Source organism: Neorhizobium huautlense, assembly GCF_030811685.1.
In the GTDB taxonomy this organism is placed as follows: domain Bacteria; phylum Pseudomonadota; class Alphaproteobacteria; order Rhizobiales; family Rhizobiaceae; genus Neorhizobium; species Neorhizobium huautlense_A.
On record NZ_JAUSRF010000011.1, the window covers coordinates 1 to 114,872 of the forward strand.

Here is a 114,872-nt window from a genome sequence, read left to right on the forward strand (position 1 = left end):
CCAAATTCCGAAGTCTGACGCGTGTGGCATGCCAATGCCTCATGGCAGCCGCAGCCCAGAACATCAAGAAGATCGCAATCGCCCTCACAAGGGCCTCCCAGCCAGCCATGGCATGAGGCAGAAGGATCTTCATTGCCTCATTCGAACGCGACCGGCAAACACGGTGGCCAGCGTAAAACAAAACCCCGCCAAAAAATGACGGGGTTTGTCAGCAGTCTGAAGTGTCTGCCTCAGAAGAGGCAGACACTTTTGCATCGTCAGCCTTGTATAGTTTGAACGCAAGAGCAGTGACTGGATAAATATCCGTCACATTCCCACTCCCTGAAAGGGTTTCGATTTTAACAGTGCGCGCCTCAAGGAGGCTCGGTGAAAGCCAGCCAAATATCGGCGTCCCGTTGGGCGATCGCCGCTGGCGGTTTATGGAGAAGAAACATGATCCGTTCCGGCGATGTCATTCGTGAACGGATGAATGGAAGCGATTTTCCTGGACCGAGTGGATCATATCCTCGCGGCGAAACCAGATGGCGCGACCACATCTGAGCGGCGGATTGCCGGCGGTGAAAACGATCTGTTCGTCAGTGCGCATGCGCAAGACTTCATGCGGCTGGATAAGAGGTCGTGCTGCCAGTTGCTTGGACCGCGTTCGTGATGATCCCCGTGATTGAAAACTGCGGCTGACCTGATCAACTTCGACCGTCGTCACGCCGCAGCGGCGCGAAATGTAGTCGGCTGTTTCGGGATCATTGATCGCCGCAAAGGAGATCCAGCTGGCGCTCTCGAACCATTTACTGGAGGCGTCACGGCCGCCATAGGTTTCGCGTAACTGACCGATCGACTGATAGATCATCGTCAGTGAAATGCCGTACTTGCGGCCGGCATCACGCGCCGTTTCCAGAATGCGCATATAGCCGAGCCGAGCCGCTTCATCGAGAAGGAAAAGCGTTCGTCCCTCGACTGCTCCATCCCGGTTGTAGATGGCGTTCAGCAGTGCGCCGATTATCACCCGGGCAAGACCTGAATGGGTCTCGAGGGTCTTGAGGTCGATATTGAGAAAGACATCGGTCTTATCGGACGCAATGTCGTCCGTCGAGAACTCGTCGCCAGAGACCAGTGCCGCATAGTTCTTGTAGGACAGCCAGTGCGTTTCCTTGATCGCATTGGCATAGACCCCCGAGAATGTTTCGGGTGTCATGTTGACGAAAGCGGCAACGTTTTCCTTGACGAATTCCGATTGGGAGCCGTTGTAAATTTCCTGCAGGCGGGTGCGAAGTTTCGGCTCCGGCTCTGCCAGATTGGCGCGGACCTGGCGCAGCGTTTGCTGCTCTTTTTCCGTCTGGCCGGACAGGCAGACATCGGCGATCATAGCGGTGACCAGTTGCAGGCCGGACGCGCGGAAAAAGTCGTCACGCACGCCGGTGGCACGCCCCGTATCGCTAACGATCCAGGCTGCGACGGCTGCGATATCTTCTTCCTTCGTGCCGCCGAACTTGCCGATCCAGTCGAGTGCGTTAAACCCCGTGTGCGGCTTGCGCGGATCGAGGACTATGATCGTGCGGGCTGACTTGCGCCGGTGCTCCCTCACCATCGGTGCAACTTCGTTCGATGGATCGAGGACAACCAGATTTCCCGGCCATTTAAGAGCGGTCGGGATTGTCACCGACGTCGTCTTGAAACCACCCGAGCCGGCGAAAACGATGCCATGCGACGAACCGAATGATCCGTCGAAACATAAGAGTGAAGTCTTGCCACCCTTGCCCCAGCTTGTCCGGTCATCGGCCCGGAATGGTCGTCCCGTGATGTCGTCCCTGTCGACACGGTAACGCTCTCCAATCACAATGCCGCCGGTTCCGGGAAACAGTTTTTGTGCATCGGCGAGCGTCATCCAACCGGCATCTCCATGGATAGCACGCTTGCCTGCTATCCGTTTCGGTACCGCCCGCGCGAATGCGGCGTTGCCCATCACAATGACCCTGATTGCAAAACCACCAACCATCAGCGCACCGCCTGCCCCGATCATTGTGGCGGGGTCGAGATAGGAAAGGATGGACGTGCCTGATGGGACGGCATGCGAGAACGTCGCCAGACGCATTGTTTCGCGAACCACGCCGGCAAGCACCACGACAAGGCATCCAGCACCGGTGCCCGATCCGACGATTCTGATGTTTGCCGATCCGGCCGACGCAAAGATCGCAATCAGACCCAAACATGCGGCCGCAAGATAGGGGAATGCTATACCAATCCGCCCAAGCGTTAACCTTGCGGCTTCTGTGGCACCGAAGCGCGCAAGCCATTGCTCCAATCCCGTCAGCCCGGCGAACGCTGCCATCATCAGAACTGGCGGCAGAACGAAGGCGGTGAGTTTACGGATCGTCATTGCCAAAAGCCTCCGACCCGATGGCGATCAATCGCGCGCGCTCGTTCTCGTCGAGGTTAATGCGGTGACGGAGGTCGATCAGCGCACCGAGAAGAAGCGCACGTTTCTCGTATCGCAGGCCTGCTTTGACGATCAGGCCGCCAAGCGCAATTTTCTCGCGCGTATCCTTCCTGCGTGCATCCAGTATCGATGACCTGGCCATGCGATCAAGCCTCACCACTGCCGCTCGAAGCCGGGCCAGGCGGGATCGCCGAGCTTGCATCCTCGCGTTGACCTGCTCCTTTCCCCCTCCCGTCCGAAACAGCTCTCGCCGTCCCGCGACCTGGCCGAAAGTCTGCGGCGATATCTTCGAACCGCGACAGCATTACAGTTTCATCGATCTCGAGTTCGCCCAGGCCTGCCTTCAGAGCGATGCGGCCGATCCGTTCGGCTTCGCGTGTTTCGGCGGCTTTAAGCTGGTCCTGTAGCTTGGCGATCTCATCGCGGATTTTCGAGGATGGCTTTTTCATTCCGTCAGTCTCCCTTGATTGGAAAGCGGTGGCATGAGCCACAGATTTCCAGACCGCAGGGTGCGAAGCACTAGGGTAAATTCTGCAATCGCCATGGGCGATGCTTTGGTCAATCATCCGACCGCTCGACGAGAGCGGATCCGGAACGGCGCAATTATACGTCGCTGACGCGACGTTCAGTTTTGGCGCCTTGGCGGGGCCTCCGCACTCCTCGAACCCGTCGATTTTGTTCTGAAGGAGAGCTCTACTCGTGGCCGTCCCGCATTTTTCCGTCAGCATCGTTACCCGCGGCCGCGGCGCAAGTGCCGTCATGTCGGCGGCGTATCGCCATTGCGCCAGGATGGAATTTGACCGTGAGGCCCGGACCATCGACTACACGCGCAAGCAGGGTCTGCTGCACGAGGAGTTCGTCATTCCAGAAGACGCGCCTGAATGGCTTCGAACCTTGATCGGCGACCGGTCCGTCTCCGGGGCGTCGGAAGCGTTCTGGAATACAGTCGAAGGTTTCGAGAAAAGGGCCGACGCACAACTGGCCAAGGATGTCACCATTGCCCTGCCCATCGAGCTCTCTGCCGCTCAAAATATCGAGCTGATGCGTGACTTCGTGGCAGGGCACATCAAACCCAAGGGAATGGTGGCCGACTGGGTCTATCATGACACTCCGGGCAATCCGCATATCCATCTGATGATGACATTGCGGCCGCTGACCGAAGATGGCTTTGGCGGAAAGAAGATCGCGGTACTCGGCCCGAACGGCAATCCCGTGCGCAATGACGCAGGCAAGATCGTCTATCAGCTATGGGCCGGCGATGGCGCAGATTTCAATACTTTCAGGGACAACTGGTTTGCCTGCCAGAACCACCATCTTGCACTTGCAGGCCTCGATATTCGTGTCGATGGTCGATCGTTCGAGAAACAGGGCATCGCACTCGAGCCGACGATCCATCTTGGTGTGGGCACGGCAGCGATCGATCGGAAGGCGGATGCAGCAGTAAAGGGCGGTCATGCCGGGAAGATGAAGCTCGAGCGGATCGAGTTGCAGGAAGAGCGCCGTGAGATAAACGCCCACCGTATCGAGCGCGACCCCGGTCTGATCATCGATGTCATAACCCGCGAAAAGAGCGTGTTCGACGAGCGTGATATCGCCAAGCTCCTCTATCGTTACATCGACGATCCGGCATTGTTCACGGATCTGATGGTGCGGGTTCTGCAGCATCCCGCTGCATTGTGTCTGGATCGCGAACGGATCTCGTTTGCGACGGGTGCGCGATCTCACGCCAAATACACGACGCGTGATCTCGTTCGCATCGAAGCGCAGATGGCCAACCGAGCGTTATGGCTCGCCCGACAGCGCTCTCACCTGATTTCGGCGCGGGTCCTCAAACGAACGTTCAAGCGTCAGGAGCACCTATCGGACGAGCAGAAATCTGCCATCGAACATGTGGCCGGCGGTAGCCGGATAACCGCCATCGTCGGGCGCGCGGGCGCCGGCAAGACGACGATGATGCACGCCGCCCGTGAAGCCTGGGAGTCGGCCGGATATCGCGTCGTCGGTGGCGCCCTCGCCGGCAAGGCCGCTGAAGGTCTGGAGAAGGAAGCGGGGATCGCATCGCGCACGCTTTCTTCATGGGAGCTGCGGTGGGACCAGGAGCGGGATCGTCTGGATGAAAGAACGGTCTTTGTACTCGACGAAGCCGGGATGGTATCCTCCCGGCAGATGGCGCGCTTCGTGGAAGCGGCCGCGTTGTCGGGTGCAAAGCTGGTTCTGGTCGGCGATCCCGATCAACTGCAGCCGATCGAGGCGGGCGCCGCATTCCGGGCGATTGCGGAGCGTATCGGCTACGCGGAACTCGACACGATTTATCGCCAGCGCGAACAGTGGATGCGGGACGCGTCGCTCGATCTAGCGCGGGGAAACGTTTCGGCAGCGCTGAGCGCCTACGAGCAACAGGGTATGGTACGGACGGCCTGGAGCCGGGACGAAGCGATTGCGTCTTTGGTCGATGATTGGGACCGGAATTATGATCCAAAAACGACCTCGCTGATCCTCGCGCATCGGCGTCGCGACGTCCGAATGCTGAACGAGATGGCGCGCGCCAGACTCGTTGAACGAAGCCTGGTCGATAACGGATGTGCGTTCGAGACGGAAGACGGTGCCCGTCTGTTTGCAGCCGGCGACCAGATCATCTTCTTGAAGAACGAGGGCTCGCTCGGGGTCAAGAACGGAATGCTGGCGCGCGTTACCGATGCGCGAGCCGGTCACCTTGTCGCCGAGATCGGAAGCGGCGAAGACCGCCGTCAGATCACGATTGATCAGCACTTTTACGCCAATGTCGATCATGGCTACGCCACCACCATCCACAAGAGCCAGGGCGCTACTGTCGATCGGGTCAAGGTACTGGCATCGAGCACGATGGATCGGCATCTCTCCTATGTCGCCATGACGCGCCACCGGGAGACGGCGGAGCTCTATATCGGGCTGGAAGATTTTGCGCACCGGCGTGGTGGTGTTTTGGTCGATCACGGTGAAGCGCCCTTCGAGCACAAGCCGGAGAACCGCGACAGCTACTTCGTCACGCTCGGATATGGTGATGGCGACGAACGCACCATCTGGGGTGTCGATCTTGCGCGCGCCATGGATGAGACGGATGTCGTGATCGGCGATCGTATCGGTCTCGAACACGTCAAAGCCACGCCCATCAAGCTGCCGAATGGCACCGTTGTCCAACGCAATTCCTGGAAGGTTGTGCCCTTGGCGGACCTGGCCATGGCCAGGATGCACGAGCGGCTGTCGCGCGACGCATCGAAGGAAACAACACTGGATTACCAGAGCGTTTCCGAGCTGCGCGCAGCGCTTCGATTTGCGGATACGCGTGGTCTTCATCTGCTGAATGTTGCTCGCACGCTCATGCTCGACCGCCTGCATTGGACGGTTCGTCAAAAGAAGAAGCTCACCGATCTCGCTTCGCGGCTCACGGCCATCGGAACACGGCTTGGATTGGGCCCAATGCCAGCGGGAAAGCGGCAGCATCACACTGGGAAAGACACCGAAACACGGATCCGTTCCGTATCCGTAGAGGAGAAAACACTCATGGTTTCCGGCATTTCGTCATTCGCAAAATCATTGGAGCAAGCCGTCGAGGATAAGGTCTCGGCGGATCCGGCGCTAAAGAACCAATGGCAGGACGTCTCGGCGCGCTTTCATCTGGTCTTCGCCGATCCACAGTCGGCATTCGACGCGGTGAATGTCCATGCCATGATCGGCAACTCCGCGACCGCAGCGGCAACGCTCGAGGCGATCACAGAGCGACCTGAAACGTTTGGAAAGCTGAAAGGCAAGACCGGTCTTTTCGCCGGAAAGGCCGAGAGCGATGCCCGGCAAACCGCACTCGTCAATGTTCCGGCCTTGGCCCGCGATCTCGAGGCCTATCTGCACAAGCGCGAGGAGGCGTCACAGAAATATGAGGCAGAGGTTCGTGCCACCAGGCTGAAGATCGCCATCGAGATCCCGGCGCTCTCGGATGCAGCAAGGCAAACCCTGGAACGGGTCCGTGACGCTATCGACCGCAACGATCTTCCTGCAGGCCTCGAATACGCGCTGGTCGACAAGATGGTGAAAGCCGAACTCGAAGGGTTTGCCAGGATCGCAACGGAGCGTTTTGGGGAGCGCACCTTCCTTCCGCTCGCGGCAAAGACTGCGGTCGGCAAGACGTTCGAGAGATTGTCGGTTGGAATGAACCCGGCACAGAAGGCCGAGCTGCGATCCGCGTGGAGCATGATCCGAACGGTGCAGCAGCTTGCCGCTCACGAGCGAACGACAACGGCGCTTTCCCAGGCGGAAACGATGCGGCAGACCCAGACAAAAGGACTGGCTCTGAAATGATCAACCAAGCGCACGACGTCTTGTCTACCGCCCGACAAACGCGACCGGGTCTTGTCCTGCTCTGCGCGTCCGGCTTATTCACGCTTGCCGCGGTTGTTGCCGGATTTGCCGGCGGCTTGCGGCTCAATACAACGCCAAGCGAGCCCCTCGGGCTCTGGCGGATCGTCAGGCTCGATCGCCCGGTCGAACGTGGCGATATCCTGTTCATCTGCCCGCCAATTTCGGCGGATATGCAAGAGGCACGATCTCGTGGCTACCTTCGTTTCGGTCTGTGCGAAGGTGGCAACGCGCCGCTGATCAAGACTGTGGCGGCATTGCCCGACCAGGTCGTCGAGATCGGCGAGGTGGTTCGTATCGATGGAGAGGTCCTCGCGCATTCTCGCCTCTCGTCGACGGACGGAAAGCGCCGGCGACTGAACCCCTATGCTGGCGGAAAGGTCGGTGCGGACCAAGTCTATCTGCATTCGGATTTTCCGGGATCTTTTGATTCCCGCTATTTTGGCCCGCTGCCCATTAACAACATTCTGGGGTTGGCGAAGGAGTTGATCACCTATGCACCGTGACCGCCCCCACCTGTTATTGTTGCTGGGAGGTGCTGCTCTTTGCGGATGGATAGGCTGGAGTGGCGAGGTACTTCTTCTCCCTGTCGCAGCCGTCTTCTCGGCACTGTGGTCCGGCGCGCAGACACGCTGGCAGGCGGCCCTTATCTCCGCATGTTATTTCCTGGCTGCTTCACGCGGTTTGCCGCAGGGCGTAGCAAACTTCTACGCGTCCGAACTTTTTCCGGGCCTGCTGCTGTGGGTGACTGCATCGTCCGTGTTCGTTTGTGTGCACGCGTTGAGCTGGGCCAATACGACCGCCCTGCGCCTGTCACTGCGATATTTCGTGGCGTGTGCGATGATGGCCGTCCCGCTGGCCGGAATTCTCGGCTGGGCACATCCGGTGACGGCTGCCGGCGCGATATTCCCGGGTTGGGGCTGGACCGGGCTGATGGCGATGCTGATTGGCCTGGCATTGATGGTCACGCGCTGTCGCTTCATCGCAGGAACGGTTCTCTGTGGGCTTTGGATCTGGTCTGCCATCCATTGGACACCGCCGATTGCTCCGGCCGGTTGGCAGGGCGTTGATCTTCATCTGGGCGCCTCTCTTGGGCGCGAAGAGGGCATGCAATGGCAACAACAACTCGTGTCCCTCGCAAAAGGACACGCGCCGGGGGCTGTTATCGTGTTTCCTGAAAGTGCGCTCGGGTTCTGGACGCCAACGTCGAGCCGATTCTGGCAGAAGTCCCTCGAGCACACAGACATCACCATTATTGCCGGCGCAGCAGCCATTGACGAGGGCGGCTATGACAATGTGCTGGTGCGCATCACTGCAGCAGGCGCTGACATCATCTATCGTGAGCGCATGCCCGTCCCGGGCGCCATGTGGCAGCCGTGGTCACGCTTGATAGATGATGGCGCTGGAGCTCGCGCCTATGTTTTCGCCAATCCTGCGGTTCTTTCAGGCTCAATAAGAGTTGCACCGCTCATCTGCTACGAACAACTGATCGTCTGGCCGGTATTGCAGTCCATGCTCCATGATCCCGACATCATCATTGCTGTCGGTAATGGTTGGTGGACGACAGGCACCTCTATCGTCGCCATCCAGCGCGCGGCAACGCAGGCCTGGGCGCGCCTCTTCGACAAACCCCTCGTGATGTCCTTCAACACCTGATTGGATAGACCATGCTCGATGCCGCGCTGATTGCCCAATGTGCCGATCCCAGCCTGACGCCCGCCATCGTGGAACGGTTTGTCGAAGTGGCCGGATCGGATGATCCGCTGGCGATCACCGTTCGTTGGGGGGACAAAACTATCCTCGTTCCGAAGCCAACGACGGCTGAGGAAGCGCTCGGCATTGTGAGGCAACACGCTGGCATGGCTACAGTTCGTGTCGGCATCACGCAAACGCCAGTCGGCCACGGTGTCGGAAGAAGCGAGGAGCTTAGTGGGAAGCCTTTCGACCCTTGCGAAAATCTGCGCGCCGGGACTGCCATATTCGCGAAGATCGCACGCATTGTTACGAGGTGGTATGGCAATCCGACCGACAGCCAGGTTCTGCCGCAACTGTTCGAGGATGCTGTGCTTGCCTGGAAAAGTGGTGTGTTCGAAGGGCAGAAGGTTTTCCTTGAAGAGGATCCGGGCGGGCAGACGTTCCTGATTGGAGGGCAGAGTGAGCAGGTCGAACTCTTCGGAGATGAAGTTCGACCTTCCTCGGCTCGACGGAAGGCTGAGGTACAGGAAGGTCCGGGCATCAGGGTCGATCTGTCGAGGATCGGTGTCGATCCATGAGCCGGCCTCTAGCCGCTCAAATCGCCATCCTGCTCGGGTTTCCTGGTGATGAGTTCCACCGGGTCGGTACCCAAGGCATCGGCGATCAGCCCGAGAACCGTCAGCGACGCACTCTTCTTTCCGCGTTCGATATCGCCGATATAACGAGTGCTCAGGCCACAGCGATGGGCCAATTCCTCCTGCGACATGTTCACGCCATGACGGGTACGACGCAAGTTCACCGCCATGATCCCGTTGAGATCCATGCGGAAAGCGGAACGCTAATCCGAACGATCCGACTAGGAACTATAGTTCCGATTCGACAGGAGGCGTGCTATTGTCCAACTGGTTTTTCCGCGTTTTGGCTCACGACAATGATCCATGCTTCCAAACATGAAATATGGGCCACGCGGCAACCGTAGGATTTGACATCCGTCATCTCGCAACGTTACGTCAACGGACACAATGGGCAGCATCGACGCCCGCTCGCAGGAAGTGGAGCTTCTCTTGGGCGTGATGGACAGGGCATCTCTCGAAGCACTCGCGATCGAAAAAATCCGCGCGCACCGTCGGCAGATCGAATCCGATCAGCTGGTCTATGAGGAATGGGTGCGCGCGAGCGAGGATACGACAGTTTCCGCGATGGTCTTGCAGACCATGCAGGACGAGTATCTCGCTCGCCAGGATAAGGCCGACCAGCTTCAGGAAGAGCTGTCAGAGCTCGTCGACACACTCGGTTATGTTCCGGACGTCCCGGAAGACGAAACGGATCAGGCGGTCAGCACCAGCCCCGATCTTTGAGCAAGCCGACCAGTTGCGCCAGTGTTCGGGCGTCGAGCTTTTGGCGAGCATTGTCCAGATAGTGCTGGATTGTTCTGATGTTCAGACCGGTCAGCACTGCCATGTCGGACGAAGATTTGCCTTTGATTGCCCATTTGACACACATTTTTTCGCGGGCAGACAAGGTCTGCTTGGGTGCTATCGCCTGCCGGGCACCAACATGTTCCAATCGGTAATGTACCGCAAGAATGACGCGCAGTCCGTCTATGGGATCGAAAAGCTGGGGGATCTCCTCCCTTTTCTTGCCGGAGGAGAATGTCAGCATGATCGTTGAGCAATAGCTGCCTTCAATCGCCATCGTGACGCCGGTGCGGATGCCGTGACCGATCGCTTCGTCACGGAACCTACGCAGTTCCGGCCCTCGCCGATCAAGCCAGTCGTCCGCACTCCAGGAGAACATCTCCCGCCTGCGTTTGGCCTCTTCCACAACGGGATCGATTTTTGCGTATTCGTTTTCGAGATATCTGTCCTGCCACTCCGGTGGGTAGGAGTTGACGGTTTTAACCTCCGACCCTTCCGTCTGGAGATAGGAGAAATGCTCATACCCCCACGATTTGCTGAAGGTCTGCAGGACATTTGCGATCATGTTCTGGTCATCTGCCACATCGATCAGGTCGATGAGTGAGCGAGCGCTTTCATTCACGGCTTATTACCCCTCGTTTTTAGCGGCTGGGTCATCCATCAACGGCTGGGAGACCTGGATCAGGATGTCATTGCCCTGGTTTGGCGGAGATCACCGAGATATGCCGGGGATTTCTCGCCTGAACGATTTAATCAACAGCAGTTGGCCGAAATGCTCTGTCGGCCACGGGAATATGAAGTATGCGAGCATCCCATCGGGAGCCCGCCTATTGGTAAATAACAGAAAGATGACACGTCATCAATTATTTGACGTGTGCGGCGCACAATTGCGTGATCGCATAGGTTGAGCCCCTACGTTTTCAGGGGTATTGTCACGTTTCATCATCTGGGGGAGTCACCGGTAGACCGACGGAAAGACGATATCCTGATCGACCATGATGTTGAAGCGATAGCCAGGCCGGATCATGATGGTGGGCTGGACGTCAAGATTTTTCGAGATGGTCTGCTCCGCCACTCGGCCAAACGTTTCCGCAAAGTTCCGTCTGACCGCATCGGATGCCGTGTCCTGCGTCGCCAATGAAGAACTTTCCGGCAGGGACATATCGATTCCGGCGCCGATGACGGCGACGAGTGCTGCGGATCCAAATGTGCGCCAGAGGTGGCGGTCAACCTTGTCCTTGAAGCCGCCATATCCTTCCGCGTCGGTGCCGGCCATGCCGCCGATCTGCAGTGTCGATCCATTCGGGAAGATCAGGTCAGTCCAGACCACCAGAACCCTCTCCTGCCCGAACGAGACCTTTGAATCGTAACGCCCAAACAGTTTGGCGCCTTGCGGGATGAGTAGGCGATATCCGCTGGCACTATCGTAAACGTGCTGGCTCACCTGCGCTGTGATACGCCCGGGTAGATCCGAGTTCAGCCCCGTGATCAGTGTTGCCGGTATAACCGACCCGCGCTTCAGTTCGAAGCGCGATACCTGGGGTACGACCCCATTCGGCAGGTATCCGAGGTCCTTGATGTCCTGGTTGAAAAAGTCTTCCTTGGCTGCCTGTCCATTCTGGTCACCACTTGCGCCCGGGAACCCTGCCTTCGCTGCGGCGGCATAGAAATCGTTGGCGTTGTTCGATCCAGTGGGCGAGACAGATCGTTGTGCATCGGCCGTGTCGGGGTTCTTTCCGACGTCGCTGACATCGACAGCCAATGGTGACTCAAGGGCCGTGGATCGAGCCTGCAGCCGCGCCATTCGTTGCCGCTGCGCTTCCCGGATGATCTGCTCGTCCTGTTCCCGTTTCAGCCGCGCTTTCCACTCGCCCTCTGGTTCGAGCCGGGTGCTGTGACGCTCGGGTATAGCGACATCTTCTTCTTTCGGCCGCTCGCGTGTTTCTTCCTGGCGTTGGATGACAGGTGTTGGCTGAAACACTTCCCGCTGTTCCGGTTCGCCGATAATTCCGTCGGTGACACCGCGTTTGAGCCGATCCCCGAAGCTTGTGGCCGGAGCATTGGAGGCCTCGCCGAGATTGCCGGTACGGTTGAACGAGATCCCGCGCCAGGAAAGGCCAATGACGATAACCCCGAGTACAGTGACGACGATGGCCATCACGATGATGATCGGCAATTTGTTGAGGCGACGCATGGCCGGCTGCTGCGCGGCATTGCCGACGCTGCCAAGATGAAGTGACTGTGACATGAGCTGTCCCTCTCATTCCGGCTGCAGGATGGAAAGCGGGCTTGATGGAGAGGCGCCGCCGGCAGTTACGGTGTATGTGCGTCCAAGCGCTGTGGTCGGCGTCGCAATGCGTGCGAGCACCTGGTCTTCAAAGCTGTGGAGTGAATAGGACAGCTCGAGCGGCTTGGGAGAGAGGTTGCTGTCATCTGTGACGATCTTGTAACCCCAGGCTTTCAGTGCAGCCTCCAGGGCGGTCGAGAATTCGGTATCGTCCTTGCGCATCCGGATCGCCGGCGTGGATCTGGTCGGGACTGCTTCGGCAAATCGGCTCGCCATGTCGCCGGCGATGGCACCGGCGGAAGCACTGTTCATGATAGGCGGGCCAGAGCTGCTGGCCTCCACGTCGTCCTTTGTCTGGCAGCCTGCAGTCAGGGACATTAAAAGCATGATCGAAGCCACTCTGCGCATGGATCACCTCCCCCGCCGGATGGTGATTTTTTGCTGCCTCCAGCCGACACCAGAGATCAGGACAGCACGGTCGATGGCGTAGTCGACCGTCATCATGTCAGCCTTCATGCGGTAATTGACGACGCGGTTCTGACCGCCGCTCACCACGAAGAGAACGGGTGCATCCTGACCGGTGATCGTTTTGGGAAACTGGATGTATGTCTTTTCCCCGTCTGAATAGACCCGTTTGGGTTTCCATCTCGCGGTGCCGCTGATCGAATAGGAAAAGTTCAGGGTTTCGGGCGTGCCCGCCGGACCACCGACCTCAAGACGCGCGTTGACATCCGCGAGTTTGCTGGACGCATCCTGCGGATACTCGAACCCGACACGTGCCATGTATTGGCTCGGATGGGATTTGAGCTGGATATGATAGGTACGGCGAGAGGTGGTCACCACCATCGAGGTGACAAGTCCGGCTTCTGATGGCTTGACGATGAGGTGGATTGCCTGGCCAACAGTGGCGCCCGACGTCGCCGGTTCGATCTTCCAGCGGACGGTATCCCCGACCAGCACATCGCGAACGATCTCACCACCCTGCAACTCAATGTCACAGACCTGCAAAGGCGAGCAGATAACGGAAGGTTGCGTCTCTCCGTAAAGGAAAACGACTTTTCCATCCGGGCCGGTCGTCACAAGACCGGGCGCGCCGCGCCATTTGCGTGAAATGCTTGTCCCCGTCACTTCGTTGCTGTTCAAGCTTTGCCCATTGGCCATGTCCGCAAACAACAGAGCCGATGTGCAGCCTAAAGCCGCGATCAATCCCTTACCCTTCATGACGTTCCCCTGCTTCTAAAGCTGCGCGGTCCAGTCAAAATCCTGGACATAAAGACCGATCGGGTTGAGACGGATCGTTGCCTCATCCTGTGGTGCCGTAAGAGTAACCGTCGCGATGCCACGGAAGCGACGAGTGCCGGTTTCCTTGCCCTTCCGGTCGCGCTCGTATTCGGTCCAGTCGATCTGATAGGTCTGGTTTGACAGCGCCACGATGTTGGTCGCCTCGATGGCGACGGTCGCATTTTTCGCGCGCTCGAAAGGAGAATTGCTCCTGAACCAGGCATTGATCTTCTGGGTGGCGGGATCTGACGCACGCAACAGCGCGTAGGTGCGATCCACGTACTGCTTCTGCACCACGGCATCGGGCGTGATCGAGCGAAAGCTGGCAACGAAGTTGCCAAGCGTTGACCGAACCACGCGAGCGTCCGCGTATTCGATCTGTTGGGGAACGCCGGCCGTCACAGCGTTTCCGAGTTTGTCCACCTCGACAATGTAGGGAACAAGCTTCACCTGCGTGCTCAGATACATGGCATAGGAAAATCCGATCACGGCCATGATGAGCGCGACGATACCCACGAGCCGCCAGGCACGCGCTGCCTGCACGTAGGATCCATATCGCTCAGTCCATTCCTGCCGCGCGGCAAGATACGGGTTCTCGGGGGCGCGATCGGCCGCCATTGGCTTTCCTTTCATGTTGCTATTTGCCCTTCAACTCAGGAGGAGGCGCTTTTCCACCTTGGCTGCTTCTGCTGCCGTCGAGCTTTGCGTTGGCGAGCCCAAGGAGCGAACCCGCGTAGGCGCCCGGTGAGCCGATTGCCTTTTCCTTGGCGGCGGAGCCTGTCGCCGACATTCCAGATCCAAGGGCTGAGCCGATACCTTTGAGCGCTGCACCCACTGTCGAGGAGCCGGCAGCCCGGGCAGATTGCGCGGCAGCAACACCGGCGCGCCCGGAACTTACGGAGAGCATGGCCGCTCCCGCTGCGAATGAAGCTGCCTGTCCGCCATGTCGGATGGTTTCCATGCCGCCCGTGACCGAAGCGCCCTGAACGACACCTTGAATGATGGTGGGGACATACATCGCGATCACGAAAACGACGACCGCGATGCCGGCGATCGCGAGTGCGGTTTGGAACTCGCCTCCAACGTCGGGCCTGTTCGCCAAGCCGATGAGGACTTCCGATCCTATGCGCGAGATCATGACCAGCGCCATCAGCTTCATGCCAACCGAAAACGCATAGACCAGATAGCGGATTGCGAAGTCCTTGGTGAACGAGGATCCACCCAGTCCAAGCATGATCATCCCGGCCAGGAGGCCAAGATACATCTCGACCATGACGGACACGAAGATGGCCGCAACAAGCGCAAAGGCAATGACGGTCACCACCATCGCGAAGGCCGCCGAGATCGCCAGCGCGTTGTCTTCGAACAGCCCGAACTGGACTTTTTCAGACATTTTCGTTGCGACGGTAAGACCGGCGTTGAAAACGTCTGCGGGCGACGCCGTCCCTCCCCCAGCGCCAATCTGGAAGAGGCTGTCGACAATGGCTTTGGCAAATGCTGGTCCTTCAGACAGAACGAATGCGAAAAATCCGACGAACATGATGCGTCGGACCAGTTCGCCAAACCAACTGTCCAGGGATGCTGCCTGAAGCGCCAGCCACACAGCCGCAATGCCGATCTCGATTGCCGCCAGGATCCAGAAAAGCGATTTTGCCGCATCAAGAACGGATGTCTCCCACCCTTTGGCAGCAGTCGTGATCTCATTTTGAAGAGCGGTCAGAACCGAGCCGTCCTGGGCCAAGGTCGAATCTGCGTAGACGGCAATGATCGCGAAAACGATCGTGAACCCTATGAACTTCCGGATATCGATGGTCATGCGTTACCACTCGATCTTCATCTTTTCGCCACCGCTCATTGGAGGCGATTGCGAGGATCTGAAAAACTTCTCGTGTCGGTCGTGCGCTGTTTGGTAGTCCGATACGGCAAACCAAATGCCGAACAAGACAGCGATCGCGGCGAAGGCAAGTTTTGCTTTCACCACTCGATCCTCATTTTCTCACCACCGGAGGTGGATGGTGCTGTCGCGTTGAAAAATTGTTCGCGACGGGCCTGAGCCAGATCCTTTTCTGACTGCTCTGTTTGTTGCCAGGTACCCACAAGCGTCATCTGTTGCGAGACGAGGCCTCGCAGTTTTTGCATCTGGGCCACCTGCTGGGCCGCGATCTGATGGCCAACCTGCAGCGCCCGCATTTGCCCGTCGGCAGATTCAGACATGCCACGCAGCGAGGTCATCGTGCTCTCCTCGCTGTCGAACTGATCGGCGGTCAGGCTCGCAGCCTTGAGTGTGCTGGCAATGGTATCGCGGTTGGTGTCCGACCAAGTTTGATAGCTTGCCGAAAAGCTTTCCGCGTTCGGAAGATTGGTCTTCAGATCAGCGTAACTCTTGAACCGCTGGCTGAGCACATCGTCCGCATTTCCCATCGAAAATGAGATTCCCTGGCCCTGGTTGACGATGTCACGGAGACGCTTGAGGTCACTCTCCACCTCGCCCCAGATGTGATTGGGGAGCTGCGCAGTGTTTTGCAGCATATTCTTGTAGATATTCAGCTGGTTTTGGATCTGCTCGGCCAGCTGAGCGATCTGGGTGAGCTGATTGTCGACCTGCAGGCCGGAGCTGGTCATGAGATCGACGAGCTGCGCGTTGTTCGCCAGCTGCGTCCATTCTGTCGCGGCACCTGCCGCTGCTCCGGCATGAGCGGGAGGAGCCGAGGCAGCCGCTACGGCACCGGTTATCAGGCCGGCAGCCAGGACTCGCCAAAGTTCATGTTGAAAGAACATCGTCCACTCCTCTCGTTTCGAGCCACTTGGCTGGCCATCTGTCGCCGTGTTCGGCATGCAATGATCGGATGCGTTTGAGGTCGTCCTTTCCGGACGCGCCGACGAAACTGAGTGCGACGGGACCGAGAGCCATCTCGAACAGGCGCCGGCCGTCAGGCGTTGAGACGTAATATTCGCGCTTGGGTATCCCGGCGGCGACGATTTCGATCTGCCGCTCGTTGAAGCCGAGGCGCTCATAGAACTCCCGGCTGCCTGGTTCGCGCGCTGTGCCGTTCGGGAGGCAGATTTTGGTCGGGCAGGATTCCTTCAGGACATCGATGATGCCGGATCGTTCGGCGTCGGAAATCGACTGGGTTGCCAGAACGACCGCGCAGTTAGCCTTGCGCAGCACTTTTAGCCATTCGCGGATCTTGCTGCGAAACACCGGATGGCCAAGCATCAGCCATGCCTCATCAAGCACGATCAGGCTCGGAGAGCCGTCCAGACGCTTCTCGATACGGTGAAACAGATAGGTGAGTACCGGGACAAGGCTGCGCTCACCCAGGTTCATCAGTTGCTCGATCTCGAAACATTGGAGTGCCCGCAGTGTCAGACCGTCATCTTCGGCGTCCAGCAACTGTCCCATCGGTCCATCGACCGTGTAGTGGTGGAGCGCATCCTTGATTTCGCGCATCTGGACGCCGCTCACGAAATCGGACAGTGACCGGCCCGGGGCCTTTGCCATCAGTCCAATCTGCCGTGAGATTGCGTTGCGATGATCAGGGGTGATCGAAACGCCCTGCAACGCGACCAGCATTTCGACCCATTCACTCGCCCAGGCGCGATCTCCGTCCGTGGAAAGATCGAACAGCGGGCAAAATGCAAGCGCCCTCCCCTTCTCGCCCTCCGCACCGATCTCGTAGTGATCGCCGCTGCAGGCCAATGTCAGCGGCAGAAGCGAATTGCCTTTATCGAAGGCGAAAATCTGCGCGAACTCATATCGCCTGAATTGCGCAACGATGAGAGCGAGCAACGTCGACTTACCGGAACCTGTCGGGCCGAAGATCAATGTGTGCCCGACATCGTCGAAATGCAGGTTCAATCGGAAGGGTGTCGAACCACTGGCGACCTGCATCAGTGGTGGAGAACCTGGCGGATAGAGAGGGCACGGCGCGACCGGGCTGCCGGACCAGACGGAATTCAACGGGATGAGGTCTGCCAGATTGCTGGTATTGATCAGCGGCTCGCGGATGTTGGCGTACCAGTTTCCAGGAAGACTGCCGAGGAAGGCATCGGTTGCATTCAGGCTCTCGATCCTCGCTCCAAAACCTTCGGCCTGGATCAGCCGCCGTATGGCCTCGGCCTTTTCCTGAAGGGCTGCGGCATCTTGATCGAACAGCACCACGACGGGCGTGTAATAGCCATAAGCGACCAGTTGCGACGACGCCTGGGCAATGGCATCCTCAGTTTCTGCCACCATGGTCATCGCGTCTTGGTCGACCGAGCGGCTTTGTGTCTGAAAAAGCTGATCAAAAAAGGGGCGAACCTTTTGTTGCCATTTCTTGCGTGTCCGCTCCAGCTTCTGCCGCGCTTCTTCTGCGTCGAGAAACATGAATCGCGATGACCAGCGATAGGAGAGCGGCATCAGGTCGAGACTGTTCAGGATGCCGGGCCAGCTTTCTGCCGGCAGCCCATCAATGGCGACGACACCGAGGAAGCGGTTTTCGACCCTGGGTGTCAGTCCGTGCTCGAGTTCGGCAGTCGTGACCCAGTCCAGATACATCGGAATTTCGGACAAGCGAACCGGATGGTTTTCGCCCGTGATGCAGAAGCGGACGAACTGGAGAAGATCATCATATCGCGCTGTCCGCCTGCCCCCCCAGTCAAAGGTTGACCGTGTCTGCATGCGCGCAATCGAGATGGTGCTGGCCAGATACTGTTCGATCTCGCGGATCGTGTTATTGAACAGAAAGAGCACAGTGTCCGCATAGGATTGCTTGCGACTGGCATCGTCCGAATAGATATATTTGCTCAATGCTGTCTTGCGTGGCTCTGCCGGTCGATAGGTAAGAATGATCGCGTGCTTGCTTTCGAAATGGCCCTGCTCGCGGCTGAAATGCGCACGCCGTTCTGCCTCGATCGCGCGTGTTACCGGGTCAGGAAAATGACTGCGATCTTCTGCAGGATAGTCGATCGTCGGGATCCTGATCGCCTCGACCTGGATCATCCACCCGCTTCCAAGGCGTGACAGGATCGTGTTGATCTGCCGGGAAAGCTCGTTGCGCTCGCTATCAGTCGCGCTTTCACTGTCGGGTCCGGCAAAATACCAGCCTGCCATGAGACTTCCGTCCTTCAGCAGCAGGACGCCGTCATCGACAAGACCGGCATAGGGAACGAGATCGGCAAACGATGGTCCGGTGTGTCGGAAACGCTTGAGTGCTGTCATGACCACACCCTCAAAAGGTTCGCCATGGCGAGGTTGTCGCCCGGTAATACGGTTTGTAGGAGATGTGGCGCAGATAGACCTGACGCATCACAGGGTCGGCCTTGGCCATCATCCGCAACGCCCCGACGATGGCGATCCAGACCGCGGCGCCGAGAATGGCCGAATAGACAGTCAGGACCACGAAAATCAGGGTCACCGCAATGAGGCCGGTGACCAGAACGAGTTCGCGATCCGCGCCAAGCAACAAGTTTGGGCGCGACAAGGCGCGGTGAATGCGGTTTAGATGGAGGGCGGAGATATGCTCAGCCATTGTCGCCATCCTGCATCGCAGGAACGCGAATGGCGGCAGCCTCCGCTGGCACACCAACGGATGCGCCCGTTGCCCCAAATAGGCCGACAATGGTCGTGGCGCCAAGCAGAATGCCGGCGACGAGCACGACATAAACTAGCCTACGTGCGAAATCATTCAGCTCGCCGCCAAAGATCAGCATCCCGCCGGCAATGGCGACAGCCGCCAGCGCGATGTAGCCGGCGACCGGACCAGTGATGGATTCCTGGATTTGTTCGAGGGGGCCCTCCCAGGGCAGGCTGCTGCCGGAGCTTGCCAGCACAGGTGCGACCGACATCAGAATGATAGGGACCGCTGAAAACACCGTGAGCAAATTTTTACGCGACATGACGTGCCTCCTGTTCTTGCGTCGGTTCGTCCGACTGGATCTCGTATTGGCCATGGGCAAAGCGTTCGACATGGATGACATCGCGCACCCGCCGCCCGCGCGGCGTTCTTTCGATCGAGATGACGAGATCGACGGCTTCACCGATCACCTCGTGCATGGACTGCTGGCTTGCTTCTGCCGTCAGTTGTTCGAGACGTCTCAAGGCGGATGTCGCAGTATTCGAGTGGACGGTCGCAACGCCGCCTGGATGACCGGTGTTCCAGGCCTTCAGAAGGGTGAGTGCGGCGCCGTCGCGAACCTCACCGACAATGATCCGATCCGGCCGCAGGCGCATCGTGCTCTTGAGGAGCCTCGGCATGTCGATCGTGTAGCTGGTGTGAAGCAGCACCGCGTTGTCGGCGGTGCACTGGATTTCGGCCGTGTCCTCCAGGATGACGAGCCTGTCCATTGGCGCGCTCTTGACGATCTCGTCGATGACGGCATTGGCAAGCGTCGTCTTTCCCGACCCGGTGCCGCCGGAGATGATGATGTTCAAGCGCGCGCTGATCGCGCTTCTGATTGTCCTGGCCTGGCTCACGGACATGACACCCAAGCGAACGTAATCATCGAGGGGGATCATTCGAGACGCCCGGCGCCGGATCGAGAACGCAGGCTTGGCTACAATGGGCGGCAGCAAGCCCTCGAACCGGTGTCCGCCGATCGGCAGTTCGCCGGAGATGATAGGCTGGTCCGTATCGACTTCCGACTGCAGTGCATGCGCGACCGTGCCGATGACCATCTCTGCAGCGGCCGGCGACATCTCGCCAATGGCCGCGATGCCTTGACCAAGTCGTTCGATGAAGAGTTTGCCGTCCGGGTTGAGCATGATCTCGACGACACTGACGTCATCGAGTGCCGCGCAAAGCTGATCGCCAAGGGCTTCCTGGAGTTTACGCACGAGGCGTGGATGAGAGCGAAGCTGGGTCATCACTTTCTCTTTCACGCGGCTCGGCTGGAAGACTGAGAAAAGCGGGAGCGGTAAGCTTTCGGCTGAAGAGCCGACAACAGGTTGTCGGTTGCCGGAAGTATTCCGGCGACAGCCATGGTCACCCCGATTTGTTTTGGTGGGCCCAAGCGCCGAAGCGGCCATCCGACACGAGTAAGAATCCGCTCGAAGCGAAGATCGGTGACCGTCACGATTTCCGTGTAGCCGTTGATCAACGACCATTCGATGATGCCAGCAAACATCATCAAGGTCGTTTCGTGGATCGAACCACTGCCCCTTCCCTCTTCGCAATTGGTGTTCACGCAAAAACGCGAACTTTCGATCATCGCAGGGTGGGCGTGCAAAGTGCCGTTCGGTAGCAAGGTGGAGAAGACGTCTCGGACCATGGTCGGCCCAAGGGCGGGCAGAAGGCGCGCGCACGCCAGAACGCGCTCTGCGTCATCGAGGGCAAGAACGTATGTTGGATCAAGATCGTCGAAGCGATCGAACTCAAGGCCATCTTTCACCTCGACGTCCCAACCCAGTCGGGTCGAGAACACATCCGCTCGCAGTTGGTGCTGTTGGCGCATAAGGGCCGTTTGCGATGGTCCCTGTGATTTCGAAATTGCGATGATTTGCATGGCGGACACTCCTCGTCGTTTTCGTTGACGGGAGGTCATCACAGAAAGAGCACGGCTGTGAATTGCAGAATTCTGTATGCCCGAGTCGGGTGAGTCGCGGCGCATCGGGAACGATTGCCTGCAACGCCAGACTTACGAACAGTTTTCGGCAGCAGAATTTACCCTAGAACAAAAAGTGACTTTGGTGATCGAAGAAAGTCATCTAAATGCTTGAAAAACTGCGGCAACCTGTTGTTTCCTGAAAATCCGACCGACCGAAAAGGACCAATATGTTAAGGACCTGTTAACGTTAAATGTCTTGCTCGTGAGCCGGAATCGGTTCTAATTGTAAGCGTCGGAATGCAGCTGAAAAGCGGCTCCTGAGCGACAGTGGGATTGATTAGGCTAAATATGAACAAGACCGTGATGAAACCGCCGGCTAGCGACGAGGACCTGTTAGGCCTGATCACTCGGCATTCGCGTTCGCTCGCCGCTCAGCTCCAGTCCCACCATGAGAGTGTTTTCCCACCGATCGCCGAGAAAACAATTCGTTATTTCCAGCCGGCGGAGGCCTCAAAACTTGTCGGTGTGAAAGAGGTTCATCTGCGGAATATCGCCAATGACCTTTCCGACGAGCTGGATGTGAACACCGGACCGGCCGGTCGTCGCACCTATTCTGTGCTCGATATGCACAAGATTCGCAATCATCTCGACAAGACGGGACGAGGGAGCCGCCGCTACCTCCCGCATCGACGTGATGGAGAACAGCTCCAGGTCATTTCGGTGATGAATTTCAAGGGTGGGTCCGGCAAGACCACCTCGGCAGCGCACCTGTCACAGCATCTGGCGTTGCGAGGTTATCGCGTTCTCGCGATCGATCTCGACCCTCAGGCAAGTCTTTCCAGCCTTTTCGGTGTTCAGCCGGAAACCGATGTCGGCGCCGACGAGACGCTTTATGGAGCGATCAAATATGAAGGCGCCCGAACGATGGGCGAGATCATTACAGCGACCTACATCCCGGATCTTCACCTGATCCCGGGCAATCTTGAATTGATGGAGTTCGAGCACGAAACACCGCGCGCCTTGATGAAACGCAAGGTGGGCGACACGATGTTTTTCAATCGCATCAGCGAGACCTTGGCTCAGGTTGAGCATGCCTACGACGTCGTCGTGATCGACTGCCCGCCGCAGCTTGGTTACCTGACGATGGCTGCGCTCACGGCGGCGACTTCCGTGCTTGTCACCGTCCATCCCCAGATGCTCGATGTCATGTCGATGAACCAGTTTCTCGCCATGACATCCGATCTGCTCGGCGAGATCGCTGAAGCCGGTGGTCGTTTCGACTACAGCTGGATGCGATATCTCATCACGCGCTATGAGCCTGGAGATGGTCCGCAGAACCAGATGGTTGGATATCTCCGTTCGATCTTCGGCGAGAACGTCCTGAACTATCCGATGCTGAAAACAACAGCCGTTTCAGACGCAGGACTGACCAATCAAACGCTGTATGAAGTCGAGCGAAGCCAGTTTACCAGATCGACCTATGATCGAGCTCTCGAGTCCATGAATAACGTAAACGACGAGATCGAAAGCCTGATCAAGAAAGCCTGGGGCAGAACATGAGCCGCAAAGACATTCTTCGGGGAGCCGTCACGTCAGAGCCACTTGCAGATCGTCCAGCGAGAGCAAAGGTTCGCCCAATGCTGGGCACTGCCCTGCCACCAGCCGAGACCAATGCTGCTACCCGCCTCACCAGCCAGGTCGGAAACGCTTTTGCCGAGAGCAAAGCCAAGTTCGAACGCGCCGAAGAGATTGAGCGTCGACTCGCCGAAGGCCAGACTGTTATCGAGCTGGATGCAGCACGCATTGAGCCGTCATTCGTGCAGGATCGCATGCCGGGTGACATCGATGGCCTCGTTGCATCTATCCGTGAGCAAGGTCAGCAAGTTCCGATTCTGGTGCGGCCGCATCCTGAAAAGCCTGGCTTTTACCAGGTGGCCTTCGGACACCGGCGCCTACGAGCCCTGTTGGAACTCGGCCTGCCTGTGCGGGCTGTCGTTCGTGACCTCACGGACGAGCAATTGGTGGTGGCTCAGGGACAGGAAAACAATGAACGCGAAGACCTAACCTTCATCGAGAAGGCACGTTTCGCATATCAGTTGAACAAGCAGTTCTCCCGTGACGTGGTGATTGCAGCGCTGTCCATCGACAAGAGCAATCTGTCGAAGATGATCCTTCTCGTGGAAGCCCTACCGGCTGAATTCATCGATGCCATTGGTCCTGCACCCGGAGTTGGGCGGCCAAGCTGGCAACAGCTTGCCGAGCTTGTCGAGAAAGCCGGATCGCCAGCGGGAGCAATATCCCTGGCGCGTTCGGATGAGGTCCAAGCACTCGCCTCCGTCGACAGGTTTAAAGCCGTGCTCGGTGGCCTGAAGCCTCAGCGCGGGCCCAACAAGCTGCCGCAGATCATGGCTACGCCTGCCGGTGATCGGCTGGCGCAAGTGGTACAAAGCAAGACAAAACTTGAAATATCGATCGATAGGAAGGCCGCGCCGGATTTCGCTGCCTTCGTACTCGAAAAATTGCCCGCGCTCTACCTGGAGCATCAGGCGAAAAACGAAAAGAAAAACGGAGAGTAAGCCGGGAAAAGAAAAAGGCCCCAACAACGTCGCCGTCGTGGAACCTCATTCTGTAGTCTCGCAAACACAGAATCGCATTTCCTCGAATCCTCGTCAAGAGTCTTGGCACCGTTTTGGTGAGCGGATTTCTTTTGCCTTCTGAAAGGTGAAAAGAAATGGCTATGGGGAATGTGACGACGCCCTTCGGGCGGCGACCTGTGACGCTTGCGCTTGTGAAACGGCAAGTATCTGCCAGCGAGAGCCAGACGAGCAGGCAGGTCGAAAAATGGCGCGTCTTCCGCGATGCGTCGGAAGCTCGTATCGAACTCGGCCTGCAGGATCGCAGCCTTGCGGTCCTTGACGCGCTTTTGAGTTTCTACCCGGAAAGCGAACTCTGCCATGGCGCACAGATGATTGTCTTTCCTTCCAATGCACAATTGACGCTGCGAGCGCATGGAATTGCTGGAGCGACACTTCGCCGGCATCTCGCCCTTCTGGTCAATGCTGGTCTGATCTTCCGCAAAGATAGTGCCAATGGAAAGCGTTATGCGCGAAAGGATGAAGAGGGGGCAGTCGAATCTGCCTATGGCTTCGACCTTTCACCGCTTCTGACACGTGCAGGTGAACTCGCTATCATGGCACAGAAGGTGGTTGCTGAACGGGCGGCGTTCCGTAAGACCAAGGAGTGCCTGACCATCTGCCGGCGGGATGTTCGTAAATTGATCTCGGCTGCCATGGAAGAGGGCGCGGCAGGAGATTGGCAGACGATTGAGGACATATATGTTGGCGTCGTGTCGCGGATTCCGCGATCGCCAACGCGCGCGCAGCTCGACAGCTTGCTTGATGAAATGTCTCTGTTGCGCGATGAGATCGTTAACCAGCTGGAACTTCACGAAAAATCACAAGATATGAGCATCAATGGTGCTCATATTGAGCGTCACATACAGAATTCAAAATCCGAATCCTTCCGTGAATTTGAACCTAGCTCCGAAAAAGAGCAGGGGGCGAACTCGAGCAAGAAGAAACAGGCAAAGAATGAGCCGCTGAAGGCTTTTCCGCTATCGGTCGTGCTGAAAGCCTGCCCGCAGGTTATTGATTACGCAACCGGAGGAATCATCCAGAACTGGCGCGATCTGATGTCGGCCGGCGTGCTAGTTCGCTCGGCCTTGGGTATCAGTCCGTCGGCATATGAGGATGCCTGCGAGGTGATGGGGCCGGAAAATGCGGCGATTGCCGTAGCTTGCATGCTGGAGCGAACCAACATGATCAACTCGCCTGGCGGTTATCTCCGTGATTTGACCCGTCGCTCAAGGCAGGGCGAATTTTCGCTTGGCCCAATGGTGATGGCGCAGTTGCGGGCCAACGGGCATGGTCTCGGCAAAACAGGCTGAAGGAGTTCGTCGATTTTCATCCCGGAGTGAGGATACTGTTCAATTCCTTCGTTCGAATTGCTGGTAGTCCTGCTTCCTCTGCGAATTCCGGCCAGCGAGCTAGAGAGGTCCGTACCTCGTCGATTATGGCATGCGCTGCCTTCGGCGGTATCGACGCTGCCTTTGCGACCTTCAGCATATGGGAGGTATCGGGTGCCCGCCCCGCACCTGCAACATCGGCGCTGTGCTCGCCTCCTGGACCGGAGGAATATGTCAGGTCGTAGGCCGGTGACAGCCGCCATTGGCCGTCTGCCCCCATCAGAAAGGCATGGTTCTTGGCGTGGTCGTCGCGGTTACGGGATAAAACGTTGAAGACCATGCGCCGGAACATTTTCTGCACTACCGTGACGTCACGGGTCATCAGCCAGGTGAGTTTGTGCAGCATCTCATAGTTGACGGATGGCTCCCGGTGGCTGGCATCGAGCAAGCCGCTGGCGGTGTGCATATGCAGCCTGCCCGCCGGGGTGCGGTCGAAACGTTTGGTGGCGAACAACCTGTTGCCCTTGCGTGTTTCGAATAACCGCGTCTCGGCCATGTCGATGCCGGCGGCGCGGGCCATCAATGCATAGGCCTGTTCCTCGGCGCCGATATCAGCCGGATCTTCGCTGCTGCGCGATTTGACGATCCAGTGCTCGAATGCCGGCGACATGCCCTGCCCGTAATCGAAAACGACGCTGTCGGCCACCGGATCGAAGCCGATCATGATTTTCGGCCGCGCGCCGGCGGAGCCGCCTTGGGCGCCTTGCAGCGTGTCGAGATCGGCGGCATCCATCTGATCCTGAACGAGAGCGACCTGATCGACAAACCAGTCGAGGTCGCCTTCCGCCCGGCTCTCCTCGGCAATTTCTGGAATGTAGGACAGGGCACCCATGCCGGTCGTTCCAACGGCCGAGAGACGATCAAGCGGCGTCAGTGCGTGAAAATCGATTCCTGCCCGCTGCAGGCGCCGATCGAGCAACATCCTGCCCCAGCCGTCCGGCAGGCTGTCGTTGAAAAGGCCGTGCAAGCCATCGAACGGATCACGTGGGGCCTGGATAATGCCGGCATTGGCCATCAGGTGAAAAGGAGAGACGAGAAGCGGTTCCGCGAGAAATTCGGTCGCATATTCGAAATAGGCGCGGCGTTCGGTATTGCTCCAGGCGAGCGTGCCGAGCTCTCTCGGTTTGCTCTCGATATCCAGGGTCACGCTCATTTTGCGGACAGGTTCGAATTTCATGATTTGCGGACCCTCTGCCGCAGGGGACGCTCGATGACATCTTCGATCGTTCGCGGCGCCCTGGACGGAAAAAGATGTGCGAACTCCGCTTCGGCACCCAGCACGAAGGCAATCTTGACGACGGTTTCCAGCGATGCCTTGCCGGTGTCCTCGAAGATGCGGAAAGAGCTGTAGGACACGCCGGCTCTTGCCGCCAGCTCGCGCTGGGTCAGATTGGATTCGATTCGTCGCCGTTTCGCCCGCTCGGCGAGATCGGCCATGACCTCTGCTGGCGACGACATTTTAAAAGCCATCATACTAGCATTTATTTCCTTTGCACGATTTTAATGCCAATATAATGATGTTTGTTAAAGACTCAATCGCTGCTTTTTGGGGGATGCGATACGCAATCATTTCACTTGCAAAATTGCGTTAGCGACTAAGGAATGGAGGTCCGTCGATAAGTATCCCTTATTGATGGTTATTACTTTCCAGTGAATCATGTGGCTCGCGGTCACTGGCAATGCAGGACAAGTATTGGATGACATGACCTGCCACTAAGAGTTTCCTCCAGAATGGATTAGAGTCCGGCCTATCGAGGACGGACTTTTGAAGAAGCAGCGATTTACGGAAGAGCAGATCGTTGCGGTGTTGAAGGAGCAGGAGGCCGGAGCGAAAGCGGCTGATCTTTGCCGTAGGCGCGGGATTTCCGAAGCGACCTTTTACAACTGGAAGGCCAAATACGGTGGCATGGAGGTGTCTGAGGCAAAGCGCCTCAAGGCGCTGGAGGACGAGAACGCCAAGCTGAAGAAACTGCTCGCCGAACAGATGCTGGACACAGCCGCACTCCGCGAGCTTCTTTCAAAAAAATGGTAGGGCCTGCCGCCAAGCGTGACGCTGTCGCGCACCTGAAGGCCATCATGGGCCTTTCGGAACGGCGGGCCTGTCAGATCATATCCGCGGACCGAAAGACGATGCGCTATCGATCCTCTCGGCCGCCGGAGATCGAGCTGCGAGCGAAGTTGCGCGATCTGGCCAATGAGCGACGACGGTTCGGCTACCGACGGCTGTTCATTCTGCTTCGGCGGGACGGAGAGCCATCCGGTGTCAACCGCATCTACAGGCTCTATCGCGAGGAAGGTCTTTCCGTGCGCAGGCGGAAAGCCAGGCGTCGTGCTGTTGGCACGCGTGCCCCGATCCTCGTCGAAGCAAAGGCAAATGCCCGCTGGTCACTGGATTTCGTCCACGATCAATTCGCCTGCGGCAGGCGCTTCCGCATCCTCAATGTGGTCGACGATGTCACGCGCGAATGCCTGGCGGCTATCCCTGATACGTCGATCTCTGGTCGCCGTGTCGCAAGGGAGTTGACGACGCTTGTCGAGCGACGGGGCAAGCCCGGCATGATTGTTTCAGACAACGGGACCGAACTGAACTCGAATGCCATCCTCGCCTGGTCGAAGGATCACAAGGTCGAGTGGCATTACATCGCGCCGGGAAGGCCAATGCAAAACGGCTATGTCGAGAGTTTCAACGGCAGAATGCGCGACGAACTGCTCAACGAGAGCCTGTTCTTTGGGCTCGATCATGCCCGTAGCGCCATTGCGGAATGGGCCGACGACTATAACAATGTTCGGCCGCACTCATCGCTCGGATACCAAACACCGACGGACTATGCCGGGATCATCGCCGCAACCGGCTCCAACGCTACGCAATATGGAAGCTCCGCGTTTCCGCCGGTTGCTCCCACCACGCCATTTGGCTTATCAAAAACCGCCGAGGCTCTAATCGCAGCCGGATGAAACTTCAGTGGCAGGTCAGACAAAGCAGTGTGCCGCCGTCGAAAACACGAATTATCTATCGCTGTCCACCGGACCGCTTAGGTTTTGTACCGTGATGGGCAGGTGAATTTCGAGCGGTCGAGCGCGTCAAACCGTGGGCGGGCGGATTGGTGAAATATTGGCTACTTCGATGTTTTGAGTAGCCATCCGTATGAAATTACCCTTTCAACAGTTTCTCCAGCACTGCCTTCGCGTCGTCACCACTCGGATCGAACATTGTTTGGCGGTCCACTTTCTCGCCCCAACGTCTAAAATCACTTTTTTCTATCCAATGCGGCGCTGTTTTCGAGAAGCCACCCGGTCCATCGAACGCAAAATCGACGACTGCAATGTCATTTAGGGGGATGAAAAACGGTCCAATCAAAAGTTTAGCTTCGCAATCTTGCTTAATCCTCTCAGACGCAACCCAAGTCAATTTGGGGATTTGTCTCGTAGAAAAGAGTTCGGGGAGCCCCTCTTTCAATACGATAGAAATACACGCCGTAACGGACGGATTTTCACCAGATCGGTCTAATGTATTCGGGCCGTCGATCTCCGAATGGTAACGGCCATCAATATCCATTTCAGAGTATTCGAAAGCGTTGTCCTGCTCAATTACCTGACAAAAATTCATAGGCTGGCGCGAATTTGGGGCTCCTGCTTCATTCGTCATGGCCACGCTTCTGAAAACAAACCTGTCGCTTCCGAACTTTTCTAACGTATCCACCAAAGCGTCGGAGGCGAGGAAGCCATCGGCGGTTGGATAAAAATCAAGGTTGATGTCATCTTCGCGTGATACGAAAAACAGATCCTCCAGAAAATCGTAACGGCCGAGATGCTCGTTCCAACAAGGCTGTAGCGTCTCCAAGCCTATATCTTCGTAATTTCCTACTTGTTTCGGGCTGAGCGCCCCCTTCAGGAAATGTGGAGCACGACTGTCGCGATCAGCCGCGTATGTCAGGATGAAATAATCTACGGGCATTGGTTCATATTAGCTCCAGGGAACGCGGACGCGAATGCTCTTATGATCTGGATGTTCTGCTGCTGCAATGCAACCAGTTCTCGACGTGCCATGTTGTCGGCAGCGGCTCTTTGGGCGGAAGTCCTTGCGCAATTGCGCGCTCGGCGCCACTTCGCCTCGATGCCGCTCACCGCGGTTTCGTTACGAGCATTGTACGTCGCGTGAGCACCACGGTGGATCGGCAAGGGCGGGTTATTCGCATTTGTAGCATCTGTCGGTAGTGCAATCCCGTTGGACGCGGCGTCACGTCGCATGCCCAGTGCATTGAACATCGGTCTGTGATTACCCCAAACGGCGCACGGAATCAGATGGTGCGCCTGCCAGGGAACATTCAAACCCCGGCCAGCGGCGATCAGATTGTTCCGCAGGGTCGCGAGACCGAGCGGATCAACAGCTTCAGTAGGATAAGCTACGTAGCCGTTCTGTCTCAATCCGCCAAGTAGCCCGATGGGGTCCGAGCTCATATATTGGCAAGACAGTGGATCATACGTTCTCATAAGGTTATAAAACAGGCCTGTTTCCAAGTCCTCCCACTGCCCTTGAAAACGGATCGGGCACAGCATCCTGGCCGCTATTGTGTCGGCGTCACCGGCACTTCGCAATTCGGCATGATTAACTTCACCGTTCCACGCGGCGGATATGTCAAGCGCGTTGTTCCCCGCAGCCGCGACCCACTTCGCGGTCTCCGGTCGCGTCTGATTGTCGTTCGTAGCTGCAGACCAGAGAGATCGAATATCTCCCCAAAGTCGATAGGATGCAGCCCAGACCAGGCTCCCCGCCTCATCAACCATCTCTTTCGGAGTGCCGAGATGATCCGTCACAATATGAAGAACATCTCCCGACGCACCATCTTCACGCAACAGTGGCGTGAAGCTGTTTGGGAGGAAATGCCACCATGTTGCCCGTGCCAGTTCGTCAGACATGCCGTTCCTCGGCGCATGCCGTTCTCGAACAAGTGGCACTTCCGCGGCGATGACATTGCCATCCCATACGAAGCGAGTACCAGAAGACAGTGTCTGGAACCCCGCCTGCCCCGCTGAGGGGAGGAGACGTTTGTCGATGCGGCGGCCGAGCGGGTCATAGGTGTATCGCCATACGGATCCATCGGGGCAGATCGCCTGGGTCATCCGATCGAACCCGTCCCACACGAAACGCCAGACAACCGGGCGAAAACCATCGCGTTCCACGCGACGCTCAATCACCCTCCCATTAGCGTCATAGACAAAATTGATAGACTCGCCCCTTGGGCCGCATGCCGCTTCGACGCGTCCGCCGGCAGAGCTTGTCCACGATGCAATTGGGCGCCCCAAAGGTTTCTCTGGTAAAGCCGTCTGGGATCCTGCGACATCCAATGTCGGTGAATACGCAAAACGTTCGCTCTCCATGGCATCCGAGGGAAAACCGGGAATGTCATTTTTCCCAGTTTGCCCTAGCGCTGGCGGTTGTCCTATTTTCAGATCGCTACCATGTGTCGCTTCGATAATCTGGTTATTACTATCTGGCTTGTACCTCGTCTCTCCCCACAGCGGGTCAGAGACCGCAATCGGCGACGACGTCCGGTTCCACTGATAAAACCGGGTCCATTGTGAAGCGACAGGATGGCGGGGCGCGCGGGGCTCTGCAGAGGGACTTGATTTAGGTGAATAGTGCGCTGTCTGGCTGATGAGTTGCCCTACGACGTCATAGTGATGTTCCAGCAACAAACTCTGTGCGCTGGATCGCTCCCTTTCTCTCCCGGCTTTGTCGCGTGAAATCGTGAGCTTCGTCTGCCCACCTACGCTCAGTGATGTCAAAGCGCCCATGGGATCATAGGAATATGTGGTGATATGCGCACCGATTTTCCGCTCGATACGATTACCACAGCAGTCGAGTTGGCTTTCTACACGAAGGCCATTCACGGTTTCGGCAATCAAGCGGCTTGCGTCGTCATACTCCAGTGTTACTGTCGAAGATGCGTTTGCCAGGCTTGCGAGCAAACCTCGGTCATCATAGGTGTACGTTTCCTCTTCGATTTCGTCTCGTCCGGGGAGAGCGACCGTGCGCCTGAGAAGCAAGCCGGATCGATCCCATGCATAAGAAGTGGTGCGCCCGTCCGGATGCGTTGTCTCGGTCACCCGATCGGCCCTGTCGTAACCGTAGGTCGTTACCTTTCCATCGAAATCCGTTTCCCGGACAATGCGCCCGGCGGGATCACGGTCGAAGGTCCATTCGCGACCTGTCGCATTAACGACCTTTGCCAACTTGAATTCGTCATCATAGACAAAACGGAGACGATTGCCTTCCGGATCGACAACCTCGACGATGTTGCCAAGGCCATCGTAGATATAGGTGGTGCTGTTGCCTTCACCATCGACCGTGATGACCTCACGGCCCCGATTGCTGCTTTCAACTCTGTTGGTTACACCATCGGGCCTTTTCACGTTTGTCGGCGTGTAAAAGTCCATGCCGCTTTGATCTTCGTAGCTGAACCGTGTTGTCTGCCCCATGGTATCAATCACGGCTGTAACGCGACCAAAGCCGTCGCGTTCGTAACGTGTTCTGCCTCCGCGAAAATCGAGAGTTTCTTTCAGCCAGTGGTGGCTGTCGTAGGCATGCTGTTCCAATAGACCGTCATGACGACTTATGCCGATTGGTTGACCCGCAGCATTGTTCTTGATCTCGGTGATGTGGCCAAGCGGATCGGTGACCTGCTGCAGTGAGCCTCTATCGTCGTATTGGTATTGCCAAGACTTTCCGGCGTTGTCGATGACCATTTCGAGGGCATTGTCGCTGCTCCAGACGAAAAAGGTGGAGCGGCCCTCGGCATCGGTGGTCGAGGCGACGTTGCAGAATGGATCATATGTGTAGGAAATGGAATTGCCTTCACCATCTACGACAGCGGCGACGAGGCCCCGATCGTTTTCGATAGTTCGCTTCTCATGTCCGAGGCCGTTGACCTCACGCGTTATATTCTTGCTGTCGTTATAGAAGAATTTCTGTGCACGTGAGGGATCTCCGGCAGGCAGGTAAGTCGAAACACCATTTTCCTCGTCATACTCGAACCGCGCCGGATTGAATTTCCGATTGGTTTGTATACGCGTGCGGCGCTGCTGCTCGTCATACTCGTAATTCGCTTCATAATCGCCGTTGCGTACGAGGCGCAGGATTTGGCCGTTTTCGTCATAGGTAAACTCGTGTCGCTCGCCATACGGGCATTCCGCAAGAATCAGCCTTCCGGAGCTGTCGTAGGCATAGCGCATCACGACCTTGCGGCTCCCATCCACACCTTCGAGTGTTATCAGGCTGCGTTGGTTCGTTCCGACGTATTCGAAATGGACCTTGAGCCCTTCTGGGGTTGTAATCTTAAGAAGGTTGCTGCCGGCGTCACGATCAAAGACGAGTGCGTTGCCGAGCCTGTCCTCAATTCGTGATATACGCCAGATATCGTCAGCACATTTATTGAATGTCGAGACTCTTCCGTTCTCTCTAAGCAATAGGGAGCGGCGATGGCCTTGCTGGAGTTCGGTTCGACGATCGGTGCTTCCCTCTACCCATCCGCCGGGTATCGGAGTTGGAGGCTTGAAATGGATGACAAAGCCTTCGTCGTCGATAAAGGCGAACCTTCCATGCTCGTCTCTTTGGATCGTTGCATCGAACTCCGTTATGCGATGCCGTCCCAGAGGCCCCGACTGCTCCAGATCACCATAAAACATGGAGCCAAGTTCTAAAGCAATCAGTCCCTCAATGCGAAACTGCGGATCGATATGAGCTGCGACGCCTGTTGGCATGAAAGTGGGATTCCCTGACAGGCGACAATCCCGGCGTTTTTTGCGATCACGCCTTCTTCCAGCCACACGCTCTTGACGTTTTGGGCGAGCAAGGCGTTTCGCCATCCTCAAGATTCGCGGAGCGACTTTCTTTATTCCTCGACGGAAAAGGCCTTGTAAGATCGAGCCGGGATTGATCGGAATGTCGGCAACCCATCCGATGGGTTTAAGGACATTGAAATAAAACCAGCTGTCAGCCTCCACTCCATCCTTGAGCGCGTTGATATAGCTGCGATTATACTGCGCAGGCATATAAGTATTGTATTTTGACGCAGTCTCAGGGTCGTAGGGATCAAGGCCTCCTTGTTCAGCCCATGAGTGGTAATCACCGGGTTCGAAATGACCGGTACCACTTTCAAACGGGTCGACAGCGAGATCATACGAGGTATCAATTACGCTACGGTCTATTGCCACTTCGCGTAGCTGCTGTTCGATCTCTGCTCGCGCAGCCGGATCCGTTGCGTTTGCTAGCTCCGATTCAAGCTCTCGCTTTTCCTGATCTAATGCTGCTTTTTCGTCTTCCCGGCCTTTCTCGTACTGTTCCCATGCATCGAGCCAGTCCGCAAGCGTCCAAGTTTGTTCACCTGCTCCGATGGCAAATTCGCCCTCTGCATTGGCTGGATGGACCGAATCGTTCGGCAAGCCGCCGCCGCTCGAATGGATTGATGTCTCACCCATTTGGTATCCTTGCCCCGTATTCGTTCAAACTTGAGAGTTCGCAGGTGTGCCTATAGCGGCGGTCAGCAGCGGTTCGTTGGCCTCGCTCATTCGTCTGCTGGGCTCAGGGGGATTGGGATCCGGATGATTGATCCAAGCCGGATCACGATCTCTGACCACGGCCCATCCTTCCGAATAAACCGTTTTTGAGGCGTGCTTTGCGTGCGCATACCCTTTGTAGCCGGCTATTTTGGAACCCCGTCCGATCCCCGGCTCATGTCCAGTCACCATAAGAGCTCGCGAATTCAACTGGAAATCGAGCATGGTGTTGTTTCGAACGGTCTTTGAGGTCCGAATGGCCCGATCTAGATCCACCATCGACATGTAAGGAACGTCCACCATCGAAGAACCCATGGGTGTCTTGCAGACATCCGGCCCCTTGGTGTGAACGATGTTGGAGCCGTGGTTCCTTGCTGAAATAGGGACAACCATTATACCTCCTGCAACTCGACATGTTCTTCATTGTCGTGCGCGACCTCTTTCGGTGTCAGGCGTAACGTCGGCTCCGTTGGATCGTCCTCCCAGCGAACGCTGATGGCCTCTGTAACCGTCAGATCGAAAGGTGTTCGCCATAGGCAATGGACACGTGGGTCGTGTCTAAACTCGTCGCTGATCTCTAAAAAAACCGTGTCCCGGACCATTTCGAGCAAAACCCGTTCGCCGTTAGCCAAAACCGCTGTGACAACCGGCTTTGAGGCAGGGATACGGATCACGAATTGCGGATCGGTTGGGTGAAGGTGTTTCAAATCTACGATAAGGCTGCCCTCAAGAAACCTGTTACCTTGTAAGTCTGGATGGGCAGCATTGTGGAAAGCGAAATCATAGTCTTTCGCCCATTTTGGCCATACGTTGTCGAGCCAGTTCTGATCATATGTTCCGCCAAGCGCACGCCTTGGGAGCCACGCAGGAGGAGTTGGGCCAAAGCCCTGTGGCGAGTAGCGTGTATCAGCAGTGATCACCGGATAGAGAGGGTCTTCGATCTGGGGGGCCGGTACCGGATATCTGCGATCTGTGTGCTGATTATCGATTAGACCGCGCCCGATGGGGTTGTGCTCATACGCGGTGAAGAAAGGCTCATTGTCTTCGTTTTTGCCCGTTTCGATCATCCCGCCAAAAGCGTACTCGTATCGGATCGGAAGCTGCGAAATGGGGTCGGGCTCGCTAAGTTTCCATCCTTGGAACAGTTTTCCAAAACGCTGCCATTCGGCCTCCTCGTTCGCCGAGAGTGCCCGAAACCATTCCGGCTGCCACTGTCGCGGCCCGGTTATGTGCAGTGTCTTTTCGACGAAAACACCCTTGTCGTCGGAAACCCTGACTGAAACGTCCCATTCACGGGCTGTAATTTCGCCTGGAGCATAGGCAGTTGCGTCAAGAATGACTTCGCTCCGAGGTTTGTAGGGCACAAAATCGGAAGGGTATCGAACCGACGAAGCGTTCAATTCGCCGTGGTACTCGTCCGTAAAGGCAAAGGGTTCCTGCTCAGAAGAGAGTACGCAAGTTCCGTCCTGCCGGATATCCATAGACGTCTTGATCATAAAGACGCCAAACTCCCGCCCGTCCGCATCAAAATTTGAGAAACGGAGATTTGCAAAAGGGGTAAAATTTGTGATGGAAACCATGAGCCGTCCGATCAGTTCAGATCAATAACCTTGCCGATTTGCTGGAATGGCCCTTCCGCCTCGAAATGAAACTTCACCCCCTTGATGATGACGGTCCCATCCTTTTTCATCACCATTTTCGATTTTCCGACTTCGATGACGTATTCTTCCCCGACAATAAGCTTCTTTGCCTTACCGACGTTTTCAACCGAAGTCTGACCGACATTGGAGACTTTCGTTGTGCCAATCTGTTCGACCTGAGCAACCCCAACAGTGGTCGATTGAAATGAACCGATGATAGTGTTCGCGATGCCTGGCAACGGAAACAAGCTGGATGCGGCGTCCCCGACTCCGGTGCCAGATCCGGCAAGCGCGGTACCGGCATCTGCGCGAGGGCTTAAGCCGCTGACCACTCCTTGCCGGCTACCCAGTCCCTCCGCCCCTAGGAAACCGAGAGCGGAGGAGGCGAGGGTCCCAGCAAATGCGGCCACCGCTGGCGTGCTACCGCCAGCAATCTGGCTTGCTTGCATCAGGAGGCCGGAAGTTTGTCCTGCGAGTCCCTGCACTGCACCCATTAGCGCCATGGCCATCGGTCCGGTACCACCGACAACGGTGTTCATCGACCCACCGACCTCGTGTTTCTGGTTACCACCCACCTCGACCGTACGGTTGGCGCCAATCGCCGATACTTCATGACGATCGATCCGCTTGGTCCGGTCGTTGAGAACGCGCGTCGTCTGGTCCTTCTGGGCATGGAAGAACATGTTTTCCTGGCCCGCCTCGTCTTCAAATGTCATCTCGTTGAAGCCCTGGCCTTTATGCGAATTCGACCGCATGACCATGCGCGTCTTGTTGGCAGGCAGGTCGTAAGGCACGGAATTGCTCGGGTTGGGCACAACACCCGTCACCAGCGGCCGGTCGGGATCGCCATCGACATAGGCAATCATCACCTCCATGCCGATGCGCGGAATGACCTGCGCACCCCAGGTGCCACCGCCCCAGCTTTGGGCGACGCGTACCCAGCAAGTGTCGGATCCGTCCTTCTTGGCCTTGCGGTCCCACGGGAACCACACCTTGATGCGGCCGTACTGGTCCGGGTGGATTTCTTCACCTTCGGGGCCGGCAACGATCGCGACCTGCGTGCCCTCGATGCGTGGGCGTTTTGTCTCCCGGTGCGGCGTCATCGGTACGCGTGAGGGAACCGCTTCGAACTCGTTGCGATATTCCGGCTCGTTGCTGTTGGTCTCATAGGAGCGATCCACCACCGTCTGGACCGACTTGATGACGACATGCTCGTCATAGGCATGATCGGGATGCGCGACTTCGTATGGCGTGAACCGGCGGCCGGTTTCGATGATGCGGCTCGTCGAGGCACCATACACCCGATCATGGTCAGCCTCAGACGCCTGTGACCTGAGTTTCTGAGCACGCTCGGCTTCAGCAACCGAGGAGATGCGAGCCGGGTATTCATAAAGCTCACGTTTGGTGGCATCCGGCATTTGCACCAGAGACGGCGTCATCGTGCCCGGCACCATGCGCGGGGTCTCAAAATTCCAGTCAGCGCCGGCGCGTTGGCCCGGTACGTAAGAAAACTGTCGTGCCCATTCGTTAATATGGTTGCGATCGGACGAACCCTGGGCGAGACGCACCCTGCCCTCGCCCTGAGCGGACGGTGATGGGCCGAGCCAGCCATTGGCCGTATCGGCCACATGCAGTTTGTGCTTGCCGTCCTCGTGGCTGAACCAGTAGAATAGGCCGTCTTCCTCAAAACGTCTTGATAAATAAGCGAAATCCGTCTCGTTCCATTGAACTGAGTAATGCTGCTTGGGTGGCGATGTAATCACGCCCGATGTATCGGGTGCCGGAATGCCGTGTTCGGAAAACAGGATTTCGGCGATCTCCACTGCAGTCTTGTCCATCCAGATACGGCAGTCGGAGCGACGGGTCAGGAGCCACATCTGCGGACGCAGCACCATGGCATAGGAGCGCAGGCCGCGGGTGATCGGCGGGCCTTCGTTGAGTTGGGTGACGAGACCGTTGAACGGACGGCGGATGGCTGAACCTGCCTCACCATCACCCTGCTGTACCTCGACCGAGACATCCAGCAGCCGGCCGATCAGTTCTTCCGGCTTGATTTGCGCTTTCTTGGTGCGGGCGACGAGGCGTATCTCGAACAGCGAGGAAATGCCTTCCTCGATCGTCACGCGCTCAGGCAGGAGCTGGTCTTCACCCAGCGGGGAGTTGATCTTGAGAATGCGGCTCGCCTGGATGAAGTCGGCGGCGGAAGATGCATTGTCCATGGTCGCGCTCCGGCAGTCTGAAAACCAAGAAAAGCACCACTGGAAGCGATAAGCTGGATCCGGTGATGCGAAAAAATGCACGTCTTAATCGCGGCAAAAACTAGAGCCGCGATCCGTCAGGTCAACCCTGAATGGGCAGGGGGTTGCAGATAGGGGGAATTTACGGGACCCAGCAGTTGCAAAAGCGGCTGGAGAAAGAGGGCATTGTCTGTTGCAAAAATCGGCGAGACCGGCATCTTTGGTGCCGCGCTTCGATTGATCCGTTTCGGCTTGGGGTGCGGGATGGCGCAAGGCAGACAGGCGGGCGAACAGTTGGCCAGGAAAAAAGACGACAGGCAAACGATCGCGCCACCTGCAGATGACGCCGACACATATGCGCTCAATCGCGAGGAGCCGAATGAACGACGTGGCGGCGGCTGGACGGTAGCGCTGCGTCGGCGCGGAAAGAAGATCGTGCGGCTGTTCAAGGACAGTATCTACGGATCGTCCGATGCCGCCTATGTCCAGGCCCGTGCTTATCGCGATGCCATCATCACCGCCCTGCCCCCACCGACCAATCTCGAACAGGCGGTGAAGATCCGAAAGAACAACAAGAGCGGCATATCAGGCGTCCGGCGGGTAGAGACAGAAGAGGGCGATGTTTGGCAGGCAACGCTGATGACCAATGAGGGCCAGAAGCGTGAGAGCTTCTCCATCGGCCGGCTGGGCGAGGAAGCCGCCAAGTCGATGGCGATTGCGCAGCGCATCCGCTGGCTAAAAGCGTTGCCGGTCAAACATCTTGCTTATGCCCATCATGCGGAAGAGATCACACGTCAGAACTTTGACCATCAGCTCGATGTGATTGCCGATGTAGCGCCGCAAGTGCAGATCAGCGAGGAGGATGTCGTTGCGCGCATCGCCGAGATCAATGCTCGCTTTGATGCCTACCGCCCTCCCCGGCTCAAAGTGCGTGTCAAAAGCTACGGGCCGGCACGGCTGGCCGTCGCTGTTTCTGATGGTGGTTCTCCGGCCAAACGAAAACTGGCGCATGTCAACACGGCCAGGATGATGCATGGCGGGGCGCTGGCCGCTGCCGGCAAAGTTCACGAAGTCGTCGAAGAGATCTACAACGCTGACGTTGCCCGCTGGTTTGCCACAGAGCATGGCAATGCATTGCTGGCGCCGGAGGGCTTTGATCCTGCGATCGGCTTCAACGTCACCGTCTGGGTGCCGGTGGAGTTGATCCGCTGATGCCGCAAAAGCGCAAACCGGCAGCCTCACTCTCCTCCGTCGATCGCCGCGCGGCCGAGCTCGATACGATCGCCGCCGTTCTCCCGATCGATCGCCGTGATGAACTTGCCGAGCTGCTGACCGATCAGGATGTCGAGACACTCCGGCATCTGGTCAATGAAGGCATGGGTGACAATACGCTGCGTGCCCTCACCTCCGATCTTGCCTATCTGCAGGCATGGTCACTGGCAGCAACAGGCGCATCCCTGCCCTGGCCGGCGCCGGAGGCGATGCTGCTGAAATTTGTCGCCCATCACCTTTGGGATCCAAACAAACGCAACACCGATCCCGATCACGGCATGCCGATCTCTGTCGAGCAAAACCTCCGTGCTCAACGCTTCCTGAAATCCGCCGGCCCTCACGCACCCGACACCGTGCGCCAACGGCTTGCCTCGTGGTCGACGCTGACCAGATGGCGCGGTCTGACTGGAGCATTTGCCTCCCCGGCCCTCAAGTCGGCAATCCGCCTTGCCGTGCGCGCCACGCCGCGACCACGTAAACGCAAGAGTGCCAAAGCCGTGACAGGTGATGTTGTCGCCAAATTACTGGCGACCTGTGGCAGCGACGGTCTTCGCGATATCCGTGACCGGGCGATCCTGATGGTGGCTTTGCCTCAGGTGGCCGTCGCCGCAGCGAGATCGTTGGGCTGCGAAAGGAACAGCGCGCCGACAAGCCATCGATCGCCACCGAGGATGGCACCACCCTGTCCTCTCTCGCCATCCATCTCGGCCGCACCAAGACATCCGGTGCCGATCACGATGAAGTCGTCTATCTTACCGGCCGGCCAGTCGATGCACTCAACGCCTGGCTCGAAGCGGCCCGCATCGACACGGGCAGCATATTCCGCGCGGTCGATCGCTGGGGCAATGTGGTCAGACGCACGATCGATCCGCAGTACGTCAACGACATCGTCAAGCAGCAGGTAAAACTTGCCGGGCTGGAGCCTGGGGAGTTTTCGGCACACGGGTTGCGGTCAGGGTATCTGACTGAGGCAGCCAATTGTAGTGTACCTTCGCCGGACGCGATGGCGCGCGAAATCTTCTTGTCGCAAACCCTGGCAGTTGCCAGGGTTTTCCGAAGACCGCTACCATCAGTTTCGTGGCCGAGATCACTCGTCCAGAGTAGGTGGATCCTTGGTGGGTTGAGCGAGGGTAGGGGACGTTGCTGAAAGCTTGGTGACTATGAGTTGAAGACTTTTCCGCTTGCAGGCATGCGTTTGCGGTTTGTAGCGCCCGCTCTGGGAAAGGATGCTTCATGATTTCCCCACCTAACAAGTTCCTAGTGTTGGACCAGTGGCACTGATGAGTATGAGATCCGCAGTGACCGACCGCCCTTTCGTGACCTGCGCACGGACCACGACAGACCAACCATAGACCGGAATTCACCTCAGCCGAAAAAGATGTAGTTTCAGTAGGTTTCGTGTGTGGTCAGCTGACCACTACCCGGCAGGATGTCGTTCCGCGGTCAAGAGATAGAAGAAAGATGCGGATGCAAAGTGAGCGAGGCTCCGTAACGACGACAATTTCCACATAAAATATCGACGTGATAACAATCGTTTAGCGGTGTGGTCAGCTGACCACGACTGACTGAACCGATGATCCGTGATCGTGCGAAGATGCGGAGGAGGAAGGAGCTAAGATTCGTACGCTGGGCGATCTGATTGCGGCGTAAAGCTAATGAGCGCGAGATGTTTAGCCGGGACCGGCCGCGAAAACAGATAGCCCTGCAGATCGTTGCAGCCGATAGCGACCAGGAAATCTCTCTGTCCCTGTGTTTCCACGCCCTCTGCGGTCGTCTCTATTCCGAGATTGCGTGCGAGGCTAGTGACGGCCGCCGCGACCGCCGCTCCATTGCTCTGGGTGTCGAGGAGCCGTACGAAGGAGCGGTCGATCTTGATGCGGTCAATGCCGAAATGGATAAGGTGGCTGAGCGAAGAATAACCGGTACCAAAGTCATCGAGAGCGACCCTGATGCCGTACCCTCGCAGTCGTGCGAGGGTTTCCTTTGCCTGCTGCGGACTGTCGACGAGCGCGGTTTCCGTCAATTCCAGTTCAAGGCAGGATGGCGCAAAACCGTTTCTTTTCAGGACGGACAGCACGCTGTCGGCAAAGCCGGGATTCCTCAGCTGCCTTGGCGAGACATTCACGGCAATGGTCTTGTCCGGCAGTTTTGTCCGCCCAATCCGGCAGGCCTCTTCAAGAATGAAGATGCCCAGTGCGTCTATCAGTCCACTGCTTTCTGCAATCGGTATGAACTTGTCCGGCGAGAGCAGGCCGAGCCGAGGATGACGCCAAGCGAACAAGCGCCTCGGCACCTGAGACCGAATTTTCGTCCCCGGCCTTATGGATGGTCTGGAAGTGCACTTCGAAGGCCGGACGGTATATCGCGCCGGCGGCATTGCCGGACAGGGACGCAGCCTCGATCTGGGAGAGTTCCGTCCTGAGGTCATCGATCAGCCGCTCACGCTCGCGCTGCCCGGTTTCGATCTCGGCGTTGTAGAGGACATAACAGCCACGTCCTCTGGCCTTTGCCTGGTAGAGTGAAACATCCGCACGGCGAAGGAGTTCCTCTGGTGGGCATTGGTGATCGGTGCTTGTCGAAATGCCGATCGAACAGCCGATATGCGCTGTTACCTCTCCCTGGCGCAAAGCAAATGGCTGGTGGATCTCCGAAACGATCCTGTCGAAAATCTCGATCTGGGCAGCGACTTCATGTTTGCCGACCATAAGCAACACGGCGAATTCGTCACCGCCAAGGCGCGCGAGTGTACCGCGCGCCGCGACGACCTCGCTCATGCGCGCAGCTGTCTTGATGATGAGCTCGTCGCCGGCAGCATGACCGAATGTGTCGTTGACGGCCTTGAAGCGGTCGAGATCGATGAAGCCGACGACGATGCTGGTATCGGGGGAGGCGGATGTGAAGCACTCATCGAGCCGCCTGGCGAAAAGTTCGCGGTTGGGAAGACGCGTCAGCACGTCCTGCAGGGCGAGCTCCCTGGCATGCTGTTCGCTTCGACGTAGCTCTTTCCAGCTCCTATTGAGACGTAGCACCAAAAGCCAGAACAGTATGCCGATCACTGCGATGGCAGCGGCGAGATAGGGAGTGAGCCGCTCGATTACCTTGGAACCGGGAAGGTCCGGCGTCCAGATGATCACGCCGATCGGGTCTCCGGTGGCACTTGCCTCCACCTGAAAAGCAACCTCCCCGTCTTCGGCATCTATGGTTCGCGCGTAACGCGCGCCCTTCAAGCCCATCTCGCGGCTGAGGTCATCGAGGATGATGCCGTCCACGAAGCGAAAGGCGATCAGGTAAAAGTCTGTTTGTGCTGCTGTCGCTTCACCAGGATCGTCTTGACCAGCGCTCAAGACGATCGGCGACATGCCGACGATGGAAGCCCGGCCTTCCAGGCGCAGGATCTCCGCACGTGTCACGGCGGGCGCCGTCGCCTCGGAATTGTTATTGCGCACTTGATCGAAAAGGTCGGCAAGAAGCGGCCTTACCCACTGATAGCGTCGCGTGGTCGCAGCGTCGTCGTCGAAAACCAGGTTTCCCTGTCGATCAACGAGCAACATCTGTTCGAAACCGAATACGGCAGTTGCGGTCTCGCCAAATCTTCGAACCTCTGGCTGGTTGGCGTCATCGCCGCCTGCCACGCTGCCGGGCAGAAGTGATGTGTAGCCCGTTGCGACCATGGCAACGTCCGAGGCAACCCGATTGACCTGATCGGCAAGCTTGGTCGTGACGAGTTCTTTTTGGCGTTCAAGGGCGGCCAGATCGCTCTCGGCGCCGGCCCAAACCGTCGCAAGCACCGCGAGCAGGATCGCAGCAATGCCAATGGTCGCGATGGGAACGAAGATTAGCCGAGAATTTTTGCGGCGAGGAAGGCTTTCCGACAATACGCCGTACAGATGTGCAAGCAATTCCACCCCCCAATTTTGAGGTAGAATTCAGTAAAAAGATTGCGAAACACTTATAAACACAGTCGGAATTTAAGCAGCCTCTCAATAATGTATTTTAACGTCTCCGTGGCAGAATGGTTCTGTCACAATGGGGGAGGCGGGGAATTGATTATGCATATCGGCGGCAAGTCGTTGAGACTGGTATCGAGGCTTGCAATCGCATTGTTGGTGTTTGGCACTCTGGGGCAGGCTGCATCGCAGGCGCAGGAGGGGCCGACCAAGGTCGCCGTCGAAGGCATCTTTCCGCCGTTCAACTACCTGGATTCCAACAACACCCTGCAGGGCTTCGACGTCGAGATCGCCAACGCGCTTTGCGACGAAGCGCAATTGCACTGCGAGTTTGTCCCTCAGGATTGGGACGGTATGATCCCCAACCTTCTGGCCGGGAAATACGACACCATCATCTCGTCCATGTCGATGAGCGCGGAGCGCAAGGAAAAGGTCAGGTTTACCGCCCGCTATTATGACGGCCCATCGGTGTTCATCGTGCAGAAATCGTCCCCTCTCAAGCGCATGCAGGCCGGCGATCTCGCCGGCAAGAAGCTGGGCGTGACGTCCTCGACTGCTCAGGCGAGCTTCGCCAACGATCATTACAGCGGCGCGGAACGTATCGTTTATCCTTCGTCGCCCGACCTCTACAAGGCACTTGAAGCGAAGGAGGTCGACGTCATTCTCGAGGACAAGCTGGCGATCTACGACTGGCTGACCAACACGAAGGCGGGCAGTTGCTGCGAGTTCCGTGGTGAGGATATCAAGGATCCCAAATATTTCGGGGAAGGGGCAGGTATCGCAGTGCGTCCGGATGATACCGATCTCCTGCAGCGACTGGATCAGGCTTTGCAGAAAATCCAGACTGACGGGACCTATGACAGGATCAACGCGAAGTATTTTCCATTCAGCATTCGCTAAGTTTGGTGAAACACAGGGCTGCATTTGACCGGGGATCAGCACTTTAACGCACCCCCGAGCCATAACTGACGGGATCATCACACAGATGCTATCCCAGTCTCCCATCCTTGCATTTGTGGAGTTCAATTCCAGAAATGCGAGGACGATCGCCTTGTGATCAACCGCGTTTCTCGCTCGCTGCGGAGCGTCGCATTGTATAGTAGCTGGATGCCTGCTGCATGGATCGGTAAAGGGATTGGTCCATTTGGTTGGGTTATCGACGCGCGTGAAAGCAAAAGAGTACACGTACCCCACAACGTTGAACCGCTTTTCAGTTCAGCAGACCCTGTACGTCTAATCAAGAGGGTAGTGCCCCTGGAGCCGGCGAAGCTGGAAGCCGCTTTGTTACGGCAGTGTCTACCGTGACTGGTGGAAGCTCGGGGAGTTCATAAGTCAAACCATCAAGCTTGCTTCTGCCATCTTGATGGCATCAGCGTAAAGTAATATATTCGACCGAGAAGGAGACGATCATGGCAGCACCACAGCTCTCGGTTCGCAGTTCAAAAGCACGCGATATCGCGCATCGTCTTGCTCGTCGTGAGAATCGTACGATTGCCGATATCGTCGAGCGTGCGCTCGAGACATATGAATCCCGTGAAGCTGGGCGTGAACTGGCTGCGGATTTCTATCGGCGCCTCTCGTCGCAATCGGGGACGGATGTCGATCTGGAAATTCTTATTGACGAAAACAGAGTTCCCCACAAAGGCGTCGAACTTTGATCTTCCTTGATACGAATGTTGTATCAGAGACGCTGAAGAAAGTGCCCGACCCGGCAGTTATCGCATGGTTGGTTCGCCATGATGCAGAACTTGCACTGCCGACAGTTGCTGTTGCGGAGATCGCTTTTGGAATCCAGAAGATTCGGCCGGATCAACGCGCTGACCGATTGGAGGAGGGGCTTTCGAGCTGGCGTCGCCGTTTCTCCGACCGGATGTTCGCGTTCACGGAAGAAGCAGCATTGTCGTACGGTGAAATCATGGGTGATGCGGTACGTAAGGGCAGGGCAATGTCTGCTCCCGACGGCATGATCGCGGCGATTGCAAGGATCAACGGGGGCCGTCTGGCGACACGCAATCTGAAGGATTTCCAAACGACAGAATTGGAATTGATCTCACCCTGGGAATTCTGAGGTAAAATCTGCCTCTACAACAGTCGTGCTGCCCGACCACTACGACGGGTCGCGTTGTTGTAATAGCTGGACGCCTGCTGCACCGAGCGATGTCGGGACTGCTCCATTGCCTCGGGCAGGGGAATGCCGCGATTGGCGGCCTCGGTCAGATACCCCGATCGCAATCCGTGTGCGGAAAACTCCCCACTGTCCAACCCGGCCATTTCGGCACGCTGTTTGACGATCGCATTGATCGCCTGCGGATCGAGCGCGGTTTTGGCAACATTGCCCCAGCGGTCGATCTTGCGAAACACCGGACCACGCTCGATTTTTGCGATCTCCAGCCAGGCACCCAAGGCATCGACGGGGCGGCCGGTCAGATACACGACCTCTTCGTGATCCGAACCACTGGTCTTCGTCCGCCCTAGATGGATGGCCAGCGAGGGGAGGGGAGGGGTGCCATCGATTGCGATGGGCTCTTCCCTGGCCAGCTGCTCGACGCGCAGGCTTGCGATCTCGCTGCGCCGACGACCGCCGGAGGCAAAGGCGACCATCAGGATGGCGCGGTCGCGCAGATCTCGGATGCTGCCCGTCTCGCAGGTCGCAAGCAGCTTTGCCAGGATGTCGCCGGTGACCGCCTTGGCGCTCTTGCGGCGGCGTGGTCTGGGGACCGCGCGCACAGCGAGGCGTATGGCAGATTTGAGGGCAGGGGAGGAAAAGGTGCCCGCCAGCCCACGCCATTTGGTCAATGTCGACCAGGTCGCCAACCGGCGACGGACTGTGTCTGGTGCATGCGGCCCGGTGGATTTCAGGAAACGCTGATCCCGCAGGTTTTGCTCGACGGCGTCGGGCATGCCGTGCTGACGATCGACGGCGCGTTTGTCGGGATCCCAGAGATGATGAGCGACGAATTTCAGCAGCAGCGCTTCCGGGGCCGGCCAGGGCAGGGCGTGTCCGGTGGCCGCCAGCGACCAGGCTTGAAGATAGGCAAGGTCGGAGGTCAGTGCCCGCAAGGTGTTGTCGCCCATGCCCTCGTTGACGAGATGGCGCAAGGTGGCGACATCCTCGTCACTCAAAAGCTCCGCGAGTTCGTCGCGGCGATCGATCGGCAGTACGGCGGCGATCGTGTCGAGTTCGGTGGCACGGTGATCGACACCGGTGAGTGCTGCAGTTTTCCGTTTGGTCGGCATCAGTCGATCTCGATATGCGGCCGCCAGCGACGGATGATTTGAGCAATCTCCGGCTTGTAGGCGTCGGGATATTGAAGATCTTCTTCGCGGGCCATCCAGGTGAAGACCGTCACCATGTCTTCGGCCACATCACGATCGACATTGGCGAGATCGGTCAGATCGAAGCCACCATGCACCTCGGCGTTCCACCATGCGAGCACGAAATTTGCAACGCGGCTACCTTGATGGCTATCGCCATGGGCGACGTTGAGCAGCTTTTCGAGGGCGAAACGGACGCGATCTTCCATGGCTGTCAGCCTTTGCAAACAAGGGTTTGGGCCCGAATCTACGGATTTTGGCGCTGAAATCAATAACCATCGATAAAATTTACTTATCGATGGTTAGAACGCACCGACCAATCATACCATGTGAGGAACCCCAATATTCATATAGAGTTCCTATAACAAATCATTTACCATGATTTCAATGACTTACGATCTTACGAAAATCAGCATGATAGAACTATTGGAGCCGGCTTTTCGGGCGGGTATCGCACTTACCCGTCTTGATGAGCGCATCGCCCGCTCGCCGGTCGGATCCGGCTTTCTCGAGCGGCAAAATTTCGCCGATGCCTGTGCCTCGCTCTGGATCGACGGCGAACTTGTCCATCTCGAAGACCTCGTCCTCCACGACGCCTTGCGCGATACCCGCACCCCAACCCACGAACTCACCATCGCCCGTGATGTTATGAGGACCCGCCGGCGCATCGCCGCGCAGTCGCCCGACTGGGCTCTTTCCGCGGAGGGTATCCGGGTTTTGCGACAAACGTCGGACATCACCTCAGCGGGTGCAGGCGAGGTGGAGACGGCCGGCGTCATTCGACGCTCGGTCCCGATCGATGCGGAATGGGAGGGGGATGATGATGACGGCGGCAAATATTTGCCTGGCATCGACTATGCCGCCATCGATGCCACGCTGGCGCGATCGTCGGCCGCCATCGAGGACGCAACTCGGCCTGGCAGCGCTGGCGGCCGCGCGACGGCTAGCCGTCCAGAAAAAGATCCGATGATCTACGATCTCGACTGGGATGAGGATGCCCGGCTTGACGAATGGCGCGGCGTACTGCGCCAGGCTCAAGACTTGCCGGCGGCGCTGCAGGCCATCATCGCCCTCGATGTCTGGAACGAACTGTTGGTGCTTCAGCACGCGCCGTGGCTCGGCCGTCTGCTGGCCGCGTCGATCCTGCGGCAGGCTGGCATCACCACTGGCGCCCATCTTGCCGCGCTCAATCTTGGGCTCAAGTCCATTCCGGTCGATCGGCGCCGGCATCGCGATCGGGAGACGCGTCTGCTTGCCATCGCGCACGGCCTGATCGCCGCGGCCGAGATCGGCATGAAAGAGCATGACCGGTTGGCGCTGGCCCGCACGCTCGTGGAGCGGAAGCTGGAAGGACGGCGGACGTCGTCAAAGCTGCCCGAATTGGTCGAGCTGGTGATGGCACGTCCCCTTGTGTCGGCCGGGATGGTGGCGAAAACGCTCGACGTCACGCCGCAGGCGGCGCGGCGGATCGTTTTGGAACTCGGCCTCAGGGAGATGACGGGGAGGGGAAGGTTTCGGGCGTGGGGGCTGATTTAATGATCCAAATATTGTTGGGGGGAAAATAGTTCTGTTGGATGAGCGATGCTGCCAAATGTTCTGTTGATGATACGATCCCACCGAGTAGATTAAGATTTTATACAACTGAATCAGTCAAAGCTGTTGTCGGTGGATGTATCGCTGGCCAGCCTTCTGAAATTCGATCGCTTATGGCAGGCTTTGATCACTTGGAACTGCAATTCTTATCCCCTGCCATGAGCGACGTGACGCTGGACAAAGACGTGGCTAGCGGCTTATTGGGACCCGGCTTGACTGCGAGCTATAACGCACTAGTTGCAGACTTCAGGGATGCACTCTTTTTGGGGGAGCTTCCGGATAGTCCGATAGTCTCGCACCAGCATGGAAATTTACGTTTGTCGTATCGCATTGAAGGCGACACGTTTCTGGAAGTTGAACCGATCGGCAAGTCAATCGTTCGTCAGAGTGAATGGCAGAAAGCTTTTCGAGTTCGGTTGCGAAACATAACTTCGGCCGGGAAGGTTTTGATATGAGTTTCGAGCCAAACTGGGCATCACCGCCGGGAGCCACAATCGAGCGATTGATGGCTACGCGGGAAATCGACGCCGAGGAACTTGCCGACGGGCTCGGTTTGGAGCGGCCCGATTTTTCGCTACTGCTGAGCGGGAACGCGCGTATCACGCCAACGCTTGCGTCAGCTCTGGCTGATCACCTTGGTTCAACGCCTAGGTTTTGGCTCGCTCGCGATAAGACCTATCTGTCAGACCTCGCGCGTTTGTCTGCTGCTGCAGATACTGATGCCAATTGGGCCAAGGCAATGCCGGTGGCTTCAATGAGGAGATTTGGTTGGATTGACCGGAGCGTCAAGAAAGACGCGCTAAAAGACGAGCTGCTGTCATTTTTCAACTGCGCAAGTCTTCCTGACTGGAACTCACGCTACTCCGGCGGGATAGGTGCTGTTGCTTTTCGTCGTTCGTTCGCCTTTGACGTTGACGAAATGGCAACGCTCGTCTGGCTGAGAGCTGGCGAGCGGCAGGGGATCGAGCTTGATCTTCCGAAGTTTGATCCGAAAGGGTTTATTGATCTGTTGCCGCGGCTAAGAAAGCTTTCAGCTTTCAAGAAGCCATCGATTTTCCTCCCGCGCTTAGTCGAGGCCTGCCGTACGGTAGGTGTAGCGGTCACTACTGCTCGAGCACCCGATGGCTGCAGGGCCAGCGGTGCCACCTGGAAACTTGCGAGCGGAAATCCGATCATTCATCTGAGCTTCCGCCATCGTGCGGAGGATCACTTCTGGTTCACCTTTTTCCACGAAGCTGGCCACGTCGTCATGCATGGAGACTCCCACCTCGACGTCGAAGGCGGCGACGCTTCATTCCTTGGCTCGTCGAAGGAAGAGAACGAGGCGAACTTATTCGCACAGGACTATCTTCTCCCGCGCGAGGTTCGAAAGGCACTGATGGATCGCCCGCATCCTCAAGCCATTCTTAGGGCTGCTAAGTTGGTAGGTGTATCGCCTGGAATCATCGTTGGTCAGCTTGAGAGGGCCAAAGCTCTGCCGCCAGGCCGGCTGAGTAAAATGAAGCATCGCTACCGCTGGGATGACAATCCCTATATGCCGGAACTTGCTAGCCCTTGAAATATTTGTACTGGTCCGGACTTTTCTGCCAATTGCACAGGCTGTCCTCCAGTACCTGCTTCCCGACTCCCAAATAGTCGTCCATCTGATCAACCCGGCCGCCCAGGGTGGCGGCGGACACAGGATGTGCCGTATTATTGTGAAAGAGCAGTTTAGCACCTGCAAGGGGGCCGGTCGCGCCGACGAGATAGGTGCTGCCTGCGTCGATAGGTGCGAGGTTCAGTTTAGCTAGCATCGTTAGAAAGTCGAAGTTTCCTAATCTACCAAACCCGAATACGGGCTTCAAAGATCGATACAACTGATCGAAAACATCCGTTGGATTTTGTCCGTGAGTTTTGTGGATGGCTTGAACCTTAGCCGAGAAACCACCGTGATCGAACTGCCAAGCGTGAAATGAGCTAAAGACCTTGCTGATGATCTCAGGATTTTTGCTTTGGTACTGGCGGTGATTGGAAAACCGACCGGATTTAGCCATGTCCTTCAGAGCTGGGCTGTTGTTTACAAGCATCGCGTCAAACTGCGCGGGCTGGGCCACGTAGGTTGGGAGTGTCCAGACAGGGCCTTGACCGAACGAGCCCATTACGTTTGAGGCGAGCAACCAGCCATCGGTAACATGCTTGCCGAAATGCGTCGCTATGAAAGTTAGCCATATGGCCTCATCAATCTGCCCCTTGCGGCCGAGGAGGGCCGCGCCCTTTAGTGGATCAAATAGCGAGTGATGAGGATCGAGGCGGGTTGGATCAATCTTCTGATCATTGAGAAGTCGAATGAATTCAATTCGACGCAAACTCGAAATCATCTGCGCCACCCAAGTCTCGCTCCTCGAAGCCGTTGTCAGCCCAGGAAGAGGCCCGTGATCGCTTTCATAAGCGGCGAGCGCTGCTTTGATATCGGTGGCACGATCAGCGTGATGACGCAGCGACATTTCAGAAATCCCTCAAAATACCAAACGCCGTATCTTCGGAACCGGCCCATCGGTCAATTCGATCTAAAACCAGCACTCGATAGCAAGGATGAAGTTGCGAAATCATCTCTTCATATTGATCGCTTCTCACCTTTGCCTTCATCATGGAGTGAAGCTTTGAAACCGTCACGAGGTCCATCCAGTAATTTGGTAAACTAGATGCCGCTTCGAAAGAAAAGTTTCCATTTCGATATTCCCTCTCGGCACTTAGGAATTCCTTGGCAGATGTCCAAGGGTCTCCACTTGGTAAGGCGGGCATTGCAATTTCCTCGAAGCTACCTTCCTCAACGTATTCATTCGCCAAGGTCCGTGACGGGCCGAACTCGTTATCGTCGTAGAGATGCAAGCTTGCCACCGAATGCTGGTACGTCCCCACCCCATACCCAAGCTCCGCAGCAGCCATTTCTTGAAACATTGTGAAAGAAAAGATGTCGTGTGGCAGGCCTATCCACGCGTCATTTGAACGCATGTGGGTATGTAGGTGCAGCGCATTGTTACGAACCACGAAGTGAAGGGTACAGGTACATGGGATGTCATTGCTCTGGCGCGCTGCGTCATCGTTTGAAAAGATCTGAATGACGGCATTGCGAGATCCCGGACGTGCGCGCAACAGACTTATGATCCGGCTCCATTGGCTCGCCCCTCGGGGAAGAAAAATGCGCTTCCCATATGCGCCATTGGCGGTCAGGCCTCCATCATCGGAAAACTGAGCGTATTTCTTACCGAGGTAATGCGATATGAACTCAATCGTGTTGTCGCCCGCGAGATACCAGGCCAACTCGCCAACGGCACTGAACAGAATTGAGCGCCCCATCGCGCGGCTCAGGCGAGCCCGCGGATCCGTCAGCTGGAGCAGCGCTCCGAAAACTTCGGTGCTGGTACCTTTTTTTGAAGATACGCGATTGTTCTGCGGATTTTCCGACAGCAGCCGGGCGTAGGTCAGCCTCAGTAATTTATCGATATGATTTTCCGATGCGTAGAACAACGCTATTTCCCACCCGATTCCCCTCTAGAAAGATAGTTAATGGCATGGTTCGATACAACGCTAGGTTAGAAAATTTCTAGACGCAGTTTCACCTGTCCTTCATGAACGCCTCGCGATAGCGTCCTGGCAGGGTCGTCGTGGTTTCGAGAGCAGAATTCAGATGATGGCATTGAAAGATCGCCATCAGAGCTTGGAATCGATAGCGGTCCAGCAGTGCATTTGCAGTCGCTTTAATCTTCCCATCCATGTCGTCGACATATGGATAGATGAACTGCACGCCGAGGCCATTCGGATGGGAGATTTCCGAGAGGAAATCATAGTTCTTCATCGCGGATAATGTCTGTTCAGGCAGCTCAGGCTCAGCTCCCGGTTTCCTTAGGGCTTTGAACAACACGGTGAAGACGCCGTACTTTTCATCAAGATAACGCACATACTTTGCATCAACCTCTTCGAAATGACGCAGGGCATCGTTGACGTGAACTGGCTTAATAGCTGCTTGCTTGGAACCTCCCCAGAATGAGGTGAAGCGCTTTTCCAAGTTCTCCAATTTACCGTGTGCTGTTAGCCGATCCATTTCGGATATGAAGAAGCTTCCCATGGCAATGGTCTCGATTAAAGCCCTTCCAACGATCGTTGCTGGAACGATGTGGCCAGACGCGATCAATGACTCGATCGACCGCGTAAAGTCATCGCACCGCTTGGCATAGCCATATGCGAGCTCCAAAATTGAGAAAAGATGGGTTCCCTTAGGGTTGAACTCGAAAGAGATCTCGGTTGTCGCCCAGCTATTAAGTTCCGCTTTTATCCCGGAAAGCCGCTCCATCGCGAGCGGCAAGGTCTCAATCGTCGCAGGCCCCTGGCCTCCTTCCAGCATCGCGAATCTCCTATATACAATCTCTAATATTTCGAGACAGAACCTTGGCGATCCAGAGGCGCCGGTCAATAGTGCGATTCCGTTCGAAACCTAATGAGGCCTGCAGTTGCCGGATTGACAACTCCAACATATCCATTAATCTGGATATATGGAAAATAACGGCGCGATAGCGGCCCTCGCGGCCTTGGCACAAAACACCCGCCTCGAGACATTTCGGTTGCTCGTCCGACATGAGCCGGATGGCATTCCGGCTGGCGAACTCGCCCGGCTCCTCGATGTCCCGCAGAACACGATGTCGGCGCATCTTTCGACGCTGTCCCGTGCCGGGTTGGTCAAGAGCGAGCGCCAGAGCCGATCTATCATCTACCGGGCAGACCTAGACGGCCTGCGCGACCTGACACTATTTCTGCTGAAGGATTGCTGCGGCGGATCGACGGAGCTTTGCGCTCCCCTGATCGCAGAACTGACGCCATGCTGCGCGCCGGGGGCGAAGCCATGTTGAGCGCGATCGCATTGCACGAAGTGGCAGGTAGCGACACTCGTCTTCGCGAAGCGCTCCGTGCCGCGGATCTCCCGACCGATGATATTGAAGACGATGGCCGTGCCTTCTTCGAAGCCGTCTCACGCGACGGGCAAACGATCGGATATGCCGGCCTCGAACGCTGCGGCGGCGATTACCTGCTGCGTTCTGTTGTCATCCTGCCGGCACACCAGGGTTATGGGTTCGGTCGGGCGATCGTCGAGGCAACGCTACGGGATGTCGATGGGGATGTCTTCCTTGCTACGACGAGCGCCACGTCGTTCTTCTCGAGCCTCGGGTTTTCAGAGGTGTCGCGGGCCGAAGTGCCGGCGGCCGTTCTCTCAACTCGCCAGCTTTCTTCCATTTGCCCCTCGTCGGCGACCATCATGAAGCTCAACAGGCCTCCGACCTAACACGGACAACGACCATGACTGACAAGACCTACAACGTGCTGTTCCTCTGCACGGGCAATTCCGCTCGCTCTATTCTCGCCGAATCCATCCTCAACAAGGAGGGTGGTGGTCGGTTCAAGGCGTACTCCGCCGGGAGCCAGCCGAAGGGCGAGGTCAATCCTTATGCCCTGAAGGAACTGGAGACGCTGGGCTATCCATCGACCGGATCCTCGTCGAAGAGCTGGGACGTGTTTGCGGCGTCCGGCGCGCCGGAGATGGATTTCATCTTCACGGTCTGCGACAGCGCCGCCGGCGAGGCCTGCCCCGTCTGGATCGGCCATCCTGTGACAGCCCACTGGGGCGTCGAAGATCCAGCCGTGGTCTCCGGTCTCGACATCGACAAGCAGCGCGCTTTCGCGCAGGCGGCCTGCTTCCTCAAGAACCGGATCCTCGCATTTGTGAACCTGCCGCTCGCGTCCATCGATCGGCTGGCGCTGGAGACAAAGCTCCGCCAGATCGGTGCGATGGAAGGTTCGACCTCATCGCAGGGAAAGTCCGCCTGATGTCCACCTTCGAACGATACCTGACCGTCTGGGTCTTCCTCTGCATCGCCGTCGGCGTTGCCCTCGGCCACCTGATGCCCGGTATCTTCCAGGTCATCGGCGGCGCCGAGATCGCCAAGGTCAATATCCCGGTTGCAATCCTGATCTGGCTGATGATCATTCCGATGCTGCTGAAGATCGATTTCCGGTCGCTGGCGCAGGTCGGCTCCTACTGGCGCGGGATCGGCGTCACGTTGATCATCAACTGGGCGATCAAACCGTTCTCCATGGCATTGCTGGGATGGCTTTTCGTCGGCTGGCTCTTCCGGCCATATCTGCCCGGGGATCAGATCGACTCCTATATCGCAGGCCTGATCATCCTTGCCGCCGCACCCTGCACAGCCATGGTTTTTGTCTGGTCCAACCTGACACGGGGCGAGCCACTGTTCACCCTGTCGCAGGTCGCCCTGAATGACGCGATCATGGTCGTCGCCTTTGCGCCGATCGTTGGCCTGCTGCTCGGCCTATCGGCCATCACCGTGCCGTGGGCGACGCTTGCCCTGTCCGTTGCTCTCTACATTGTCGTGCCTGCCATCATTGCCCAGGTGCTTCGGAGCTACCTGACGGCCAACGGCACGACGGGCGCGCTCGACCGCTTGCTTGCGAAGCTGCAGCCGATGTCGCTCATCGCGTTGCTCGCCACACTCGTGCTTCTCTTCGCCTTCCAGGGGGAGCAGATCATTGCCCAGCCGGCCATCATCGCGCTGCTGGCTGTGCCGATCCTGATCCAGGTCTATCTGAACTCAGGGCTGGCCTACCTTCTGAACCGCTTGGCAGGCGAGCGCCACTGCGTCGCCGGGCCGTCAGCGCTCATCGGTGCCAGCAACTTCTTCGAGCTCGCGGTTGCCGCCGCCATCAGCCTGTTCGGGTTTCAGTCGGGCGCGGCACTCGCCACCGTCGTCGGCGTCCTGATCGAGGTGCCGGTGATGCTCTCGGTAGTCTGGATCGTGAACCGCTCGAAGGGTTGGTACGAGGCATCGCCCGCCGTTTCCCGCAACACCATCATCATCGAAAGACCCTGATCATGGACGCCACCATCTATCACAATCCCGCCTGCGGCACCTCTCGCAATACGCTGGCGCTGATCCGCGCCGCCGGGATCGAACCCACCGTCATCGAGTACCTGCAGAACCCGCCATCGCGCGCGCAGCTATCCACGATGATCGCAGAGGCCGGCCTGACGGTCCGCGAAGCGATCCGTGAGAAGGGCACGCCTTACGCGGAACTCGGCCTCGACAATCCGGGCCTGACGGATGACCAGTTGCTGGACGCGATGATCGCCACCCCCATCCTGATCAACCGACCACTCGTCGTCACGCCGCTCGGCACCAGGCTGGCCCGCCCTTCGGAGGTCGTGCTCGACATTCTGCCGGTCGACGCCTTCAAAGGGCCGTTCATCAAGGAAGACGGCGAACAGGTCCTCGACCAGGAAGGAAAGCGCATTGTCTGAGACATTTCCCGCACTGCACGATGACCATCTTCAGCCGGTTTCGCCAGAATCCCTTCGCCCGGCGTTCTCCACCCACAAGCCACGGATCCTGATCCTCTATGGATCGCTCCGGGAAGTGTCGTATAGCCGTCTGCTTGCCTTCGAAGTCCGTCGGCTGCTCGAGCGCCTCGGATGCGAGGTGCGAATATTCGATCCGGCCGGATTGCCGCTCCCGGATGAGGCACCTGTCAGCCATCCCAAGGTTCACGAACTCCGCGACTTCACGCAATGGTCGGAAGGCCAGGTCTGGATCAGCCCAGAGCGCCACGGCGCGATGACAGGCATCATGAAGGCGCAGATCGACTGGATCCCGCTGTCGCTCGGCTCCGTCCGCCCCACCCAGGGCAAGACGCTGGCGGTGATGGAGGTTTCCGGCGGTAGCCAGTCTTTTAACGCCGTGAACCAGTTGCGCATCCTTGGTCGCTGGATGCGGATGATCACCATCCCCAATCAAAGCAGCGTTGCGAAGGCGTTTCAGGAATTCGACACCGACGGCCGGATGAAGCCATCGTCTTACTATGACCGCGTCGTCGATGTCTGCGAGGAGCTGGTGAAGTTCACTATCCTCACGCGCGATGCATCGTCCTACCTCACCGACCGATATAGCGAGCGGAAGGAAGAGGCGGCCGAACTGGAGAAGCGGGTCTCGCTCAAGTCGATCTGACGGATCAGGCCGTTGCGGTGGCAGGCTGCCGGCAGGACGCTGCCACTGCCACGAAAGCCGCGATACTGATCGCCCCAAGGCATGCGTTTGCGACGAGGGCAAAGCTCAGCCCGATATTCTCCATCGCCGCCGCGAACACGAAGGGCGCGCCGGCGCCAACCGCCAGACGGGCGGCCGCCATCTTGCCCGTAATCGCGCCATATCCGTCCGATCCGAACAGATAAAGCGGCAGGCTCCCTTGCGCGATGCTGTTGATGCCGGAACCGAGCCCGAGGCAAATGGCGAAGGCGACCGCACCCGGCAGCCAGTTGCCCGTCATCAGCAGGATCAGGACGCCGAAGACGATGAGCACGGCCGACAGGAGCGCAAGCCCCGGCGGCGACAGGTTCTTCCCAAACACCATGTTGATCAGGCGGCTCAGAACCTGCGCCGGGCCGAACAGCGAGCCGATCACGACGGCGGCCGCGCCCAGCCCGATCGAGCCAAGCATCGGGACCATATGGGCAAGGATGGCGGCGAGCGTGAAGCCGAGGAGCGCGAAGGCAAAGGAGACTATCACCATGGCGCGGCGACGGGCGTGCGGCGGGATCGCGCCGATGACCGTCTCGCGCGGTTGGATGGATGCTTCGCCTGCCTTCTTTCCGAGGCTTCGGATCCAGAAGTGCAGCGGCATGCAAAGAAACAGGTTCAGCGCCGCAAAGACGAGATAGATTTCCCGCCAGGACAGATAGCTGGTGAGCGTCGCCGAGATCGGCCAGAAGATCGTCGAGGCAAAACCGCCGATCAGCGTCAGATAGGTGATGCTGCGGGAGGCTGTGCGGGGATCGCTCTCGACCAGTGCCGCGAATGCCGCCTGATACTGGACCATGCCGGAAGACACTTCGAGCAGGATGATGGCGATGGCGAAGATCGCGATCGAGGGTGACCAGGCGCAAAGGGCGAGTGTCACTGCGGCAAGGGCCGAGCCGATCGTCATGATCGTCGCGGCGCCGATCCTGTCCATCTGCTTGCCGATATAGGTGGCCGACAGGCCACCGATGAACAGCGACACGGAGAACACGCCAAAAACTTCCGCCAGCGACAAGCCGAGATCCGCCGACATGCCGGGCGCCAGGATGCTGAAGCTGTAATAGAGCGTGCCGTAGCCGATGATCTGCGTCAGGCCGAGAGCCGAGACGAGCCCGGCCGGGATGTTCGAACTATGCAACGACGTCACCCTTGTCGGCCGGGATGCAGCAGTCCTCGGTACGCTCGACATTCTCCCGGATCGCCGGATGGCCGGCGCAGCAGTCTTCCGTCAGGAATTTGACGAGATCGGCGAGTGCCTCGTAGCTAGCGCTGTAGATGATCGAGCGGGATTCCCTTCGCTGGGAGATCAATCGCGACCGCTCCAACTCCTTCAGATGGAAGGACACGTTCGTGGCGGAGACGCCCATGCGCTCGGCGATGACGCCCGCGGCCAGCCCTTCAGGCCCGGCCACGACCAGCGCCCGGACGATGGCAAGGCGCGTTTCCTGGGATAGCGCGGCGAACGATGAAAGGGCTTGACGTTCATCCATACTTCAAAAATCCTTGAATTATTGGATGGAGGGATAACCCACATGAACGCGATCGACAAGGCGGTTTCGGCCGATATCAGTCTCGGCCATCTGCTGGATGTGCTCGCGGTGGCGCCGAACGCCCCGTTGGTGTTCAGCTATGACGGTAACCCCATCCGCGCGGGCTATCACGTCACCGAGGTGAAGGCCGGGCAGTTTTCGGCGCTCGACTGCGGAGCCAACCCGGAAGCCTGGGCAGAGATCTTCGTGCAGCTCTGGGATATCGACGAGGATGGTCGGACACACATGCCGGCCGGCAAGTTCGCGGCTATCATCCGCAAAGTCTCCGACCATGTGCAGCTTGAGCCGACGGCAAAACTCACTTTCGAGGTCAGTGACGGAGAGCGGCCGATGGCCCTCTACTGTGCGGTCACGCCGCGGCTCGTCGCCGGCAGCTTTGAGGTTTCCCTTTCTGCACGGCCAGCGAGCTGCAAGCCGCGGGACCGGTGGCTGGCGGAGGAACAGGCCAAATCATCTTGCTGCGGGCCGACAACCAAGGAGTCAAAGTGCTGCTAATGATCAAACTCGTAGGCTCTTAATCGCCGATATTATGCCGAGCTTACTGGGCGATTTTACTTGAAATCTCGGGCCTCAGGGAACGGGCTCGGCATAAATACCTGACCTTCACCCCGATACCCTCAAGGTCAAGAGTCTCAATTTTCACTGATTAAAGCGGATCCGGAGCGGCCGATACACTCCTTACAAGACTAAAAAAGTTTGAAACCGAGGGCTAGTAAGTGGCCTTCCATAAATGAAACTGCAGCCAGTTCGCTTGCTCGAAGGTTTCAATTGGAATTCCGTTACGGATGCCATTCACAATCCTCCGCATAACGGCCGGAATAGCATACTGAAAACGGACAGGCCGGAAGAGCTCATCCAGTTTTTCGACGTCAAGTTTGGGATATTGAGCTTGCAGCTCCCAAGAGCGCCTCACTGTTCTATTATGCTCAGAGATTGGCATGAACACAGCAATATCGCCGCCTGCGGGCTCGGGGAGTGCTTGCGGTGCAAACAGGCGAATTTTCTCCTTGCCTTTAATATCGGAAAGGTTTGGATCGAGTTGTTGCTCGATGAAGGACCGGATGAGCAGGGGAGCATCTTTGTCCCAGGGGACACGAACATACTCGCTCAGGTCGGGGTGGTTGAAGAAAAGCTGTAGGCCGATCACAACGCTTTCCTCAACGTAGACGTGCGAATAAAGCCGTTCGCGATGCTTTAACACGGACTTTCTGCGCTCAAGCGAGTTCGAGTGGGTTGATTGCAGCGATCGGATTTTGAGCAGCAGATCGTCTGCTTCTTGCGTTCTAAACGCAAGGCGGCCAGCCGGGAATTCACGAAAGTCATAAAGCAGCTCTCGGACAGAAACTTCCAATTCGGCTTCGTCCAACAACAGTTTTGCGGCAGATGCGCGCCAGCTAGCAAGGAGCGGAGTGGGCTTCCCAGGGGAATATGCGCCGAAATGCTTTGCGGCGACGTGAGGATGACGAATTGCGCGCCGGACAATTTCACCCCACCCGATGACGCCCACGCTGAATAGACCTGCCAATTGGTGCTTGGCAGAAATCTCACGAGCACACGCTTGAATGTCTTCATCGTCCGGGGCGGTAGTCACAAGGTAAAACGCCTTAAGTGCTGGCTTGAATGCCTTTGCCTTCTGGACCTCTTTCTCCAGATCTTTGCGGGTGAGTGTTTTGACAGGCCACGTCGACTTTTTCTTGCACTGGATGCCTACCGGCCAGAGGGCACCATCCCGCCCGACGATATCAACCCCGTCCTGAGATTGACCGGATCTTCCATGCCGAACCAACCCGGTATCGCGCCATTCGTCCTGGAAAACATCTGCACACAGTTCTTCAAACTGATCCCAGCTTCTCGGTGGCGCCTGCTCAAAATGTACGAAATGCATGTTTCTTCTTTCATTCAAATTGAAGTGTAACGCTAGAAGACACCTAAGAGGTGGAGTCCGGCCTCTTTGTCGACCTGCACCGAATGGAATGGCCAGAAGTCACGAAGAACAGCGGCGTGTGGGTGGCCATAGCCTTTGTGGTTGGGATCGGACGAAAAAATACTTGCTGCGGGGTTCAAAAACGATGCAAGACCTGCGTGCCAATTGCCCTCGGCCCCGTGATGCATGACCTGCAGAATACCGGCACGGTCGAGCCGACCATAAGGGCGATAGTGGTTGTCGAAATCGAGCAATTGCCTGCCTGCGCCGAGGCTCCCATCACCCGTGTACATCTGCGCGAACCTGGTGCTCCCCCCAGATAGCCCGACTGGCTGCGAGGAGCCCAGCCATTTCAAGGTCGCCGCCGGATCAAGGGGACCTGAATAAACGAAGAGAGATATGATGTTACGGTCCACCGACCCTCGGAAGACTGTTTCATAGAGGGCCTTGAGTTTTGCAAGCGTTTTTGCGCGTGCAGAGGGCATGTTCAGCATGTCCTGAACCAGCTTCGATGCCCGAGATCTGAATGTCTTCGTGATTTTGGGCAGCATTGAAGCATCGTTATAGGGCAAGAACTCCCAAAAGAAGGGCACAGATATGGTCCCGCCTCGCTTGAGGTACCGCACTCTTGCGCTGGCTGATATTTCGAACAGTTCGCGGTCTGCCTCTTCAGGAGGTTCGTCGTATTGGTATTTGACCGGAAGTTCCTCCGGCCCTTCGGGATCTGGACGTGGATCCATAGGTGGAGGCGTTGGGCTATCGTCTGGGCCGGAAGGCAATACGAAAATTATTTCGCCAATGTCCCCTCCATCCAGCCCTTGGAGATAACCGACAGGATCAACGTAGAAACCAAACTCGCCGTCGTCGGCGGAAAGTCCTTGCTGAAGCGCAAGGACAAGCCGCTGGAGAGGCGTGAGATACGGAAGGAGAATCACTCTGATCGAAGCCGACCGCACTAGTCGCGAAAAGCCGCTGATATGATCCTTGTCGAAGTGCGAGAGAACAGCAAGATCGATTGCGGAGAGGCCGAGCAACCAGCGTTGCTGATGGGCGCTGCTTATCGCATCCATAAGCAAAAGATCTGAGGATGTGGTGCCGCAATCATAAGTCCAGTTGAAGCGCCGGCCGTTCTCCGTCACAATTGCACCGGTCGAAAACAACCCCTGACCGACTGGCCACCAATCAAGGTGCAGATATCTTGCACCGTTTTGTGCTGGTGTTGTCCCTCCGGGATGAGACAGGAATATAGCGGCATCGAAATGCGGCCGGGATCGGCTCACGCGCATGTAGGTCTGAACCGCCGCTTCAGATGCAGCGGATACCGCCGCGTGAAGGTAGCCATCACGGATCTGAGCTATCAATCGGTGATTTAGGTCACGATCTGGGCGCGTGAAATGCGCAAGGATTGCCTGGTTGGTGGGCTGCGGGTCGAGGTTCAACATCCCCTTTATGATTGCGATCTCTGCGATCGATAACGTCTTTGCGGATGCCAATATACCCCCCGATTTTCACTTGTCGCCAATGTTAGAGACGAGCTGCCGGTCAGCGCGGTTTGAAATCACATCAGCAGACTTATGGAAATGCCGCGCACCGGGGTCGTCCACACTCAGGTAATCGGACGACACCAAGCCCACATGCAGTACCGCCGAATCCTCGGCAGTCAGCCGTCCATTCCTCTGGTCAGAAGCCTCAACGCCTGACGCTTCGCGACGTCGATATCGTTCAGCAAGGTCGCCAATCGCCGCGTCGTGACCTGACCCTGCGCATGCAGCATCAGTCAGAGCCGCCTGAGGTTGCCGCCATAACTGCCGGCCACGCGCGCAGGCATTGGCGCCAGCATCGTCTTTCCAATCGGAGTGATCCAGCATTCGCGACGGTACCGCAAGTTCTCGGCCACCAGCGCCAGGTCGCGGATGTAACAGCTTCTGTTGCCCTTGAAGGGTGATCCGGCCCGCGGATTGATCCGCAATATCTCCTCCCGGTCGACAAGGCCACTCACCAAACTGCGCAGCGCTTTCAGCGAGAGCGTGTCGGCATGTTCGGCGGAGGGGAGCCGTTTGGTCATGACGGAAGCGAAGCATCATTTTCGCCTCAGTACGGAATCATTGGTGCCATCAGGTTTTGCCGAAGGTCGATGTTATGCACTATTGCATTGCAAGGTCGCCAAACGAACTACCAACGATCTTGCTCCAGATATACCTCCGCATGTTGAAAGTGCTTCAGACAATGGCCTTCTGACGCGCTCGCAGCGCCTCCGTCCAATCCTTAAGATCCGCGATGTCCTGCTGGATTTCAGCCGGCGCCGGTGGCTCCTCGTTGCGTACACGGGATGGGTCATGCGCTTCGATAATGTCGCTGCATTTCTTGAAGGCGGCTCGAAACGATTCGGCGTCTGCTTCCGCAAGCGCGGAAACCTTCTTCAGGTTCTTCGTATCGATGTAGTCCCTATGGCGGATCAGAACGCCTGCGAAGACGATCTCCTCCAGAGCACGCTCCCATGTCGCCCGCATGAAGCCGTAGATCCTCAACGCGGCGCTGCGGTAGGCGTCTTCGTCATTGGCGTCGTACAGAACCTTCGCTGCCCGCTGGTCTTTTTCAAGACGATCAATTCTGGCTTTGACACCGGCATGATCCCAAGGCAGGCCGTCGCCAACGATGCCGGTTCCATCCGGCCCACGAGATAGATTTGCAAGCTTGCTCGGTATCGCCTGCCGCTGGGCGCTATCATTCAAATCGTTCACGAAGACCAAGTCGTGCGTGAAGACGATGATCTGCCGCTCCTTTGCCTCTTCGACAAGGCGTTGAGCCACTTTCCGGCGCCACCGATGATCCAGCGAGGTCACCGGATCGTCGAAAATGAGGGCCGACTTGTGGGTCGCAGTTGCCAACTCAGTCAAGAACGCCGCCAACGCCACGCAGGTCTGCTCGCCTTCGCTGAGTACCAGATGCAACTTTGTCTTCGCATTGGCAAAAAGGCGGATCTGATAATTCGGTGAGCCATACTGGCCGCCCGACCTTACAATTTCTACCCGAACTCTCTCCGCTGCTAACCGGACGATTTCAGCCTGGAAGCGGTCGCGCATGCGCGGCGTAATGATTTCGTCGGCTAACTGATTGCCAAGCTTGGTGATGGCTGCTGTCGCCGTCTGAGCCAAGCATTTTGCAACCCTTTCAAGTTTGACCAGCCGCTCTACTTCGGTAGCTGCGATCTCATGCAACTCGATTGCTGTCGCACGGTCTCTCAGGTCATCATACTCTGCTTGCAGTATCTTTCGTCCGTTGACGTCGGCCGCGGCTTCAAGCTGGAGCGAGTATGCCCGGACGTCATTTTCGAAGGCGGTCAAATCTACATCAGGTAACTGCAAAGCCGGTGACAAAGCCATCGCACCGTCACTGGGCAGATCTCTCAGGCATTGCTGTCTGCGCAAATCAGCCGCCGCCATGAATCGAAGAATGTTCCGAGCAAGGCGAGGTTGTTGAATTGCTATGCGCCGCCGAACCTCGCCGATGAGCCGAATGTCGAGCCGTCGGTTTTTGAATTCTGAAAACGCTGCTGCATAGCTCGCTTCCGCAGCACCTGCCTGCTTGTCCGTATCGTCCCGGACGAAATCCTCGAACCCTCGCACACGTGTCTCCGCTTCTGCGGTTAGCTCTTGATGGCACAGCACGCATGTTTCACCCGCACTTGGAGGAAACTGGTGCTCGATGTGATCTGAGTAGTGTCGGGCGGCCTCCCAAAGTGTCCGCCAAACTTCGGCGCCGACCCCTGGTAGGGCTGCGTCGCGAAAAGCAACTTCCGCAGCAACCGTGGCTGCTGTGCGCTTGAGCCTCGCATCAACAGCGAGTGCCTTTAGCGCTTCCAGAGCTTCGTTAGAAAACGCCTCTTCGACCTTTTTAAGAAACCGTAGAACCTTGGCGACTCCGTCGGCAAACTGTCGTTGCTCAGCCGCTGCTTCCACCGGACTTTTTGCGAGGTCCTCTGCGAGCTGCTGCAGGCGAGCTTGTTCGGCATCGCTCATCGATGCGAGTGCCGCCAGCGGCTCAAGCTTCGTATTGTGTTTCAGACCCGACATTATGCGACCGACAGCGGTGGTCGGTCCCCAAGTCGGCTTCTCAAAGACCGGGTTACGCAGAGCCTTCAGCTGATTTTCTTCAGTTTGCAGGCGAGACTTTAGCTCAGTGCAAGCCGCTGCGAGATCATCCGGAATATCGAGACCGAAAGGTCGGAACGCGACCTCGGTCTTGTCCTGGATGTGGACCGCTCCGCAGTCGCGATCGAAGACGCTGACCGCCGAAAGGACTGGATGGGGGATGGAATCGTCCACCCAGGGAAGGACAGGTTGCGCAATGCCGTCACGAAGAACTGTGAAGTTTGCTGTCGCCTTGCCACCAGCTGGAGGAGCGAACGCATCCGGCATGATTTCTCCGGCTTTCCTCGCGCCACAGGCACGCTTTAGAACCCGCCCATAGCCTGACTTCCCGGCGCCATTGGGTCCATACACAATAGTCAAGCCGTGATGCTCAAATGGGAGGGTCTGCTTTGGTGCAAGTTGGTTGACGCCGAGAATGTCGCTAAGGCTTGCCAATGCGATTGCGGCGCCGTTGCCGGGGTTCGCCGGCAAATGCGCGGCCTCGAGAGCTGCCGCTACGATTTCGACATCTGGTTCGCCGTGTTCTTTTTTGCAAAGCGCGAGGACGTCTGAAATCCCTGCAGCGTCGAGGGTCCCGGTCGTGACGATCCGCCGTAGGGCATCTCTTTGCCACATTGGACGGGTTTGCGACCATTCAAGTATTGTTTGCAATACAGTTTTCGGGGGGGCAACTTGGTTCATAATACGCTTGGCCCAGTTTAAAATAATTCCTCGACTGAATTCAACCTACTCGGGCGAAAACGGCAATCAATTGATTCGTTTTAATTACGGTCAACTTCCAACAAGAACTGAGCATGAGGCGCGTCCTATGGAGGTCGCGCTTGAGCATCGGGATGCCGAAAGCTAAACGTGAGCAATTGGATCCGTGATAAGACGCCGATAAGGGGGTGAGGGTGGAGATGGAGCCGGAGAAGATCGAGGCATTGTGGCGAGCGCTGCAGGGTCCTCTACCGAAGTCATCCGTCATTCCTCGGAGCATCGAGGATAGTCTCGTCGAAAGCGGATGGGTGTCTGACACGGAATTTGAAGATATTCTGTTTGCGCTGGACAGGCGTACTGATCCGCCAGCGGTTGTCGATCCCGCGGAAGTCGCGCGTTTACTCGAAATCCCGCACAGGAGTGTTTATCCTCGCCCACAACGTCGGACTGACGATGTGACGGGGTTTCGCAAGGTCGCGGCCACGGATGCCGCGGCAGTCCTTATCTGGCTCGAACGGCTCGGCTTCAGGATCGACGTGTCATCTTTATGCAATCGCCTCAAAAATAGCATTGCTGGGCGGTCGTACCTTACGGACGAGGAAATCTCCGTACACTTCTACGACGACAATCGCCATCGCACGGCGCCAGTCTCCATTGTCGCTCCTCACCGTTCTTGGAGAGGAATGCAGCTCGCCAAGATCAGGACGGAAGCTGGCTACAGGATCGAGTACCAAACCGATGATGACGGGGTGCCGTTGAGCCTGTCTGTCTACGCGCCTAGGTATCGCAAGCCACCTCCGACACAATCCGTAACGTGCCCTGACTGCGCTATGACCTATGTCAGGGGTTCGCCGCTGGACGAGCGCGAACATCGCAAATCGCACCGCCGTTGGGCCGCTGTGATCAATCCGAAACCGCATGGGAGACTGGTCGAGGCAATTGAACGCGATGTCGATGCGGTGTGGGTCGACGCGCATTCTCCAAAATGGAAACGGCAGGAGGTTTATGAGCGCGCGCGCCTATTCCGACGTGAGCTCGGCTACGATTTCGTTCAATGGTCAGTTGAACGTGATCCGGATGCCGTCGGATTTCTCTTTGCTGACGAGGGTGGAAAGATCGTTGGAGCTTGCTCGTTCCGTGCCCAGCCGAACGGGAGGGGGCGCCCGTGGCGGCTTGACTGGATTTGGTTGTGCCCATCTGCTCGCCGCTCGGGACGACTTGCCCATCAATGGGACCGGTTCAGAAACCGGTTCGGCATTTTCGATATCGAGCCACCGGTTTCGGAAGCGATGAAGGCTTTCCTGATCAAAAATGGCTGTGGTGATCTGATAACGTGATGGTTGTTTAAGAATTAAGCGGAGAAGATTGGTTTGAAAGTCGAGAAGGCCGAGATCGAACACTATGGCGTCTACCTAAAAGACAAGTCGCGACCGCCGAGCCGCGGAGGAAACAAGAAGGCTTGGCATCAGCACGTGATCACTATTGGTGGCGAGAGCTATTCGTTTCTCGCGGCCTGGTCGGGAAAATTCGTTTTCAAAAACGAGACTGTCAGCTTCGATTGGGATTGGGACAGTACGCAGAAATATCGGAATGTGGATGTCACGTCGGTTGTCGCATATGGGAAAAGCGACGAAGGGATCCGGCGTGGAGAGCGAGGCTCAAAGCCTTGGCGCACGGCAACAACAAGGCCTCCCGCCCGCCGCAGTGAATGGGACGATTGAGCATCAATCACTTCTCGTTTGTATTCCTCGAAATGGGAGATACTCGGGATTTTAAATGGGGCGAGCAGCTTGGCTGGGGCTTGCTCACCGCATGACATTCTGGCCGCATGGGTGACTGCAGTTGAGACGGAGCGGATAGGTTGGATTTTCACGGAATTTTCAAGCAACAGCAGCGGATCCTTGAGCTTGAGCTCGAGCTGGCCCGACAAAGGTTCTCGCATTACGGCCTGCGAGGAAATGCTGTTGAAACCGCGGTCCGTGACTTCCTTGAACGGCACATTCCGCGTGCGTTGACCGCAGGAACCGGCGAGGTTGTAGCGTCCGAAAGCGATACCGATCGGCGAAAGTCGGGCCAGATCGATGTCGTCCTCACGAACATGTCCCAGCCCTTCCTCGGGAGCAGAGATGTCCCTTCGACCTTTTCCATCGAAGGCGTCCACATGGCTGGAGAGGTCAAGGCCACCATGAGCCGCTCGATCGTCTCCACTGAGTTGGAGAAGGCGCGGTATTTTCGCTCCCTCAAGGCGCGGAACGTTTCTCGGCTGGTCACAGTACCGAAACCTGAGAACTGGTTGACATACTATGTCTTCTACCGGCCGTATTTCCTGCTTTCGGTCGAGACAACCGCAAAATGGCAATCGATCCTACTTGAACTCATGGAGTTCATAGAGGCCAATGGGACTCTGCCGTTGGACGGTATTTTCCTCTTGGACCAGAATGTCGTCATCCTACTATCGCCGTATCTGGACTTTCCGCATTCCAAGCTGGCGGGCATTCCATTCGAGCACAAAGTCGATGGACAAATGGTGACCGGCGGAATTCATGTCTACAAGACCGACGTTTCTCTCGCTCTCTTCCTTGCGTGGATTTCGACGTTTCGCGGAAGCTTCTTCGAAGACCAGCATCCAATTGGTTTCTATATCCAAGAGGTCTTGAATGAGAGTATGGCGGAGACGGTCGTGTACGAGGATGCCCGGTCGACGGAAGAGATACTGAAGAAGTTTGAGACGCTTGGAATTTTCAAGGCGACCATCGAGGAGCTGCGGTCGGCATATCCAAGAAAGTAACGGCTCGAGCAGTCGAAAGGCGAATGCTTCGAGGTCATCAGTCATAAGTTCGCGTCACTTCAAACAAGGCCGAGGCATTGAGGGTTTTCGCCGCTCGGATCTCTAACGTGTTGATAACGTTACCCCGGTTGGTGGAAACACCGGGGTCGTGGGTTCGAATCTTTTCAAGAGCTCAACGCAAGTCTATCACATTCCAATGTATACCCCATTGACATATCCTTGGCTGCGTATTAATTTTTGGCATATCCCATCTGTAGATGCCAGAGGAGTATGTCATGGAGCAAGGTGCGGTATTCCAGAGTAATCGTAGCCAGGCTATCCGGCTACCAAAGGCAGTCGCTCTTCCGGATGATGTGAAGCGTGTCGATATCGTCGCGGTTGGGCGTACTCGAATTATTGCCCCCGTCGGCGAGGTCTGGGATAGCTGGTTTGATGGCACCGCTGCGACCGCCGACTTTATGAGTGAGCGTGATCAGCCTGCGTTGCAGGAGCGCGAGGCATTCTGATGTTGAAATATATGCTGGACACCAACATCTGCATATTCACCATCAAGAACAAACCAGAGCACGTGCGAGAAGCGTTCAATCGCCACCACGGTCAGCTTTGTATGAGTTCAGTCAGCCTGATGGAGCTGATATATGGAGCAGAGAAATCGGCTAGCCCAGAACGCAACTTGGCCGTCGTTGAGGGGTTCGCCGCACGTCTAGAAGTGCTAACTTATGACGAGATAGCAGCGACCCATACTGGCCAGTTGCGTGCTGAACTCGCACGAAACGGAACGCCCATTGGTCCATATGATCAATTGATCGCAGGACACGCTCGCTCGCGCGGATTGATCGTCGTCACAAACAACCGCCGCGAGTTTGATCGCGTGGCAGGCTTACGCGTCGAAGACTGGGCTGTCTAACTCACTGAGATGTTCTCGACCGGTTGTCTAATCTGGCTGCGCTATACATAAATCTACCGGGTTAACGGTTCTAATCCCATCAAGCCGAGGCGACCAAGGGGCCCGATCTCGCCGTTACGGCGAGATCGGGAGTATGATTTCAGAGGACGCTGACGTTCTCAGCCTTTGACTTTCCTGTCTTTCGGTCTTGGCCCACATCGTAGCTGACCTTCAGGCCGTCGCTCAGCGAAGCGCCGAAACCGACAGCCGAGATGTGGACGAATACATCCGGTCCACCATTGTCCGGAGTGATGAAGCCGAAGCCCTTGTCCTGAGCGAAAAATTTTACGGTACCAGTTGCCATCTTATCCTCTTTGATTGGAAGCGCTGAAAAGCATAGCGAGAGGAAAGGTAGCCATCAAGATATGCGTGGTTGGCGGCGATGGGTGAACGCCCAGAAGCTGGTCTCCTAAGTGTGCAAGGCCCATCGTGGTCATGTGAAACCAATTAGCTCAGCCGTACGTACTGGCCTTTGGAGACTAGGATATTTCAGAGGTTTCATGCCGTACAACTTTGCCCGACTGTTTTCCGCCATTGTCGTTCTCATGTTTGCCGCTTTTCCAAGCAGCGCTGTTGCGCGTGCCGATGAACCCCGTCCGGTGCGTCTGGATGTCGGCGGGGTCAAGCTCAACAGCATCCTGATCAATGCCAGTCGTAAGCCTGACCTGCCACCGATCGTTTTTATCCACGGCGCCAGCACCAGTCTTTACGATCCGATGTTTTCGTTTCGAGCAAAGCTGGAGGGCAGGGCTGACCTGCTCTTTGTCGACCGACCGGGCCATGGTGCGTCCGATGCCGGCAACCCACAGATGATCCTGCCTGATGAGCAGGCCGACACCATTGCTCGCCTTATGAAAAAGCGCGGAATCGGCAAGGCGATCATTGTCGGGCATTCGTTTGGCGGAGCCATCGCTGCGGCACTCGCCGTGCGGCATCCGGAAAATGTGGCGGGGCTGGTTTTCCAGTCACCTGCGGTCTACCCGTGGGAGGGAGGTGTGGCATGGTATTATGGCGCTGCAGCCGTTCCGGTAACCGGATCATTGTTCAGCACATTCGTCGCCCCACCCGTCGGGCTTCTGGCAATCGATCGCGCCACAAAAGCGGTGTTCTGGCCAAACCAGAGACCTGCAAACTATGTTGGAGAGACAAAAGCCGTTCAGGCTCTGCGTCCGGCTGCTTTCCGCCACAATGCGATGGAGGTTGCTGGCCTCAGCAACTGGGCGAAGACCGCTAGCGTCCATTATAAAAGTATCAAGGCCCCGACCGTGATCATCACCGGCGATGCCGACAAGATCGTCTCGCCAGATGTGCATGCACGTCATCTGTCGCGCGACATTTCTGGGGCGATATTGGTGGTCGTTCGCAATCTCGGCCACAAGTCGGATTACGTCGCCAGCGATCTTGCCATCGAAGCGATCAAAAAGGTTGCTGGTCACAAGTCCAACCTGGCAGCAGTCCGTAAAACGATCGAAAAACGGATTGCAGCGGATGTCGAACGTTGAAATTTGGCGCAAGCGCTGTCGGCTCGGCCTGTTTGCCTTCTACGGTGTTGCGGGCTTCCTGCATCTTGTGTTCCCGGCGCCCTTTCTAAGCATCACTCCCGACTGGGTGCCTGACGCCCCGGATGTCATCATGCTGACGGGAGTTTGCGAAATCGCAGGTGCGATCGGTCTGCTTATTCCTCAGACCCGACGGTATGCGGGGACGGCCCTGGCGCTATACGCAATTCTAGTTTTCCCGGCCAACCTGAAACATGCGGCGGACAGTCTCTCGGCTCCGGCAACATCAAGCTGGCAATGGGCCTACCATTGCCTCCGCTTGCCTTTACAGCCGCTTATTGTGTGGCTCGCAATTTTTTCAGGAGGCCGGAAACGGCCGCGCCACATATAGGGACAGACATGCTGATTGATCTTCGATCGTTGATTTCGCATCAGGTGAAGCCATTCAATACCGCCGGCGAATTTACGATCTCCGGTCCCGAAATGCTTCTCGATGCAAACGCCGTCTTGAACATCGGAACGGCGCTGCATGAGTTGATCATGAAGCGCGTCCAGTACGCGGACATGCACCGCTCGAGCGTGAGTGTTACTGGGGCAGTTCACGATGATGGGCCTCAGTCAGAGGGCGCGTTCTGCTTGACGTGGGAAGAGACAGCGATCTGCAACGCCGACCTTCTTTCGGAAGGGGAATGGGTTTGGATCTCTAGTCCTGAAACGGATTGTTGGTACGGCGCTCGCCGGGTCCAGCGAATGGCGGTCAGGGATGACATTCTGACCTGGAGGTTGTCCGCGCCCGCGTCCAAGATCAGGATCAAAACGGGCAGATAAGTCATTGTGTGACACACGTTGACACAGAACTGATTCCATGGGACGAGCGGTCATGGCCAAACGTCTCACGCGCAATTTCTCTTTGACCCCCGAGCTCGAGGGGTTCATCTCTGATTGCCTGACTTCAGGTGATTATGGCAATGCCAGCGAGGTGGTCCGATCTGGTCTCAGGATGCTGCGTGATGGCGCCAGGCATACGCCGCCGCTTGCGACGGCCTGGCCGATCGGCGGTGGTGGCTGCGGTCACCTGATCCGCGAGAAGGATTGGTCGAATACACCGCTTGGCCCGATAAGCACATGGTCCGTCGAACTGCGGACGACGGTCGCGAATATCGTCAATTCCCCTGTTGCAAAGGTTTTGATGTGGGGGCCGGCGCACGTCATGATCTACAACGATATCTATGCGGAGATCGTCGCAGACAAGCACCCGGCTGCCCTGGGCAGCAACGTCGCCGAGACCTGGCCAGAAATATGGGATTGGAACCGTGAGATGATCGCGGCCGGCCTTCGCGGCGAGCTTCGTTCATTTCACGACCAGAGCATGATGCTGGTCAGAGACGGTCACCCACAGGAGTTCATCTTCGATCTGTTTTACACGCCGGTCTACGAAGCCGACGGTAAGATTGGCGGCGTGATGTGTACGGTCGTCGATAACAGTGACCGTGTCGATTTCGAGAAGCGCCTTGCTGGCAGTGAGGCGGAACTGCGCCGGGTCACCAACGCCGTGCCTATGCTGATCTCTTATGTCGATAGAAACCACGTCTACCGCTTCGCGAACGGCGCTTATGAGACCTGGTTCGGCACGCGGCCGGACGATATGATCGGACGACCGGTTCTCGATGTCATCGGCGAGAAGGCCTACGAGGGCCGACGGCCCGATATCGACCGTGCTCTTGGCGGGGAGGTCGTGACGGCGCAAGCTGATATGCACCATGGTGACGGTCCAGTCCGCCGGCTCGAAATCCGCTACGTTCCGCATGTTGAGGCCGATGGCTCGGTGCCTGGCGTCTACATCCTCGGAATTGATGTGGAGGAACGAGCTGTCCGCGAAGCCGAGCTCGAAATCAGCAACAGCCGTTTCCGTATGGCAATGAACGCCGTGCACGGCGTTTTGTGGACAAATAGTGCAGACGGAAGAATGATCGGCGAGCAACCAGGCTGGGCCGCGCTGACGGGCCAGAGCTTCGATCAGTACCAGGATTTTGGCTGGGTGAGTGCCGTCCATCCCGACGACATCGGCGGGTCAGTGGAGAGCTGGAATGCTGCCGTGGCAGAAAAATCGATGTATGTCCATGAGCACCGGGTGCGCCGCCATGACGGCGCGTGGCGTCAATTTGCCATTCGGGCCCTGCCCATCATCGGATCTAAGGGCGACATCGTTGAATGGGTCGGTGTTCACACCGACATTTCACATCAGCGGGCAGCGGAAGCCGCTCTGCGTGAGCAGGCGGAAACGCTGGCTCGCCAGGTTCGCCACCGGGAACGGGCTGAGGAGCAGCTGAAACAGCTGAACGAAAACCTCGAAGCGAGGGTCATTTCGGAGATTTCCGACCGCCGCCAGGCTGAAGCCAAGCTGGCTCAGGCGCAGAAAATGGAGACGGTCGGCAAACTTACTGGCGGGGTGGCGCACGATTTCAACAACCTGCTGCAGGTCGTCTCCGGCAATCTTCAACTTCTGTCGAAGGAAGTGGCGGGCAACCAACGTGCCGAGGCGAAGATTGCCAACGCGATGGCAGGCGTGTCCCGGGGCTCGAAACTGGCGAGCCAGCTCCTGGCGTTTGGTCGGCGACAGGCGCTCGAGCCAAAGGTGGTCAATATCAGCCGTTTCGTCCGCGACATGGACGATATGATCCGTCGCGCTATTGGCGAAGCGATTGAGGTTGAGACCGTCGTTGGGGGAGGGCTCTGGAACACATTCATCGACCCGACGCAGATTGAGAACGCTCTTCTGAATCTTGCGATCAATGCGCGAGATGCAATGGAAGGGAGAGGCAAGCTCACTATCGAACTCTCCAATGCTCATCTCGACGATGCTTACGCCCGCACCCACGACGAAGTTACTCCCGGTCAGTACGTGATGATGGCAGTAACCGATACCGGTTCTGGCATGCCGTCTGAGATTATCGAGAAGGTGTTCGAACCGTTCTTCTCCACTAAGGCCGAAGGCAAAGGGTCCGGTCTTGGCCTCTCGATGGTCTATGGCTTCGTTAAACAATCCGGCGGGCATGTGAAGATCTATTCGGAAGTCGGTCACGGAACGACGATAAAGCTCTACCTTCCCCGCGCGCTGCAAGTCGAAGACGTTGAAGTGGCCGTTGATAATGGTCCAATCGTTGGTGGAAGCGAAACGGTTCTGGTGGTTGAGGACGACGCGGAGGTGCGTGAAACCGTCATCGCCCTGCTGACTGATCTCGGGTACCGGACGCTTAAGGCGGTCGATGCGGCAAGCGCGCTCACTGTCATCGACAGCGGCATCCCGATTGATCTTTTATTCACGGACGTCGTTATGCCGGGCACGCTGAAGAGCCCCGAAATGGCGCGCAAGGCGAAAGAGCGACTGCCGAACCTCGCCGTGCTGTTTACATCGGGATACACGGAGAATTCGATCGTCCATGGCGGCAAGCTCGACGCTGGCGTCGAGCTCCTCTCGAAACCTTACACGCGCGAAGCGCTAGCCCGAAAATTCCGACATGTGCTGGCTAATCAGGCGCAACGTTCAAATGCGAAAGGAAGGCTGCCATCTGTCGAGCGTCTAAACGAACCAGAGCCGCCGCAGGTCGTCGAGCAGTCCCTGGCTGGGGAAGCTTCAGTTGGGAAAATTGGTCGGCTGACGGTTTTGCTGGTCGAGGATGACGCTCTCATCCGCATCAACACTGCCGAGATGCTTCAGGACGCTGGACTGATCGTTGTCGAGGCGGGAAGCGCTGAGGAAGCAAAGGCCGCGCTCCAGACGATGGCGGTCGATGTCCTTGTTACAGACCTCAACCTGCCAGGTGCTTCAGGGGCGGAGCTGGCTGGCGAGGCTCGGGCTCTGAGACCTGCAACGTTGATCGTCTACGCCACCGGTGATCCGTCGGCCGTTCGTGGAGAACAGGGTGCGATCGTCGTGTCCAAGCCCTACGACGCGGCGAAACTGGCAAACGCAATCGCCAGCGCGAAAACTGAGGATTTGGCGAGGGAAGATATCCGCCGCAGCGAAAAGAGCGGCGAAAATGAAGAAGTCTAACTGCTCAAAACAACTCTCACCAATCCGTATCTCTCCGGCGACTTTCGCCATCAGCTTTTAGGTAAAGGTTTTTGCATGGTTGCGCGAGAAAAGGCGAAACTGGGTGTCGCAGGACCCGACGGCTGTGGTTGCCCGTGACGTCTGAACCGTTGCGGTTGCCCGTTGAGGTAGAAACAGCTCCCGAAACGCCTAACGGTTTGTTGGCTCTTTTGCGTTCTAAAGGAAAAACATCTTTGTTTTTTGTTGTGCAATGACCGTGAGCAATACCACAAGATCGCGGTCGTTGATTGTTCGCCTACAAGAACTTGTAACGCGCGAGCGCTCGGCCACCTTCCGCTGGACCTTGTCGTTGGGGCTGTTCGCGGTAGCGTTATTGGTAAGGTTGCTTGTTAACGACGAGCTGCCATCGGGATTTCCGTACCTGACATTCTTTCCGGCGGTCATTATCGCGACACTCGTCTGCGGTCTGTGGCCCGGCGTCGTCAACGCAACACTGAGCGGCTTGGCATCGTGGTATTTCTTTATTGCGCCGGCTTATACATTCGAACTGACCCCGGGATCGGTGCTGGCTCTCTTGTTTTATGCCTTTATCGTCAGCGTTGACATTTTCATCATCCACACGATCAGCGTGACGTCGATTTCACTGCGGCAAGAGCGGCAAGCGCTCGCAGTACTGGCGGCGAAAAAGGAGCAGGAGAATGTCCTGCTCCTCGAAAACGAAGCCTATCAGCGAGAGATGAGCTTCGAACTTGCCCACCGCATGAAAAACCAGCTTGCCTTGGTCCAAGCAATTGTTTCCCAGACGTTGAGATCCACGACCGACGTGGCAGCGTTGTCGGACGTCTTGAATGGTCGCATTACCGCCTTGGCAAAAGCGCATGACATGCTGATACATGGGCCTGCTGGCCAAGCTATGATTTCGGACTTCGTCCGAAGCACGTTGGCTCTCTATGATCCCGGTCGTTTGAAGATCTCTGGGCCGGCATTTGATATCGCGCCACGATCAGCACTTTCGCTCTCGCTTATTCTCCACGAGCTGGGGACAAACGCGGCCAAGTACGGCGCTTTGTCGAACGAAGGTGGAACGGTAGAAATCAGTTGGGCGGTTTCAGACGACCCTCACTCCGTCTTCGAGCTAGTTTGGCAGGAAAATGGAGGACCGCCAGTCGCACAGCCAAGTCGGCGCGGCGCCGGCTCCCGGCTGATCATGGCAGGCCTGGGCGCAGGAAGCACTGTAACTATCGACTATTATACTGCTGGTCTAAGATGCAAGGCATCTTTGCCTTTCAGCGAGCTGCAAAACCAGTCGTGACATCCTCCGCACGGCTTGCTCCAATAGTTGACCGCTTACAAAGTTGGCTATCGTGGCGTTCAAGCCATTGTTGTCAAATGGGTCCCATTAGCGGGCCGTCGGTTCATACCCCTTCAAGACCTTAGGTGAAGGGCCTTTGCTCACCGCAAAATCAAGTGCTATCTGTCCCTTGCGTTTCCAGGCCTTCGGAGCGAAAACTGCGAGGGTGTCCGATATCGGACAGAATTCCTGAGTTTACGACAAGCGATCCTTCGCAGGCCAGCAGCCATACAGAAATATTAGAGCATGCTAATCTATTGTGTGGTGATCAGAATTTTTCATGAACAGTCGTGAAACAAAGCGCTTCAGAAGCACGCGATAACATCCTGGGTTACGACTTCGCCCTTGGGTAGAAAATGTCGTCACGAATATTGAAGGCTTCGTTTGATATGCTAGTCGTTTAAGAAAAGTCCTGTTTCGGACAGACGCCCCGTGGCCCTTGTGTCAGGCCAATTTGCTGAACATACATAAGCCACGACAGAAGCTGACAATGAGACATCGTTCGCAACTTCATGGCGCGTACGGCTAGGAGAAAATCATTGCTCTTGCCCTCACTGAGGTTAAGAGAATGGGCATTCTTTCGCAAACAGCCACTCGAAATCGTATCCTTCGCGCGCTGAGCCCGAGTGATTTCGCGGGTCTTATTCCCTATCTTGAAGAGATTGAGCTGCCCCGACTTTATCAAATGTCGGCACCAGGCATGATCACCGACTATTGCTACTTCTTAGAGTCCGGCCTTGGATCCATTGTCGCTGAGGTGACAGGCGGCCGAAAGGCAGAGATCGGCATTTTTGGCTATGAAGGGATGTCACCAACATCAATGATCATGGACGCGCCGACGACACCATACTCGACGTTTATGCAAACCTCGGGGCGTGGTTACAGAATTCGCAGTATCCGACTGTCCCACGCCGTTGAAGGAAACTACCGGCTGAGATCGCTGCTTCTGCGATTTGCACAGGTGATGTCTGTCCAGGCATCCTATACAGCGCTTTCAAACGCAACGGACAAAATCGAGCAACGCCTCGCTCGTTGGCTATTGATGTGTCACGATAGAACCGACGGTGAGAAAATCGTGCTGACACACGAGTTTCTATCTGTGATGCTTGCCGTCAGGCGACAAAGTATCACCACTGCCTTGCATGTTCTGGAAGGCTTGCACCTCATTGAAGCAAAGCGAAATGAAATAACCATTCATAATCGGCCCGGTCTGGAAGGCTTTGCCGGTGGCGCTTACGGTCCGGCGGAGGACGAATACCGAAAGCTTATTGGCCCATTCTGAGCAATGGATCAAATTAATCGTCTTGTGAGCGGTGTGCGTCTTCGTCAGCGCAGGCGGCGATAAAGGGCTTACGGCACATTTCTGAATGAACACTGCCCGTTAAAGCAAGCTGGCAAAGGTCATGGGCACGCCAGTAATTGTGTCCGGACTTATAGCTGAATGTCTTTAAGTGCCTCAGAGCGTCAGCCGGTCCTCTAACCGTCCTCGTTAGGAGAGCGTCTTCACCGACGTGCACCGGCACCTTCCAGCGGAGCGAAAACCGAACAGCAATGATGCTCATTGTGGTTTCACTGAAATCTGCATGATGCTCACGTGCTTGCAAGCGCGGCCAGATCTACCTGGAGCGTTTCAGCTTCGAGCAAGGAGAGCTCCTGCGGCAGATCTTCGACCCCATAAATTTCATAAAGCGCCTTGAGCAGCAACCTGACCCGGGGCGACTTGCAGGAGTAGAAAATTGTTTGGGCATCTCGTCGTGTGGTGACGAGCCGTGCTCCACGGAGCTTTCCAAGATGCTGAGAAAGAGCAGACTGGCTCAACCCAACTTGGACGGCAAGCGAGCCCACGGACGTTTCATGCTGCCTCAGAACATCCAGAATGTGCAGTCGTTTTTCGTTCGCCATCACTCCCAAAAGACTGGAGGCTTGGACCACGGCGTGTGGGTCGACGAGTAAGGCCTGCATCTTCGGCTCCCAGCCATGCTCGACCACACCACGAACAAGCGGCGCAATTGAAGCGGTTAGATCTCGCGTACGCTCGACTTTAATTGTGGGGCGGTGCAGATTTTGTAACACTGTTTTATATTTATCACAATATAGGTACACGAACATATGGCCGATACCGTCCAAACGCGGCGCAACGAACTGCTGCTTGCCCAGATAAGCGTAAAACCGCTGACAAATCTCGCCTTTCTGGCTCACTGCGACCCCAAAAGATTTACATCCGCCTGCTTGCTGGCATGCCGATAGACCTTTTATTGTCCGATATCGGACACAAAATGCTTGCCTCGTTAGTTACCTTGCTTGACGTATCGCGACACTTAGGGCGGACTTCTCGGCGTTGTTTCTCCATCTGGTGCTTGGTACGTGGAAGCTTTGCCTCAGGTGCGAACTCGCTGTCGGCCCACTTGTCTACCGCTACAGCGGCGCTGCCGAAGAAGTGGAGGCTTTCGTCCCTGATGCTGCTGGTCGGTGGAAGCCTATGCGTTCCTTGGCGAAGTCGGGCGCCGCACAACCGCTTTCGGCGCCTGCTGCTAGGTGGGGAATTTTCTGGTACTGCTTCGCCCCGCTGCATCGATCGTCGCAGCGGAACCTCCTCCTTTATGGCTTGCCGCGCAACCCACCACCCACTCGATCCAAACGTTGAAGCGCTATCCGAAGCAGCAGACCTCCTTCTTGCCAATCGCTACCTGGTTGATTGAGTAGCGTGATTTTCGGATGCTCGAAGGAACTTCTGACAGGTTGGGGTCGTTCTTAACTTCGAGAACCTGTCCGTCATTGGCCAGCGGTTTCATGGCTTTCTCACTTTGTCGATCGACGTCGTTATTTTCGATGCAGGGAGCTTGGCTTCGGCGAGAAACTCTTCCTCCGTCGCCAAAGCACCAATCTTCAGATAAATGCGCTCAGCGTCGTCATCGCCAAGTCGGTATTTTTCGCGAGTTCGTATATAGCGGAGCGATCGTCGGCGAACTGCGGCTTCTTGGTTTCGTACTCGATCATTGACTGCTCCTGCGGTCATAGGGGGACGGAGTTCTGATTCTGGGTGACGACGCTTAGAGGTTGGCGCGAGTGGTCACGTTTGCGAACACCGTATCGTGAAAGGCGGAACTGGGCCCAAACCAAACTGCTGTCAGAGCTGTTCAGGCGACGATCAGCGGGGCTAACGTTCTCTCAAATTCTTCTTTGGATATAGGCCACGCCTCGATTAGCCCATCAGATGACAGGAACATGGTCATCGTCGTATGGTAGGCTTCCCATGTGACATCGATCGGCTCCTCGTCGAACTGCAGCTCGAAAACGCCTGGGGCATGAGGTCGTGACATTCCTGGAAGCTGGAACGGCCCGCTGATGTTTATGCTTTTGACTGTCGTTTTCATGGTGCAAATTCCGTACTTGAAAAATATCGTTCGCGTTGATAGCTGACGTGTTAGCAGCTGTTGCCTTGGGCATCTCAATCGGTATGTGGCAGAGGTTTTGCCCAGCTAGACCTGCGGCATCTGATCCGGAAATGGGATCGTTAAATCCGGCAGGTTCAACCTGATGCGCTGACCGGACGCCCATGCAAGGGCGTGGGACTCAGTCAGAAACTCACGCTCGATCATGACACCCTGTTCGACGACGCGAACATTCCATCTATCTGGAGCAACGATAATCGAGACGAAATCGCAAAGGGTCATGACAATCCTTGGGTGAGCATTTCCGGTGATTGCGCCAGCTATTTGCCGGCATTTCTGAGAAGGTCTATTTCCTTGGCGATCGGACCCAGAAGCTTGCGCAGCCGGTTTTCTTCGGCATGATCCAAGCGAAACCTTTTTGCAAATTCGCTGACAAGTACTGTTTTGGGTGGACTTGAGTGGACCAGTGGGTCCGACTTGGGTGGGTGATGCACGGCCATATCCTTTCAGGATCACGGTATCATCAACGAAAATGCGTAAGGTCCAGCATGATGGTGCTGCTTCGATTGACGGAATAGGCAGAGGTTGCAGCTTTCAGAATTCTTGGCCGAAGGGCATCAAAAGATGTAAGATATTCACCCTCGCTCGCATTCCGATGAGATTTCTCGGAGGCTAGAACTTCGGTTGCCAAGTAGAACTTTATTTCGAGCATCCCGTCATAGCCGGTGAAACGTACACAGCGGCTTTTGCCGTCAAAGCTGCGGGCTAGATTCGGAAACGAAATACCCATTACTGGCCACCCTCATCAGTCCAACGGTCTATCGCTTGTTCTTTCGAAGGCCGGACAATGGAAACCTGCTCCCCTCGACGAGAGATAGCTTGGGAGAGGGCGCTTTTTGTCCGGGAGCCGCGGTGGAACTCGGCAGTAAGGAAGATCGACGCCTTACGTTTCACATCTGAGCTTGCGAGGGAATGGACGCCCCGAAGTCCAGCACCTCTCAAGACTTCTCTGATAAGGGTGAAATTGGCGTTGCTAAGTGCGGCGGTGGCTGGGTTGGAAGACATGCCGTCCTCCTTTGTTGGGGCAAGGTTTTGCACCCTTGGTAACAGCGCCCTAGAGACAAGCTGTCACTACGTATATAAGTCGTGCGCGATTTCGTAATTGCAAGGCCATTTCTTAAATTGAATCGAATAGTGTCAGATTGGAGAATATAGTTGCACATTATGCACGCGAACCATCCATCGAATAAATTGTCACGCCGCAGATTCTTTACGTTGAAGACCTAGTTTCATTTTCTGAAAAAATAAAATCAATACTACACACCCTGTTATTTGTTTAAAAAAATCATAGTTGTACGTATACGAGGTCGCAGTTGACCCCTTAACTTCTAGAGGCTGCCGCCATGACACCAACTTTTATTGCCACGGTTGCAGCGGTCTGTTCACGGACGTTGTCATGCCAGGCACACTACCTCCCAGGTACTTCGGGGGCGGAGCTGGCTGCCGAGGCTCGGGCTCTAAGACCTGCAACGTTGATCGTCTACGCCACTGGTGATCCCTCGGCAGTTCGTGGAGAGCAGGGTGCGATCGTCGTGTCCAAACCCTACGACGCGGCGAAACTGGCAAGAGCAATTGCCAGCGCGCAAACTGAGGATTCGGCAAGCCAGGACATCCGCCGCAGCGAGACGAGCGGCGAAAATGAAGAAGTCTAACTGCTCAAAACAACTCTCACCAATCCGTGTCTCTCCGGCGAATTTCGCCATCAGCTTTTAGGTAGAGGTTTCTGCATGGTTGCGCGAGAAAAGGCGAAACTGGGTGTCGCAGGACTGGACGGCGGTGGTTGCCCGTGAAGTCTGAACAGTTGCGGTCGCCCGTTGAGGTAGAAACAGGCCAGCCGTTGAGGTAGAAACAGGCCAGCGAATCCGTCACCGTCACACTATGACCGATCAGGATAACAAGCTCGCCGAGCAGGGGCTCATCGCCCGCGTGCTGATGAAACTGGCCGATGAGCTTCGGGAGCTTGCAGAGGCACCGCTTTTTGCGCCTGAAGATGTTGCAAACGATGATCGCGCCCCGTTGCCAGAGCAAGCTCGCCCGTCTGCATGATGCCGTTGCACCCACAGCAAAGCCACGTTACTCCGTCAGATATCAGCACAGATCGGAATTACGAGATAGCCGCTGCGAGCTTGCGCGGTGATAACGTGTCTGAAATCGCGTCAAGACATGGCATCTCTCGGTCACACGCAAGTCAAATCATTAAAACAACGCCTGGATGGTAGCGCGATGCAATGAGCGAGAGATCCCAGACGCCCTTACGGCTCGGGCCGCTATCGCGATCTATGGCGCGTAATCGGCTTATGGTCCTCGGCGAGCGACAAAGCTGAAGTCGAGAGCAGATCCATGGAGATAATGCGTTCACCCGCTGGCCGGCGAGTCATAATGAAAGAAATTGTTGACTGGCTGCGCTCCGATGATCGACCGAGAAATAGAGAATCTGAATAGGCCCACCATCATTGTCGAATGCACGAAATCGGACAGATCGGCTCTGGATCTACAGTCGCAAAACGAATCACCTTACGATAGTTTCTGGGCGCGGCGACAGTATCAGTGCCGCCGGGAAGTTCGGTTCGAGCCTTTCTTTCGCTGGATGGCGGCCCCTCTAAGTCCAGCCGCCCATCTCCGCACTCCCCTTTAGCGACTAACTCGGCGGTTTCCTCCGCATCAACTCAGACCGCTTCGGCGGGCTTCTTGTCCACCACGCGGGTAGGCTCGTCAGCGGACCCAGGCGTTAGTCCGAGGACCATAAGCGTTACGCCAGCCAGAAAGAAAAACCCTGCGAGCGAAACAGGGAAACAAGATCATACATGAGAGCTTTTTCACTGCGACATTCGGAGGCCTAGAAACCTCCTTCCCCGCGCATCGTTCCCATACCGCCGCCACGCCTAGCTGCATAGCTAACCAAATTCTAACGGGAAAAGCACAGCTAAGTCTGGATCGGTTGCTGTGCGCAGGAGAGACTTGCCTCTCCCCCCGGGAAGCGCGTAATACGTGTGTCCCACGGATTGGCAAGGCACTGACACACCCAGCACCCGCTTACTCGCGAAATCTGGAAGCCGGGCGCGCTTAATAGCGCCGTTTCGCTTCGGCTTAGTCATCCACCAACGACAGCAGCCACTCGAAAAGCTGCATGAAGTCCCGGCCTGTTCTCTGAAGGTCGTCAAACATCATCGATAGTTCGCGATGAATCACAATTCCGGCGATGACGAGGATCAACACCACGATCCAATGCCAGATTGGGGGCTTACGTTTCGGCGGATGCTTTACGTCTTCGGCAGGTGCATCGGTGCTCAAAATCGCTCCACTCTCATTTCCTCCAACGCGATAAACGAAAAAAGCCCGCCACCTGGTCAAGGCGGCGGGCACAGACTGGATATGCATGAAGTCTAAAGTATAATGCTATAAACATCGCTGTCTACCCGATACTTTAATTTGCTTGCGTGGTTCTCCGAGGCTGCACTTCAACCACGCGGTCGATGCGAAGCGTCGTGCCGTCAACGGCACTCTTGACGCCGCTAATGGCTTCCATGAGCTGCTCGCTGCAAGATCAGATGGCAGCGGATGCCGAGAAATGGCGCAAAATTGTAGGTCGTCACAATTTTGTCGAGATCGACTTAGCGCAACTTGTTTCTCGTTGGCATACGGATGCAGATCTTGGACGACCGATCGAAGTGGTAACGGATATGTCGAAAAGCCGTAAGCTTGGCTTCCTCGACTACTAGGCTACGGATGATGCACTTTTCAACTGTTCGAGCGATTGAGGGATGATCGAATTATCCCGTAAGCTAGAGCTTCGCGCAGGCCGTCGCAGACGGCTTGAGAATAGTTCAGGATTTCTTCTCTGGTCATTTTCTGGTTTCCAGCAAGCTGCTGTGCGTCATATCAGCACTTTAACGTGTGACACACGTTTTTGGCCCTACAAATATTTGGTTACGCTCAATATTCCGTGTCCGCAATTGGCGCTAAGAGGCCGAGGAACACTATACGCTAAGCTGGACGTACCAACCTTTCCCGCATAGCTTAAAAGATATCCGGCGAACCCAGTGTAGTTCAATTCACAGCCTCAGCAACGAAAATTCTATGTATTACCCGACGATAAAAGTTATTGTTCGCTTCACACTATGCCCCATCATTCCTGCGCCAATTATCAGCGCAGTCATACTTTCACTCGACCTACATGAGTTCACGGGAACCGTTGAGTGGTACTATTGGCTTCCAGCCTACGTAGGGATGACCCTCTGGGTCTCCTTGTGTGCGTTGATTTTTTTTGGGGTACCGGCTCTCATGCTGTCTGTCGTCTATGCAACGCTACAATTAAGGCGATCCGCAAAGCATTTGTTTCTCGTATCTTTGTCAGGCGGCGCATTGGCGTTCATGTTCAACGGCCTGTTCCTGCCACCGCTTCACGAAATTGCAGCGATCACTCTCGGGCTGGTGACTTCCTTATTGGCCGCGCTCTTTGCACTCCCAAAGCAAACTACTTTAAGTTACGACTAATGGTGAACTGTGTTCCACAGCGCCACGACTGCCAGTTTTTCTAGGCTTCGTCCTGGAGGACATAATGGCGGCATGCGGCTCATAACCTGAATGCCTGTACATCGGGGATGTCTCCCTTTGGCGCGAAGCGGAAGATAGCTGGTGACGATAAGCTGCCATTTGCTAGATCCATAAGGCTATGCGACGTCCTTCCAAGTGTCGAAGCGGCGCGGTCCTTTCAATTCAATGGCTTAGCTTGGCAATCCCGAAGAACGCCAGTTCGATTCCCATCAAAGCGAAGGCGCCCGCCGGGCAAATGGCTTAAACTTCTCTGGAGTTCACGCTGAACGGTGGCTTTTCACCTCGACCCCAGCTGTACACGCCGTCGTTTGCCTTTCCTGAGCGGTCATCATTCTCGGCGAAGTCTCGTCGGCTTCGCACCAGAATCAGACGCTCGGCGTCTGTATAGAGCGCTCGGGTGGCTACGTCAGATCGTGGAGGTCTTTACCCAAAGCCCGCCCGAATCGCCACTCACTAAATCTCACCTCCAAACCTGCACGCTCTGGAGTGCAGCACATTGGGCCAACCAGGTAATGATCCGCTTCTGGGAATGGGCAGAGGCGGACCAATGGCCAAGCTTGCCCATCGTATGAGGCTTGTATTCTCAGAACGCCGCTCTGGACTGTCACCCTGATCCAAAAATCTGATGGGTCGCCGTCATATCGCCCCGTTGCCCAGTCGGAGGTTTCATTGGTTAGCACACTGCCGAGCAAGCCATATCCGTCCGAGAACTCGATCCCGGTCTTGACCCACCGTCTTTCGTCGAGCCTGACCATGAGGCCAGCTTGGTCGTAAAGATGTTTGAAATGTGCCTGGATCCGAACCTGGGCGGTGAAATCGCGTTGGGCCTGGAATGCGTAGAAGTGGCCGCTGTCGCGCACAAAGCCATAGTGTGTCTCTCGCCAAAAGTCCGTGTTGGCGTCGGTCGTTACGGAAAGTTCAGTATTCGAAGCTTCTGCTTTTGTGGGCTCATTGAGCCACCGTCCATTTTCAAGACTCTGCAACGGTGTCTCCTTATGACGACTAGCGGACTTGCTCAGCACATCCCCTGCAAAGCGGTTAGTTCCTAGAGAGCCCAATTGCTGCCAACAGGCAAGCTCTGAGAAGGCATCTTACGCTCTGGGCGGCCAAGGCGGTCTGAACCGCCGCGAGCAACTTGAAAGCGGGCTTCGTGTCGACGGGAGTTTGTCCCGTTCGCGGTATGAGCGGCGGCTGAGTCGGTCGGCCTCAAATTTTGGAAGAGGGCACGCCAGACCATAGCCTCGGATGTCGGTTAAGGGTCTTCGTCATCGCGCCATGGCGAAACAACGGCAACACTTCGATCATGACCGAAGCTTCTGGTCGTTGAGCCTGCGATAAGGGCTAATGACCAATGGAACGCTTTCATGACATCTAAAGCCTCATCATTTTTCGGCTGGCATGTGGTCGCTGCCACTTTCCTCGTCGCTATGTTTGGCTGGGGGGTCGGTTTTTACGGACCGCCCATCTATTTGCAGATGGTGCTTCAGCGGACTGGATGGCCCTTCGCGCTCGTATCCGCCGCTGTCACGCTGCATTTTCTCATTGGAGCGGTCGTCGTCGCAAACCTGCCTCGACTTTATCGGCGTTGGGGCGTTCCAGTGACAACGTCTGCCGGAGCGGTTGTGCTTGCCATCGGTGTCGGCGGGTGGTCACTGGCCAGCCATCCTTGGCACCTTTTTGCAGCTGCTCTTCTGAGTGGGGCAGGTTGGGTTGCCATGGGAGCTGCGGCGGTGAATGCAATTATCGCTCCATGGTTTGTCCGCAAACGTCCGGCAGCACTGTCCATGGCATACAATGGAGCGAGCGTGGGTGGCGTAGTTTTTTCGCCCTTGTGGGTCGTTCTCATCGCTTGGAGCGGGTTTTCACAGGCTGCGATGATTGTCGGGATTTCCATGACCGCCACAGTCGCGGTCCTGTCTGCTCTGGTGTTTTCCAAATCGCCAGAAGCCTTGAGGCAGTCTCCAGACGGAGCGAAGTCAAACCAAGTGCAGACGATGGCAGCGTCTTCGCCGGCTCCATCCCTGGCACGCGGTTTGCTGTGGCGCGATCGTCGCTTCATAACGCTCTCAGCGGGTATGGCCGCCGGACTGTTTGCGCAGATAGGACTGTTGGCACATATGTTTTCGATCGTTGTTCCTTTCTTTGGTCCGCAAGGCGCGGGCGTACTGATGGGTGGCGCAACCGCTGCTGCAGTTGCGGGGCGCACTGGCATGGGCTGGTTTATGCCGGTTTCGGCGGACCGCCGTCTTATCGCTTCCGCAAGTTACGGCGTCCAGGTCATCGGCTCCGTCACGCTTCTGCTGGCAGGTGGAGACCATGCGGCTGCAATGATAGCCGGGGTCCTCCTTTTCGGCCTGGGCATTGGCAACGCTACGTCGCTCCCGCCTCTCATCGCACAGGTGGAATTTGACAAGGCCGATGTTTCACGAGTCGTGCCGCTGATCGTGGCTCTTAGTCAAGCGACGTATGCCCTTGCACCCGCCGTGTTCGGCATCGTCAGGACAATCTCCGAACCTGGCGTTTTTATACTGGCGGCGGCGATCCAACTTGTTGCGGTAGCGACCTTTGTTTACGGCCGCCAAAAATGACCGATTCGAGTCCAGTCCCGACCCCGGCGGCAAGAACCCTAATGTCCGTTTCTCTGTCAACGTGCCCTGGGAACGCGCGGTCGGCAATCTGGCTCAGATCGGTCGTTCTCCATACGGCGTACCGGCGTTTTCCGCTAAGCAGCTTCCGTGCGTTAGTTCTCGCATAACAGGGTCGGAAGTTCGAATCCTATCAAGACGTAAGACCTGCAGTAGCAGTGAATAGCTTAGCGGCTGCAGCAGGACGGCGCTGTCAATGCGGCATAATGGTGCCATTCGTTAGTGTCGTTTAGCGCGGCAGTAAGTGCTTGCGGCACCACCACCGACAACTACCTTGAATAAGGCACCAATGAGTGCCCGCTGCCTCTAAGTCGGCACGGGACAGTTTGGTCCCCGAAAAAGTAGCTTCAGGCCATCCGTCCAGATGCCGTAAGCCGGATCTTATGCGGGTATAATCAGCCAAGTTTTTCAGCTGACAAACGGATATCCAAATCCAGCAATAATTTGGATTTTCGATATTTTTTTATGCTAATTCACTCATATAGATTCGGGCGGGAAATGGCTAATCGATGAGTACAGGTGCGGGATTGTGGAAATGCTCGAACCAATGCGACAGCAACCAGCGTTTTAGCCGCCTTTCACTGGTTCAAATGCTCATTTCGTTCGTCGTGGCATTGTTAGCTGTCGGTGCGACTGGCTTTTCGCCCGCCTACGCTTTGTCTGCCGCATGCAGCACCTTGAATAACCAGAGTGGGACGACGTCGTACACCGGCCGATTTGCGGCTTCTGCCTTTGACACGGGCGAAACGATCACTGTGTCGTTTACTGATAACGGGACGGATCCCAAAACTAATCAAACTGCTTCTGCTAATATTCGACTTTCGACTTACGACCTTGCCGCAGTTTATGTCTACTCAAGTTATTCAGGCTCTCAAGGACAGCAGTCCGGCACCAACAACTCTCTAAGTACCTCAGGGCTTTATATTGCTTTGAACGCACGGACCTACCTCAGCGCTTTCTCCATCGTTTGCTCGGGCCAGCTATCCACACCAAGTGTGATATCTGTGAACCCCAACGCTGGCACGACGGCCGGCGGTACTTTGGTAACGATCACCGGGACCAACTTTACCGGTGCGACAGGCGTGACCTTCGGTGGGACGGCTGCGACCAGTTATACGGTCAACAGCGCCACCTCGGTCACCGCGGCAACCCCAGCGCACGCTGCAGGCTCCGTCGATGTCGTGGTGACCACGGCTAACGGAACGGCAACGCTTTCTAGCGGATATAGCTATACGGCGGCGAACCTGAGCCTGATGCCTCCTTCTGGAGCACTAAACTCAGGCACCGTCGGCACGGTCTTTTCTCAGACCATTACGGTTTCAGGTGGGAGCTTGCCCTATTCCTACTCTGTCAATTCAGGTGCGCTTCCAGCGGGCGTGACGCTCAACACTGCGACTGGTGCCATCGTCGGGACGCCGACGACGGCTGGCAGCTACAGCTTTGCTGTCACAGCAACGGATGCAAACAACACTGCAGCATCGGCAAGTTATACGCTGGCCATAGCTGCCATATCGGTGCCACTCACAGTCTCGCCGAGCTCGGGCGCTTTGACAACCGGGACAGTTGGAACGGCTTACAGCGAGGCCGTTTCGGTTTCGGGGGGTACATCACCCTATAGCTATGCCGTAACCTCCGGATCGCTTCCTGCGGGTCTGGCGCTGAATACCTCAACAGGGGTGATCTCAGGCACCCCGACGACAGGTGGATACGCCGCCTTCACTGTGGCGGCCACCGATGCCAACAGCGCAACGGGCAGTGCGAGCTATACGCTCGCCATTGCAGCCGTGGTTCCCGGCGCTCCAACGATCGGGGCAGCAACGGCAGGCGATGGCGGGGCGACTGTGTCCTTCACCGCACCGTCCGCCAATGGCGGAGCCGCGATCACCGGATATACCTTCACGGCCAGCCCCGGCGGCGCAACCGCGACCGGTGCGGCGAGCCCGATCACAGTGACCGGCCTGACCAATGGCACGGCCTATACCTTCACCGTCGTCGCTACCAACAGCGTCGGTTCAAGCGCCGCATCCGCTGCATCCAATTCGGTGACCCCGGCGGCGGCCGTTCAGCTTCCTGTTGCCACCAATGTCAGCGCGACGGTTGCGGCCAATTCGTTGGCCAATCCGATTGCCCTCAACATTACCGGTGGCGCTGCAAACTCTGTTGCCATCGCATCGAACCCCGCCCACGGCACGGCGTGCATCGCCGGAACATCGATCACCTACACGCCGACGGCTGGTTACTCCGGAGCTGACAGTTTCACTTATACCGCGACCAACACGGCCGGAACCTCGACGGCCGCAACTGTCAGCATCACGGTATCGGCCCCAACCTTTGCCTTCTCGCCAGCGGCTGGCACGCTGACGGGCGCAACGGTCGGAACGGCTTACAGCCAGACTGTCGCAGCCTCCGGGGGCGCTTCGCCCTACACTTATGCCGTAAGTTCCGGATCGCTTCCTGCGGGCCTGACGCTGGATATGTCGACAGGGGTGATCTCCGGCACACTGACGACGGCTGGAAACGCAAGCTTCACCGTGACGGCAACCGATGCCAACAATGCAGCAGGCAGTTCGGCCTATGCGCTCGCAGTGACGTCGCAAGCTGTAACACTCACCGTCTCGCCAGCATCTGGTGCCTTGACGTCTGGAACAGTCGGAACCGCCTATTCCGGCTCCGTCAGTGCAACGGGTGGGACCGCACCTTACACCTATGACGCTACCGGACTGCCGGCGGGCCTTACTCTCAACGCCTCAACCGGTACGATATCTGGTACTCCGACGGCAGCTGGCAGTTCCTCTGTCGTGGTAACGGTCAACGATAGCAGCACTCCGGCCAATACCGGTGATGCGAATTACACACTGGCGATCGCGGCTGCTCCGGCGGTTTCCTTCACCTTCTCCCCCTCCGGCGGTGCGCTGACGGAGGCGATGGCTGGCGAAGACTATAGTCAGGCCATCTCAGCCACAGGCGGCGCAGCGCCGCTGATCTACAGCCTCTCGTCTGGAAGTTTACCGAACGGCGTGGTTCTCAATGTCTCGACAGGTGAACTCACTGGCCCGCTGGCCGCTGGATCCGAAGGAGACTACAGCTTTACCATCCAGGCGCGCGACAACAACGGTGATATAGGCACGGCTAGCTATACCTTGAAAGTTGCGCCTCGTGCCGTCACCGTCGATGACAAGGTCGTATCGGTTCCAGCTGGCTCTTCACCTGCAAACGTCAATCTGGCGGGAGGGGCGACAGGGGGGCCCTTTGTTTCAGGCGATCTGACGTTTGTGGAGCCAGCAAACGCTGGCACGGTCAGTATCGTCAATGGCGAGTTTGCCCAAGCAGGTGGCCCAACGCCGACCGGCTGGTACCTGAAGTTCATTCCCAACCCTGCATATGCGGGTCAGGTCCGCATCGGCTTCCGTCTCACCAGCGCGCTCGGAGTCTCAAATACTGGCACGGTCACCTACAATATTGGCTTTAGCCCAACTCAGGTCGCCGAGGATATCGACAATCTGGTGCGTGGTTTCGTGCAGACACGGCAAAACATGATAGCCTCGTCCATCAAGGTTCCCGGCCTGATGGAACGACGCCGTATGGCAACAGCAACCGATCCGGTCACGGCCCGCATGATGCCATCTGCAGAGGGTATGACACTCGGCTTCTCTACCAGCCTTGCACAGTTGGAGTCTGCAAGAGATGCCGTCGATGGTGGGGCAGGGGGATACTTCTCTTCGTTCAACATCTGGATCGATGGAACCTTCTTCGCCCATAACCGCGAGGAAAACGGAAACAAGTGGGGTAACTTTGCAATGGTTTCCGCCGGGGCGGATTACCTGCTTTCCGATAAGGCGCTGCTAGGAGTCTCTTTCCACTACGACCGGATGACGGATCCAACCAATGAGGATACGACCCTGACCGGCAACGGCTGGCTCGCCGGCCCCTACGCTTCATTCGAAATTGGCAAGAATGTCTTCTGGGATACGAGTCTGCTTTACGGCGGCTCTGCCAACGATATCGATACCCGGTTCTGGGACGGCACATTCGATACCAGTCGCTGGCTGTTCGACACCTCCGTCAAGGGGCAGTGGAACCTTGATGAGGTCACGGTGCTCACGCCCAAGCTTCGTGCGGTCTACATGTCGGAAACGGTTGACGATTATTCCGTTACGAACGGCGCGGGTGATATCCTTGATCTCGACGGCTTCACCAGCGAGCAATTACGCGCCAGCCTTGGTGCAGAAATATCGCGGCAGGTCACGCTGGACAACGACCTCGTGTTGACACCGAAGATCGGCGCCACAGCTGGCTTCTCTGGGATGGATGGCGCCGGTGCATTCGCGCAGGTGTCCGCCGGATTGTCGATGCAGACGAGCCAGGAGTTCGATGTCGATTTCGGCTTGCTGTTCAACATCGAAGGCGATGGCGAGCAATCGGCTGGTGCAAGAGTGGGAATCAGTGGGCGGTTCTAGAAGGGTGCCATGCGTCCGAGCGACGACCACTGCTCAACCGTGCGGCGAGCTGTGCTTACCGTACGCTTGCCGCGACACCAAAATTCAGAGGGCAATCCTTCTCAACAATCATCGTGCTGCGTCAGTTTCTTCGCACAGTCTGCTTGAGCTAGATACTTCGGCTGAATCAAAGGAACAACGCATTGACCTGCCTAAATTTTTTAGCACGCAAATAAACAGGTCGACGGTTCAGATCCTATCAAGGTGAAGGCGAAGGCGAAGGCGATTAATACCCCCGCTCTCGCTTTTCGAAGAACAACTGATGTTCCGGCCTTCCGCGGCCTCGAACAAACGCTGGACGCCCCTACTAGGTATCCACCAAATCGCCGGGTCTTGTTTTCGATATGGCTCAATATCCCCAGTGATGAATTCGAGCTTGCAGCAGCACCAAAAGCCTAAGCAGCTACGCTGTTCCCGGGCCAACCTCAAACGACATAGAAACACTTGAGCCGAATGATCGCGGGTTTATCAACGAGGTCGGCACTAAGCCACCACCACGTTACTCCAGATACGGCGCGAGTACCTCTTCGATCCATTCCATGAATGCTCGCACACGGCGGGACAGGTTTTGACGATGAGCAACTACAAGCGAAACGTCCAACGGCTCTGGACGGAAATTAGGCAGTATTTCAATCAATGCACCGCTTTCAAGGTGCTGTCGTATCCCTGAATAGGCTGCCTGGATCAATCCAATACCTGCGACACCGGCCGCCTCGTAAGTCTGCACACTGTTGACTTGCAATGCGCCAGCAAGCGGGAGTGTCGCAAAATCCCCGTCGCCGTCCGGATACTCCCAGCCGTAGGGCTTGGTCCCCAGTGTCCTGCTGTAATGGATCGTACAGTGCGATCGAAGCCGTAAGTCGTCCAGAGTTTGTGGCATGCCATAGCGTGCAACGTAGATTGGGCTTACCGCATTCACCATGCGCAGCCGACCGAGCTTGCGGGCGATCAAACTCTCATCGCCAATCGGTCCAAGCCGAAGAACACAGTCGAAGCCCTCCTGAACAAGATCGACTTGCCGATCCGTGCTCGATATCTCCAGTTCCAGTTCTGGATAGGAAGCCATGAATTCCGGCAAGGCCGGTATGATCGTCGTTCGCGCGAGTTCCGTCGGCAGATCGACCCTCAGGCGACCTCGAAGCGCTGCACGATCCTTCGCAAACATCGATTGAAGATCATCGACGTTGGCGAGAAGATCGCGAGCACGCAGGTGGTAGGCTCGCCCGTCTTCTGTAAGTTGCACACTGCGCGTCGTCCGGTGCAGCAATCGAACGCCTAGATCCTCTTCGAGCTTGCGAACGGCTGTCGATGCACGCCCCTTCTGTATGCCCAAGCTATCCGCCGCACGGGTGAAGCTTCCCATCTCGGCAACCCGGATGAAGATAAGGATTGGCTCAAGGCTCTGCATTCAACATATCCCGATTGGATCGATTAGGAAGAACAATCTGTTCGTTGTAGCGTCATTTATCGTCGATTGGCAAAACAGTAATTTTGGCATGGGCACGAACAATGGACCGTCGAAGCGATGGAACGCCCAAGCGCCAGGGACTTTCAATGACCCAGTCAACCATCAAAACCGCCGTCGTCTATCACTCCGGTTTTGGCCACACGAAACGTCTCGCTGAGATCGTCGCTGAAGGCGCCTCTGCGTCGCTGATCGCGATCGATGCCGAAGGCAACATCCAGCAGGACGAGTGGGAGGCTCTCAATGAGGCGGATGCCATCATTTTCGGATCTCCAACCTACATGGGCGGCCCTTCCTGGCAATTTAAAAAGTTTGCCGATGCCTCTTCCAAACCGTGGTTTGAGGAAAAGTGGAAGGACAAGGTCTTCGGCGGCTTCACCAACAGCGCTAGCATCAACGGCGACAAGCTCAACACCCTGCAATATTTCGTCCTGCTGGCAGGCCAGCATGGCGGCGTGTGGGTCAGCCTTGCCATGAAGCCTGCGAACGTTAAGGCATCCAAGCGGGACGATTTGAATAGAATGGGCTCGTATATCGCACCGATGGCACAGTGCGACGCAGATGCGGCGCCCGACGAAATGTCGGAAGGCGACCTTGAGACAGCCCGGCTCTACGGCGTGCGCGTGGCCGAAATCGCCACGCGTTTTGCAGCGGCTCAGAAAGCTTGAGCGTCATCGGATCAGTTAGCGAAGGATCGACAATGTCTATTGGCGAGCAGAAACTCTTGATCGGAAAGCACTGGGTGCCATCCGAAAGTGGTAAGACCTACGAATCCCTGAACCCTTTCACTGGAGGCGTAGCCACGCAGGCCTCGGCTGCGACAGCGATCGACGTCGAGCGCGCTGTGGACGCAGCGCAGGACGCCTTCGGTAGCTGGGCTTCGTTGCCCCCGAGCAAACGTCGGCAGTATCTGTCGGATGCGGCCAATGCGGTGGAGGCGCGTGCGTCCGACATCATCGAAGCCATTACGACCGAGATGGGCGGACCGGCAGCCTGGGGCAAATACAACGTCAAGGTGCTGGCGGAAAAGCTCAGGTATGCGGCAGACGGTAGCTACCATGGTCTGACTGGCGAGGTGATCCCGTCTGAAAATCCGTCGCGGACGATGCTTGTCATCCGTAAGCCGGTAGGTGTCGTTGTCAGTATCGTGCCTTGGAATGCTTCGGCACTGCTGGTCGGTGCGTCGGTGCCGGCCGCACTTGTTCTCGGCAACACAGTCGTCATCAAGGCATCGGAGCAGACGCCCCGGACGCACGGACTGGTAGCGGAATGCTTTGTCGATGCCGGTTTCCCGGCGGGCGTGGTCAACCTCATCACCAATGCCCCCGAGAACGGAGGCCATGTCGTCGAAGCCCTGATCGCACATCCGAGCGTGCGCCGCGTTCATTTTACCGGTTCGACGCGGATCGGCCGCATCATCGCGGAAAAGGCCGGAACCTTCCTCAAAAGGACTGTGCTCGAACTGGGCGGCAAGGCACCGTGCATCATTCTGGCCGACGCCGATCTGGACCGCGCCGTGAGTGCCGCGGCCTTCGGCTCTTTTGCCAACTCGGGACAGGGATGCCTTTCGACCGAACGGATCATCGTCGATAAATCCATTGCAGACGAGTTCTGCCGACGTCTCGCCGCTGTTGCGAAGTCCATCGTCTATGGTGACCCTCGCAATAGCGCGACCGTGCTTGGTCCCGTCATTAATGGGACAGCGGTCAGGCGGCTTGAAGAATTGGTCGGGGATGCCGTCGGCTCAGGTGCGCAGTTGCTTGCCGGAGGAAAGGCCGATGGTCCATGTTTTGAGCCAACCGTCCTGAGTGGCGTCACGCCCGCCATGCGTGTCTATCAGGAAGAATCATTCGGGCCCCTGGCATCCATCGTTATCGTCGATGGTATCAAAGAGGCAATCCAAATCGCCAACGATAACGACTACGGCCTGTCCTCTGCAATATTCACGCAGGACGTTGGCCTTGCCCTCGACCTGGCGAAACGGCTGAACGTCGGGATGTCACATATCAACGGGGCAACGCTCGATGACGAGGCGCAGATACCGTTTGGCGGGGTTAAAGACAGCGGCTACGGCCGATCGGGCGGCGCAATCGGGTTTGAGGAGTTCACCGAGCTGCAGTGGATCACGATCGAAGGTCCACGAACTCCGCGATATCCGATCTCCGAAAATGGGCTTTGATAGCTCAAAAGGGCTGAACACCACTCCGACGCTAAAGAACAATTCGGGAAAGCGCTCATGCTGCATACGATTTTTACCTGGCTTGTCGTTGCCGCTTTCGCTGGTGCCGGACTGTTCAATGCTATCGGCCCGGCAGCCCAACGGCAAAGCTTTGTTCGTTGGGGCTATCCCCCATGGTGGTGCCTGTTGACTGGTTTGCTCGAACTTGCAACTGCCGCGCTGGTTGCCTTGCCTGCCACTCAGATGGCAGGCTTGATTGTCGGTGCCGTCATCATATCGGTAGCGGCAGCAACCGTGGTGCGTCACCGGGAATTTTCTCATTTGATACCAATCGGAATCTTTGTGGTCGGTCTCGCGGCATTGGCTACTTCGTCGTAGCCTCACATGAGGCGACAGACACCTACCCGACCAGCAGGCTGCGGAATGTGCCAGCGGCACGCCAGCGCTGAGCATCTCGGAAGGTCGTCAGAAGTCTAAAACCTTTCGAATCTTTTCGGCGAGCTGGTCCAGGCTGAAAGGCTTCTGGAGCAGATGAGTTTCCTTATCAAGGACGCCGTTATGAACCACGGCGTTGCGAGTATATCCTGTCGTGTACAGTATTTTCAGGCCTGGGATGTGGTTCGAGGCCGTATCTGCCAGTTCACGACCCGTCATGCCCGGCATCACGACGTCGGTGAACAGTAGTGTGGGCCGAAGCCCGGCGTGGATCAAGCCGATAGCCTCCGCGCCCGAACTGGCTTCCAACACGGTATATCCCAACTCCCGCAACGCTTCTGTCGAGAAGGCGCGAACACGCTGATCGTCTTCGACGACAAGAACTATCTCGGTGATGCTTCCCCGCCCTGCCGGCTTTACCTTGTCTGGACTATCATATGAATTGCCCTCACCGTCGTATCTCGGAAGGTAAATCTTGACCGCAGTTCCCACTCCCTCTTCGGAATAGATCTTCACATGGCCATTTGACTGACGGACGAAGCCGAAGATTTGGCTGAGTCCGAGGCCAGACCCTTTGCCGACTTCCTTTGTCGTAAAGAATGGATCGAAAGCCCGCGCGATGACCTCCGGGGTCATGCCTGTCCCCGTGTCGGAAACCGCGATCATGACATATTGTCCAGCAGCAACTGCATGATCGTGCGCATACTCGTCGGATAAGTACGAGTTGGCGGTCTCGACTGTCAGCTTTCCTCCCGATGGCATCGCATCGCGGCCGTTAACAGCCAGGTTTAGGATGGCATTCTCCAACTGGCTGTTATCGGCGTGGACCTTCCATAGTCCCGCTGCAAGGACGGTCTCTACCGAGACGAGCTCACCCAGGGTGCGGGTAAGCATTTCCGACATGCCGGCGATCATTCGGTTTGCATCTATGACTTCTGGCTGGAGCGGTTGCCGCCGCGAGAATGCCAGCAGGCGGTGTGTCAGGGACGCTGCACGGTTCGCCCCGTCTTTTGCAGCTTCGATATAACGGCCCACATCTGTTTCTCCGCGGGCAAGACGCTTTTCGAGGAGGTTGACGGAGCCGAGGATCACCGCAAGCATATTGTTGAAGTCATGGGCGATGCCGCCCGTCAGTTGCCCAACCGCTTCCATTTTTTGGGCTTGGCGCAGCTGATCCTGAGCCTCGACAAGCTTGGCCGTCCGCTCCTCGATCTCGCGTGCAAGTTCTTCTCTCGATTTCGCCAGGACCTCGCGTGCGTCGACGATTTCTTGAATGTCGGTACAGGTGCCGAACCAGCGGGTGATCTCGCCGGCGTCATTCTTGACGGGCTGCGCGCGCCCGAGCACCCATCGGTAGTCGCCACTGCGGTGGCGAAGGCGATACTCGATATGATACGGTTCGCCCGTGGCAAGGCAATGGCGCCAGGTAGACCAGGCGCGATCCTGATCGTCAGGATGGAACATGCCGTTCCATGCTTCTCCATCGGTCGATCCTTGCGGTACGCCCGTGAAGTCGTACCAGCGCTGGTTATAATAATCGTGATGGCCGCCAGGGCGCGTGGACCAGATCATCTGGTCGATAGAGTCTGTGATTGCGCGAAAGCGTTCTTCGCTTTCCCGCAATGCAGTCTCGGTGAGGCGCCTGTCAGTAACATCGAAGGAAACGCCCGGGAACCGAAGGGGTGTTCCATCCGGCGCGCGGGTTACACGACCCTGTGCCGCAACCCAACGGGTCGATCCATTTGGGTCCATCAGACGGTATTCATGCGAAAAAGGCGCGCCCGTTCCCAGAGCGTCTGAGATCGCATCCTGAAGAGGAGCGACATCGTCCGGATGAACCGACGTGAAAAACTCAGCGATCGGCGCGCCGCGAGCGGCCACTGCCGGGTCAACGCCATATATCTTCGCAAACCGAGAGTCTGCGACCACTCTGTCGTTTGGGATGTCCCAGTCCCAGGTTCCAACAGTCTCGGATGCGCCCAGCGCATATTCGAGCCGCTCTTCGCTTGCACGCAAAGCGCGTTCAGCCGTCAGTCGAGCTGTGGTCTCTGTCCCCTGATTGAAGATCCCGACGACGGACCCATCTGCTGCGAAGATCGGCGCGAAGCTATAATCCCAATGTGTATTCTGGATGCGTCCACCGCGTAGCATTGGAAGCATTTGTTCCGCGACACGGAACCCCTTTCCCCGTTCGATAACAGAGGCAAGCTGTGGTTCGATCACGTGCCAGATGTCTGACCAAACTTCGCAAGCAGCGCGCCCGAGCGCCCAAGGATGCTTTTCCCCTGCGATGGGAGCCCAGGCATCATTGTAAAGCAGCCGAAACTCAGGCCCCCAGTAGATCGCGGTGGGGATGTCAGTACTCAGGCATAAGGCGACAGTTGTGTGCAACTCGCTCGGCCATGACCCAAAGGCACCAATGCCAGATCCGTTCCAGTCAAACGTGCGGATGCGCTCCGCCATCTCCCCTTCAACAACAGAGATGGCTTTCATTGTTTGCAGAACTCGCGCAGGTGCCATCTCATAATCGAACCATCATGGAGCATTGAAATCCTACTGATCGAGGCGAGCGGCGCTGCCCTGCTTTACCGGAGAAACCAAACAAGCATAAGACCGGCAAGAATGACGGTCATCGCTGCGCCATAGCCGTGAAGCGCCTCACGCAACTTTTGCTGCATTCTCATGCTCACCGCCTGTAATGGGCCAGCCTAGGCGCCGGCATCTCGCACTTCCCGCTTCAAAACCTTCTGCTTTTGTCTTGAACGATCCGATCATATACTCGAACTTGTCGCCATTGGCCATGAACATACTTTTGGCCACGCTGTCGTAAAACATCGTTGTACCGGTTATCGATTGTGTCATTCGTCCCCCCATTCAGGAAGCGCGGAACGCATGAAGACATAAATGGTTCCAAAACTGTTCGCGGTGTATATTTTTTTAGTGGTTTACCCTATTTGCTCCGCAATGATGCCAGAACTGCCAGGCATTTACTCTGCGGAACATGTCGTGAAGCTCTCCAGAAGTATTCCGAGAGGATATGGCGTTGGGATGGACCGCTTCGCGAAGGGGGTCGCCTTCTGTGATCGACCAATCACCAGAAGCCGGAACGACGCAAACAGGGCCAGCGAATCCGGACAAACTTTCCTAGGTCAAGCCCTTCTGCGGCTGTAAGGGGAGCAACGTCAGTCATTTTCAGATTGTGGCGTTCTTTCTTCGCAGAAAGGAGTACAGGGCTCTCTCGCTTTTCGCACACGCGCGTGAGCCAGTCCGAATTCGGCTTCACTTGCGGCGATGACTAGGAAGCCAACGCGGTAACGCAGCAGCCAAGTCAAGGGGACCTCAGGCGCCCGGCTGAACAAAGAACGGCTACAAAGCGCGAAGCTGAAAACGAATGCGGAGATCACATCCGCGGTGAAATCTAAAGAGGTTCGGTAGCAATCCGCTTGAAAGCGATCCCCACCATATGAAGTTCAGAATTTTCTTTCGTCATACGAGCGCTGATTGAATGCGCCGCGGCGAGAAAGACGATCAAGCCACCTTGAAACAGACAACCCGATAATCAGCAGAACTGGAGCTGCGAGTTGGGCTGTCCAAATTAGTTCTTCGGGCCAGCGAAGGAAACCCGCACCAAGGGCGGCGGTGACCGAGAGGGCAACAGCGAGGAGAAATGAAATCACCGCGCCAGCAGCCATAGCAGCGATGAATGCCGAACTCATGATAACGATGAACAGGACACTGAACACGGGAGCTCTCTTTGGCGGTGCGTCGAATTCGACGGCGGGCTATAGCTATTAATGCTCAAATGTCACCGAAGCGTTGAGATCCTCCGGTGAGCTGCCACCATGTGCATCAGGTAGTATGTGCTTCGGCGGCGGTGTGACCGGCTGTTCCAGAGCTTCCATGGCAGATGCGTACAGCTGCGTACACTCTTGAGTACCGCGATTGTACAGCTTGGCCACACACGCTGTCACCGCGTTAACTGCCACTGGATCTCCGACAAAGCCTTTGGCCTGAGCGATTTCCTTCACCACACTCGCGCACAGACGTACATCCTCTCGAGAAACTATCCTTGAACTCATTGACTTCCTCCAGCTGGCCCACTCCCCGAAAGGAGCAGGCCGTCTTTGATCGTTTAGAAGTCCATGCCCGGACCACCGGGCAGGGCAGGGCCTGGGTCTTTCTTTGGCTTTTCTGCGATCATCGCTTCGGTCGTCACCAACAGACCTGCGACCGAGGCCGCATCCTGCAAAGCGGTGCGAACCACTTTGGCCGGATCGATGACGCCCTGAGCGTAAAGATCACCGTACTCGCCGGTCTGCGCATTCCATCCGAACGACAGATCGGTCTTTTCCCGGAGCTTTCCGACGATAATAGAGCCCTCGGCGCCGGCATTTTCGGCGATCTGGCGAACCGGCGCTTCGATTGCGCGGCGGACGATATCGATACCAACCCGCTGATCATCGTTGGCAGTCGGCAGACCCTCCAAAGCCTTAACCGCACGCAGGAGTGCAACACCACCGCCAGGCAGGATACCTTCCTCGACGGCTGCGCGCGTTGCATGCAGAGCATCGTCGACGCGGTCCCTCTTCTCCTTCACCTCGACTTCGGTCGAGCCGCCAACGCGGATGACAGCGACACCGCCTGCAAGCTTGGCAAGTCGTTCCTGCAGCTTTTCGCGGTCGTAATCCGAGGTGGTATCCTCGATCTGCGCTCGGATCTGGGCGACACGGCCGTCAATCTCGGCCTTGGAGCCGACGCCATCGATGATGGTGGTGTTCTCCTTTTCGATCGCGACCTTCTTGGCACGGCCGAGCATGTTGAGCGTGACGTTTTCAAGCTTGATGCCGACGTCTTCGGAGATGACAGTGCCGCCTGTCAGGATGGCGATGTCTTCGAGCATGGCCTTTCGGCGATCGCCGAAACCAGGCGCCTTGACGGCGGCGATCTTTAGGCCGCCACGCAACTTGTTGACGACGAGGGTAGCAAGCGCTTCGCCCTCGACATCCTCGGCGATGATCAGCAGTGGCTTGCCGGACTTCACCACAGCTTCCAGCACCGGCAGAAGAGCCTGGAGATTGGAGAGCTTCTTCTCATGGATGAGTATATATGGCTCTTCGAGCTCGACCCGCATCTTGTCCTGATTGGTGACGAAGTAGGGCGACAGATAACCGCGGTCGAACTGCATGCCTTCGACGACTTCGAGCTCCGTGTCTGCCGTCTTGGCTTCCTCGACGGTGATGACGCCTTCGTTGCCGACTTTCTCCATCGCCTCGGCGAGGTAACGGCCTATCTCTTCATCGCCGTTCGCAGAGATGGTGCCGACCTGTGCGATCTCCGAGTTGCTGGTGATCTTGCGGGCGTTGGTCTTCAGTTCCTTGACGACAGCGTCAACGGCAATATCGATTCCTCGCTTCAGGTCCATGGGGTTGAGACCAGAGGCTACAGCCTTGGCGCCTTCCTTGACGATCGCCTGAGCGAGAACCGTGGCAGTGGTGGTGCCGTCGCCGGCGAGGTCATTGGTCTTCGACGCCACCTCGCGCAGCATCTGCGCGCCCATGTTCTCGAACTTGTCTTCCAGTTCGATTTCCTTGGCGACCGAAACGCCGTCCTTGGTAATGCGCGGCGCGCCGAAGGACTTGTCGATGACGACGTTACGACCCTTCGGGCCGAGCGTGACCTTTACCGCATTAGCAAGCACGTCGACCCCACGCAGCATGCGCTCGCGGGCATCGGTGTTGAATTTGACTTCTTTGGCAGCCATTCGTCTAACTCCTCAATAGGCAGCTATTTTGACTGATGGGTTGATTTGTAAGGAGAGCGCCTCAGGCGGCGATCTTCTGCGCAGCCTGAGCGTCGATAATGCCCAGTACGTCACTTTCCTTCATGATCAACAGGTCTTCGCCATTGATCTTGATCTCGGTACCGGACCATTTACCGAACAGGATACGGTCGCCAGCTTTGACGTCGAGTGCCTGGATCTGGCCAGCCTCGTTACGCGTGCCAGTGCCGACGGCGACGACTTCGCCCTCTGATGGCTTTTCTTTCGCGGTATCGGGAATGATGATGCCGCCTTTGGTCTTCTCCTGGGATTCGACGCGGCGGACGAGAATGCGATCATGAAGCGGTCGGAACGACATGTTTTCCTCCATTGGACAAAAAAGATGACGCAGATCCCCTACCGGACCCAGTCCGGCGGGTGCGAACCTCTTTGAGCGTTCGCGGGCGAAAATTTATTTTCGAGATTTTTCGATTTCAAGAGGGTTGGTCACAAAAATTAGCACTCGTGGGAAATGGCTGCTAACATACTGTAAAGTCGCGAGAAAATAGTCCTCTTTAGTTGGAACGGTGTTGATGGCGCCGGCTTTTTGCGCCACCATACCCGTGTCACGAAACGGAGATGAAGCATGCAATTCTCATCGGACTTGGAGCGTCAACTCAATGGCTATGGGCTAACCACTGCGCATATCCTCTACCGCATTCCCGATTTCGAATCCGTCCTGCAAACCTACGTTTGGCAGGACTACGATCTCGCCCCTGATTTCCCGGAAATGCGCAAGTTCCTAGACTTCTGGCAGGCGAAGCTCGACGGGCCTCTTTACTCCGTCCGCTACAGTCACCAGCGGCTGATCGGTCCGAATGAATGGAGCCGCGTCGACGGTGAGTTCAAGCTTCACTGACCTCTTGAATTTGATTTCTCGCTCTCCTAGCTGAGCGCGGCCGAGACGTTGAACTCGGTGTGCGTCGATTGTGTATGGAGTGACACCTGCATGGAAGAGAGTATCAGCATCATCAAGAGTGTTGGCATCGATGAACGCGAGGAGATCATTGTGGACTTTGCCAGGTGGCTTGAGACCGCTGCAAACGAGGCGCTGGTCTATGGAGAAGGGAAGTTCGCAATGATGTCTGCCAGCATGGCAGCAGCGATGCGCGTTAATGCCGACGAACTCGCTCGCGATGAACCGGAGGCGGCCGAGCGGGTGCTTCAGCAAGCCAGCGCGATGATGGCGCAGTTCAAGGCGGCGTATCCCTATCGCGTCGTAAGTCGAGCGGTTCACTGACGCGATAATGAGGCAGAAGGCCTCAAAATCTGGATTGGATTTTCATGGCGAGGCACCAGACAAAGCCGCCGAAGAAAATCGCTCTCATACGGTGTGAATTTTTTCTCGTCACAGATCTTGAATCGCGAAATCGACAAAACCAAATCGATTTTCACCAGCCGCTGAAACAAGGACTGGTCATGCTGGGAGTACCGCCTTTCGGCGCTTCCGTACCCATGTTGCTTCAAGGAGGATATGGCTATGGCAACATCTTATGACTATGCACCGCTCTACCGTTCGAGCGTCGGCTTCGACCGGGTATTCAATCTTCTCGAAAACGCCCAGCGCGCCCGTTCAGTCAACGATTGGCCGCCGTATGACATAGTCAAAACGGATGACGACACCTACCGGATCTCGATCGCGTTAGCGGGCTTTGCGCAGGATGATCTCGATATCACCTTCCAGTCCAATCTGCTGACGGTCACGGGCAAGAAACAGGAATCGCCGACAGAGGGCTACTTACATCGCGGCACCGCAGGTCGTCCGTTCGAACACCGCTTCGAACTGGCTGATCATGTCCGAGTGAATAGGGCCGACTTGAACAACGGTCTTCTGACTATCGAGCTTGTGCGCGAAATCCCAGAGGCTCTTAAACCGAGGAGGATTTCGATCCAGAGCGCGCCTACGCTGACCTCTGCCGCTCCAGCACAGATCGAAGCACAAAAGGCGGCCTGAACCTGAATTTCGTCCACTAAGCCAGGGCGCCATTGCGATGGCGCCCGTCAACATTCGGGGCTGGAAAGGAGAAAACGATGAAACCCGATATGTTCAGAGAACCCGTCACCATTCTGGTCGGCCTGGGGTTCCCGGCGCAAGTTCTCGGAGTGATGGATGCTTATCAACACCTTGTCGAGTGGCCAGGCTCCTTCAGGGATAGCGCTCATGCTGTCGCCCTGAAGGCATGCCAGGCTGCACTGCGCGGCGAGATCGAAGCAGAGACGGCGCGGGGCCTCTTCGTGGCATTCGCGCAGAAACATGATCTGCTGGCTTCCGAAATTCTCGCGATTGCTGCCGCCCGCGGGCGAGGCGACCGCGACCCCCATGTGCAGTGAGCGATGTCATGGAAAACGCCATATTGCAGGAGGCAGTCGATCGGGCGCTTACAATGGGGCCAGCGGCATTGAGGCAGGGCATGCGCATTCGGCGGCCTAATGATGTCGTTGGCGCGCGATCCCTCTCGCAAGACGACAAACGCGCAATTTTGGCCGCGTGGGCGTACGATCTTTATGCGGTAGAATCGAAGCCGGCTCTTCGTCGTTTGCCTGGGACAACTAAACCCGTCTCGATCGATGAAGTTCGGGCGGCGCTAAGAGAACTTGATCAGCGGGGCCTATCGTAGTTGCGGTGGGCGGGGTCGTGATCGGCAGATCCATTCCTGCTCTTTGCGCCGCCCCGTCCATCCTCCGTGGCACAGGTCTTTCGGCGCTCCCATTATCGGCAAACGGTGCCTGTCGCAATTTCGTTATTTTTTCCAGCTTTTGAGACTAAACTTGCCGATCAAGATTCCCGATACGCTTCCCGCATTTGCCACCCTTGTTTCCGAGGGCGTGCGTGTCATTACCGAAACGGTCGCCGTGCGCCAGGACATCCGTCCGCTGCAGATCGGGCTTCTCAACCTCATGCCGAACAAGATCAAGACCGAGGTGCAGATGGCGCGCCTTGTCGGCGCCTCGCCGCTGCAGGTGGAGTTTTCGCTGATCAGGCTCGGTACGCACATGGCGAAGAATACGTCCGAAGAGCATCTGCTTTCGTTCTATCACACCTGGGAAGAGGTGAGGGACAGCAAGTTCGACGGGTTCATCATCACCGGTGCGCCGGTGGAGCAGATGGATTACGAGGATGTCAGCTATTTGGACGAGATGCGCCAGATTTTTGACTGGACGCAGACAAATGTGCATTCGACGATGAATGTCTGCTGGGGCGCAATGGCGGCGATCTACCATTTCCACGACGTGCCGAAACATGCGCTCACCGAAAAGGCCTTTGGTATCTATCGTCACCGCAACCTCGCGCCAGCTTCCGTTTATCTCAACGGCTTTTCCGATGATTTCCAGGTGCCGGTTTCACGCTGGTCCGAGGTGCGCCGTGCTGATGTCGAAAAACGCGGCGATCTGGAAATCCTGATGGAATCCGACGAAATGGGTCTTTGCCTTGTGCATGAGAAGAAGGGCAATCGTCTCTACATGTTCAACCACATTGAATATGATTCGAACTCACTGGCGGATGAATATTTTCGCGACTTGAACGCCGGCATCCCGATCAAGATGCCGTATGACTATTTTCCCCACAATGACGATACGCAGACACCGCTGAACCGCTGGCGCAGCCATGCGCATCTGCTGTTCGGCAATTGGATCAACGAGATTTATCAGAGCACCTCTTACGATCTGAGCAAGATCGGCATTTCCTAAATGACGTCCGCGAGCCGCGGCCAGTCGATCAATAGCTATAACCTGAACTTGGCGATATTGCATGTTGCTGGCAGGCGAGGCGTTAAATTGAGTTCTACAGAAGTGAGCGGCCAATCCGCTGTTTCTGCTAGGCAATTGTGGGTACAATGCAACAGGTGACCTGAGGGCCTTTGGTTCGAATCCCTTCAAGACCCCAAAACCAGGGGCCGAAGGCCCGCACGCCTTCGCCCAAGGGTCAGCGGTTCCCGCGCAGATATTCGATCAGGCTGCGAGGCCGTGAGCTTCCAGCGCCTTGAACAGCTCGGTTTCACCCACCGGTTTGGTCAGGAAGGTGGCATCGGCAGGTAGTTTTGCGGGATCTGGATTGTAGCGCCCGGAAATAACGATGATCCGGCAATCAGGCCAGCGGTCACTAACCCGGCGCGCCAGTTCCAGTCCATCCATCGAGCCGGGCATGTCGATATCGGTGATGAGCGCTGCGACGTCCGTCTCAAGCAGGATCCCCCAGGCCTCGTCGGCATTCGCCGCTTCCAGCACCGGATAGCCGGCATCTTGGAGGGTATCGGCAAGATCCATCCGGATCAGGCCATCATCTTCGACAATCAGCAGAGGCCCCTTCGTCGATAGCGCCATATCAGTGCTCCTTCTGGAAACCGGCAAGATCGGCCGAAATCGAAAATCTCATGCCGTCGGCTTCGTAGTCGATCGACAACTGACAATCCGCCGTGCCGTTAAGGCCGGCTCTGATCAGGCGACTGCCTGTGCCTTCCTTTTCGGGTTTGGCAACAGGCGGCCCGCCAGTTTCTTTCCACTCGAGCTTGAAACGATCGCGGTAGGGGCCGCCGACGCGCCAGGTCAACATAACGCGGCCGTCCGGCGCCGAAAGCGCACCGTATTTTACGGCGTTGGTGGCCAATTCATGCAGGATCAGCGATAGCGAAAGGGCCGGTCGGGACCCTATGGTCATGTTCGGGCCGGCCACAAGAATGCGCGGATGATCGGGGCTGTCATGGATGGCGGTCATCTGAGCGACCAGATCACCAACCCTTGAATGACCGGTTCCCCCTTCGATGATTGCATCGTGCGACCGGCTGAGAACCGCGACCCGATCGCTGAGGTTTTTGCGCGCGGTCTGCATGTCGGGTGCATATCGTAATGTCTGCGAGGCGATTGCCTGGACCATGGCAAGCTGGTTTTTCAGTCGGTGGCCGAGCTCGTAAGCCAGCAGCTCGCGATGCTTTTCTTCCGCCCTCAGCGCCGTGACATCGCGCGCCTGGACGAGAATGCCGGTGATGCAGCCTTCGGCGCTGCGTGTTGGTTGGTAGACGAGATCGATCAGACGGTTCTGCTCTTCGCCCTCAGGACCCCGGTTGAGCTTGACCGGCAGGTTCTTTGCGACAAAAGGATCGCCGGTCGCAAAGACACCGTCCAGGATCCCGATGAAGCCCTGCCGGATCACCTCCGGCACGGCGTCTGCGACCGTCTTGCCGATGATTTCACGTCCGACGCCGATCATCGCGTAATATTCTTCGTTTGCATATTCGAAGACATGATCCTTGCCCGCCAGCATGGCAATGCCCCCCTGGCTGAGTTCAAAGACCTGCATGAAGCGTTCCTTGAGGTCATCCTGAACCCGGCGGGCGCGTACCTCCGATGTCGTCTCGGTGCAGGCGCAGAACATGCCGAGCACCGAGCCCCAAGGATCGCGTACCGGCGTATAGGAGAATGCGAAATGGGTTTCTTCGGGATACCCGTTGCGGTGCATCGTGAACTCGATGTCGTCCATCGAGGTGCCCTGGCCGGAATAGGCTGCCGATATGATTGGCTCGACCTGGTCCCAGATATCATGCCAGAGCGACTGGAAGCTTCCACCGAAGGCGGCCGGGTGGCGATTGCCGCACATCGCAGCATAGCCGTCATTGTAGAGCGTGGTCTGCTCCGGACCCCAAACGATCAGCATGGGCTGCAGCGAGCCGAGCATGACGCTCGTCAGCGTTTTGAGCTCGGGCGGCCAAGACGACTGCAATCCAAGCGGAGACGTCGCCCAATCGAAGCCTTCAAAGATCGTCGCGCAGCCGCTGGGTGGAAACTGAATGTTCAAAGCTGGCTGTGATCCTGATGTTAAGCGGTGGCTGATATATGGGGAGGGCTGGGTATTTGGAAAGGCTTGATCACTAGAGACAGTTAATTCGGGAGGATCAGCAGCCCTGTGGCTTGGATCGGCTCATGTCGATCACGCCGTTGAGCATGGGAATATGCGAAGATGGACATTAAAGCCCTATGGCCCTAATATCATTTTATCGTTCGCAGACTGATAGGGCGCGGACGGCTGGGAGATGATCCGCTCTTGCCCCAAGCAGGAGTGAATCCGTGTCTATTTCCATTGAAATCACTCCCGTCGAAATCGAAACGTCGAAAGTCGCGACACCCCTGTCGACGCTGAACAAGGCGATCGCAGCGATGGGACGCGCAGTAAGCTTCGAGGACGTGGCTGGAACGCTGCGCGCCACCGCGCGATCGCTGATCGGCTGCGATGGTATTGCCATCATCCGTCGCGACGGCGATCTCTGCCACTACATCGAAGAAGATGCGATCGGGCCGCTGTGGAAGGGCCATAAGTTTCCTGCTTCGGCCTGCATCAGCGGCTGGGCAATGATCCATCGGCAGACCGTGCTGGTCCACGATGTCGTCAAAGACGACCGGATCCCCCACGAGCTCTATGCCGGCACCTTCGTCAAATCCGTCGCGATGGCGCCAGTGCGTGTCGAAAATCCGATCGGCGCCATCGGGGCCTATTGGGCGCGACCATATTCACCGGCCGACTGGGAAGTCGATGTGCTGGAGACGCTTGCGGGCGCGGCTGCCATCGCGATCGAAAAAACCCAGGCCGTCCAAACCGTTGGCAACGCCGAGAAGACGCCTGTCGTGGATGGTGCGGAAAGCGCGGAAGATTTTTCCAAGGATATTGCACGTGTCGCCGGTATCGCGGCTGTCCCGACGATCCTCGACGTCGTCCTGCGCATGACCGGGATGGGCTTTGCTGCCGTCGCCCGGGTCACCGATGATCGGTGGATCACCTGCCAATCCCTCGACCATGTCGGCTTTGGCCTCAAGCCCGGCGACGAGTTGCCGGTCGAAAGCACGCTCTGCGACGAAATCCGCGGTCATCGTCAGCCGATCGTCTTCGATGATGCCGCCGAAGAGCCGCTCTACCGCGACCACCATACGCCACGGATCTATGGCCTTCGCAGCTACATCTCCGTGCCGATCATCCTGGCCAATGGCCAATTTTTTGGCACGCTCTGCGCCATCGACCCCAATCCGGCGAAGGTCAACAACCCGCAGGTCATCGGCACTTTTAAACTGTTTGCTGAACTGATTGGCCACCACCTCTATGCGGACGACCGTCTCAAGGCGACCGAAGAGCAGCTCGAACGCGAGAAGGGCCTGTCCGAGCTGCGCGAGCAGTTCATTGCCGTTCTTGGCCATGACCTGCGCAATCCCATCGCAGCGATCGACGCCGGCACCTCGCGCCTCTTGAAGGAAGGCTGGACGGCCCGCAGCCCTCTCGTCCTGAAACTGATGAAGGCCAGCATCTCTCGTATGATCGAGCTTGTCGACAACGTCATGGATCTGGCTCGGGCGCGGATGGGCGGAGGCATCACCCTCGATCTGACAGAGGACGATCTCAGCGTCACGCTTCGCCATGTTGTCGAAGAACTGCAGCTGTCTCATCCGGATCGAGAGATCGCCGTTTCGCTCGATCTCCCGGTGGCACTTACCATCGACAGGCTGCGGCTTGCCCAGCTGTTTTCCAACTTGGTGTCGAATGCCATCACCCACGGTGTTGAGACCGAGCCCGTCAGAATTGTGGCTGGCGTGAATGGTCGGATGCTGGAAGTGTCCGTTGCCAACGGCGGGCAGCCGATTTCTGAAGAGACGATTGCCAAACTATTCCAGCCGTTTCGGCGCGGTGATCTGAGGCCGAGCATGCAGGGTCTGGGACTCGGGCTGTTTATCGCATCGGAAATTGCCGCAGCTCATGGCGGGGCGATCGCGGTGAAGTCGGATGAGATAGAAACCCGCTTCACCTTCCGCATGCCGTTGGCAGGGTGAGGCTGTGGCGGAAATGCGGCGCCAGATAGGTTCGGCGGTCTCAAGGGCTGACTTCTTATGAACACATTGGTCGCGTAGAAGACCTTATCGGCATTGCTGATGAGCGCTGAATGAATTCGCCGCTCGCAATGCTTCGTCGCCATCTGGCTTTGACCACGGATGTACTGGCACTGATAAAGAGGCGACGGTCAGGAAGGTCGGTGCGATTTCGCCCCGGCCTTTTTTGTTGTCGCCACGTCCAGTCATTTAGATGGTGCGTCGGTAATTGTATGATTTCGCGGTAGTTCGAAACCAAGGGTCATTCGTTCGTATCGGTTCAAGACCTTAACCCACCCAGATCTGCCGCAAATTTGAATCATCAAACATACCGAGCCAAGAGCCGCGGCCTGCATGTTGCAGGAATAGATCTCATTGATCGACGAGTGCTCTAAGATATTCCTTACCAGTGTGACGCATAGTATCGTTTACCTAGACAGCTTCCACGAACGTAATCCGTCCGTGCTCGCGCCGGGTCGCGCCAATCGGGATGGTGCGAAAATTCTGTCACTTTCACGGGGCTGATGTCTCCGGCGCCCCAATCATTGAGATTGCCGGCTGAGGCGTTTTTGCTGCCAATGGCAAGGTGCCTGCTCGATCATTCTACGGTGAAAGAGAAGTTGCAAACGTCTTTCGCTATCCGCGCAGATCGGTTTTGGAAAAACGACAGGGTGTATACGTCTCCAGCCGCCGCCTTGTCGATATGTCGGAGCGGGAAGCGCCCGGCAGATGGCAGAAATCCAAGCTTCGACGATTTTTGCAGATCGTAAGCACATGCCAGGTTGTCTGCATCCAGACGGAATGTTGTGCTGCCGGTTGCCATGACCTTGAACGAGTAAGAGCGGGTGACCCCGTCATCTGTTGAGCCGATGACGGGGGCTGGTCCAGATAATACCTGTATCACCGGTTCCGCCGCAATGGCGGATGCTGTTGCGAAAATCGAGAAGAATGTGGATACCAGAACAGCCGCTTGCATAGCTTAATTTCCTTTGGACAGGGGCCGTGACATGGCAGATGAAGACCTGCCGTGAAGCCGAAGGCGGGGTTTTACGGAGCAGACAAACCTCGCGCCTCGCGAAGGGATACAAGTCTCTGGGAGTGCTCGTCCCAGAGTATCAGCTTTACGGATTTCAGGCTGTCCATCAGCGTCATGCGCCCGAGGCTGGCCAGTTCGGGGTGATCCTGCAATATGTCAGGCAATCGATAGAACGGCACACGGCTGGACAGGTGATGCACGTGGTGCATGCCGATATTGCCGGATATCCAGCGCAGTGGTTGCGGCAGGTCGTAGTGGGAGGCGCCATGCAAAGCTGCGTGCGCGAAGGTCCATTGTGGGGGCCTTGACCAATGGGTTTCTTCGAACTGGTGCTGCACATAGAATAGCCACACGCCGGCCGAGGCGGCGAGGAGCACGATCGGCAAATGCACGATCAGAAACGGTCCAAGCCCGATTGCCCATATCAACAAGGCCACGAAAGCAGTAATCGCAGCGTTGGTTGCCATGGTGGAAATCCAGGGTAGGGCGCCTGATCGCATCAGTCCCAAGGGAAGCCGCTGCTTGAAAAGAAAAAGCCAGGCAGGCCCTATGCCGAACATCACCAGCGGGTGTCGATACAAGCGATAGCCCAGCCTGCCTTTCCAAGACATTCTCTTATATTCTGCAACTGTCAGGGTCGTGATGTCACCGATGCCGCGTTCATCAAGATTGCCGGCTGAAGCGTGATGCATGGCATGCGCACGTCTCCAATAGTCATATGGGGTCAGGGTGATGACGCCGATTGCACGACCCGTCCAATCGTCCGCACGCCGTACACCGAACAGCGAGCCATGGCCGCAGTCGTGCTGCAGCATGAATAGTCTCAGCAGGAATCCGGCTGCGGGAATGACCAGGATGATGCCATACCAATGGCCGTGTTCGATCGCCGCCCAAGTCAAAAACCAAAGGCCTATCAGCGGGATCAGTGTCAGAGCCAGCTCGACAGCACTGCGCCCGACATCAGGTTTCCGGTAGGCAGCCAATATCTTGAGCCACGCCTTGTCAGGTACTTCATGATGATTCATCACATTGCTCATCCATGTCGATTTACTTGCTGTAAGTTGTTAGCGAGACATCGCGCCGTCAGGCCGGTAGAGTGAACTGCCATCACGCTGTCGAAGTCGGTTGTAATCAGGTTCAGTCTATGGGGCTGTTGCCACGGCTGGTTGGTGCCTGACGGACGGGCGAGGGGATTTCGCCCGCTGCTCCCTCCGTAATTTCCCTACTGCATAACGCGACGTCGGCCATCATAGCCTTCGCATCACTGACGGCTTCATCATCTGATGGTCTCGCCCTGCCGTAGTTGTTCATGCTGACGGAGATGGCATTGCCGTCTTCGCCAATAAACTCGACCATCACCGGTTCGCCCGCGTCACCAGGTGAGACTTTTTGCTGGATAATGTTCATCTGATTGCTCCGTTAAGCTGTGACCTTTTGGCCTCGCCGAGAAAAGCTGCCATCAATTCAGCGGAAGTTGTCGAGATCCAGATGGATCGTCTGGGCACAGTTTGCCTTGTAGGCCGCCTGGGCAGCCTTTAGGATTCTCGGCTTCAAGGCATCAAATGATGCAAGATACTCGGCCTCGCTGGCCGTTCGGCTGCTGGAGTTGGCTCTAAGCACTTCTCCCGCCACGAAAAAATACACTTCAAACATTCCGTCGTGGCCGGAAAAACGCACGCGCTTTCGAGCTTCGTCATAGCTTCGCGCATTGTTGGGGAAGGCCAGGGTCATGAACATACTCTCTTTGCCTCGGCGGGTTAGCGCGGCACGTCACGGCACCGCCAAGCAGCAGCGTTCAAAGCCAACCGGTTAGCCCTCATGTCGTTACGATATAATAAATTTCAATATTAGTGCCATTTCAGCGGCGGTTATTCATCGGTCTGTCATTGATATCATGAGATATAAATTAATTATTCAAAATAAATATCGCTCAATGATTTATTATTATATGGATTTTCTGTTGAATTTAGATCTGTAAATACCATATCGTATTTATGATTTTATCGAAAATATTTCAGAACTGAAAATTTGTTCGGCGCTTTTTTGTTCGCGAGCGCCCAAAATTCTGCTCCTTGTAGCCTCGGTCTAGCCAACTCGATCCTCAAGGTACGTGCTGTTCCGATCTCAGATCGCTCCGGTCTTAGCGGCAGATCCGGGAGATATCGTATGTTCGAATATGCCAGCGTGCGCACAGCATCGAAACCATGGGGCAGCCGCGATCTCATGCCATGGAGCGAGGCAGGTGTCGGTGCTGTTATCGGCGAGCTTTTGTATGAAAGAAGCGGACCCATTTCGCAGCCTCCGGCACTGCTGCTGAAATTGCTGTTCACGAAACAAATCCTGTCGATCCAGGTGCATCCCGATGATGTCTTTGCAAAGGCTGCCGGCATGAAGAATGGCAAGACAGAAGCATGGTACGTACTTTCGGCAGATGAAGGAGCACAGGTTGCCATCGGTCTCAATCGCACCGTGACGCCGCATGAGCTACGCGCGGCCATCGAGGATGGTTCGATCCAGGACCTGCTGGACTGGCAGAGCGCTTGTGCTGGTGATGTTTTCTTCATACCGGCCGGCACCATCCACACAATTGGCGCCGGTCTGGTCGTCGCCGAGATCCAGCAAAGAAGCGACATCACATTCCGTCTGTTCGATCGCGGTAGCGACCGGAAACTTCACATAGAAGAGGCGATGGTTGTGGCCGATCTCCAGCCGGCGCGACCCCAAAACAAATCCCGTGCAATCACGCCTGAAAGAACGCTTCTGACGTCCTGTGAGTATTTCGTTTTCGAGCGGATGCGACTGGCTCCCGGTGCCATATGGGAGATGCGCACGGACAAGGAATGCTGGGTTCTGGTCATTGCAGGTGACGCCACAGTCGGATCGATGACGGCCAAACGCGGCGACGCATTTTTTTCCGATGAAGGCCGAACCTCTTTCATCGTGGGAGATAATGAGCTGGTCGTTCTGTTGGCTTACACGGGCGACGTTGGAATGATGCGCGATCTAGGCTCGCAACTGTCCCGCTGCAATGCAGGGGACCGTCAGCAGACAGATGTAACTCAATCAAAGCCGGTCGCCTCGACGTCCCGCTCAACGCAGGAGATGTCATGACCCACATCAGGAAAATTGCTTTTATCGGAAACTCGCTGCCGCGCCGTTGCGGTATCGCAACCTTTACGACCGATCTGCAGCAGGCGGTCTCGGCCTGCGCTTCATCCATCGAAACCGCCATCGTTGCCATGACCGATCACGGACATGCTTATCAATATCCCAAGATCGTGCATATCCAGATCGCCGATCAGAAAATCGATGACTATGTCGCGGCGGCCAACACTCTGAATGCCGGGGAATTCGACGTTGTTTGCCTTCAGCATGAGTTCGGTATCTTCGGAGGCGTTGATGGCAGTCATATTCTTGCCCTGCTGTCACGGCTGGACATGCCGGTCGTCACCACTCTTCACACGGTTCTGGCTGAACCAACCGCTTCGCAGCGCCGAGTCCTCAACACCATTATCGACATCTCCTCGAAAGTCGTGGTGATGGCCGAACATGGGCGAAAACTTCTACGCCACATCTATGAAGTCCCGGCCTCGAAAATCGAAGTGATCGCACATGGCATTCCCGATATCGCCTTCTGCGAACCGGAAGCGTCAAAGGCCAAGCTTGGGTTTCAGGGGAAATCGGTCATTTTGACATTCGGCCTGTTGTCGCCAAACAAGGGCATCGAGGTGATGATCGATGCCATGCCACTTATTCTGCAAAGCCGGCAGGATGCGGTGTATGTGGTGCTCGGCGCAACGCACCCCAATCTCGTTCGCAACGAAGGTGAAGCCTATCGGCACCGTCTTGCGACACGCGCCAGAGACCTCGGTGTTGAGAACCACGTCGTTTTTCTCGACCAGTTCGTTGATCTGCCAACCCTCCTGGACTTCATTTCGATGTGCGACGTCTATGCGACGCCGTATCTGAATGAGGCGCAAATGACGTCCGGTACGCTTGCCTACAGTTTCGGATCGGGCAAGGCAGTGGTTTCCACGCCCTATTGGCATGCGCGCGAGCTTCTGGCGGATGGTTTTGGGGTACTGGTGCCGTTCAACGATGCGAAGGCGATCGGCTCGGAGATCGCGGCACTTCTGACCGACGATGTTCGGCGGGACGCTATCGGCGCTCGGGCTTACAAGGTCAGTCGCTCGATGACCTGGGAGCGTACAGCCGAGCATTATCTGGAACTTTTCGAGCAGGCCGTCCACCCACGAACCGGCCCCGGCGAAATGGCTCCCGTTGAACGCAAGCCATCTGCCCTTGCCGCACACACATACCCGGAACCAAACTTTGACGCCTTTATTGCGATGTGTGACGATACCGGATTGTTTCAGCATGCGGTGCATTCGGTTCCCGATCGGTCACATGGCTACTGTGTCGATGACAATGCCCGAGGATTGCTGCTGGCGGTCACACTCGATGCCTGCAGGGATATGCCGCTGCCGGGCATCTTGACGACGCGTTTTGCCGCCTTTGTGCAGCATGCCTGGAATCCTGACGCCAGGCGGTTTCGAAACTTCATGAGTTTCGACCGGCGCTGGCTTGAAGACATGGGCTCCGAGGACAGTCATGGAAGAACCTTGTGGGCGCTGGGGGAATGTGCACGGAGCGCTCCTGAAGCCTCTGTGAGCAACTGGGCTGGTGCGCTGTTTGCCGAAGCCTTACCGACGGTCGAGACCTTTTCATCGCCGCGGGCCTGGGCATTTACGCTGCTCGGGCTGGACGGCTACTGTGCCCATCGCGTTGACGACATCAATGCAAGGCGGGTCCGATTGCGCCTTGCCGGAAAGCTGATGGCGCTTCTCGCCAAGGTGGAGAAACCGGGTCGGCCGTGGTTCGAGGACGGGTTATCCTACGACAATGCGCGTCTGCCTCAGGCGCTACTGCTGGCTGGCCTCGCGGCTGGAAGGGCGGACTACGTGTCAGCGGGATTGCGGACGCTGCGATGGCTGATCAGCATCCAGACGGCGAGGGAAGGTCATTTCCGTCCCGTCGGAAGTGACGGGTTCAGCGATATTGGCATGCCGCCACAACGGTTCGACCAGCAGCCGCTGGAAGCGGCGGCAACGATCTCGGCGTGCCTTGTCGCTTCGCGAGCCGATCGTCACCCCGAATGGAAAGATCATGCCGAACTGGCCCTGGCCTGGTTCCTTGGAAAAAACGATCTGTCTCTGCCGCTCGTGGATACCGAGACCGGAAGCTGTCGGGACGGGTTGCACCGGGCGCGAGCCAACGAAAACAGAGGGGCGGAATCCCTGCTTTCCTACCTTCTCGGACTTGTTGAGTTTCGCGAGCTGACGCGGGCAAGCAGTCAGGCGGCGACAGCGTCACCGGCGCACGCGCTGAGTGCCTGAAACCCAATCTCCAATCCATTTGAAATGAGATCGCTTTGTCAAAAGCCACTATCGTTAACCGTCAATCGCTCTTGCTGCGGCCCGACCCCTCACGCGTGCTCGTCAGGCCATTCAAACCTGCGACCGAGCCACGCGATCTAAATCCGACCGACAAGACACGGGCCAATCATATCGTCGACCGGGTTCTGGCGCTTGATCTGCAGGTGGCCGAAGCGCTGCTGGCGGATGTGCTGGAACATTTCGAGGGGCGTCACCGCAACCTGCTGGCGACTTTCGAAGAACGAGCAGACGAGATGGAAGATGCGTTTTCGACGCATGCAGAATTCAGCAAAACGCAGCGGCAACTGGTCGGCGCGTATTTCCTCAATGAATATTCGTTTGAGGCGTCAGCTCTTTTCAATCCGAGCATCGTTGCACATCCGGATCAGTCCGGTTTGGCAACAGGCAGCCAGCGTTTTGTGTTGAGCCTGCGTGCGGTGGGGGAGGGTCATGTCTCTTCACTGACATTCCGAACCGGCGTGATCGACGCGGATGGCAGTGTCGAGATCGAGCCGACAGCAAGGCTTGCGGTAACACCGAAAATTCACACGCCGTTACCCCTCTTGGGCGAGGAGCCGGTGCGGCTGAGCTTCGGTTCGGGTCAGCATATCAGCGAACGTGTCATCTTTCCCGTCACGTTTGCGCAGTCGAACGGCATCGAGGATGCCCGGTTCGTTGCCTTCGAAGACGAAGGGGAGACGACGTTTTATGCGACCTACACGGCCTATAACGGCAAGGCGATCCGCTCCGAGCTTTTGCAGACCGGCGACTTCCTGTCGTTCACGATGACGCCGTTGACCGGTACGGCCTCCCATAACAAG

Annotated in this window: 108 protein-coding genes and 2 pseudogenes (1 of these 110 running past the window's edge); 54 read left to right on the forward strand and 56 right to left on the reverse strand. The window is 56.8% G+C overall.

Annotated features, from left to right (window positions below):
* Positions 1-451: 451 nt before the first annotated feature.
* From traG to traC, 3 genes are read right to left on the reverse strand one after another with little or no spacing between them, the layout of a single operon-like run.
* Positions 452-2,374, reverse strand: a complete 1,923-nt coding sequence (traG, locus tag J2T09_RS16545) for a Ti-type conjugative transfer system protein TraG (RefSeq protein WP_306836633.1) — start codon at positions 2,372-2,374, stop codon at positions 452-454.
* On the reverse strand, positions 2,361-2,576 hold the full coding sequence (gene traD / locus J2T09_RS16550) for a type IV conjugative transfer system coupling protein TraD (RefSeq protein ID WP_306836634.1): 216 nt from the start codon (positions 2,574-2,576) through the stop codon (positions 2,361-2,363). Before traD ends, traG begins: the two co-directional genes overlap by 14 nt.
* 4 nt (positions 2,577-2,580) lie before the next feature.
* Positions 2,581-2,883, reverse strand: coding sequence for a conjugal transfer protein TraC (gene traC, locus J2T09_RS16555; protein WP_306836635.1), 303 nt, complete (start codon positions 2,881-2,883; stop codon positions 2,581-2,583).
* 250 nt (positions 2,884-3,133) lie between these two features.
* Here traC and traA point away from each other — a divergent pair, with 250 nt between their 5' ends.
* The 4 genes from traA to J2T09_RS16575 are packed head-to-tail and all read left to right on the forward strand — an operon-like array spanning position 3,134 to position 9,096.
* The gene (gene traA, locus J2T09_RS16560) at positions 3,134-6,766 is read left to right on the forward strand and encodes a Ti-type conjugative transfer relaxase TraA (protein ID WP_306836637.1); all 3,633 of its coding nucleotides are present in this window, start codon (positions 3,134-3,136) and stop codon (positions 6,764-6,766) included.
* Positions 6,763-7,329, forward strand: a complete 567-nt coding sequence (gene traF, locus J2T09_RS16565) for a conjugative transfer signal peptidase TraF (protein ID WP_306836639.1) — start codon at positions 6,763-6,765, stop codon at positions 7,327-7,329. The genes traA and traF overlap by 4 nt, the downstream gene beginning before the upstream one ends.
* Positions 7,319-8,479 (forward strand): conjugal transfer protein TraB, encoded by a 1,161-nt coding sequence (locus tag J2T09_RS16570; RefSeq protein ID WP_306836641.1) that lies wholly within the window; start codon positions 7,319-7,321, stop codon positions 8,477-8,479. The genes traF and J2T09_RS16570 overlap by 11 nt, the downstream gene beginning before the upstream one ends.
* Positions 8,480-8,490: 11 nt before the next feature.
* Positions 8,491-9,096: a conjugal transfer protein TraH gene (locus tag J2T09_RS16575; protein ID WP_306836643.1), complete on the forward strand. Its 606-nt coding sequence runs from the start codon at positions 8,491-8,493 to the stop codon at positions 9,094-9,096.
* Between the two features lie 8 nt (positions 9,097-9,104).
* On the opposite strand, the gene J2T09_RS16580 is transcribed toward J2T09_RS16575, so the two are convergent.
* Positions 9,105-9,341, reverse strand: coding sequence for a helix-turn-helix domain-containing protein (locus J2T09_RS16580; RefSeq protein WP_153353951.1), 237 nt, complete (start codon positions 9,339-9,341; stop codon positions 9,105-9,107).
* A gap of 199 nt (positions 9,342-9,540) precedes the next feature.
* Between J2T09_RS16580 and J2T09_RS16585 the strand changes: the two genes are divergently transcribed.
* The gene (locus tag J2T09_RS16585) at positions 9,541-9,876 is read left to right on the forward strand and encodes a transcriptional repressor TraM (RefSeq protein ID WP_306836648.1); all 336 of its coding nucleotides are present in this window, start codon (positions 9,541-9,543) and stop codon (positions 9,874-9,876) included.
* Here J2T09_RS16585 and J2T09_RS16590 read toward each other — a convergent pair.
* The 12 genes from J2T09_RS16590 to traI all read right to left on the reverse strand — a co-directional run bounded on the left by J2T09_RS16590 (position 9,854) and on the right by traI (position 20,989).
* Positions 9,854-10,558 (reverse strand): autoinducer binding domain-containing protein, encoded by a 705-nt coding sequence (locus tag J2T09_RS16590; protein WP_306836650.1) that lies wholly within the window; start codon positions 10,556-10,558, stop codon positions 9,854-9,856. The genes J2T09_RS16585 and J2T09_RS16590 overlap by 23 nt on opposite strands.
* 333 nt (positions 10,559-10,891) lie before the next feature.
* Complete coding sequence (gene trbI / locus J2T09_RS16595; RefSeq protein ID WP_306836652.1) at positions 10,892-12,184, reverse strand: IncP-type conjugal transfer protein TrbI; 1,293 nt, start codon at positions 12,182-12,184, stop codon at positions 10,892-10,894.
* A 12-nt stretch (positions 12,185-12,196) separates the two neighbouring features.
* The gene (locus J2T09_RS16600; protein ID WP_306836653.1) at positions 12,197-12,535 is read right to left on the reverse strand and encodes a conjugal transfer protein TrbH; all 339 of its coding nucleotides are present in this window, start codon (positions 12,533-12,535) and stop codon (positions 12,197-12,199) included.
* Between the two features lie 99 nt (positions 12,536-12,634).
* On the reverse strand, positions 12,635-13,444 hold the full coding sequence (gene trbG / locus J2T09_RS16605; RefSeq protein WP_306836655.1) for a P-type conjugative transfer protein TrbG: 810 nt from the start codon (positions 13,442-13,444) through the stop codon (positions 12,635-12,637).
* 15 nt (positions 13,445-13,459) lie between these two features.
* Complete coding sequence (locus tag J2T09_RS16610) at positions 13,460-14,122, reverse strand: conjugal transfer protein TrbF (RefSeq protein WP_306836658.1); 663 nt, start codon at positions 14,120-14,122, stop codon at positions 13,460-13,462.
* Between the two features lie 19 nt (positions 14,123-14,141).
* Positions 14,142-15,320: a P-type conjugative transfer protein TrbL gene (trbL, locus tag J2T09_RS16615; protein WP_306836660.1), complete on the reverse strand. Its 1,179-nt coding sequence runs from the start codon at positions 15,318-15,320 to the stop codon at positions 14,142-14,144.
* A gap of 158 nt (positions 15,321-15,478) precedes the next feature.
* Positions 15,479-16,282, reverse strand: coding sequence for a P-type conjugative transfer protein TrbJ (gene trbJ / locus J2T09_RS16620; RefSeq protein WP_306836662.1), 804 nt, complete (start codon positions 16,280-16,282; stop codon positions 15,479-15,481).
* Positions 16,266-18,707: a conjugal transfer protein TrbE gene (locus J2T09_RS16625; protein WP_306836664.1), complete on the reverse strand. Its 2,442-nt coding sequence runs from the start codon at positions 18,705-18,707 to the stop codon at positions 16,266-16,268. Before J2T09_RS16625 ends, trbJ begins: the two co-directional genes overlap by 17 nt.
* 10 nt (positions 18,708-18,717) lie before the next feature.
* The gene (locus J2T09_RS16630) at positions 18,718-19,017 is read right to left on the reverse strand and encodes a conjugal transfer protein TrbD (RefSeq protein ID WP_306836666.1); all 300 of its coding nucleotides are present in this window, start codon (positions 19,015-19,017) and stop codon (positions 18,718-18,720) included.
* Positions 19,010-19,384, reverse strand: a complete 375-nt coding sequence (locus tag J2T09_RS16635; RefSeq protein ID WP_306836669.1) for a TrbC/VirB2 family protein — start codon at positions 19,382-19,384, stop codon at positions 19,010-19,012. The genes J2T09_RS16630 and J2T09_RS16635 overlap by 8 nt, the downstream gene beginning before the upstream one ends.
* Positions 19,374-20,351: a P-type conjugative transfer ATPase TrbB gene (trbB, locus tag J2T09_RS16640; protein ID WP_306836671.1), complete on the reverse strand. Its 978-nt coding sequence runs from the start codon at positions 20,349-20,351 to the stop codon at positions 19,374-19,376. The genes J2T09_RS16635 and trbB overlap by 11 nt, the downstream gene beginning before the upstream one ends.
* An 11-nt stretch (positions 20,352-20,362) precedes the next feature.
* The gene (gene traI, locus J2T09_RS16645; RefSeq protein ID WP_306836673.1) at positions 20,363-20,989 is read right to left on the reverse strand and encodes an acyl-homoserine-lactone synthase TraI; all 627 of its coding nucleotides are present in this window, start codon (positions 20,987-20,989) and stop codon (positions 20,363-20,365) included.
* A gap of 390 nt (positions 20,990-21,379) precedes the next feature.
* Between traI and repA the strand changes: the two genes are divergently transcribed.
* The 3 genes from repA (at position 21,380) to repC (ending at position 24,977) form a co-directional block, all read left to right on the forward strand.
* Complete coding sequence (gene repA, locus J2T09_RS16650) at positions 21,380-22,591, forward strand: plasmid partitioning protein RepA (protein ID WP_306836675.1); 1,212 nt, start codon at positions 21,380-21,382, stop codon at positions 22,589-22,591.
* Complete coding sequence (repB, locus tag J2T09_RS16655; protein ID WP_306836677.1) at positions 22,588-23,607, forward strand: plasmid partitioning protein RepB; 1,020 nt, start codon at positions 22,588-22,590, stop codon at positions 23,605-23,607. The genes repA and repB overlap by 4 nt, the downstream gene beginning before the upstream one ends.
* Before the next feature lie 155 nt (positions 23,608-23,762).
* A complete protein-coding gene (repC, locus tag J2T09_RS16660; RefSeq protein WP_306836679.1) occupies positions 23,763-24,977 on the forward strand; it encodes a plasmid replication protein RepC in 1,215 nt (404 codons plus the stop codon).
* Positions 24,978-24,993: 16 nt separating this feature from the next.
* On the opposite strand, the gene J2T09_RS16665 is transcribed toward repC, so the two are convergent.
* Entirely contained in the window at positions 24,994-26,232 is a 1,239-nt protein-coding gene (locus J2T09_RS16665) for a type II toxin-antitoxin system HipA family toxin (protein WP_306836680.1), read from the reverse strand.
* The gene (locus tag J2T09_RS16670; RefSeq protein ID WP_306836683.1) at positions 26,229-26,492 is read right to left on the reverse strand and encodes a helix-turn-helix domain-containing protein; all 264 of its coding nucleotides are present in this window, start codon (positions 26,490-26,492) and stop codon (positions 26,229-26,231) included. The genes J2T09_RS16665 and J2T09_RS16670 overlap by 4 nt, the downstream gene beginning before the upstream one ends.
* A 328-nt stretch (positions 26,493-26,820) precedes the next feature.
* Here J2T09_RS16670 and J2T09_RS16675 point away from each other — a divergent pair.
* Positions 26,821-28,010 (forward strand): IS3 family transposase gene (locus J2T09_RS16675; RefSeq protein WP_306836684.1). Its coding sequence is split into 2 segments (ribosomal slippage): positions 26,821-27,073 and positions 27,073-28,010, totalling 1,191 coding nucleotides; the frame shifts between segments, so codons are not numbered across the junction.
* 196 nt (positions 28,011-28,206) lie between these two features.
* Here J2T09_RS16675 and J2T09_RS16680 read toward each other — a convergent pair.
* From J2T09_RS16680 to tssI, 5 genes are read right to left on the reverse strand one after another with little or no spacing between them, the layout of a single operon-like run.
* Positions 28,207-29,010 carry a hypothetical protein gene (locus tag J2T09_RS16680; protein ID WP_306836686.1) on the reverse strand — a complete coding sequence of 268 codons (804 nt, stop codon included), beginning with the start codon at positions 29,008-29,010 and terminating at the stop codon, positions 28,207-28,209.
* Positions 29,001-33,533, reverse strand: coding sequence for an RHS repeat-associated core domain-containing protein (locus tag J2T09_RS16685; RefSeq protein ID WP_306836688.1), 4,533 nt, complete (start codon positions 33,531-33,533; stop codon positions 29,001-29,003). Before J2T09_RS16685 ends, J2T09_RS16680 begins: the two co-directional genes overlap by 10 nt.
* Positions 33,534-33,557: 24 nt before the next feature.
* Positions 33,558-34,004: a PAAR-like domain-containing protein gene (locus tag J2T09_RS16690; RefSeq protein ID WP_306836692.1), complete on the reverse strand. Its 447-nt coding sequence runs from the start codon at positions 34,002-34,004 to the stop codon at positions 33,558-33,560.
* Positions 34,004-35,191 (reverse strand): DUF2169 family type VI secretion system accessory protein, encoded by a 1,188-nt coding sequence (locus tag J2T09_RS16695; protein ID WP_306836694.1) that lies wholly within the window; start codon positions 35,189-35,191, stop codon positions 34,004-34,006. The genes J2T09_RS16690 and J2T09_RS16695 overlap by 1 nt, the downstream gene beginning before the upstream one ends.
* Before the next feature lie 11 nt (positions 35,192-35,202).
* The gene (gene tssI, locus J2T09_RS16700; protein WP_306836695.1) at positions 35,203-37,470 is read right to left on the reverse strand and encodes a type VI secretion system tip protein TssI/VgrG; all 2,268 of its coding nucleotides are present in this window, start codon (positions 37,468-37,470) and stop codon (positions 35,203-35,205) included.
* A gap of 204 nt (positions 37,471-37,674) precedes the next feature.
* Here tssI and J2T09_RS16705 point away from each other — a divergent pair, with 204 nt between their 5' ends.
* Positions 37,675-38,700, forward strand: coding sequence for a hypothetical protein (locus tag J2T09_RS16705; RefSeq protein WP_306836697.1), 1,026 nt, complete (start codon positions 37,675-37,677; stop codon positions 38,698-38,700).
* A pseudogene (locus tag J2T09_RS16710) lies at positions 38,700-39,766 on the forward strand (integrase); the annotation flags it as partial. The gene J2T09_RS16705 and the pseudogene J2T09_RS16710, both read left to right, overlap by 1 nt.
* Positions 39,767-40,372: 606 nt before the next feature.
* Here J2T09_RS16710 and J2T09_RS16715 read toward each other — a convergent pair.
* Both J2T09_RS16715 and J2T09_RS16720 read right to left on the reverse strand, forming a co-directional pair.
* Positions 40,373-41,041 (reverse strand): EAL domain-containing protein, encoded by a 669-nt coding sequence (locus J2T09_RS16715; protein WP_306836699.1) that lies wholly within the window; start codon positions 41,039-41,041, stop codon positions 40,373-40,375.
* Positions 40,935-42,659 (reverse strand): diguanylate cyclase domain-containing protein, encoded by a 1,725-nt coding sequence (locus tag J2T09_RS16720; RefSeq protein ID WP_306836701.1) that lies wholly within the window; start codon positions 42,657-42,659, stop codon positions 40,935-40,937. Before J2T09_RS16720 ends, J2T09_RS16715 begins: the two co-directional genes overlap by 107 nt.
* Before the next feature lie 150 nt (positions 42,660-42,809).
* Here J2T09_RS16720 and J2T09_RS16725 point away from each other — a divergent pair, with 150 nt between their 5' ends.
* The 3 genes from J2T09_RS16725 (at position 42,810) to J2T09_RS16735 (ending at position 44,775) form a co-directional block, all read left to right on the forward strand.
* Entirely contained in the window at positions 42,810-43,607 is a 798-nt protein-coding gene (locus J2T09_RS16725) for a transporter substrate-binding domain-containing protein (protein WP_373458503.1), read from the forward strand.
* A 509-nt stretch (positions 43,608-44,116) separates the two neighbouring features.
* Positions 44,117-44,365 carry a plasmid stabilization protein gene (locus tag J2T09_RS16730; RefSeq protein WP_306836706.1) on the forward strand — a complete coding sequence of 83 codons (249 nt, stop codon included), beginning with the start codon at positions 44,117-44,119 and terminating at the stop codon, positions 44,363-44,365.
* Positions 44,362-44,775 carry a type II toxin-antitoxin system VapC family toxin gene (locus tag J2T09_RS16735; RefSeq protein WP_306836708.1) on the forward strand — a complete coding sequence of 138 codons (414 nt, stop codon included), beginning with the start codon at positions 44,362-44,364 and terminating at the stop codon, positions 44,773-44,775. The genes J2T09_RS16730 and J2T09_RS16735 overlap by 4 nt, the downstream gene beginning before the upstream one ends.
* 14 nt (positions 44,776-44,789) lie before the next feature.
* Here J2T09_RS16735 and J2T09_RS16740 read toward each other — a convergent pair whose 3' ends face one another.
* On the reverse strand, positions 44,790-45,944 hold the full coding sequence (locus J2T09_RS16740) for a site-specific integrase (protein WP_306836710.1): 1,155 nt from the start codon (positions 45,942-45,944) through the stop codon (positions 44,790-44,792).
* Complete coding sequence (locus J2T09_RS16745) at positions 45,944-46,231, reverse strand: DUF7673 family protein (RefSeq protein ID WP_306836712.1); 288 nt, start codon at positions 46,229-46,231, stop codon at positions 45,944-45,946. Before J2T09_RS16745 ends, J2T09_RS16740 begins: the two co-directional genes overlap by 1 nt.
* A 169-nt stretch (positions 46,232-46,400) precedes the next feature.
* On the opposite strand from J2T09_RS16745, the gene J2T09_RS16750 reads away from it, so the two are divergent.
* Genes J2T09_RS16750 through J2T09_RS16760 form a run of 3 tightly spaced genes read left to right on the forward strand, consistent with a single transcriptional unit; the run spans position 46,401 to position 49,173 of the window.
* Positions 46,401-47,558 carry an RHE_PE00001 family protein gene (locus J2T09_RS16750; protein WP_306836714.1) on the forward strand — a complete coding sequence of 386 codons (1,158 nt, stop codon included), beginning with the start codon at positions 46,401-46,403 and terminating at the stop codon, positions 47,556-47,558.
* Between the two features lie 38 nt (positions 47,559-47,596).
* Positions 47,597-48,070, forward strand: a complete 474-nt coding sequence (locus J2T09_RS16755; protein WP_162939850.1) for a hypothetical protein — start codon at positions 47,597-47,599, stop codon at positions 48,068-48,070.
* Positions 48,007-49,173: an ImmA/IrrE family metallo-endopeptidase gene (locus tag J2T09_RS16760; protein WP_306836716.1), complete on the forward strand. Its 1,167-nt coding sequence runs from the start codon at positions 48,007-48,009 to the stop codon at positions 49,171-49,173. The genes J2T09_RS16755 and J2T09_RS16760 overlap by 64 nt, the downstream gene beginning before the upstream one ends.
* Here the strand turns inward: J2T09_RS16760 and J2T09_RS16765 are convergent.
* The 3 genes from J2T09_RS16765 to J2T09_RS16775 all read right to left on the reverse strand — a co-directional run bounded on the left by J2T09_RS16765 (position 49,163) and on the right by J2T09_RS16775 (position 51,996).
* Positions 49,163-50,098: an alpha-glutamyl/putrescinyl thymine pyrophosphorylase clade 3 protein gene (locus J2T09_RS16765; RefSeq protein WP_306836718.1), complete on the reverse strand. Its 936-nt coding sequence runs from the start codon at positions 50,096-50,098 to the stop codon at positions 49,163-49,165. The two genes, J2T09_RS16760 and J2T09_RS16765, sit on opposite strands and share 11 nt — an antisense overlap.
* A gap of 1 nt (position 50,099) precedes the next feature.
* Positions 50,100-51,122, reverse strand: a complete 1,023-nt coding sequence (locus J2T09_RS16770) for a thymidylate synthase (RefSeq protein ID WP_306836720.1) — start codon at positions 51,120-51,122, stop codon at positions 50,100-50,102.
* Positions 51,123-51,210: 88 nt separating this feature from the next.
* A complete protein-coding gene (locus J2T09_RS16775; protein WP_306836722.1) occupies positions 51,211-51,996 on the reverse strand; it encodes a hypothetical protein in 786 nt (261 codons plus the stop codon).
* A gap of 148 nt (positions 51,997-52,144) precedes the next feature.
* Between J2T09_RS16775 and J2T09_RS16780 the strand changes: the two genes are divergently transcribed.
* The 6 genes from J2T09_RS16780 to arsH are packed head-to-tail and all read left to right on the forward strand — an operon-like array spanning position 52,145 to position 55,663.
* Positions 52,145-52,498, forward strand: coding sequence for an ArsR/SmtB family transcription factor (locus J2T09_RS16780; protein WP_306836724.1), 354 nt, complete (start codon positions 52,145-52,147; stop codon positions 52,496-52,498).
* Positions 52,468-52,929 carry an arsenic resistance N-acetyltransferase ArsN2 gene (gene arsN2 / locus J2T09_RS16785; RefSeq protein ID WP_306836726.1) on the forward strand — a complete coding sequence of 154 codons (462 nt, stop codon included), beginning with the start codon at positions 52,468-52,470 and terminating at the stop codon, positions 52,927-52,929. Before J2T09_RS16780 ends, arsN2 begins: the two co-directional genes overlap by 31 nt.
* Positions 52,930-52,943: 14 nt before the next feature.
* Positions 52,944-53,471, forward strand: a complete 528-nt coding sequence (locus tag J2T09_RS16790) for an arsenate reductase ArsC (protein ID WP_306836729.1) — start codon at positions 52,944-52,946, stop codon at positions 53,469-53,471.
* A complete protein-coding gene (arsB, locus tag J2T09_RS16795) occupies positions 53,471-54,532 on the forward strand; it encodes an ACR3 family arsenite efflux transporter (RefSeq protein ID WP_306836730.1) in 1,062 nt (353 codons plus the stop codon). Before J2T09_RS16790 ends, arsB begins: the two co-directional genes overlap by 1 nt.
* 2 nt (positions 54,533-54,534) lie before the next feature.
* Positions 54,535-54,960, forward strand: a complete 426-nt coding sequence (gene arsC, locus J2T09_RS16800; RefSeq protein ID WP_306836732.1) for an arsenate reductase (glutaredoxin) — start codon at positions 54,535-54,537, stop codon at positions 54,958-54,960.
* Entirely contained in the window at positions 54,953-55,663 is a 711-nt protein-coding gene (arsH, locus tag J2T09_RS16805) for an arsenical resistance protein ArsH (RefSeq protein ID WP_306836733.1), read from the forward strand. Before arsC ends, arsH begins: the two co-directional genes overlap by 8 nt.
* Before the next feature lie 4 nt (positions 55,664-55,667).
* Here the strand turns inward: arsH and arsK are convergent, their stop codons facing one another.
* Together arsK and J2T09_RS16815 are read right to left on the reverse strand one after the other, a co-directional pair.
* On the reverse strand, positions 55,668-56,921 hold the full coding sequence (gene arsK, locus J2T09_RS16810; RefSeq protein ID WP_373458492.1) for an arsenite efflux MFS transporter ArsK: 1,254 nt from the start codon (positions 56,919-56,921) through the stop codon (positions 55,668-55,670).
* Entirely contained in the window at positions 56,863-57,222 is a 360-nt protein-coding gene (locus J2T09_RS16815) for an ArsR/SmtB family transcription factor (RefSeq protein WP_306836737.1), read from the reverse strand. The genes arsK and J2T09_RS16815 overlap by 59 nt, the downstream gene beginning before the upstream one ends.
* Positions 57,223-57,264: 42 nt before the next feature.
* On the opposite strand from J2T09_RS16815, the gene J2T09_RS16820 reads away from it, so the two are divergent.
* A complete protein-coding gene (locus J2T09_RS16820; protein WP_306836739.1) occupies positions 57,265-57,777 on the forward strand; it encodes a DUF6428 family protein in 513 nt (170 codons plus the stop codon).
* 214 nt (positions 57,778-57,991) lie between these two features.
* On the opposite strand, the gene J2T09_RS16825 is transcribed toward J2T09_RS16820, so the two are convergent.
* The 4 genes from J2T09_RS16825 to J2T09_RS16840 form a co-directional block, all read right to left on the reverse strand.
* Entirely contained in the window at positions 57,992-59,167 is a 1,176-nt protein-coding gene (locus tag J2T09_RS16825) for a hypothetical protein (protein ID WP_306836741.1), read from the reverse strand.
* Positions 59,168-59,199: 32 nt separating this feature from the next.
* Positions 59,200-60,699, reverse strand: a complete 1,500-nt coding sequence (locus tag J2T09_RS16830; protein ID WP_306836743.1) for a hypothetical protein — start codon at positions 60,697-60,699, stop codon at positions 59,200-59,202.
* A gap of 284 nt (positions 60,700-60,983) precedes the next feature.
* Positions 60,984-61,271, reverse strand: coding sequence for a hypothetical protein (locus J2T09_RS16835; protein ID WP_306836745.1), 288 nt, complete (start codon positions 61,269-61,271; stop codon positions 60,984-60,986).
* Between the two features lie 154 nt (positions 61,272-61,425).
* Positions 61,426-64,038 (reverse strand): AAA family ATPase, encoded by a 2,613-nt coding sequence (locus tag J2T09_RS16840; RefSeq protein WP_306836747.1) that lies wholly within the window; start codon positions 64,036-64,038, stop codon positions 61,426-61,428.
* Between the two features lie 218 nt (positions 64,039-64,256).
* On the opposite strand from J2T09_RS16840, the gene J2T09_RS16845 reads away from it, so the two are divergent.
* From J2T09_RS16845 to vapC, 5 genes are all read left to right on the forward strand, one after another.
* Entirely contained in the window at positions 64,257-65,393 is a 1,137-nt protein-coding gene (locus J2T09_RS16845; RefSeq protein WP_306836750.1) for a C2H2-type zinc finger protein, read from the forward strand.
* Positions 65,394-65,426: 33 nt separating this feature from the next.
* On the forward strand, positions 65,427-65,777 hold the full coding sequence (locus J2T09_RS16850) for a hypothetical protein (protein WP_306836752.1): 351 nt from the start codon (positions 65,427-65,429) through the stop codon (positions 65,775-65,777).
* A 140-nt stretch (positions 65,778-65,917) separates the two neighbouring features.
* Positions 65,918-66,844: a DUF6602 domain-containing protein gene (locus J2T09_RS16855; RefSeq protein WP_306836754.1), complete on the forward strand. Its 927-nt coding sequence runs from the start codon at positions 65,918-65,920 to the stop codon at positions 66,842-66,844.
* A 275-nt stretch (positions 66,845-67,119) separates the two neighbouring features.
* The gene (gene vapB, locus J2T09_RS16860; protein ID WP_306836756.1) at positions 67,120-67,350 is read left to right on the forward strand and encodes a type II toxin-antitoxin system VapB family antitoxin; all 231 of its coding nucleotides are present in this window, start codon (positions 67,120-67,122) and stop codon (positions 67,348-67,350) included.
* Complete coding sequence (gene vapC, locus J2T09_RS16865) at positions 67,350-67,751, forward strand: type II toxin-antitoxin system tRNA(fMet)-specific endonuclease VapC (protein WP_306836757.1); 402 nt, start codon at positions 67,350-67,352, stop codon at positions 67,749-67,751. The genes vapB and vapC overlap by 1 nt, the downstream gene beginning before the upstream one ends.
* Positions 67,752-67,890: 139 nt before the next feature.
* Here the strand turns inward: vapC and J2T09_RS16870 are convergent, their stop codons facing one another.
* A complete protein-coding gene (locus J2T09_RS16870) occupies positions 67,891-68,094 on the reverse strand; it encodes a cold-shock protein (RefSeq protein ID WP_306836759.1) in 204 nt (67 codons plus the stop codon).
* Positions 68,095-68,290: 196 nt separating this feature from the next.
* Between J2T09_RS16870 and J2T09_RS16875 the strand changes: the two genes are divergently transcribed.
* From J2T09_RS16875 to J2T09_RS16900, 6 genes are all read left to right on the forward strand, one after another.
* Positions 68,291-69,292 (forward strand): alpha/beta fold hydrolase, encoded by a 1,002-nt coding sequence (locus J2T09_RS16875; RefSeq protein ID WP_373458493.1) that lies wholly within the window; start codon positions 68,291-68,293, stop codon positions 69,290-69,292.
* A complete protein-coding gene (locus J2T09_RS16880) occupies positions 69,279-69,680 on the forward strand; it encodes a DoxX family protein (protein WP_306836761.1) in 402 nt (133 codons plus the stop codon). The genes J2T09_RS16875 and J2T09_RS16880 overlap by 14 nt, the downstream gene beginning before the upstream one ends.
* 8 nt (positions 69,681-69,688) lie before the next feature.
* Positions 69,689-70,117 carry a hypothetical protein gene (locus J2T09_RS16885; RefSeq protein ID WP_306836763.1) on the forward strand — a complete coding sequence of 143 codons (429 nt, stop codon included), beginning with the start codon at positions 69,689-69,691 and terminating at the stop codon, positions 70,115-70,117.
* 52 nt (positions 70,118-70,169) lie between these two features.
* Positions 70,170-73,343, forward strand: a complete 3,174-nt coding sequence (locus J2T09_RS16890; RefSeq protein WP_306836765.1) for a PAS domain-containing protein — start codon at positions 70,170-70,172, stop codon at positions 73,341-73,343.
* A gap of 256 nt (positions 73,344-73,599) precedes the next feature.
* Positions 73,600-74,655, forward strand: a complete 1,056-nt coding sequence (locus J2T09_RS16895; RefSeq protein ID WP_306836768.1) for an HWE histidine kinase domain-containing protein — start codon at positions 73,600-73,602, stop codon at positions 74,653-74,655.
* Between the two features lie 607 nt (positions 74,656-75,262).
* A complete protein-coding gene (locus tag J2T09_RS16900) occupies positions 75,263-75,976 on the forward strand; it encodes a Crp/Fnr family transcriptional regulator (RefSeq protein WP_306836770.1) in 714 nt (237 codons plus the stop codon).
* Positions 75,977-75,989: 13 nt separating this feature from the next.
* Here J2T09_RS16900 and J2T09_RS27605 read toward each other — a convergent pair whose 3' ends face one another.
* The 5 genes from J2T09_RS27605 to J2T09_RS16920 all read right to left on the reverse strand — a co-directional run bounded on the left by J2T09_RS27605 (position 75,990) and on the right by J2T09_RS16920 (position 78,876).
* Positions 75,990-76,256 carry a DUF982 domain-containing protein gene (locus J2T09_RS27605; protein ID WP_373458495.1) on the reverse strand — a complete coding sequence of 89 codons (267 nt, stop codon included), beginning with the start codon at positions 76,254-76,256 and terminating at the stop codon, positions 75,990-75,992.
* A gap of 28 nt (positions 76,257-76,284) precedes the next feature.
* Positions 76,285-76,656 (reverse strand): ArsR/SmtB family transcription factor, encoded by a 372-nt coding sequence (locus tag J2T09_RS16905; RefSeq protein ID WP_153353715.1) that lies wholly within the window; start codon positions 76,654-76,656, stop codon positions 76,285-76,287.
* A 1,175-nt stretch (positions 76,657-77,831) separates the two neighbouring features.
* Positions 77,832-78,068 (reverse strand): hypothetical protein, encoded by a 237-nt coding sequence (locus J2T09_RS16910; RefSeq protein WP_153353623.1) that lies wholly within the window; start codon positions 78,066-78,068, stop codon positions 77,832-77,834.
* Positions 78,069-78,173: 105 nt separating this feature from the next.
* A complete protein-coding gene (locus J2T09_RS16915) occupies positions 78,174-78,368 on the reverse strand; it encodes a hypothetical protein (protein ID WP_209018652.1) in 195 nt (64 codons plus the stop codon).
* Between the two features lie 241 nt (positions 78,369-78,609).
* Positions 78,610-78,876: a DUF1488 family protein gene (locus tag J2T09_RS16920; RefSeq protein WP_153353622.1), complete on the reverse strand. Its 267-nt coding sequence runs from the start codon at positions 78,874-78,876 to the stop codon at positions 78,610-78,612.
* Between the two features lie 742 nt (positions 78,877-79,618).
* On the opposite strand from J2T09_RS16920, the gene J2T09_RS16925 reads away from it, so the two are divergent.
* The 3 genes from J2T09_RS16925 to J2T09_RS27610 all read left to right on the forward strand — a co-directional run bounded on the left by J2T09_RS16925 (position 79,619) and on the right by J2T09_RS27610 (position 80,365).
* Positions 79,619-79,798: a hypothetical protein gene (locus J2T09_RS16925; protein WP_153353621.1), complete on the forward strand. Its 180-nt coding sequence runs from the start codon at positions 79,619-79,621 to the stop codon at positions 79,796-79,798.
* 226 nt (positions 79,799-80,024) lie between these two features.
* On the forward strand, positions 80,025-80,192 hold the full coding sequence (locus tag J2T09_RS16930; RefSeq protein WP_306836776.1) for a hypothetical protein: 168 nt from the start codon (positions 80,025-80,027) through the stop codon (positions 80,190-80,192).
* Positions 80,192-80,365, forward strand: coding sequence for a helix-turn-helix domain-containing protein (locus J2T09_RS27610; protein WP_373458504.1), 174 nt, complete (start codon positions 80,192-80,194; stop codon positions 80,363-80,365). The genes J2T09_RS16930 and J2T09_RS27610 overlap by 1 nt, the downstream gene beginning before the upstream one ends.
* An 868-nt stretch (positions 80,366-81,233) precedes the next feature.
* On the opposite strand, the gene J2T09_RS16935 is transcribed toward J2T09_RS27610, so the two are convergent.
* Positions 81,234-81,437 carry a hypothetical protein gene (locus tag J2T09_RS16935; protein ID WP_153353620.1) on the reverse strand — a complete coding sequence of 68 codons (204 nt, stop codon included), beginning with the start codon at positions 81,435-81,437 and terminating at the stop codon, positions 81,234-81,236.
* Between the two features lie 245 nt (positions 81,438-81,682).
* Here J2T09_RS16935 and J2T09_RS16940 point away from each other — a divergent pair.
* Positions 81,683-81,927 (forward strand): annotated as a pseudogene (locus J2T09_RS16940) (NAD-dependent dehydratase); the annotation flags it as partial.
* Between the two features lie 296 nt (positions 81,928-82,223).
* Positions 82,224-82,640: a hypothetical protein gene (locus tag J2T09_RS16945; RefSeq protein ID WP_306836779.1), complete on the forward strand. Its 417-nt coding sequence runs from the start codon at positions 82,224-82,226 to the stop codon at positions 82,638-82,640.
* A gap of 461 nt (positions 82,641-83,101) precedes the next feature.
* Here J2T09_RS16945 and J2T09_RS16950 read toward each other — a convergent pair whose 3' ends face one another.
* Positions 83,102-83,683 carry a DUF1349 domain-containing protein gene (locus tag J2T09_RS16950; RefSeq protein ID WP_132278957.1) on the reverse strand — a complete coding sequence of 194 codons (582 nt, stop codon included), beginning with the start codon at positions 83,681-83,683 and terminating at the stop codon, positions 83,102-83,104.
* A gap of 381 nt (positions 83,684-84,064) precedes the next feature.
* Between J2T09_RS16950 and J2T09_RS16955 the strand changes: the two genes are divergently transcribed.
* Complete coding sequence (locus tag J2T09_RS16955) at positions 84,065-85,288, forward strand: MFS transporter (protein ID WP_306836782.1); 1,224 nt, start codon at positions 84,065-84,067, stop codon at positions 85,286-85,288.
* 566 nt (positions 85,289-85,854) lie between these two features.
* The gene (locus tag J2T09_RS16960; protein WP_306836784.1) at positions 85,855-89,802 is read left to right on the forward strand and encodes a putative Ig domain-containing protein; all 3,948 of its coding nucleotides are present in this window, start codon (positions 85,855-85,857) and stop codon (positions 89,800-89,802) included.
* 538 nt (positions 89,803-90,340) lie between these two features.
* On the opposite strand, the gene J2T09_RS16965 is transcribed toward J2T09_RS16960, so the two are convergent.
* Positions 90,341-91,249 carry a LysR family transcriptional regulator gene (locus J2T09_RS16965; protein ID WP_306836785.1) on the reverse strand — a complete coding sequence of 303 codons (909 nt, stop codon included), beginning with the start codon at positions 91,247-91,249 and terminating at the stop codon, positions 90,341-90,343.
* A gap of 146 nt (positions 91,250-91,395) precedes the next feature.
* Here J2T09_RS16965 and J2T09_RS16970 point away from each other — a divergent pair, with 146 nt between their 5' ends.
* The 3 genes from J2T09_RS16970 to J2T09_RS16980 are packed head-to-tail and all read left to right on the forward strand — an operon-like array spanning position 91,396 to position 93,863.
* Positions 91,396-91,974, forward strand: a complete 579-nt coding sequence (locus tag J2T09_RS16970; protein WP_306836985.1) for a flavodoxin family protein — start codon at positions 91,396-91,398, stop codon at positions 91,972-91,974.
* Positions 91,975-92,006: 32 nt separating this feature from the next.
* Positions 92,007-93,485, forward strand: coding sequence for an aldehyde dehydrogenase (locus tag J2T09_RS16975; RefSeq protein ID WP_306836787.1), 1,479 nt, complete (start codon positions 92,007-92,009; stop codon positions 93,483-93,485).
* Between the two features lie 57 nt (positions 93,486-93,542).
* Complete coding sequence (locus tag J2T09_RS16980) at positions 93,543-93,863, forward strand: DoxX family protein (RefSeq protein WP_153352950.1); 321 nt, start codon at positions 93,543-93,545, stop codon at positions 93,861-93,863.
* Between the two features lie 87 nt (positions 93,864-93,950).
* On the opposite strand, the gene J2T09_RS16985 is transcribed toward J2T09_RS16980, so the two are convergent.
* From J2T09_RS16985 to groES, 5 genes are all read right to left on the reverse strand, one after another.
* Positions 93,951-96,413, reverse strand: coding sequence for a PAS domain-containing protein (locus tag J2T09_RS16985; RefSeq protein ID WP_306836791.1), 2,463 nt, complete (start codon positions 96,411-96,413; stop codon positions 93,951-93,953).
* A 165-nt stretch (positions 96,414-96,578) separates the two neighbouring features.
* The gene (locus J2T09_RS16990) at positions 96,579-96,782 is read right to left on the reverse strand and encodes a hypothetical protein (protein WP_153352949.1); all 204 of its coding nucleotides are present in this window, start codon (positions 96,780-96,782) and stop codon (positions 96,579-96,581) included.
* 608 nt (positions 96,783-97,390) lie between these two features.
* On the reverse strand, positions 97,391-97,663 hold the full coding sequence (locus J2T09_RS16995) for a hypothetical protein (protein WP_306836794.1): 273 nt from the start codon (positions 97,661-97,663) through the stop codon (positions 97,391-97,393).
* Positions 97,664-98,052: 389 nt separating this feature from the next.
* Positions 98,053-99,681: a chaperonin GroEL gene (gene groL, locus J2T09_RS17000; RefSeq protein WP_306836796.1), complete on the reverse strand. Its 1,629-nt coding sequence runs from the start codon at positions 99,679-99,681 to the stop codon at positions 98,053-98,055.
* A gap of 61 nt (positions 99,682-99,742) precedes the next feature.
* Positions 99,743-100,057 (reverse strand): co-chaperone GroES, encoded by a 315-nt coding sequence (groES, locus tag J2T09_RS17005; protein ID WP_306836798.1) that lies wholly within the window; start codon positions 100,055-100,057, stop codon positions 99,743-99,745.
* 267 nt (positions 100,058-100,324) lie between these two features.
* On the opposite strand from groES, the gene J2T09_RS17010 reads away from it, so the two are divergent.
* From J2T09_RS17010 to metA, 5 genes are all read left to right on the forward strand, one after another.
* The gene (locus J2T09_RS17010; protein ID WP_306836800.1) at positions 100,325-100,597 is read left to right on the forward strand and encodes an usg protein; all 273 of its coding nucleotides are present in this window, start codon (positions 100,325-100,327) and stop codon (positions 100,595-100,597) included.
* Between the two features lie 90 nt (positions 100,598-100,687).
* Positions 100,688-100,978, forward strand: coding sequence for a hypothetical protein (locus tag J2T09_RS17015; protein ID WP_306836802.1), 291 nt, complete (start codon positions 100,688-100,690; stop codon positions 100,976-100,978).
* A 240-nt stretch (positions 100,979-101,218) separates the two neighbouring features.
* The gene (locus J2T09_RS17020; protein WP_306836804.1) at positions 101,219-101,692 is read left to right on the forward strand and encodes an Hsp20 family protein; all 474 of its coding nucleotides are present in this window, start codon (positions 101,219-101,221) and stop codon (positions 101,690-101,692) included.
* 77 nt (positions 101,693-101,769) lie between these two features.
* A complete protein-coding gene (locus J2T09_RS17025; protein ID WP_306836806.1) occupies positions 101,770-102,069 on the forward strand; it encodes a DUF982 domain-containing protein in 300 nt (99 codons plus the stop codon).
* A gap of 438 nt (positions 102,070-102,507) precedes the next feature.
* Positions 102,508-103,428, forward strand: a complete 921-nt coding sequence (gene metA / locus J2T09_RS17030; RefSeq protein ID WP_306836808.1) for a homoserine O-acetyltransferase MetA — start codon at positions 102,508-102,510, stop codon at positions 103,426-103,428.
* 261 nt (positions 103,429-103,689) lie between these two features.
* Here the strand turns inward: metA and J2T09_RS17035 are convergent, their stop codons facing one another.
* Together J2T09_RS17035 and J2T09_RS17040 are read right to left on the reverse strand one after the other, a co-directional pair.
* The gene (locus J2T09_RS17035) at positions 103,690-104,061 is read right to left on the reverse strand and encodes a response regulator (RefSeq protein ID WP_306836811.1); all 372 of its coding nucleotides are present in this window, start codon (positions 104,059-104,061) and stop codon (positions 103,690-103,692) included.
* 1 nt (position 104,062) lies between these two features.
* Positions 104,063-105,529: a PAS domain-containing sensor histidine kinase gene (locus J2T09_RS17040; RefSeq protein ID WP_306836813.1), complete on the reverse strand. Its 1,467-nt coding sequence runs from the start codon at positions 105,527-105,529 to the stop codon at positions 104,063-104,065.
* A 269-nt stretch (positions 105,530-105,798) separates the two neighbouring features.
* Between J2T09_RS17040 and J2T09_RS17045 the strand changes: the two genes are divergently transcribed.
* Positions 105,799-107,544, forward strand: a complete 1,746-nt coding sequence (locus tag J2T09_RS17045; protein WP_306836815.1) for a GAF domain-containing protein — start codon at positions 105,799-105,801, stop codon at positions 107,542-107,544.
* 634 nt (positions 107,545-108,178) lie between these two features.
* On the opposite strand, the gene J2T09_RS17050 is transcribed toward J2T09_RS17045, so the two are convergent.
* From J2T09_RS17050 to J2T09_RS17065, 4 genes are all read right to left on the reverse strand, one after another.
* Positions 108,179-108,556 (reverse strand): hypothetical protein, encoded by a 378-nt coding sequence (locus tag J2T09_RS17050; RefSeq protein WP_306836817.1) that lies wholly within the window; start codon positions 108,554-108,556, stop codon positions 108,179-108,181.
* A gap of 71 nt (positions 108,557-108,627) precedes the next feature.
* Entirely contained in the window at positions 108,628-109,641 is a 1,014-nt protein-coding gene (locus J2T09_RS17055) for a fatty acid desaturase (protein WP_306836819.1), read from the reverse strand.
* Between the two features lie 112 nt (positions 109,642-109,753).
* Positions 109,754-110,023 carry a hypothetical protein gene (locus tag J2T09_RS17060; RefSeq protein WP_306836822.1) on the reverse strand — a complete coding sequence of 90 codons (270 nt, stop codon included), beginning with the start codon at positions 110,021-110,023 and terminating at the stop codon, positions 109,754-109,756.
* Between the two features lie 57 nt (positions 110,024-110,080).
* A complete protein-coding gene (locus tag J2T09_RS17065; protein WP_306836823.1) occupies positions 110,081-110,347 on the reverse strand; it encodes a DUF1488 family protein in 267 nt (88 codons plus the stop codon).
* 435 nt (positions 110,348-110,782) lie between these two features.
* On the opposite strand from J2T09_RS17065, the gene J2T09_RS17070 reads away from it, so the two are divergent.
* The 3 genes in view from J2T09_RS17070 to J2T09_RS17080 are tightly spaced (at most 35 nt apart) and all read left to right on the forward strand, a layout consistent with a single transcriptional unit that may run on beyond the window.
* A complete protein-coding gene (locus J2T09_RS17070) occupies positions 110,783-111,727 on the forward strand; it encodes a class I mannose-6-phosphate isomerase (protein WP_306836825.1) in 945 nt (314 codons plus the stop codon).
* Positions 111,724-114,012, forward strand: a complete 2,289-nt coding sequence (locus J2T09_RS17075; RefSeq protein ID WP_306836827.1) for a glycosyltransferase family 4 protein — start codon at positions 111,724-111,726, stop codon at positions 114,010-114,012. The genes J2T09_RS17070 and J2T09_RS17075 overlap by 4 nt, the downstream gene beginning before the upstream one ends.
* A 35-nt stretch (positions 114,013-114,047) precedes the next feature.
* On the forward strand, positions 114,048-114,872 hold the 5' portion of the coding sequence (locus J2T09_RS17080; RefSeq protein WP_306836829.1) for a glycoside hydrolase family 130 protein. It continues 474 nt past the right edge of the window; 825 of the gene's 1,299 nt are visible here — the first part of the coding sequence; its start codon is at positions 114,048-114,050; its stop codon lies beyond the right edge, outside the window.

Excerpts from the sequence above, each read along its gene's own strand:
- traG (WP_306836633.1), bottom strand. The coding sequence starts at position 2,374 with ATGACGATCCGTAAACTCACCGCCTTCGTTCTGCCGCCAGTTCTGATG.
- traD (WP_306836634.1), bottom strand. The coding sequence starts at position 2,576 with ATGGCCAGGTCATCGATACTGGATGCACGCAGGAAGGATACGCGCGAG.
- traC (WP_306836635.1), bottom strand. The coding sequence starts at position 2,883 with ATGAAAAAGCCATCCTCGAAAATCCGCGATGAGATCGCCAAGCTACAG.
- traF (WP_306836639.1), top strand. The coding sequence starts at position 6,763 with ATGATCAACCAAGCGCACGACGTCTTGTCTACCGCCCGACAAACGCGA.
- J2T09_RS16570 (WP_306836641.1), top strand. The coding sequence starts at position 7,319 with ATGCACCGTGACCGCCCCCACCTGTTATTGTTGCTGGGAGGTGCTGCT.
- J2T09_RS16575 (WP_306836643.1), top strand. The coding sequence starts at position 8,491 with ATGCTCGATGCCGCGCTGATTGCCCAATGTGCCGATCCCAGCCTGACG.
- J2T09_RS16580 (WP_153353951.1), bottom strand. The coding sequence starts at position 9,341 with ATGGATCTCAACGGGATCATGGCGGTGAACTTGCGTCGTACCCGTCAT.
- J2T09_RS16585 (WP_306836648.1), top strand. The coding sequence starts at position 9,541 with ATGGGCAGCATCGACGCCCGCTCGCAGGAAGTGGAGCTTCTCTTGGGC.
- trbI (WP_306836652.1), bottom strand. The coding sequence starts at position 12,184 with ATGTCACAGTCACTTCATCTTGGCAGCGTCGGCAATGCCGCGCAGCAG.
- J2T09_RS16600 (WP_306836653.1), bottom strand. The coding sequence starts at position 12,535 with ATGAACAGTGCTTCCGCCGGTGCCATCGCCGGCGACATGGCGAGCCGA.
- trbG (WP_306836655.1), bottom strand. The coding sequence starts at position 13,444 with ATGAAGGGTAAGGGATTGATCGCGGCTTTAGGCTGCACATCGGCTCTG.
- J2T09_RS16610 (WP_306836658.1), bottom strand. The coding sequence starts at position 14,122 with ATGGCGGCCGATCGCGCCCCCGAGAACCCGTATCTTGCCGCGCGGCAG.
- trbL (WP_306836660.1), bottom strand. The coding sequence starts at position 15,320 with ATGACCATCGATATCCGGAAGTTCATAGGGTTCACGATCGTTTTCGCG.
- trbJ (WP_306836662.1), bottom strand. The coding sequence starts at position 16,282 with ATGTTCTTTCAACATGAACTTTGGCGAGTCCTGGCTGCCGGCCTGATA.
- J2T09_RS16625 (WP_306836664.1), bottom strand. The coding sequence starts at position 18,707 with ATGACAGCACTCAAGCGTTTCCGACACACCGGACCATCGTTTGCCGAT.
- J2T09_RS16630 (WP_306836666.1), bottom strand. The coding sequence starts at position 19,017 with ATGGCTGAGCATATCTCCGCCCTCCATCTAAACCGCATTCACCGCGCC.
- J2T09_RS16635 (WP_306836669.1), bottom strand. The coding sequence starts at position 19,384 with ATGTCGCGTAAAAATTTGCTCACGGTGTTTTCAGCGGTCCCTATCATT.
- trbB (WP_306836671.1), bottom strand. The coding sequence starts at position 20,351 with ATGACCCAGCTTCGCTCTCATCCACGCCTCGTGCGTAAACTCCAGGAA.
- traI (WP_306836673.1), bottom strand. The coding sequence starts at position 20,989 with ATGCAAATCATCGCAATTTCGAAATCACAGGGACCATCGCAAACGGCC.
- repA (WP_306836675.1), top strand. The coding sequence starts at position 21,380 with ATGAACAAGACCGTGATGAAACCGCCGGCTAGCGACGAGGACCTGTTA.
- repB (WP_306836677.1), top strand. The coding sequence starts at position 22,588 with ATGAGCCGCAAAGACATTCTTCGGGGAGCCGTCACGTCAGAGCCACTT.
- repC (WP_306836679.1), top strand. The coding sequence starts at position 23,763 with ATGGCTATGGGGAATGTGACGACGCCCTTCGGGCGGCGACCTGTGACG.
- J2T09_RS16665 (WP_306836680.1), bottom strand. The coding sequence starts at position 26,232 with ATGAAATTCGAACCTGTCCGCAAAATGAGCGTGACCCTGGATATCGAG.
- J2T09_RS16670 (WP_306836683.1), bottom strand. The coding sequence starts at position 26,492 with ATGGCCGATCTCGCCGAGCGGGCGAAACGGCGACGAATCGAATCCAAT.
- J2T09_RS16680 (WP_306836686.1), bottom strand. The coding sequence starts at position 29,010 with ATGCCCGTAGATTATTTCATCCTGACATACGCGGCTGATCGCGACAGT.
- J2T09_RS16685 (WP_306836688.1), bottom strand. The coding sequence starts at position 33,533 with ATGGGTGAGACATCAATCCATTCGAGCGGCGGCGGCTTGCCGAACGAT.
- J2T09_RS16690 (WP_306836692.1), bottom strand. The coding sequence starts at position 34,004 with ATGGTTGTCCCTATTTCAGCAAGGAACCACGGCTCCAACATCGTTCAC.
- J2T09_RS16695 (WP_306836694.1), bottom strand. The coding sequence starts at position 35,191 with ATGGTTTCCATCACAAATTTTACCCCTTTTGCAAATCTCCGTTTCTCA.
- tssI (WP_306836695.1), bottom strand. The coding sequence starts at position 37,470 with ATGGACAATGCATCTTCCGCCGCCGACTTCATCCAGGCGAGCCGCATT.
- J2T09_RS16725 (WP_373458503.1), top strand. The coding sequence starts at position 42,810 with ATGCATATCGGCGGCAAGTCGTTGAGACTGGTATCGAGGCTTGCAATC.
- J2T09_RS16730 (WP_306836706.1), top strand. The coding sequence starts at position 44,117 with ATGGCAGCACCACAGCTCTCGGTTCGCAGTTCAAAAGCACGCGATATC.
- J2T09_RS16740 (WP_306836710.1), bottom strand. The coding sequence starts at position 45,944 with ATGCCGACCAAACGGAAAACTGCAGCACTCACCGGTGTCGATCACCGT.
- J2T09_RS16745 (WP_306836712.1), bottom strand. The coding sequence starts at position 46,231 with ATGGAAGATCGCGTCCGTTTCGCCCTCGAAAAGCTGCTCAACGTCGCC.
- J2T09_RS16750 (WP_306836714.1), top strand. The coding sequence starts at position 46,401 with ATGATTTCAATGACTTACGATCTTACGAAAATCAGCATGATAGAACTA.
- J2T09_RS16755 (WP_162939850.1), top strand. The coding sequence starts at position 47,597 with ATGAGCGATGCTGCCAAATGTTCTGTTGATGATACGATCCCACCGAGT.
- J2T09_RS16760 (WP_306836716.1), top strand. The coding sequence starts at position 48,007 with ATGGCAGAAAGCTTTTCGAGTTCGGTTGCGAAACATAACTTCGGCCGG.
- J2T09_RS16765 (WP_306836718.1), bottom strand. The coding sequence starts at position 50,098 with ATGTCGCTGCGTCATCACGCTGATCGTGCCACCGATATCAAAGCAGCG.
- J2T09_RS16775 (WP_306836722.1), bottom strand. The coding sequence starts at position 51,996 with ATGCTGGAAGGAGGCCAGGGGCCTGCGACGATTGAGACCTTGCCGCTC.
- J2T09_RS16780 (WP_306836724.1), top strand. The coding sequence starts at position 52,145 with ATGGAAAATAACGGCGCGATAGCGGCCCTCGCGGCCTTGGCACAAAAC.
- arsN2 (WP_306836726.1), top strand. The coding sequence starts at position 52,468 with ATGCTGCGCGCCGGGGGCGAAGCCATGTTGAGCGCGATCGCATTGCAC.
- J2T09_RS16790 (WP_306836729.1), top strand. The coding sequence starts at position 52,944 with ATGACTGACAAGACCTACAACGTGCTGTTCCTCTGCACGGGCAATTCC.
- arsB (WP_306836730.1), top strand. The coding sequence starts at position 53,471 with ATGTCCACCTTCGAACGATACCTGACCGTCTGGGTCTTCCTCTGCATC.
- arsC (WP_306836732.1), top strand. The coding sequence starts at position 54,535 with ATGGACGCCACCATCTATCACAATCCCGCCTGCGGCACCTCTCGCAAT.
- arsK (WP_373458492.1), bottom strand. The coding sequence starts at position 56,921 with ATGTCGAGCGTACCGAGGACTGCTGCATCCCGGCCGACAAGGGTGACG.
- J2T09_RS16815 (WP_306836737.1), bottom strand. The coding sequence starts at position 57,222 with ATGGATGAACGTCAAGCCCTTTCATCGTTCGCCGCGCTATCCCAGGAA.
- J2T09_RS16820 (WP_306836739.1), top strand. The coding sequence starts at position 57,265 with ATGAACGCGATCGACAAGGCGGTTTCGGCCGATATCAGTCTCGGCCAT.
- J2T09_RS16825 (WP_306836741.1), bottom strand. The coding sequence starts at position 59,167 with ATGCATTTCGTACATTTTGAGCAGGCGCCACCGAGAAGCTGGGATCAG.
- J2T09_RS16835 (WP_306836745.1), bottom strand. The coding sequence starts at position 61,271 with ATGACCAAACGGCTCCCCTCCGCCGAACATGCCGACACGCTCTCGCTG.
- J2T09_RS16840 (WP_306836747.1), bottom strand. The coding sequence starts at position 64,038 with ATGAACCAAGTTGCCCCCCCGAAAACTGTATTGCAAACAATACTTGAA.
- J2T09_RS16845 (WP_306836750.1), top strand. The coding sequence starts at position 64,257 with ATGGAGCCGGAGAAGATCGAGGCATTGTGGCGAGCGCTGCAGGGTCCT.
- vapB (WP_306836756.1), top strand. The coding sequence starts at position 67,120 with ATGGAGCAAGGTGCGGTATTCCAGAGTAATCGTAGCCAGGCTATCCGG.
- vapC (WP_306836757.1), top strand. The coding sequence starts at position 67,350 with ATGTTGAAATATATGCTGGACACCAACATCTGCATATTCACCATCAAG.
- J2T09_RS16870 (WP_306836759.1), bottom strand. The coding sequence starts at position 68,094 with ATGGCAACTGGTACCGTAAAATTTTTCGCTCAGGACAAGGGCTTCGGC.
- J2T09_RS16875 (WP_373458493.1), top strand. The coding sequence starts at position 68,291 with ATGCCGTACAACTTTGCCCGACTGTTTTCCGCCATTGTCGTTCTCATG.
- J2T09_RS16880 (WP_306836761.1), top strand. The coding sequence starts at position 69,279 with ATGTCGAACGTTGAAATTTGGCGCAAGCGCTGTCGGCTCGGCCTGTTT.
- J2T09_RS16885 (WP_306836763.1), top strand. The coding sequence starts at position 69,689 with ATGCTGATTGATCTTCGATCGTTGATTTCGCATCAGGTGAAGCCATTC.
- J2T09_RS16890 (WP_306836765.1), top strand. The coding sequence starts at position 70,170 with ATGGCCAAACGTCTCACGCGCAATTTCTCTTTGACCCCCGAGCTCGAG.
- J2T09_RS16900 (WP_306836770.1), top strand. The coding sequence starts at position 75,263 with ATGGGCATTCTTTCGCAAACAGCCACTCGAAATCGTATCCTTCGCGCG.
- J2T09_RS27605 (WP_373458495.1), bottom strand. The coding sequence starts at position 76,256 with ATGAGCATCATTGCTGTTCGGTTTTCGCTCCGCTGGAAGGTGCCGGTG.
- J2T09_RS16905 (WP_153353715.1), bottom strand. The coding sequence starts at position 76,656 with ATGCAGGCCTTACTCGTCGACCCACACGCCGTGGTCCAAGCCTCCAGT.
- J2T09_RS16910 (WP_153353623.1), bottom strand. The coding sequence starts at position 78,068 with ATGAAAACGACAGTCAAAAGCATAAACATCAGCGGGCCGTTCCAGCTT.
- J2T09_RS16915 (WP_209018652.1), bottom strand. The coding sequence starts at position 78,368 with ATGACCCTTTGCGATTTCGTCTCGATTATCGTTGCTCCAGATAGATGG.
- J2T09_RS16920 (WP_153353622.1), bottom strand. The coding sequence starts at position 78,876 with ATGGGTATTTCGTTTCCGAATCTAGCCCGCAGCTTTGACGGCAAAAGC.
- J2T09_RS16930 (WP_306836776.1), top strand. The coding sequence starts at position 80,025 with ATGACCGATCAGGATAACAAGCTCGCCGAGCAGGGGCTCATCGCCCGC.
- J2T09_RS27610 (WP_373458504.1), top strand. The coding sequence starts at position 80,192 with ATGCCGTTGCACCCACAGCAAAGCCACGTTACTCCGTCAGATATCAGC.
- J2T09_RS16945 (WP_306836779.1), top strand. The coding sequence starts at position 82,224 with ATGTATTACCCGACGATAAAAGTTATTGTTCGCTTCACACTATGCCCC.
- J2T09_RS16955 (WP_306836782.1), top strand. The coding sequence starts at position 84,065 with ATGACATCTAAAGCCTCATCATTTTTCGGCTGGCATGTGGTCGCTGCC.
- J2T09_RS16960 (WP_306836784.1), top strand. The coding sequence starts at position 85,855 with ATGAGTACAGGTGCGGGATTGTGGAAATGCTCGAACCAATGCGACAGC.
- J2T09_RS16965 (WP_306836785.1), bottom strand. The coding sequence starts at position 91,249 with ATGCAGAGCCTTGAGCCAATCCTTATCTTCATCCGGGTTGCCGAGATG.
- J2T09_RS16970 (WP_306836985.1), top strand. The coding sequence starts at position 91,396 with ATGACCCAGTCAACCATCAAAACCGCCGTCGTCTATCACTCCGGTTTT.
- J2T09_RS16975 (WP_306836787.1), top strand. The coding sequence starts at position 92,007 with ATGTCTATTGGCGAGCAGAAACTCTTGATCGGAAAGCACTGGGTGCCA.
- J2T09_RS16980 (WP_153352950.1), top strand. The coding sequence starts at position 93,543 with ATGCTGCATACGATTTTTACCTGGCTTGTCGTTGCCGCTTTCGCTGGT.
- J2T09_RS16985 (WP_306836791.1), bottom strand. The coding sequence starts at position 96,413 with ATGAAAGCCATCTCTGTTGTTGAAGGGGAGATGGCGGAGCGCATCCGC.
- J2T09_RS16990 (WP_153352949.1), bottom strand. The coding sequence starts at position 96,782 with ATGACACAATCGATAACCGGTACAACGATGTTTTACGACAGCGTGGCC.
- groL (WP_306836796.1), bottom strand. The coding sequence starts at position 99,681 with ATGGCTGCCAAAGAAGTCAAATTCAACACCGATGCCCGCGAGCGCATG.
- groES (WP_306836798.1), bottom strand. The coding sequence starts at position 100,057 with ATGTCGTTCCGACCGCTTCATGATCGCATTCTCGTCCGCCGCGTCGAA.
- J2T09_RS17010 (WP_306836800.1), top strand. The coding sequence starts at position 100,325 with ATGCAATTCTCATCGGACTTGGAGCGTCAACTCAATGGCTATGGGCTA.
- J2T09_RS17015 (WP_306836802.1), top strand. The coding sequence starts at position 100,688 with ATGGAAGAGAGTATCAGCATCATCAAGAGTGTTGGCATCGATGAACGC.
- J2T09_RS17020 (WP_306836804.1), top strand. The coding sequence starts at position 101,219 with ATGGCAACATCTTATGACTATGCACCGCTCTACCGTTCGAGCGTCGGC.
- J2T09_RS17025 (WP_306836806.1), top strand. The coding sequence starts at position 101,770 with ATGAAACCCGATATGTTCAGAGAACCCGTCACCATTCTGGTCGGCCTG.
- J2T09_RS17035 (WP_306836811.1), bottom strand. The coding sequence starts at position 104,061 with ATGGCGCTATCGACGAAGGGGCCTCTGCTGATTGTCGAAGATGATGGC.
- J2T09_RS17050 (WP_306836817.1), bottom strand. The coding sequence starts at position 108,556 with ATGCAAGCGGCTGTTCTGGTATCCACATTCTTCTCGATTTTCGCAACA.
- J2T09_RS17055 (WP_306836819.1), bottom strand. The coding sequence starts at position 109,641 with ATGAATCATCATGAAGTACCTGACAAGGCGTGGCTCAAGATATTGGCT.
- J2T09_RS17060 (WP_306836822.1), bottom strand. The coding sequence starts at position 110,023 with ATGAACATTATCCAGCAAAAAGTCTCACCTGGTGACGCGGGCGAACCG.
- J2T09_RS17065 (WP_306836823.1), bottom strand. The coding sequence starts at position 110,347 with ATGACCCTGGCCTTCCCCAACAATGCGCGAAGCTATGACGAAGCTCGA.
- J2T09_RS17070 (WP_306836825.1), top strand. The coding sequence starts at position 110,783 with ATGTTCGAATATGCCAGCGTGCGCACAGCATCGAAACCATGGGGCAGC.
- J2T09_RS17075 (WP_306836827.1), top strand. The coding sequence starts at position 111,724 with ATGACCCACATCAGGAAAATTGCTTTTATCGGAAACTCGCTGCCGCGC.